Source organism: Fischerella sp. JS2 (genome assembly GCF_032393985.1).
Taxonomy (GTDB): Bacteria; Cyanobacteriota; Cyanobacteriia; order Cyanobacteriales; family Nostocaceae; genus Fischerella.
In genome coordinates this window covers 4,267,698-4,383,040 of record NZ_CP135918.1, presented here as the reverse complement: position 1 = coordinate 4,383,040, position 115,343 = coordinate 4,267,698, and the positions used below count along the sequence as shown (strand labels likewise).

The 115,343-nt window shown below is 41.3% G+C and carries 77 protein-coding genes, 3 tRNA genes, 3 rRNA genes and 4 pseudogenes (2 of these 87 cut by a window edge); 40 read left to right on the top strand and 47 right to left on the bottom strand.

Translation table 11 applies throughout. The features are described from left to right. From RS893_RS18550 to RS893_RS18530, 5 genes are all read right to left on the bottom strand, one after another. Window positions 1–904 carry the 5' portion of an ABC transporter ATP-binding protein gene (locus RS893_RS18550; RefSeq protein WP_315786672.1) on the bottom strand. 377 nt of this gene lie to the left of the window's left edge, so 904 of the gene's 1,281 nt are visible here — the first part of the coding sequence; it begins with the start codon at window positions 902–904; its stop codon lies off the left edge, out of view. A gap of 28 nt (window positions 905–932) precedes the next feature. Beyond that, entirely contained in the window at window positions 933–1,760 is an 828-nt protein-coding gene (locus RS893_RS18545; RefSeq protein WP_315786669.1) for an ABC transporter permease, read from the bottom strand. A gap of 367 nt (window positions 1,761–2,127) precedes the next feature. Next, on the bottom strand, window positions 2,128–2,943 hold the full coding sequence (locus RS893_RS18540; protein ID WP_315786666.1) for a WecB/TagA/CpsF family glycosyltransferase: 816 nt from the start codon (window positions 2,941–2,943) through the stop codon (window positions 2,128–2,130). Window positions 2,944–3,460: 517 nt separating this feature from the next. After that, window positions 3,461–3,670, bottom strand: coding sequence for a hypothetical protein (locus RS893_RS18535; RefSeq protein ID WP_315786663.1), 210 nt, complete (start codon window positions 3,668–3,670; stop codon window positions 3,461–3,463). Between the two features lie 636 nt (window positions 3,671–4,306). Then, window positions 4,307–4,390: transfer RNA gene (locus RS893_RS18530), tRNA-Leu, on the bottom strand. Window positions 4,391–5,031: 641 nt separating this feature from the next. On the opposite strand from RS893_RS18530, the gene RS893_RS18525 reads away from it, so the two are divergent. Both RS893_RS18525 and RS893_RS18520 read left to right on the top strand, forming a co-directional pair. Continuing rightward, on the top strand, window positions 5,032–6,348 hold the full coding sequence (locus RS893_RS18525; RefSeq protein ID WP_315792021.1) for a serine hydrolase: 1,317 nt from the start codon (window positions 5,032–5,034) through the stop codon (window positions 6,346–6,348). Window positions 6,349–6,628: 280 nt separating this feature from the next. Then, the gene (locus RS893_RS18520) at window positions 6,629–6,976 is read left to right on the top strand and encodes an antibiotic biosynthesis monooxygenase (RefSeq protein WP_315786660.1); all 348 of its coding nucleotides are present in this window, start codon (window positions 6,629–6,631) and stop codon (window positions 6,974–6,976) included. 264 nt (window positions 6,977–7,240) lie between these two features. Here RS893_RS18520 and RS893_RS18515 read toward each other — a convergent pair whose 3' ends face one another. Next, on the bottom strand, window positions 7,241–7,447 hold the full coding sequence (locus RS893_RS18515; protein WP_315786657.1) for a hypothetical protein: 207 nt from the start codon (window positions 7,445–7,447) through the stop codon (window positions 7,241–7,243). A gap of 345 nt (window positions 7,448–7,792) precedes the next feature. Between RS893_RS18515 and RS893_RS18510 the strand changes: the two genes are divergently transcribed. The 4 genes from RS893_RS18510 to RS893_RS18495 all read left to right on the top strand — a co-directional run bounded on the left by RS893_RS18510 (window position 7,793) and on the right by RS893_RS18495 (window position 12,686). Continuing rightward, window positions 7,793–8,386, top strand: a complete 594-nt coding sequence (locus RS893_RS18510; protein WP_315786654.1) for a hypothetical protein — start codon at window positions 7,793–7,795, stop codon at window positions 8,384–8,386. A gap of 220 nt (window positions 8,387–8,606) precedes the next feature. Next, on the top strand, window positions 8,607–10,433 hold the full coding sequence (locus RS893_RS18505; protein ID WP_315786651.1) for a penicillin-binding protein 2: 1,827 nt from the start codon (window positions 8,607–8,609) through the stop codon (window positions 10,431–10,433). A 341-nt stretch (window positions 10,434–10,774) separates the two neighbouring features. Continuing rightward, complete coding sequence (locus RS893_RS18500) at window positions 10,775–11,884, top strand: iron-containing redox enzyme family protein (RefSeq protein ID WP_315786648.1); 1,110 nt, start codon at window positions 10,775–10,777, stop codon at window positions 11,882–11,884. Between the two features lie 106 nt (window positions 11,885–11,990). After that, window positions 11,991–12,686 carry a class I SAM-dependent methyltransferase gene (locus RS893_RS18495; protein ID WP_315786645.1) on the top strand — a complete coding sequence of 232 codons (696 nt, stop codon included), beginning with the start codon at window positions 11,991–11,993 and terminating at the stop codon, window positions 12,684–12,686. 131 nt (window positions 12,687–12,817) lie between these two features. On the opposite strand, the gene RS893_RS18490 is transcribed toward RS893_RS18495, so the two are convergent. Continuing rightward, window positions 12,818–13,060, bottom strand: a complete 243-nt coding sequence (locus RS893_RS18490) for a hypothetical protein (protein WP_315786642.1) — start codon at window positions 13,058–13,060, stop codon at window positions 12,818–12,820. Window positions 13,061–13,637: 577 nt separating this feature from the next. On the opposite strand from RS893_RS18490, the gene RS893_RS18485 reads away from it, so the two are divergent. Beyond that, entirely contained in the window at window positions 13,638–14,543 is a 906-nt protein-coding gene (locus RS893_RS18485) for a hypothetical protein (RefSeq protein WP_315786639.1), read from the top strand. A gap of 103 nt (window positions 14,544–14,646) precedes the next feature. On the opposite strand, the gene RS893_RS18480 is transcribed toward RS893_RS18485, so the two are convergent. Then, window positions 14,647–15,303, bottom strand: a complete 657-nt coding sequence (locus tag RS893_RS18480; RefSeq protein WP_315786636.1) for a DUF3386 domain-containing protein — start codon at window positions 15,301–15,303, stop codon at window positions 14,647–14,649. Window positions 15,304–15,410: 107 nt separating this feature from the next. Here RS893_RS18480 and RS893_RS18475 point away from each other — a divergent pair, with 107 nt between their 5' ends. After that, window positions 15,411–16,082 carry a LuxR C-terminal-related transcriptional regulator gene (locus RS893_RS18475; RefSeq protein ID WP_315786633.1) on the top strand — a complete coding sequence of 224 codons (672 nt, stop codon included), beginning with the start codon at window positions 15,411–15,413 and terminating at the stop codon, window positions 16,080–16,082. A 110-nt stretch (window positions 16,083–16,192) separates the two neighbouring features. On the opposite strand, the gene RS893_RS18470 is transcribed toward RS893_RS18475, so the two are convergent. Beyond that, entirely contained in the window at window positions 16,193–17,704 is a 1,512-nt protein-coding gene (locus RS893_RS18470; RefSeq protein ID WP_315786630.1) for an AAA-like domain-containing protein, read from the bottom strand. A gap of 857 nt (window positions 17,705–18,561) precedes the next feature. Here RS893_RS18470 and RS893_RS18465 point away from each other — a divergent pair. From RS893_RS18465 to RS893_RS18445, 5 genes are all read left to right on the top strand, one after another. Then, complete coding sequence (locus RS893_RS18465; RefSeq protein ID WP_315786627.1) at window positions 18,562–20,952, top strand: response regulator; 2,391 nt, start codon at window positions 18,562–18,564, stop codon at window positions 20,950–20,952. 95 nt (window positions 20,953–21,047) lie between these two features. Further along, window positions 21,048–27,272 carry a PAS domain S-box protein gene (locus RS893_RS18460; RefSeq protein WP_315786622.1) on the top strand — a complete coding sequence of 2,075 codons (6,225 nt, stop codon included), beginning with the start codon at window positions 21,048–21,050 and terminating at the stop codon, window positions 27,270–27,272. After that, on the top strand, window positions 27,269–27,643 hold the full coding sequence (locus RS893_RS18455; RefSeq protein WP_315786620.1) for a response regulator: 375 nt from the start codon (window positions 27,269–27,271) through the stop codon (window positions 27,641–27,643). Before RS893_RS18460 ends, RS893_RS18455 begins: the two co-directional genes overlap by 4 nt. A gap of 630 nt (window positions 27,644–28,273) precedes the next feature. Further along, entirely contained in the window at window positions 28,274–28,672 is a 399-nt protein-coding gene (locus RS893_RS18450; RefSeq protein ID WP_315792020.1) for a response regulator, read from the top strand. A 2,582-nt stretch (window positions 28,673–31,254) separates the two neighbouring features. Beyond that, a complete protein-coding gene (locus RS893_RS18445) occupies window positions 31,255–31,743 on the top strand; it encodes a DUF1269 domain-containing protein (RefSeq protein ID WP_315786617.1) in 489 nt (162 codons plus the stop codon). 91 nt (window positions 31,744–31,834) lie between these two features. Here the strand turns inward: RS893_RS18445 and RS893_RS18440 are convergent, their stop codons facing one another. Together RS893_RS18440 and aqpZ are read right to left on the bottom strand one after the other, a co-directional pair. Then, window positions 31,835–32,041, bottom strand: coding sequence for a hypothetical protein (locus RS893_RS18440; RefSeq protein ID WP_315786614.1), 207 nt, complete (start codon window positions 32,039–32,041; stop codon window positions 31,835–31,837). A 181-nt stretch (window positions 32,042–32,222) separates the two neighbouring features. Continuing rightward, the gene (gene aqpZ, locus RS893_RS18435) at window positions 32,223–33,014 is read right to left on the bottom strand and encodes an aquaporin Z (RefSeq protein WP_315792019.1); all 792 of its coding nucleotides are present in this window, start codon (window positions 33,012–33,014) and stop codon (window positions 32,223–32,225) included. Between the two features lie 321 nt (window positions 33,015–33,335). On the opposite strand from aqpZ, the gene RS893_RS18430 reads away from it, so the two are divergent. Next, window positions 33,336–34,027 (top strand): IS1 family transposase gene (locus tag RS893_RS18430; RefSeq protein WP_315784082.1). Its coding sequence is split into 2 segments (ribosomal slippage): window positions 33,336–33,660 and window positions 33,660–34,027, totalling 693 coding nucleotides; the frame shifts between segments, so codons are not numbered across the junction. Window positions 34,028–34,446: 419 nt separating this feature from the next. Here RS893_RS18430 and ruvC read toward each other — a convergent pair. Then, on the bottom strand, window positions 34,447–34,938 hold the full coding sequence (gene ruvC, locus RS893_RS18425) for a crossover junction endodeoxyribonuclease RuvC (RefSeq protein WP_315786612.1): 492 nt from the start codon (window positions 34,936–34,938) through the stop codon (window positions 34,447–34,449). A 261-nt stretch (window positions 34,939–35,199) separates the two neighbouring features. Between ruvC and RS893_RS18420 the strand changes: the two genes are divergently transcribed. The 6 genes from RS893_RS18420 (at window position 35,200) to RS893_RS18395 (ending at window position 41,701) form a co-directional block, all read left to right on the top strand. Beyond that, window positions 35,200–36,570: a YvcK family protein gene (locus RS893_RS18420; RefSeq protein WP_315786610.1), complete on the top strand. Its 1,371-nt coding sequence runs from the start codon at window positions 35,200–35,202 to the stop codon at window positions 36,568–36,570. Between the two features lie 86 nt (window positions 36,571–36,656). Continuing rightward, on the top strand, window positions 36,657–37,133 hold the full coding sequence (gene tsaE, locus RS893_RS18415) for a tRNA (adenosine(37)-N6)-threonylcarbamoyltransferase complex ATPase subunit type 1 TsaE (RefSeq protein WP_315786608.1): 477 nt from the start codon (window positions 36,657–36,659) through the stop codon (window positions 37,131–37,133). Between the two features lie 936 nt (window positions 37,134–38,069). Then, on the top strand, window positions 38,070–38,462 hold the full coding sequence (locus RS893_RS18410) for a response regulator (protein ID WP_315786605.1): 393 nt from the start codon (window positions 38,070–38,072) through the stop codon (window positions 38,460–38,462). 145 nt (window positions 38,463–38,607) lie between these two features. After that, a complete protein-coding gene (locus RS893_RS18405) occupies window positions 38,608–39,006 on the top strand; it encodes a response regulator (RefSeq protein WP_315786601.1) in 399 nt (132 codons plus the stop codon). A gap of 160 nt (window positions 39,007–39,166) precedes the next feature. Next, entirely contained in the window at window positions 39,167–41,422 is a 2,256-nt protein-coding gene (locus RS893_RS18400; protein ID WP_315786598.1) for an FdhF/YdeP family oxidoreductase, read from the top strand. Between the two features lie 57 nt (window positions 41,423–41,479). Next, complete coding sequence (locus RS893_RS18395) at window positions 41,480–41,701, top strand: DNA adenine methylase (protein ID WP_315786595.1); 222 nt, start codon at window positions 41,480–41,482, stop codon at window positions 41,699–41,701. Window positions 41,702–42,060: 359 nt separating this feature from the next. On the opposite strand, the gene RS893_RS18390 is transcribed toward RS893_RS18395, so the two are convergent. The 6 genes from RS893_RS18390 to RS893_RS18365 form a co-directional block, all read right to left on the bottom strand. After that, a protein-coding gene (locus RS893_RS18390; RefSeq protein WP_315784082.1) for an IS1 family transposase occupies window positions 42,061–42,752 on the bottom strand; the annotation gives its coding sequence in 2 pieces (ribosomal slippage) (window positions 42,061–42,428 and window positions 42,428–42,752; 693 coding nt in all). 12 nt (window positions 42,753–42,764) lie between these two features. Beyond that, window positions 42,765–43,187: a hypothetical protein gene (locus RS893_RS18385; RefSeq protein WP_315786592.1), complete on the bottom strand. Its 423-nt coding sequence runs from the start codon at window positions 43,185–43,187 to the stop codon at window positions 42,765–42,767. Window positions 43,188–43,195: 8 nt separating this feature from the next. Then, window positions 43,196–43,378 carry a helix-turn-helix transcriptional regulator gene (locus RS893_RS18380; protein ID WP_315792018.1) on the bottom strand — a complete coding sequence of 61 codons (183 nt, stop codon included), beginning with the start codon at window positions 43,376–43,378 and terminating at the stop codon, window positions 43,196–43,198. 253 nt (window positions 43,379–43,631) lie between these two features. Beyond that, entirely contained in the window at window positions 43,632–45,917 is a 2,286-nt protein-coding gene (locus RS893_RS18375) for a PAS domain S-box protein (protein WP_315786589.1), read from the bottom strand. 135 nt (window positions 45,918–46,052) lie between these two features. Next, complete coding sequence (locus RS893_RS18370; RefSeq protein ID WP_315786586.1) at window positions 46,053–46,850, bottom strand: dienelactone hydrolase family protein; 798 nt, start codon at window positions 46,848–46,850, stop codon at window positions 46,053–46,055. Window positions 46,851–46,935: 85 nt separating this feature from the next. Then, window positions 46,936–47,877, bottom strand: a complete 942-nt coding sequence (locus RS893_RS18365; RefSeq protein WP_315786584.1) for an AraC family transcriptional regulator — start codon at window positions 47,875–47,877, stop codon at window positions 46,936–46,938. 143 nt (window positions 47,878–48,020) lie between these two features. Here RS893_RS18365 and RS893_RS18360 point away from each other — a divergent pair. Together RS893_RS18360 and RS893_RS18355 are read left to right on the top strand one after the other, a co-directional pair. Further along, a pseudogene (locus RS893_RS18360) lies at window positions 48,021–48,248 on the top strand (HigA family addiction module antitoxin); the annotation flags it as partial. A gap of 1,185 nt (window positions 48,249–49,433) precedes the next feature. Beyond that, complete coding sequence (locus tag RS893_RS18355) at window positions 49,434–51,587, top strand: PAS domain S-box protein (protein WP_315786580.1); 2,154 nt, start codon at window positions 49,434–49,436, stop codon at window positions 51,585–51,587. 130 nt (window positions 51,588–51,717) lie between these two features. Here RS893_RS18355 and RS893_RS18350 read toward each other — a convergent pair whose 3' ends face one another. The 4 genes from RS893_RS18350 to RS893_RS18335 form a co-directional block, all read right to left on the bottom strand. Further along, window positions 51,718–53,007: a DUF389 domain-containing protein gene (locus RS893_RS18350; RefSeq protein ID WP_315786577.1), complete on the bottom strand. Its 1,290-nt coding sequence runs from the start codon at window positions 53,005–53,007 to the stop codon at window positions 51,718–51,720. A 129-nt stretch (window positions 53,008–53,136) separates the two neighbouring features. Then, complete coding sequence (locus RS893_RS18345; protein ID WP_315792017.1) at window positions 53,137–54,528, bottom strand: glycosyltransferase; 1,392 nt, start codon at window positions 54,526–54,528, stop codon at window positions 53,137–53,139. 133 nt (window positions 54,529–54,661) lie between these two features. Next, a complete protein-coding gene (locus RS893_RS18340) occupies window positions 54,662–54,883 on the bottom strand; it encodes a hypothetical protein (protein WP_315786574.1) in 222 nt (73 codons plus the stop codon). A 616-nt stretch (window positions 54,884–55,499) separates the two neighbouring features. After that, on the bottom strand, window positions 55,500–56,177 hold the full coding sequence (locus RS893_RS18335) for a response regulator transcription factor (protein WP_315786572.1): 678 nt from the start codon (window positions 56,175–56,177) through the stop codon (window positions 55,500–55,502). A 121-nt stretch (window positions 56,178–56,298) separates the two neighbouring features. Here RS893_RS18335 and RS893_RS18330 point away from each other — a divergent pair, with 121 nt between their 5' ends. Next, on the top strand, window positions 56,299–57,699 hold the full coding sequence (locus tag RS893_RS18330; protein ID WP_315786569.1) for an ATP-binding protein: 1,401 nt from the start codon (window positions 56,299–56,301) through the stop codon (window positions 57,697–57,699). 162 nt (window positions 57,700–57,861) lie between these two features. On the opposite strand, the gene RS893_RS18325 is transcribed toward RS893_RS18330, so the two are convergent. The 5 genes and pseudogenes from RS893_RS18325 to RS893_RS18305 form a co-directional block, all read right to left on the bottom strand. Then, entirely contained in the window at window positions 57,862–59,151 is a 1,290-nt protein-coding gene (locus tag RS893_RS18325) for a S41 family peptidase (protein ID WP_315792016.1), read from the bottom strand. A gap of 336 nt (window positions 59,152–59,487) precedes the next feature. Next, a complete protein-coding gene (dapF, locus tag RS893_RS18320; protein WP_315786566.1) occupies window positions 59,488–60,339 on the bottom strand; it encodes a diaminopimelate epimerase in 852 nt (283 codons plus the stop codon). 21 nt (window positions 60,340–60,360) lie between these two features. Beyond that, window positions 60,361–61,129 (bottom strand): annotated as a pseudogene (locus RS893_RS18315) (class I SAM-dependent methyltransferase). 596 nt (window positions 61,130–61,725) lie between these two features. Next, on the bottom strand, window positions 61,726–63,078 hold the full coding sequence (locus tag RS893_RS18310; protein WP_315786563.1) for a cysteine desulfurase-like protein: 1,353 nt from the start codon (window positions 63,076–63,078) through the stop codon (window positions 61,726–61,728). 196 nt (window positions 63,079–63,274) lie between these two features. Continuing rightward, on the bottom strand, window positions 63,275–63,529 hold the full coding sequence (locus RS893_RS18305) for a Calvin cycle protein CP12 (protein WP_016865922.1): 255 nt from the start codon (window positions 63,527–63,529) through the stop codon (window positions 63,275–63,277). A gap of 352 nt (window positions 63,530–63,881) precedes the next feature. On the opposite strand from RS893_RS18305, the gene RS893_RS18300 reads away from it, so the two are divergent. The 3 genes from RS893_RS18300 to RS893_RS18290 all read left to right on the top strand — a co-directional run bounded on the left by RS893_RS18300 (window position 63,882) and on the right by RS893_RS18290 (window position 73,140). Further along, on the top strand, window positions 63,882–64,466 hold the full coding sequence (locus tag RS893_RS18300) for a DUF99 family protein (RefSeq protein WP_315786557.1): 585 nt from the start codon (window positions 63,882–63,884) through the stop codon (window positions 64,464–64,466). Window positions 64,467–64,900: 434 nt separating this feature from the next. Beyond that, entirely contained in the window at window positions 64,901–71,110 is a 6,210-nt protein-coding gene (locus RS893_RS18295) for a hybrid sensor histidine kinase/response regulator (RefSeq protein ID WP_315786554.1), read from the top strand. 11 nt (window positions 71,111–71,121) lie between these two features. Beyond that, window positions 71,122–73,140 (top strand): ATP-binding response regulator, encoded by a 2,019-nt coding sequence (locus RS893_RS18290; protein ID WP_315786551.1) that lies wholly within the window; start codon window positions 71,122–71,124, stop codon window positions 73,138–73,140. Between the two features lie 215 nt (window positions 73,141–73,355). Here RS893_RS18290 and RS893_RS18285 read toward each other — a convergent pair whose 3' ends face one another. From RS893_RS18285 to RS893_RS18275, 3 genes are all read right to left on the bottom strand, one after another. Further along, window positions 73,356–75,875: a tetratricopeptide repeat protein gene (locus RS893_RS18285; RefSeq protein ID WP_315786549.1), complete on the bottom strand. Its 2,520-nt coding sequence runs from the start codon at window positions 75,873–75,875 to the stop codon at window positions 73,356–73,358. Window positions 75,876–76,475: 600 nt separating this feature from the next. After that, on the bottom strand, window positions 76,476–76,937 hold the full coding sequence (locus RS893_RS18280) for a hypothetical protein (RefSeq protein WP_315786546.1): 462 nt from the start codon (window positions 76,935–76,937) through the stop codon (window positions 76,476–76,478). Between the two features lie 67 nt (window positions 76,938–77,004). Continuing rightward, window positions 77,005–78,024, bottom strand: a complete 1,020-nt coding sequence (locus RS893_RS18275) for a tetratricopeptide repeat protein (protein WP_315786543.1) — start codon at window positions 78,022–78,024, stop codon at window positions 77,005–77,007. Between the two features lie 487 nt (window positions 78,025–78,511). Here RS893_RS18275 and RS893_RS18270 point away from each other — a divergent pair, with 487 nt between their 5' ends. Then, entirely contained in the window at window positions 78,512–78,751 is a 240-nt protein-coding gene (locus RS893_RS18270) for a DUF3134 family protein (protein ID WP_315786540.1), read from the top strand. 249 nt (window positions 78,752–79,000) lie between these two features. Here RS893_RS18270 and RS893_RS18265 read toward each other — a convergent pair whose 3' ends face one another. After that, window positions 79,001–79,996, bottom strand: coding sequence for a DUF1517 domain-containing protein (locus RS893_RS18265; protein WP_315786537.1), 996 nt, complete (start codon window positions 79,994–79,996; stop codon window positions 79,001–79,003). Window positions 79,997–80,747: 751 nt separating this feature from the next. On the opposite strand from RS893_RS18265, the gene RS893_RS18260 reads away from it, so the two are divergent. Next, window positions 80,748–81,980 (top strand): glycosyltransferase family 4 protein, encoded by a 1,233-nt coding sequence (locus RS893_RS18260; protein ID WP_315786531.1) that lies wholly within the window; start codon window positions 80,748–80,750, stop codon window positions 81,978–81,980. Window positions 81,981–82,073: 93 nt separating this feature from the next. Here RS893_RS18260 and thiS read toward each other — a convergent pair whose 3' ends face one another. Together thiS and RS893_RS18250 are read right to left on the bottom strand one after the other, a co-directional pair. Further along, complete coding sequence (gene thiS, locus RS893_RS18255; RefSeq protein ID WP_009456336.1) at window positions 82,074–82,286, bottom strand: sulfur carrier protein ThiS; 213 nt, start codon at window positions 82,284–82,286, stop codon at window positions 82,074–82,076. Then, window positions 82,252–83,397: a thiamine phosphate synthase gene (locus RS893_RS18250; RefSeq protein ID WP_315786491.1), complete on the bottom strand. Its 1,146-nt coding sequence runs from the start codon at window positions 83,395–83,397 to the stop codon at window positions 82,252–82,254. The genes thiS and RS893_RS18250 overlap by 35 nt, the downstream gene beginning before the upstream one ends. Before the next feature lie 346 nt (window positions 83,398–83,743). Between RS893_RS18250 and RS893_RS18245 the strand changes: the two genes are divergently transcribed. Beyond that, a complete protein-coding gene (locus RS893_RS18245) occupies window positions 83,744–85,648 on the top strand; it encodes a DUF1565 domain-containing protein (protein WP_425475844.1) in 1,905 nt (634 codons plus the stop codon). A gap of 474 nt (window positions 85,649–86,122) precedes the next feature. Further along, window positions 86,123–87,289, top strand: coding sequence for a YARHG domain-containing protein (locus tag RS893_RS18240; RefSeq protein ID WP_315786486.1), 1,167 nt, complete (start codon window positions 86,123–86,125; stop codon window positions 87,287–87,289). Window positions 87,290–87,496: 207 nt separating this feature from the next. On the opposite strand, the gene RS893_RS18235 is transcribed toward RS893_RS18240, so the two are convergent. Continuing rightward, complete coding sequence (locus RS893_RS18235) at window positions 87,497–88,117, bottom strand: hypothetical protein (RefSeq protein ID WP_315786483.1); 621 nt, start codon at window positions 88,115–88,117, stop codon at window positions 87,497–87,499. Between the two features lie 274 nt (window positions 88,118–88,391). Then, window positions 88,392–90,491, bottom strand: coding sequence for an S-layer homology domain-containing protein (locus RS893_RS18230; protein WP_315786480.1), 2,100 nt, complete (start codon window positions 90,489–90,491; stop codon window positions 88,392–88,394). Window positions 90,492–90,864: 373 nt separating this feature from the next. Between RS893_RS18230 and RS893_RS18225 the strand changes: the two genes are divergently transcribed. From RS893_RS18225 to RS893_RS18215, 3 genes are all read left to right on the top strand, one after another. Continuing rightward, a complete protein-coding gene (locus RS893_RS18225) occupies window positions 90,865–91,131 on the top strand; it encodes a helix-turn-helix transcriptional regulator (RefSeq protein WP_315786477.1) in 267 nt (88 codons plus the stop codon). Window positions 91,132–91,638: 507 nt separating this feature from the next. After that, window positions 91,639–92,292 carry a DUF6391 domain-containing protein gene (locus RS893_RS18220; RefSeq protein WP_315786476.1) on the top strand — a complete coding sequence of 218 codons (654 nt, stop codon included), beginning with the start codon at window positions 91,639–91,641 and terminating at the stop codon, window positions 92,290–92,292. A gap of 172 nt (window positions 92,293–92,464) precedes the next feature. Beyond that, window positions 92,465–93,463 carry a glycosyltransferase gene (locus tag RS893_RS18215; protein WP_315786472.1) on the top strand — a complete coding sequence of 333 codons (999 nt, stop codon included), beginning with the start codon at window positions 92,465–92,467 and terminating at the stop codon, window positions 93,461–93,463. Window positions 93,464–93,708: 245 nt separating this feature from the next. On the opposite strand, the gene ptsP is transcribed toward RS893_RS18215, so the two are convergent. Next, window positions 93,709–96,264, bottom strand: coding sequence for a phosphoenolpyruvate--protein phosphotransferase (gene ptsP, locus RS893_RS18210; RefSeq protein WP_315786468.1), 2,556 nt, complete (start codon window positions 96,262–96,264; stop codon window positions 93,709–93,711). Between the two features lie 520 nt (window positions 96,265–96,784). Here ptsP and RS893_RS18205 point away from each other — a divergent pair. From RS893_RS18205 to RS893_RS18195, 3 genes and pseudogenes are all read left to right on the top strand, one after another. Beyond that, a pseudogene (locus RS893_RS18205) lies at window positions 96,785–98,184 on the top strand (AAA-like domain-containing protein); the annotation flags it as partial. A gap of 380 nt (window positions 98,185–98,564) precedes the next feature. Further along, window positions 98,565–99,254 (top strand): IS1 family transposase, encoded by a 690-nt coding sequence (locus tag RS893_RS18200; RefSeq protein WP_315786134.1) that lies wholly within the window; start codon window positions 98,565–98,567, stop codon window positions 99,252–99,254. Continuing rightward, the gene (locus RS893_RS18195) at window positions 99,199–101,298 is read left to right on the top strand and encodes a WD40 repeat domain-containing protein (RefSeq protein WP_315792015.1); all 2,100 of its coding nucleotides are present in this window, start codon (window positions 99,199–99,201) and stop codon (window positions 101,296–101,298) included. The genes RS893_RS18200 and RS893_RS18195 overlap by 56 nt, the downstream gene beginning before the upstream one ends. 445 nt (window positions 101,299–101,743) lie before the next feature. Here RS893_RS18195 and RS893_RS18190 read toward each other — a convergent pair whose 3' ends face one another. Next, window positions 101,744–102,976: a methionine gamma-lyase family protein gene (locus RS893_RS18190; RefSeq protein WP_315786461.1), complete on the bottom strand. Its 1,233-nt coding sequence runs from the start codon at window positions 102,974–102,976 to the stop codon at window positions 101,744–101,746. An 85-nt stretch (window positions 102,977–103,061) separates the two neighbouring features. On the opposite strand from RS893_RS18190, the gene RS893_RS18185 reads away from it, so the two are divergent. Continuing rightward, window positions 103,062–103,877 carry an acyl-CoA desaturase gene (locus RS893_RS18185; protein ID WP_102152514.1) on the top strand — a complete coding sequence of 272 codons (816 nt, stop codon included), beginning with the start codon at window positions 103,062–103,064 and terminating at the stop codon, window positions 103,875–103,877. A 75-nt stretch (window positions 103,878–103,952) separates the two neighbouring features. Here the strand turns inward: RS893_RS18185 and RS893_RS18180 are convergent, their stop codons facing one another. Both RS893_RS18180 and RS893_RS18175 read right to left on the bottom strand, forming a co-directional pair. Beyond that, entirely contained in the window at window positions 103,953–105,218 is a 1,266-nt protein-coding gene (locus RS893_RS18180) for a glutamate-5-semialdehyde dehydrogenase (RefSeq protein ID WP_315786450.1), read from the bottom strand. A 4-nt stretch (window positions 105,219–105,222) separates the two neighbouring features. Then, the gene (locus tag RS893_RS18175) at window positions 105,223–105,630 is read right to left on the bottom strand and encodes a hypothetical protein (RefSeq protein ID WP_009458157.1); all 408 of its coding nucleotides are present in this window, start codon (window positions 105,628–105,630) and stop codon (window positions 105,223–105,225) included. A gap of 496 nt (window positions 105,631–106,126) precedes the next feature. Between RS893_RS18175 and RS893_RS18170 the strand changes: the two genes are divergently transcribed. The 3 genes and pseudogenes from RS893_RS18170 to RS893_RS30525 form a co-directional block, all read left to right on the top strand. Next, complete coding sequence (locus RS893_RS18170) at window positions 106,127–106,792, top strand: transposase (protein WP_315786416.1); 666 nt, start codon at window positions 106,127–106,129, stop codon at window positions 106,790–106,792. Continuing rightward, window positions 106,722–107,240, top strand: coding sequence for an RNA-guided endonuclease TnpB family protein (locus RS893_RS18165; protein ID WP_396336372.1), 519 nt, complete (start codon window positions 106,722–106,724; stop codon window positions 107,238–107,240). Before RS893_RS18170 ends, RS893_RS18165 begins: the two co-directional genes overlap by 71 nt. 182 nt (window positions 107,241–107,422) lie before the next feature. Continuing rightward, window positions 107,423–107,707: pseudogene (locus tag RS893_RS30525) on the top strand (transposase); the annotation flags it as partial. 259 nt (window positions 107,708–107,966) lie between these two features. Here the strand turns inward: RS893_RS30525 and rrf are convergent. From rrf to RS893_RS18120, 8 genes are all read right to left on the bottom strand, one after another. After that, window positions 107,967–108,084, bottom strand: a 5S ribosomal RNA gene (rrf, locus tag RS893_RS18155). A gap of 121 nt (window positions 108,085–108,205) precedes the next feature. Next, window positions 108,206–111,029 (bottom strand): 23S ribosomal RNA (locus RS893_RS18150). A 219-nt stretch (window positions 111,030–111,248) separates the two neighbouring features. After that, a tRNA-Ala gene (locus RS893_RS18145) sits at window positions 111,249–111,321 on the bottom strand. 83 nt (window positions 111,322–111,404) lie between these two features. Next, a tRNA-Ile gene (locus RS893_RS18140) sits at window positions 111,405–111,478 on the bottom strand. A gap of 165 nt (window positions 111,479–111,643) precedes the next feature. Continuing rightward, window positions 111,644–113,134, bottom strand: a 16S ribosomal RNA gene (locus RS893_RS18135). Together the 16S, 23S and 5S rRNA genes with 2 tRNA genes alongside form the textbook arrangement of a ribosomal RNA operon. Window positions 113,135–114,127: 993 nt before the next feature. Then, on the bottom strand, window positions 114,128–114,559 hold the full coding sequence (locus RS893_RS18130) for a hypothetical protein (protein WP_315786410.1): 432 nt from the start codon (window positions 114,557–114,559) through the stop codon (window positions 114,128–114,130). Window positions 114,560–114,819: 260 nt separating this feature from the next. Beyond that, complete coding sequence (locus RS893_RS18125; protein WP_315786407.1) at window positions 114,820–115,329, bottom strand: plasmid segregation centromere-binding protein ParR; 510 nt, start codon at window positions 115,327–115,329, stop codon at window positions 114,820–114,822. A gap of 5 nt (window positions 115,330–115,334) precedes the next feature. After that, window positions 115,335–115,343: the final stretch of a ParM/StbA family protein gene (locus RS893_RS18120; protein ID WP_315786405.1), read on the bottom strand. 1,140 nt of this gene lie beyond the right edge of the window; only the last 9 of its 1,149 coding nucleotides appear in the window; its start codon lies beyond the right edge, outside the window; its stop codon occupies window positions 115,335–115,337.

Below are 115,343 nucleotides of genomic sequence, written 5' to 3'. Positions count from 1 at the left end.
GCCCATAACTAAAACTATAATCTCGATCAACTTGAAGACGAAGTAAACGAGCTTTCTCTCCAAATTGACTATTTCTACGTATAGAATCTAGGTCAACATCAAAGGTTGACATAGATGATTGAGCAGAATAGCGTTGGATTGCATCTTCAACACTTTTGACGTTCTTGGTGACTCCTCGCTCAAGGTAAATTGCCTGAGAACACAAACGCCTGATGGCTTGCATATTGTGACTGACAAATAAAACCGTTCTTCCTTCCTTACCCACATCCTCCATTTTGCCCAAACACTTCTTTTGAAACGTTGCATCTCCTACTGCTAATACTTCATCTACAATCAAAATCTCGGGTTCCAAATGTGCTGCCACTGCAAATGCCAACCGCACATACATCCCCGAAGAGTAGCGCTTCACCGGCGTATCCAAGAACTTTTCAATTTCTGCAAAGGCAACAATTTCATCGAACTTGCGTTTAATCTCCGCCTTGCTCATCCCCAGAATTGCACCGTTAAGAAAAATATTCTCTCTACCAGTAAGTTCTGGATGAAAACCCGTTCCCACTTCTAATAAACTGGCAACTCTCCCTTTGATCCGGATAGATCCACTGCTTGGTTCCGTAATTCTGCTGAGTACTTTTAGTAGCGTTGACTTACCTGCCCCGTTACGTCCAATAAAACCAACGCGATCGCCCTGCTTAATCTCAAACGACACATCCTTTAAAGCCCAAAACTCTTCACGACTGGGACTATATGCTTCCTTGCCAGAAGGCTTGAGCAAATTTTTACCTAATGATTTTGCCCCATTACTAAGAACTTCCCGCAAAGATTTGTATCTGCTTTGCCCTTCTTGCTGGTGACTCAGGACGTACTTCTTACTTAAGTTTTCTACCCGGATTACAGTATCTGACATTTGCCTAACTCCTACTTTAACCACATATCTAAATCACATCAGCAAAAGTACGTTCCATCTTGCGGAAGTACCAAATACCGCTCCCCAAAAGTAGAACTACAATCACCAGAGACAGTGCAAAGCCAGGTAAATATATCTGCGATTCACCACCTAATATTGCCCAACGGAAACCATCAATGACTGCGACCATTGGATTGAGGGAATAAAGCAAGCGCCATTGTTCTGGAACAATCTTGCTACTAAAACCTACTGGAGAAATGTACAAACCGAACTGGACGATAAAAGGTACTACATAGCGGAAGTCCCGATACTCGACGGTTAAAGCCGCTAGCCATAATCCCGCACCCATCGATGCTGCAAAGGCAATCAAAATAAATAGTGGTAGTATGAGAATGCGCCAATCAGGCACAAAGTTATACCAAGCCATTAACCCCAGCAAGATCATGCCAGAAATCATGAAGTCTACAAAACTAACGATCACCGCAGAAGTTGGCACAATCAAACGCGGAAAGTAGACTTTAGAAAGTAGATTAGCATTGTTGATTAAGCTATTGCTGCATTCGCTAAGTGCGCCAGAGAAAAACTGCCAAGGTAACATTGCCGCATAAACTAAAATTGGGTAAGGTGTATCACCTTCACTGGGTAACTTTGCTAAATTTCCAAACACAACAGTGAACACTACCATTGTTAAAAATGGGCGAATCAAAGCCCAAGCCATGCCAATGACAGTTTGCTTATAACGCACCAAAATATCACGCCACGCGAGAAAGTAGAAAAGTTCCCTGTATTTCCACAGATCTTGCCAGTACTGTCTTTCAGTGCGACCCGCCTCAATTATTAGTTCGTTTGTCTTCATCTACTTATCCGTGTGTTACATCAACTTGGACAAAGGTTTCTAGTTTGCAGCTAAGGCGACTTAACATCTCAGAGAAAATACTGTATTAACTTGCTCCTTCAGTTACTTCTCTCAGTAATTCTCATATCAGGAAATATTTTATAATCTGTATCTAGAGTATTTCCGAAAAAAATCTACTGAAGCAGATTTTAACCAATTAATTCAGTACAACAACACGAAATAAATAGTGACAAAAGTGACAGATTTTTCGGGGACATCCTAGTGGAGGTTGAACAGTAAATCCAGGGTAAAACTTTGATCTGGTCATACAACCTCCCTTGGAATAGGAATTTTTCTGACAAGAATAGAAAATATTAGTTACTCACAACTACTCAACTCTCCATCCCAAGTAACGTTCGCGAATATGAAATGGAGTACTAAATGAACTGGACATCAATATTTGCTTAAAAGCTAACAATAAAAAGGGTGGAATTGTAGTAACATAGCGATTCCAAAGACGACGGGGTTCTTGAACCCATCTATATAACCATTCAAAACCTAGATCTCGCACCATACGAGGCGCTCTTTTGTGAATCCCTGCGTATACGGGAAATACCCCACCTAACCCTATCATTACTGCCTGGATTTTACCTTGATGTTGCTGCATCCACTTTTCTTGTTTGGGACATCCTAAGGAGACAAAGACAATACCAGCACCACTGGCGTTGATCTTTTCTATGAGGGCTTCGTCTTCTTTACTGGTTAAGGGACGAAACGGTAAGGGTTCCATTGCAGCAACCTTCAAGTCCGGGAATTCAGTCGCTAGCCTTGTTCTCATACGAGACAAAATTTCTGTTTGAGAACCCACAAAAAAAACACTTACGCCAAGTGTTTGAGCTAGCTGACATGATGCTAATAAAATATCCATTCCCGCTACACGGTTTTGGTATCGCGCTCCTTGAAGCCTCATCATCCAAACCAAAGGCATTCCATCAGGAGTGACTAAATCTGCATTCTGCAATATGCTAGCAAACTCTGGATTCCAATGAGCTTCCATGAGCATATGCACATTGGCTACACATACAGTCTTGCTCTCGCGCGCGATCGCCCACCTCAGTATCGTCTGTATTTGTTCATCAAAACGTAAGGCAGTAATTGGAAACTCTAGCACTTTCTGAGTAGGTAGAAAAGTTCTTCCTACCATAAGTCACTCCTTGTGTCACAGATAAAATCAAAGAACCGCAAAACTATTGCCAATACGTCAAAACTCAAGCTTAGACTAAACTTTGACTTATTAAGCACTTAGGAAACGGTAGGCAGTTAACACATGGAGATGCAATTTGTCTTTTACAGTAAATTACTGCTTCCCTGGTAATAATTTAATCAAGCCACCTGTATCCTACCTTACTCCACATTCGTACCATGTCAGTAGCTTTTTAGTAAACTTCATATTTTCTTTATATTGACTTTAATGTTTTTTTATGAATATTAAATGAATTCCATAAGTCAAAAAATATATTCTTTATGTAAAAACTATTACTTATGCAATGACAACAATATTTTGGGTGGATACACTAGCTGTCTTATGGATTTTGTCATAGGTAATTTATCTTAACCGGTAATTTTTCTTGTCGAGCAAAATTTCAACTACTTGATTATCGGTACTGTGCTAGTGAAATAACTGTCACTTGGTAGCGTAAAACTAACAGCTTTATTTTTTATCATCCTAGAAAAAGCCCAAAAAAAAGGGGGAAGCTAAAATTTTCTTCCCCCGTTCCCTGATTGTTCTTTTTATTAGTTTCTTTGTCTGTCTTCAGCCTGTGCCTTAGCATTTGCTGCTGTTTCTTCAGTTGTCGTTTTCTTGCTGAGCCGCCTTTACCTTTATGATTTCTGCCCTGACGTCGAGGAGACTCCCATCTTTTTAGTCTCATAGTGATTGTCCTTTGAGTTAGCTATAAATCCAATATTTGGATTACAAAACCAAGATGTTAGTTGTGATGTTTCTATAACTTAGGTTAACAGTTTGTATTACTATATATATTGTAATTCATTTTTATCTAATGTGTTAAATTAATAATCAAAGTTTTTAGACTAAAAATATACTGTTTTGCTGAAATATATAAAGCGAGAAATATCAGTAGTCAACAAGCTAAAAGCAGTTATATATATCTTGGATTGGGTTATTACATGAAGTTTACTTATGCCGACTCTTTAATTCGGAGAGAATTACACAGTCAATTTTAAATACCCAAATCAAAGTGTAAAATGTTACACATGCTCTAAAATTATAGTAAAGAATACATATTTGTTATCTGCCATAAGCAGTATTCATAATTTTGCAGGCATAACCCGGAAAAAAGCTATAAATTTAGGCTAGGATTATGGGTTGATCTGAATAATTAACTAATCTCAGATAAGATTTATGAATAGTATGTCAATTAATTGACACTCTATGGTGGTGCAAAAACACCTTTCTATAGGGTAAAATTTTCAATAAACTATACTTTCACAAATAGCTACTACAACATCTATCCGTAGCGATGATTTATTGACTGTAACTACAATAGTGGGCAGGAGGAGAATCGAACTCCTATGAGCGCAAGCTCGCCACATTTTGAGTGTGGTGCGTCTACCAGTTTCGCCACCCGCCCTTAATTTGCAACTTTATCATTATACTATATTTTTTGATTTTGCAACAAGTTTTGCAAATTTTTTGTGTTGAGATGTTGTACAGCACAAATACTGACCTGAGCAGCTTTAGTAGGGATTATTGAAATAGTTTCATCAAACCTACATCCTCTATTTTTGAAAAAGTCGAGGATTTTGTCTTTCACGACTGCTAGTGATTGGCTTGGAATTAAAAGTTTGGTAGTATAAAAAATTTGCCAAAAAAGTTTTGGGGAAATCCAAATTTAAAGTTTTCTTAAAATTTTAAAAATACTGATATGATGTCTACATGCTAATAAAATGAATAAGCAGTTTCACGTAAATTTCATATCGTTGGTTTTTATGCAAAATTAAACGTGCGATCGCAATCAACGTTGCAAAGTAGAGCCTATTGACCAAGCTTAGGATTTCCCAAGATAGTAAATTTTGCTATTTGACAACTTTCGTTGCAGGTGTTAAAAGTCTTTCTTAAAAAAATAGGAACTATTTAATTATTTAACCGTCTTAATTTGGCTCATAAAAAGGCTACTAACTCTTTTAGATTTTTCGGATAATACTGAGATTTATTCCGGATCTACTGAGATAAATCTGAAAATCTGTGCAAGTAAATTATATGAATAACAAGATGAGATTACGCTTTTTATTACTTAGCGTTGTCAGTATTGTGCTGCTATCTTCTCCAATCAAAGCAGCTCGATTGCAATCTTGGAGCTTTGATCAGGCGCGCAATCAACTACATTTAACTACTGATTCTGGAGTTCAACCAAGAGCTTTTTTAATTAAAAATCCCACAAGACTTGTACTAGATTTACCTGGAACTAATCTCAATCGTGATACAGTTCGCCAAAGATTTGGGTCAGCCATCAAAGAAATTCGGATTGGACAGGTTGACTCGAAAACTACCAGAATGGTAATTGAATTAGCACCAGGTTATACAGTTTCTCCAGATAAATTACTGATCAAAGGAGATTCTTCCTCTCACTGGATAGTAAACTTTTCATCAATTGAACGTGTAACTGCTAACAATTCATTTGAGCAAGGTGCAAGCAACAAGTCTAACGAAGAACAATTTCCCATCCAGATTGGTGATGCTTCTTCTTTTGTAGGAGGAATTCGTTTAGGTAAAGATATATCTCAGTTAAATACTCAAGTTAAAGCATTAATGGCTCGCTACAGCTATCTTCAACCTGGGATGTTCTTTCTAGATCTAGATACAGGTAACTATCTAGATTTGAATGGAGAAAAGATATTTCCTGCTGCTAGTACCATTAAATTTCCTATTTTGGTGGCTTTGTTTGAGGAAGTAGACGCAGGTAGAATCAAACTGAATGAAACTTTGGTCATGCGACGTGACTTGATGACTGGAGGGTCGGGAACATTACAGTACAAACGCCCAGGAACTAAACTGAGTCTTTTAGAAACCGCTACTAAGATGATTACCATCAGTGACAATACTGCAACCAATATGATTATTGATCGTTTGGGTGGTAAAGCGAAATTAAATCAGCGGTTTCAGAGTTGGGGACTGCAAAATACAGTTATTCGTAATTTATTGGGTGACTTTAAGGGAACTAACACAACTAGTGCAAAAGACTTAGTGAGACTAGGTGCTTTGCTAACTAATAATCAATTGTTAAGTGACACAAGTCGTTCCAAGGCTTTAGATATTATGCGTCGTGTAGAGAACAGAAGTTTATTACCAGCAGGTCTTGGTAAAGGTGCGGTAATAGCTCACAAAACAGGTACACTTGGGATTATTCTTGGAGATGCAGGTATTATTCAAACATCAACAGGTAAGCGCTACCTAGCTGGTATCATGGTTCGCAGACCCTTTGGTGATAAAAGAGCAAAGTCTTTTATTAATCAAGTTTCCCGACTAGTCTATAGCTACATAGAACAAAACAGCATTAACGCATCTAGTATTCCACCACAGCAACTTTAACAGTTATCAGTTATCAGTTATCACTTAATTGTTTACTATATGCCTGATAACTCTTTTAAAGACGCACAAATAATGTGCGTCCTTATCTTTTGTAGGTTAGTTTGGTAATCTTCAATTCAAAATAAAAAATAAAAAAAGGAAAGTCGAGGTACACCAAACCTATAAACTGCAACAAGCAGAAAAAACCCTTAGAGGAGTCCAAAGTCGATAGTCAAGTGTCAAGTGTCTAAAATTTTCACTATTGACTATTGACCAATTACTATGTTGCGAAGGAGAAAAAATGTCAGACTTTCAAGATTTTCTCAGACATCAATACGTCTATGTAGCGACGGGAGAGTTTAAACCAGGTAAGTTTGAAGAAGCCAAGCAACTTTATGAACAAGCTGTCTCAATGTATACTAAAGGCTTTCAAAAAGCATATCTCTTGCAGCAACCAGGAACTGACAAAGGTATCGCAATCATTTTTTGGGAAAATATCGGTGATATGGAAGCTAATCACAGCGAAGCTTACCAAAATATCTTAAAAAAGATGAGCCACTTGTTTGCTCATGCTCCTGCCACCTCTTATTATGAACTTGTTTGCGAAATTCAACCAGCTTTAGATCAACAGATTCAAGTTCAATCATAAAGGGGTTTAGTGCTAGCAACTTTTGTAAACAGCGATCGCTTTCATCTTTGGGCTATATTTTTGGCTATGGTGGGCGATCGTTTGTTCATTTTAACTTTTAGATATGCAAACTAAAAACAAAAAATTTTGAGTAACGCAAGCTAAAGCTTAGCCTTACTCAACTAAATCGTTCATTCTCTTGGCAGCAGAGAATGAATTATCAGTGTAGTGATGTAGTGAGGAGCGAAGTCAAACGCCCTTAATGAACTAACGTGATACTACCAGCTAGGGAGTAGTAGCAGGAGTAGCAGGAGTAGTGGTAGTGGTAGCGGGTGTAGTAGCGCCAGGTGCAGGTGCAGTGGTTGCGCCAGTATCAGCGGGTTCACCTGGAGTAGTAGTGGTAGTGTTGGGAGTCTCATTACCACCTTCGCAAGCTCCAAGAGCAGCAGCTAGACCAAGTAAGAGAGCAAAACCAAAGATTTTTATTTTCATAACTCCTCTGTCACCAAATGCGGCAAAAACTATTTTAGGCCTGTTGAATAAGATACCGCATTTGTTGCTTAATTTTAATAATTTTTAGATTATATCTTTATAAAGATGATTTTCTTAGTTTTTAGTCTACTTTAAATACTAGCACTAGAGCATATAGATTTTACTGTTAAACAGACAACTTAGCTGTAATTTCTAACTGCACTACAACGATTATATTTTTTTGATAAAGTATGGCACTATACCAGATAAAGAGATTTTTGACAATCTCTTGCTCTTGCTATTTTGCATTGCCATACTTAGATGCGATATTAGCTACTGGATATTAATATATTTCCAAAAAAATTTATGGCTGTTGCTCGCAAATCAGATGTTTTTACAAAGCGTAGTTGGTTCCAGCGAAATTCTCTGAGAACAAAAAATTCTTCCACACTCAAGCACTCTAGTTCAGTAGGAATGATCGCAGACAAAACCTTATCTCCTCCAGTTTCTTCTAGAAGATACAGGCGCTCGTCTGCCACAATACCAGTATCCACTTCGACACCTGTCCCAGATTTAAACCAACAAGGAACAACTCCGGTTTGGTTGTTACGCTTGTATGCCATACATCGCCATTCAGGAATTATGGCGTTTGTGTTAGTAGCAACAACACTGGTCATTTATGGTTGGACGGTATATTCTCAACAACTTTGGAGTCAGTCGTATCGCAAACTGCAAACCTTACAGCGCGATGAACGACAGTTAACGACAACTATCGAAGTATTAAAAAACAAAATGGCTCAGGAAGCACAAACACCAGCAGCAGGACTCGTATCACCATCTCCCGCATCGGCAATTTTTTTGCCTCCAGCACCAGAGGATTCTAACTCGTTACCGTCTACCACATCTTCTGAATCCAACTTTCAACTACAACAGCAGAACTCTGCACCCATTGGGTATTAAAGTCAATAGTTTTTGGTTGGTGGTTAGTGGGTGAGGAGTGTGGGGAGTGTGAGGAGTGTGGGGAGTGTGAGGAGTGTGTAGACGCGTAGCGGCTTCCCGTAGGGTGGAGTGTGTAGACACGCAAGTGGCTTCCCGTAGGGTGGAGTAAGTATTAAACAACTACTAACTACTAATGTACAGACGCGAGGAACATCGCGTCTCTACCCACTAACAAAAAAATATGCAAAAATTACCAAGCAGAAGAAGATTGAGAAAGTCTCAGAAGGCAGAATCACTCAAGCGAGAGGGTCAAAGAAAAAGACAAAGGTTTCTACCCTCGTTTAACTTTAATAGCCAACCGCAAACACCCAACATTAAAACTCGGCTTTTGATAGTTTGGGGTGTATTAGTTATTGCCGGATTAGGGCTAGGTATGAATTTGTATAATCTACAAATTGTACAAGGGCCAAAGCTAAAGGAAAAAGCACGAAACCAACAAATGGTAAATTTGCGGCCTTTTGTACCTCGTCGTCAAGTAATAGACCGCAATCGAGCCGTACTGGCTATCGACCGACCCGTGTATACTGTTTACGCCCATCCCAAATTATTTAGCAAATCTAATCAAGAAATTGCAAAATTACTAGCTCCAATTGTAGACAAGGATGTTACTGAATTAAAGAATAAATTTGACAATAAAAAAAGTGGTATTTTACTGGCATCGGCAATGCCTGAAGAAATAGCCAATCGTATTTTTGCATTGCGCCTCAATGGTTTAGAGTTGATTCAAAAATACTCTCGATTTTATCCACAACAAGATTTAGTAGCGGAAGTAGTGGGGTATGTTAATCTTGACCGTCGGGGTCAGGCAGGTGTGGAATATAGTCAGGAAAAGTTACTTGAACGTTCCATCCAAGCAGTACGGTTGAGTCGAACTGGTAACGGTTCTTTGATGCCAGATTATGCTCCGGATGGTTTTCCCTATTCTGATGATCTACAACTACAATTGACTATTGATAGCCGCTTGCAACGAATTGCTCGCACTGCACTCAAACAACAGATGGACAAGTACAGTGCCAAGCGGGGGGCGGTAATTGTTATGGATGCTTGGGATGGTTCCTTATTGGCATTAGCTTCTTTGCCTACCTATAATCCCAATGAGTATTCCAAAGCTGATATTTCGCTGTTTAAAAACTGGACTGTAGCAGATCTCTATGAACCCGGTTCTACGTTTAAACCTCTCAATGTAGCGATCGCTCTGGAAAATGGTGTTATTACAGCCAATGATACTTTTAATGACCCTGGTTATATTCAAGTAGGCGATCGCACGATCAAAAATGCTGAAAACAAAAGTTACGGACGTATTAATATTGCCCAGATTCTCCAACATTCCAGTAACATCGGCATGGTGCAGATTATCCAACGTTTGCAGCCTTCTATCTACTACGGTTGGTTAGAAAAACTAGGACTAGGACAAGCTGTGTCTACAGACTTACCCTTTGTTGTAGCCAGTCAACTCAAAAGTCAAGAAAAATTTATTAACTTACCGATTGAACCAGCAACAACTTCCTTTGGTCAAGGCTTTTCCTTAACACCGTTGCAACTGGTACAAATGCACGGAGCTTTAGCTAATGGTGGTAAATTAGTCACACCCCATGTAATTAAGGGTCTGGTTGATAGCAAAAATCAGATGCACTATACACCAACCAGGCCCGCACCACGGCAAATTTTTTCACCTGTCACTGCCCAACAAGTAGTAGAAATGATGGAAACTGTTGTTGCTGACGGCAGTGGCAAAGCATCACAAATTCCAGGTTATCGCATTGCTGGTAAAACTGGTACAGCCCAAAAAGCTAGTAGTTCTGGTGGTTATATTAGTGGTGCGAGAATCACTAGCTTTGTAGGCATATTGCCAGTAGATGCACCCAGGTATGTAGTACTAGCCTTAGTAGATGAACCAAAAGGTGCAAATGCATATGGTAGTACTGTCGCCGCACCAATTGTCAAATCAGTCATGGAAGCATTAATTACCATAGAACAACTCCCACCAAGCCAGACAATTAAACAGTGAACAGTTAACAGTTAACAGTGATATTATGTTCGCTTGAATACTTATGCTGTCGCGTAGGCTAGTAATAGGTAATGGGTAATGGGAAAAACCAATTACCAATGACACCCAAACAAGCATAATATCGTAAGCAATTAGCCGAACTTGATATGAGTTATAAAATTTGAAAACTGATAACTGATAAGTGATAACTGAACCACTCCCCCTTGAGTAGAATATTTGAACTACTACTTTATATTTTCTTTATGACCGCAGAGAGAGGTACACAAAGCTACAAAATGAGAACCTAAGTATGTATATGAAGTGTGAATTATCCGCACTGATGGCAAAGCTATAAATCATCTATGCAGAGCAAGTTAGTTAAATTTCCTCTCGCTTTTGTAGTGGGAGAATTTGATCATGTAGGGGTAATAAAAGGTACTAATTATCAAGCTGCTGAACAGCAATTAACACAACTGTTAGCAATAGATAATTTAGACAAAAAACTGGAGAAAGAACCCTCACTCAGGAGTGAGTTTGAAGATGCACTTTCTATAGCAATTAGTGCAGCTTACCAAAATGCTTCTGGTGATGATGCAGCTCATCGCTTTCTCCAACGTATACTATACAGAATAAATCGCTTAAATTTATTTTGGTATGATGATTTACGGCATTATACGAATGAGCGATCGCTCTATTTATATCAAGTACGCAATCAAATAGAAGCAGCTTGGCAAGAGTGGGAAATTGCTCAAATCGACGTAGTAGGATTGCAACAACTGGATGTGAAGCAAGCACTCATTGACCGTGCAGCTGAAGATTTAGATCCCCCACTGTCTCCAGAAAGCCGTTATCTTCGTGAACAAATGAGTAAGGCTGGCTATCAGCATTTGTTGGCGATTGGTTCATTTGACGGCCTAGTTGAAGGTAGTCGCCTTTCCCGCATCCTTGGTGGTGCTGCCAATGAAGTGCAATGTACACTTGTGCGGGTACTTCTAGAAGAGTATGGCAATGGTCGCTTCTCTCGCAAGCATTCGACGTTTTTCGCTCAAATGCTTAATGAGTTTGGCATGAACACCGAACCAGAAGCATATTTTGACTTAGTACCTTGGCAAGTACTAGCTTGTGCCAACCACAACTTTTTGATGACAGAATGCAAGCGTCATTATCTGCGTTACGCTGGTGGACTAACTTATTTTGAAGTGGCTGGCCCTGCGGCTTACAGAAATTATCTGACAGCAGCCCAACGACTGGGATTATCTGACGCAGCAATGGGTTATTGGGAACTGCATATCCGTGAGGATGAACGTCATGGTCGCTGGATGTTAGATGATGTGGCATTACCTTTAGCAGATATGTACCCTAATCATGCGTGGGAAATAGTCTTAGGGTACGACCAAGAAAAAATCATGAGCGATCGCGCTGCTAAAGCTGTTGTACAAGCCATCCGTCAAGCAGAGGAAACAGCTTCTTAAACTTCACCTTTGCGAAAACTCATAATACTTTCAATCAAATTTTTGCAAGTAGGTAAAGCATACGCCTTACCTACAACTACTCTATTGCACATACTCTTCTACTCCAATGAAAGACATATTTTTTTGCCCAGAAGAATCTAACTTCTACTCAAATTGCTTAGAAAATTTTGCTCTTAGAAATTGCCAAAAATCCGAATGTATTGTTGAGTTTGGCTCAGGAGATGGTAGTCCGGTCATCAATTCTTTATTAAGAAATAAATTCGATGGTCTCATACAGGGATTTGAATTAAATACCTCTGCTTGGAAAGCAGCCAATTTAACCATTGACGAATATAATCTTGGTCACAAATACGTCATTCACAACTCATGTTTATTTGAGTCTTCTCAACCACAAGCCGAGTATCTTGTTGCCAATCCGCCCTATATTCCTGCACCAGATAATGATATTTACATGCCCTTATTATTTGGTGGTGTAGATGGAGCTAGTATTACTAATAATCTTTTATCACTCGGCTATGAAAATGTTGTACTGTTAATCTCAAGCTTTTCCAATCCCAAAAGTACAATTGACCATGCCAAAGATAACGGTTATTGTGTGAGTAGTTTTCTGATTTTACCCTTACAATTTGGCTACTATAGCTCTGAACCCAAAGTCAAAAAACACATCGAAGAATTACGCAAACACAAAATGGCCTTTTACTCTGGCAATTATTACTTCTTAGCTGGGGTTTTATTTAAAAAATGTCAAGAAGTTAAAGTTGATTTATCTGATGAGTTAGTACAAGCAATGACAAGCTTATAAACAAGGCAGATGGCACAAGGAAAGGAAAAGGTATTTTCATGCGTGCTGGCGTAGGTAGTTCATGGGAGTGTTGGCGAGTAGAGATGAATGATTTAGTGTAGACGAATGCAGCATGGCTTGACGATTTCTAACTACTGATCTGCTGCTCTAGTTTCAATTGGCGCACGTTTAATCTCTCCTTCACAATAACCTAGTTCGTACATGCTGGCAGCTTGAGAATTTTCTTGTGGTGGCACTTTAGGTTGTCCAACCCAAGCATCAGATTTTCCTAAATTAAACCAATCTTCATCAGTCATCCCAGAGCCAGATTTATTCTCACTTGTTGTTTTTGTTTGGGTATTTCTATTTCTATAAGGCATGTCAGTTTCTTTCATAACTATCCCAAAGCGCTACAAACAGCGTTTGTATATTACGCTATTACCATAATGACAATAGTCCTGGTCATACATTACCTCTTCCGCAAGTATGAAAGCCTCTGTAGTTTTTTATTTTCTCTTATAAATTCCTTATATGATTCTTATGTATTTACTGTAAATTTACTATGGGATTTTTAACATTATATATCTTCTAATTCAATAATTAGTTGGTATAAATGTTTATGATTCCTAAATGTTAGGCTGTGTAGCAAGCATGTCATTCACAATTTTGACATGCTGTGTAAATCATTTGCGGTTATCAAGTATTTTCTTTGAGATTTATATTCGCCAACGATTTTTATCTTGTGTAAAGGCATTAATATAGGATGCTTTTTCAAAAACTATATTAGAGATGATTCATAAAGTAAACCTTAAATTACAGGGTGCGTTAAAGCAGTTCGTAACCTATCGCCACGCCAGTGGTGGGTTACGGCTAATTCTGACACAGCCGTAACCCACGCTACTTAATATTTACTTTATAAATGACCTCTTAGGATTGCTTAAAATTAAAACTACCTAAAATACAAGAGGCAATATGACAACAAAAAGTCTTTATCAAAAACTGTTGTTAAAATTGCAGCGTAGGTTTTTCTATTATTTAAACTTGGCAATAAAAAAGCCTGATTATATTTTCATGTTTTGCTTTACCCGTATTCATCTTATACGTTATTTTGTGCAATTTCTTTTCAAAGAAAAAACGATAATAAAATATGAAGGTAATTCTGTTTTTGCAGATATTGAAGTAAATCATATTGTTGATACCCTCAAACAAGAGGGTATATATTTGGGTCTTAACTTACCCGAATATCTTTTAAAGGAAATAATAGACTGCTCTAAAAATATAACTTACTTCGGTAATGCTAATTTACAATTCAGTTTTTCTCTTACTGACAAACAAAAAGCAGAAAAGAAACACGGAAAAGACTTTATAACTGGTTATAATTTTGATATATCTTCACTTTGTCCGGCTGTCAAAAAACTGGAAAATGACCCAAAATTATGGTCAATTGCCACTAAATACTTTGAAAAAAAACCTACAAATGTTATAAGCAAAATTTGGTGGACGTTTCCTCAAAAAAAAGAAGTGGAGGAGCGTGTCAAAGGTTTTTTTTGCTTCCATTATGACTTGGAAGACTATTGGTGTCTAAAATTTATGTTTTATTTAACAAATGTTGATCTACATAGTGGTCCTCATGTCTGTGTTAAAAGTAGCCATAAGAGAAAAAAGCTTAGCCATCAGTTTTCCTTACTCAGAGAAACAGATGACAACGATATTATTAGCTATTATGGCTCGGAAAATGTTATCACTATTTGCGAACAAGCAGGAGTTGGATTTGTAGAAGATCCATTTTGTTTTCATAAGGGAACTATTCCTATTCAAAGAAATAGATTAATCTTAGAAGTAAAATTTACCCTGCATAATTATGAAACAATACCATAACTAGATAAACAACTAAACTCAATGAGTGGGGAATTCAGACCCCCACTCATTGCCTTCTGCCTTCTTCAATTATCTTAAATACAGATACAGTTGATGAAATGACTTAAGCAGCAGCAGGTTCCAACAATTGGATGTTGGAAAAGATGAATTCCTGAACAGAGGGTTGGTCTTTGGTATCGGTGCTGATGAACCGACGATTCAAAATAAAGTAATTACCAACCTTTTCGTATTGATCTTCAAATTCACTCCTACCACCTTTTTGTTCGCCTGTTTGCGGGTCATGGTATACGGAGTCATAAGTGTGAGAGAGGTAGCCTTCTCCAGTGTCATGCACACTAAAGGTATTAATTGTGACAACAACGCCGTGGATATGACGGTGAACGAGGCTGACTATATTATTGCGGACTTTGTATTTATCACCTGCGGACTTACCACCAACGATAATTTCAACAGCGCCTGTCTCATCGGTATCGCCATAGCTAAAAGTATTGGCACCGTGAGTTTCTTCAAAGCTGCGACGGATACGATGAACAGCTATTTCCCAAGCTTGATGATTAATCGCCTGCTTGGCTTGGTCATCTTCTACTTCAAACACTTCTGCTTTGAGATTGGCGGTGACACGAATTTTACCTGTAAATACCTGCCCATCTTGTTTGTAGGTAATATCTGCGGTGTATCCAGGGAAATTATGATCCCAAGTGTAACGGTTCTGGTAGGCAGCGCGGAAGAGTTCTTGAGCAGATACTTGTGTTGCAGTCACTGGTTTCTCCTATATTTGTTAGTTTATGTTAGTTTTTTAGCTTTGCTACTATTAGCTAGCATAGAAGTAATTCTCAAGCCCGCCTAGTCCCCAAGTGGGTACACTCTATGGTTAGTTCTCTCCACAGTTTACTTGATGCGATCGCCAAAGCTAATAATGAACAAGAACTACGCCTCGCTGTGATGAACACAGTCGGCAAACATTTTGGTGTCGAACGTTGGGGTTTATATCTCTGTGATGATCTGTCTACAGCAGAAAACGTTGAGGTACACAAGATTCCGGAGGTGTGTTTAGAGGGAAATCCAGTCGGACGCTATGTGGTTGAACGCCATGCACCCACCCATGAACAACTGATTTTAGCCCCCGGAGACTGGCAAGATATTTGCCCACGCCAAGATCACGCCCACGTTATGAGTGGGCCGATTGTTTGTGATGGTCGTCTGGTAGGAACCCTCAACCTCGCCCGCGCTGACGGTCATCCTCCTTTTGACGCCAACGATTTAGCTGACTTGAGTGCTTTGTGTTTACATTTGTCAGCCAAACTTGCGACTTTGAGGGCGAAACCAAAAGCCTTCAATTCCCCCTTGGTTGGTCGCCTGACACCCCGAGAGTTAGAAATTGCTGAGTTGGTAGCCCAGGGGTTAACCAATGGGGAAATTGGGGAAAAGCTTTTTATTACCCAAAATTCGGTGAAGCAAGCGTTGAAAAGAATGTTTCGCAAGCTGGGGGTTTCAGCACGGGCAGAGATGGTGGCGAAGTTACAGGATGTGATTTTATAGTAATTATCCCGGCGATAAGAAATCGCATCCTCACACCAAAATGCGATTGGTGCAATTCTTAATCCCCACTCGGGGATGTTTGCAGTAGTAAGGCGGTGCGAGACAAACAACTAAATTAAACTTGAGGTAAAAGTTTTGTGTCTGGAATTGCTGGAGTGGATAACCCGAAGCCTGCCGTTAGACAAGTGCTTACTAAAGTAAATGCGATACAATTCACGACTGATGCTTATTCCACCATCCGTCTGAAACTTCACCAACCCCATACTCTCTAATTGATGAGCAATCATTGATTCTAGATAAATACTGCGTTCTGAACTGACTAAAGCTGCAAAAGCTTCAGCTAAGTAAGGATTTTCTTGCAGCATAACCAGTAGCCGCCGTAAGTGAGTGCGATAAATACCTACTTCTGTAGCTGCTTGTTGCAACAGTTGCGATAATGAAATTTCTTGACGGCAAAGGTAGTAAAAAGCAATCCGCACTAAGGCTGGATGTCCACCAACCATTGCCATCAATTGTTCAGTTTCCTTGCTCTGCTGCCAACTGAGTCCATGACGTTTTGCCAATTCCTCGATTTGTGAGTGAGTAAATTCAGGTAACTGTAATGGTAGCCCCACGTTGCATGGAGATTGGCACAGATTTAGGGGTATGTAAAACTCTGTAGAGTAAGTCATGACGAGCCTTAGTTTTTGCCATATCTCTTCTTGTTGGGCTTCTTCATGCCAGGAACGTAACAGAGGTATAAATTCTTGAGCTAATTCAGAGTATTCAAAAACTTGGTTTAGTTCATTTAATGCTAAAACCACAGGAGTATCAACAGACTTCAGTAGATAGTTTTTGAAGTATAAGCTACAGCTTACCTTGCTACCAGTTTCTTGATCCCAATATTCATCTAGCTTGGGTTCCAATTTCAGTTGCACAGAGACACTTTTACATAACCATCGTAAGAATCTATCAAGGTTGCTGAGAATGGCGACATCAACTTGATTGAAATTTAAACTGACAATCCGATAACCCAAAGCTTTGGAGCGTGCCAAAATCCTGAACATGAGGGAAGTTTTGCCCATTTCTTTGGGAGCTTTGATGCGAATCACGCATCCTGGTTGAGTGATTTCTCGATAAGCCAGTTCTTCAATTGGAGGACGAGGAATGTAATATATTGAATCTAAAGGTACAGGACCACTAGGATATTTCAGAACAGTAGCCAGAGATTGGTAAATACTACAATCTTTTGTTGAATTTTGTATTTGTCGCCGTTCTGTTTCAACCACATGATGCTGACTAGAATAAATATTTACGTCTTCTTTATCCAAAAGATGAATATAGTCAAGTGATCTATAAAATTCACCACTTTTATCTGAACAAGTGTAATCTTCTTTTCTTAAATCAAGATTAAAGGCACTGAAGCAAAATTTCAAAGTGCGCTGATCTAGTCCAGTAGTCAGAGACCACAAGCGGCTGATAGTTTTTGTAGATACTTTCATCCGCTCACTAAGTTTTTCTTGAGTAAAACGTTCTCCATTGTTTTCTTGTATTTCTGCTAACTCAATCGCAGCTTGTAAACGCTTCAGCCCTACGGCAGTTAAGATGACACCACGAATACGTTTGGTTTTTTGGTTTTCCATATATCTGTAGATAGATGCGTATCTACTTAAATTGATATATCTGTCTAGATTAATTCATTTTTACTTCCACGCTCATTCTAACTTCAACTGCTCTGTTTAGAGAAACTTAAAGTTAAACAATTAATAATCTTAGTTATGATTCAAATTATCAAATTCCCATTCTACAAACTTCCTTATCAAATTCATTTATATCTGATTCATTTAAGATACTCAGATATATCATTAGGGAAAAATAACAATTTCATTGTCAGACAATAAATCAATAATATTTTTCTCTCCTCAAACAATAATCTGTAACTCCAGAACAGCAAATATATTAAACAAATAGATATATTTAGTGTTAAAAACATTATGATTTTTATCCAGCTTTGCTCATTAAATTATCTTTGATTTTTTGCTCTGATATAATATGGCAAATTCATTGGTATTTTTATATCTTCATCATAAGAAAGCTTTATGGTTTATGAAAGAAAGGTAGAGGGCAGTCCAAATGAAACAACTTTCACCACTAAGCATAAAAAAACTCACTCCTAACCCCTCTTCTTAGCAAACAGAGGGGTGTCCTCTCTTGAGAGAGTAATATGATGTTCGGCTAATTACTTATAATTTCTGCATTACCTCACCCGCCTTCGGCACCCTCTGTGCGAGTTCGGAGAGGATTGCGGTGAGGTTCTTCGTTTTTTTACAAGTGTTCATCCGGACATGATATGAGGTTAGTTTCAATTCAGCTTTTTTGCTCGAAATGTATTTATAAATACCAATAAAAATAACTCTGTAGATAGATTCACGTTCGTAGGATTTTTTAGATAAATTGCTAAGGAGTTTTTATATTCCTTATAAGTGAAGGTTAGTCCTTCATGAAAATTTTGTTAGTCGAAGACGATCTATCTATAGGTGAATTTCTCTTAAGCACACTGACTGCCTATCGATATACCGTCGATCTTGCTACGGACGGTGAACTTGGATTGGAATTAGCTATCCAAGGAGAGTACGCCGTCATCGTGCTGGATGTTATGCTTCCCAAACTCGATGGGTTGAGCATATGTCGTAAGTTACGTGAGCAGGGATGCCAAACCCCAATCCTCATGCTAACAGCAAAAGACTCAGACGAGGATGTTGTTGTCGGTTTAGATATGGGAGCAGACGATTATGTCACAAAGCCTTGCGAACCATCTCAGCTGATAGCGCGAATTCGTGCTTTGTTGCGTCGTCAAGCAACTGCAATATCTTCTTCAGTCCTAACATGGGGAAAATTGTGTCTCGATCCAAACTTGATTCAAGTAACTTATCAGCAACAACTTATTACTCTTAGCCCCAAGGAATATAGCTTACTAGAGCTTTTTTTACGGTATCCTCAACGCATTTTCAGCCGTAGCGCCATTATTGATCACCTGTGGTCAATTGATGAATCACCTACAGATGCTGCGGTGACGAACTTGATTAAAGACCTGCGGCGTAAACTAAAAGCAGCAGGCATGATGGAGGAGCTAATTGAGACAGTGTATCGGTTGGGATACCGATTAAAGGTTGCGCCAAACACAGATATACAAGACAAACAAGAGAAAACAGAACCGGAACAAGAGGAGATTAATCTAGAGGCAGAAGGCTTAAAGCTGATTGAGGAGGTAGCACAGGATTTTCAGGCTTCGTTACCAGAAAGAATCGAAGTTTTGGAAAAAGCCGTGCGATCGCTCCAGTTTGACAATTTCGACTCTGGACAACGAGAACGTGTCATTGAAGAAGCACATAGGTTGGCAGGTGGTTTAGGGACGTTTGGCTATACTAGAGGCTCAGAGTTAGCACGGGCCATTGAACACCTATTGAGAGAGAAATCCGAACTTGGTAAGCAAGAATTGAACCAAATTCTGCAACAGATAGCACAGTTACAGCAAGAAATCGAGCAGCCACCAGTCTCTGCTACAATCTCCCAGCCACAAGCGGGAATCATGCCTTTAGTATTGGTGATTGACGATGACCATCTGTTGTGTGAATCACTACGACAAGCCGCACCCATGCGAGGACTGCAAGTCGAGGTTGCTGACAAGTCAACTCCATTGCATCAAATCGCCAACAATCCTCCGAGTGTGATTTTAGTTAGTTTTGATCGTACTTCCATACCAGCGAGGTTAACTTTACTGGAAAAGTTGAAAGTACATTTTCCGGCAATTCCAGTACTTACCCTAGCTGAGGAAGATCGTTTAGACACTCGAATTACCGTTGCTCGTTGGGGAAATGGTCGTTATCTTCTCAAACCCACCACTACAGATGAAATATTTGAGGCGATCGCTAAAATTCTGCCATCACCTACCATCTCCAATGCCAAAGTGATGATTGTTGATGATGACCCAGTAGAACTGAAAACTTTAACAGCTTTGTTGCAACCTTGGGGAGTTCAGGTGACATGTGTTCGCAATCCGCAGCAGTTTTGGCAAGTGCTAATCTCTACCGAACCAGATGTGCTGCTGTTAGATTTGGAAATGCCTACATTTAATGGATTTGAACTGTGTCGGGTTGTGCGACAAGACTCAAGATACGCAGATTTACCCATAATAGTTGTTACTGCTCATACTGATGCTAGCTCTATTGGGCTAGTGTTTGCAGCCGGAGCCGATGAATTTATTGCTAAGCCTGTTGTTGGCCCAGAACTAGTGACTCGTGTGCTAAGTCGGGTTGAACGAACTCGAATGCAACAACAACTGCTACGCTGCCAGCAACAGCAATTGCAAGTATCTCCAAAAGAAACAAAAATTGATTCATTAACTCAAGTGGCAAATCGCCACTATTTTGATCAATTCCTGGAGCGGGAATGGCAACGTCTCATCCACAAACAAAGTTGGCTTTGTTTAATTATTTGTGATATCGATCATTTCCAGGCTTATAATGATCACTACAACTATCAAACTGGAAATACTTGTTTGCAACAAGTAGCCCAAGCGATTTGCCAATGCATTGACCCTAGCCGCGATTTAGTCGCCCGATCTGGTGCAGATGAATTTATGATTGGTTTGCCAGATAAGTCTTTGGATGGTGCATTGCAGGTCGTAGAGCGAATTCAGCAGGCGATCGCTACTGTGCAAATTTCCCATCCCTCCTTGACCACAAATAGCAACATCACCTTAAGTTTCGGTATCACAGGTTCTATACCAACCCCAGAAAAATCTTATAAAAATTTGATTGTGACTGCTAATCAAGCACTTTATACTGCAAAGGCAAGAGGGTGTAATACCTACTGTTTGTATCCTTTGTAAATAAATTCACCGTATAGTTTCCCTATTTGACATGGCTATTCCAACTCAAATCTCCGCAAGTCCGATTTTTCTTGTGTATCCAAGTGTAGGAGAACATGACCAAATCCCCATCACACTTACTGGCTGAGGCAGAGAAAGCGCAAGTTCTGGGTCAAGTCACTGAAGCAGAAGAATATTATGAGCAAGCGATTGACACAGCAAAAGTAAATGGATCTCTGCAAGCAGAAGCTTTAGCGTATGAATTAGCTGCTAAGTTTTATCTGGAGCGCGGTAGGTTGAGGTTTGCTCACAATTACATAACAGAGGCATACTATGCTTACAGACGCTTAGATGCAACAGCAAAAATAAAACAGTTAGAAACACAATATCCCCAGCTACTATCTGAACTATCACTAGCTAACAGCCGCACTTCAACGGATTTAGAAGCTGTTATCAGAGCAAATCAGGCAATTGCGAGTGAAATTGAACTCGAGCGATCGCTCAGTGTCTTAATGAAAATTTTGATTGAGAATGCTGAAGCACAAACGGGTTATTTAATTTTGCCTTGCCAAACAGCATCAACAAGCACAGAAAAATGGGCGATCGCAGCTTCTGGCACAAGAGATATTGCCACAAACGAGCAAATCATTGTGTTGCAATCTTTGCCGATCATTGATCGCCTACCTGTATCGGTAATTAATTATGTGATCCAGACTTTAGAAAGTGTAGTTGTGGATGATGCTACCCGTGAGGGCAATTTTATTAATGATACTTATATTGATCAACATCAAACTAAATCAATTTTGTGTCTGCCACTGCTTCATCAAGAAAAATTGCTCGGGATAGTATACCTAGAAAATAATGTTACTAATGGAGTATTTACAAAAGAACGATTTCAAGCATTAAAACTACTATCTGCACAGGCAGCAATTTCGCTTCACAATGCCAAATTGTACACCCAGTTGCGCGAAAGTGAACAACAATTACGCGCCAGAGAGCGTCAGTTAACTCAGATTCTCGAGGCAATACCGATTGGAGTGACAGCACACAATACCAATGGTGAATTCATTTATAGCAATCAGAAGGCACGGCAGTTACTGGGTATCAACGCTCAATTAGAACTTAAATCCGAGCAGATATCACAATTTTTTCAAGCTTATCAAGCCCAAACCAACCAGCTTTACCCCATCGACCAACTGCCCATCGTGCGCGCTTTAGCGGGTGAATCGGTTCAGGTCGATGATATGGAGTTACGTCAAGCCGATAAAACTGTACCTTTGGAAGTTTTGACAACTCCCATCTTTGATGAGACAGGCACAGTTATTTATGCGATCGCAGCTTTTAGTGACATTACCGAACGCAAACAAGCACAGAAACTCTTAGCCAACTATCACCAGACTCTAGAAGCTCAAATTGCCGAACGCACAGAAACACTACAACAGCAACACGAAATTTTGCAAACCCTGTTTGACCACATGCCTGTGATGTTGAAAATTCGTGATCAAGCAGGTCAAACTGTATTCATTAACCGGGAATATGAGTGTGTTCTGGGTTGGTCTTTAAGCGAACTTCGAGAGAGTGACTGGTTAGCAAAATGCTATCCCGATTTGGAACAACGTCAAAAGGTTGAGGAACATATTCAAGCTGCAACCGGAAAATGGCAGGACTTTAAAACCAGGTGTCGAGACGACCGCTACGTAGATACAACCTGGGCAAATATTCGACTTAGTAATGGTTGGACAGTCGGAATTGGCAAAGATATTAGTGATCGCAAGCGACTGGAAGAGGCGTTGAAAGCATCACAAGCGAAACTCAATGACATTCTCAACTCCGCAGAAGCCTCAATTGCCAGTTTCCGCCTTTACCCTGATCATACTTGGGAAGATGACTATCGTTCCATAGGTTGTGAAAAAGTTTTTGGTTATACTCCCCAAGAATTAACTGGGACAGTTTGGTCATCACGGGTTCCTGCCGAAGATGTGGCAGCTATTAATGAACAAGCGTTGGCAGCGATCCCCCAAGGACAAACGATTACAGTAGAGTATCGCTTTCATCACAAAAATGGCTCTCTCCGATGGATTGCAGAAACCTTAACCTCTCGTTGGGAGCAAACAAGGGGTTGCTGGGTTGTGACTATGGTTGGAGTTGATATCACTGCTCGTAAGCAGGCAGAGGAAGCATTACAGAAAGCTTACAAGCAATTAGAAGAATACAGCACAAATCAAGAAGCAGTAAATCAAGAGTTGCAACACACTCTTGAGGATTTACAAGTGCTTGAGGAAGAACGGCAAGAGCAGAATTGCCGTTTGCTGATCGAGCAACAGCGCTATGAAGATTTGTTTAACTTTGCTCCGGATGGATACCTAGTTACAGATGCTAAAGGGGAAATTTTAGAAGCAAACCATGCGATCGCAACGCTACTTTCTGTAGAATTGGGATTTTTAGCTGGCAAACTCTTAGTTAGTTTTATTCCAGAATCTGCTCGTCAGGTATTTCGTACGCAATTAAGTAATTTATCATCGCTGCCAGACAAACAAACCTGGGAACTAAGCCTGCAACCCAAAAATGGTGAGCCTTTTCCGGTTGAAATTACAGTTGCTCCTGTGCGTGATGCCCGAAAACTCATTGCCCTACGTTGGCTGATTCGAGATATTACTGAGCGTAAACAAGCTGAAACAGCCCTGCGAGAAAGTGAAGAGCGATTTCGTGAGATTGCAGAAAATATCAACCAACTTTTATTTGTCTGGTCTGCTGATTCTCAACAGTTTCTCTATATTAGTCCTGGGTACGAAAAGATTTACGGACTAAGTTGTGAGAGCCTTTATCAAAATCCCAGATCCTGGCTAGAAGTGGTACATCCAGATGATCGTGGATTTGTATTGCAATCTCTCGAGCAACAGTATCAAGGCAAACATGCCCAGCGAGAATATCGGATTATAACATCGGATGGCACAATTCGCTGGATGTTTGCCGAAGTGTTTCCAATTTTTGATCAAGCAGGAAACCTCTTACGCTACATCGGATTAACAGAAGATATCACTGAGCGTAAACGTGCGGAAGAAGCTCTGCGCCTACGGGAGCATGAATTTCGGGCATTAGTGGAAAATGCCCCGGATGTGATTTCTCGAGTTGATCGAGAATATCGCTTCCGCTATATCAATCCTCGTGTCGAGAGCGAAACAGGCATTCCGCCAACCCAGTGGATTGGTAAGACCGAGTTAGAAATGGGTTTTCCTGAAACTGTTGTCAACCCTTGGCACGCGGCCTTAGAGCATGTCTTTGAAACCGGACAGGAGCAGGTCTATGAAGCTGAGTTTCCCTGCCTTGAAGGAATAAATTATTGGCTTTGTCGTCTGGTTCCGGAGTTGGCTGAGGATGGTTCCGTTGCAACAGTTCTAAGCATTGGGCGAAATATTACTAATCGTAAACGTGCAGAGGAAGCATTACGAGAAAGTGAGCAGTTTTTACGCAGTATCTATGAAGGCATTGCAGCTGCGATTTTTATCGTTGATGTGCTAGAAGATGGCAGCTTTCGCTATGTTGGCATTAACCCTGCCCACGAGCGCATATCTGGACTTCTATCAGCAGAAGTTGCTGGCAAAACCCCAGCACAAGTGTTGTCACCAGAAGATGCAGAGGCTGTGACTGCTCGTTATCGTGCCTGCGTCATAGCAAGAAAACGAATCACTAATGAAGAGCGTCTAGTAATTAAAGGCAAAGAAAGCTGGTGGATTACTAACCTGAGTCCACTGCAAAGCGAGGATGGGCGAATTTATCGTTTGATTGGCAGTTGCTTCAACATTACAAGACGGAAAAAACTGGAGCAGTCCTTGCAATTACAAGCAGAACAGGAACGCTTGATTCGTACCATTACTCAGCACATCCGTCAATCACTCGATCTGGAACAAATTTTGAAAACTACAGTAGTCGAGGTACAGCAAACTCTTCAAGCCGACCGCGTATTGATCTCCCGCTTAAATCAAGATGGTTCGGGACAGATAATCGAGGAAGCCGTGGTTCCAGAGTATCCCATGACATATAAAATGCGTTGGGTCGATGAATGTTTCCCTGATGAGTGTTATGAGTACTATCGCCAAGGGAATCCTCGCATTTTACCAGATGTGGCCAAGGATGAGTGGGCGGCGTGTCTGATTGAGTTCATGCAGCAAATTGGGGTGAAATCAAAAGTGGTTGCACCCATTGTTCAAAACTTGGAAGATTCTTCGACCAAGGTTTGGGGATTACTCATAGTTCACGCCTGCTCCCACTACCTCCATTGGAAAGCATCTGAGGCAGAGTTTTTGCAGCAAATCAGTGACCAGCTAGCGATCGCCATTCATCAAGCAGATCTATATCAGCAGTTACAAATTGAACTAGCTGAACGCAAACAGATGCAATTAGTGTTGCAGGAACGCCAAGCAATACTACGGGCGATCGGGGACAATTTGCCTAAAGGGTTCATTTTCCAACTTGTTCATGTTCCAGACCAAGGAGTTTACTTCTCCTACATTAGTGCTGGAATTGAAGACCTGATCGGGCTGAAGCCAGAAGCAATTATCCAGGATGCGAATGTTCTCAGAAGCTTAATTTATGAAGAAGACAAAGTTGTCCGACAAAAGTTAGCCCAGAAATCTCTAAAAACGCTGTGCATTTTTGAGATGCAGATGCGGTTTCGCACCTTACGAGGAAACATTATCTGGTTAGACGTGCGCTCAACACCCCGGCGTTTGCGGGATAGTCGGACAGTTTGGGATGGCGTCGGCACAGACATCACCGATATCAAACAGACTGAAGATGCATTGCGCCGAAGTGAAGCACATTTGGCAATGGCTCAAAAAGTTGCTCAAATCGGTAGTTGGGAATTTGATCTCCAAAGCCAGAAGATTAATTGGTCACAAACAACGTTCCATCACTGGGGAATAGAACCAACTCAAGGTGAACCAAGCTTTGCTGAACTGCTTGAAAGGGTTCATCCTGAGGATCGACAGGTGCTACAACAACATGTTGAACGGGCAATTACCCAGGGAATTCCCTACGCCTTTGATCTACGAATTGTGCTGCCGGATGGTTCAATTCGTTACCTGGATTCTCGTGCAGAACCACTAGTGAATGCCCAAGGACAGGTAATAAAACTGATCGGTACATCGTTGGATATCACTGATCGCAAGCAAACCGAAGAAGCCCTGCGCGAGAGCGAAGAGCGATTCCGTAAGGCGTTTGATGCTGCGCCTATCGGTATGGCATTAGTTTCACCGCAGGGACAATTTCTCAAGGTTAATCGTTCCCTATGTGACATTGCCGGATACAGCGAAGCAGAAATGCTCGCTCTCACTTTTATGGATGTCACCCATGCTGATGATCTTGAGGCTAGTTTAGAAGCCATGCAACGCATGTTGGCAAATGAGATTCGTGTCTATCAGGCGGAGAAACGATATTTGCATAAGCGAGGAGATGTGATCTATATTCTCTTAAATGTGTCGCTTGTCAAAGATCAACATAGACAACCGCTTTATTTTATTGCTCAAATTGAAGATATTAGCGATCGCTATAAAGTTGATCGCATGAAAAATGAATTTATTTCGATTGTGAGTCACGAACTCCGCACGCCATTAACTGCCATTCGCGGTTCTCTGGGAATTTTAGAAACGGGTGTCTTCGATTATGAACCCGAACAAGCGAAAGAAATGCTGCAAATAGCTTTTAATAACAGCGATCGCCTTGTGCGTTTAGTGAACGACATTCTCGATCTCGAACGACTAGAGTCTGGCAAAACCCAACTTGTGATAGAAACATGCGAAATAGCTGATCTGGTACAGCAAGCAATTGAAACAGTGCAGGCGATCGCTAAGGAAGCCGGGGTGCAAATTTCCCTCATGATTACAAACATGCAAATTTGGGCAGCCCCACATGCGATCGTGCAAACATTGATCAATTTGTTAAGTAACGCTATCAAGTTCTCACCTGTGGGTGGTACAGTTTGGTTAAGTACCGAAGTATTAAATCAGGAGATAAGGAAATGGGGGGATAGGGAGATGGGGAGAAAGGTTTCACCCCACCACACAGACCCCACCACCCCATCTCCCCACTTGCCTAATTCCTATATCCTCTTTGCTATTAAAGATCAAGGACGTGGTATTCCTCCAGAAAAGCTCGAAAGCATTTTTGGACGCTTTCAGCAAGTTGATGCTTCTGATTCTCGTCAAAAAGGGGGAACCGGGTTAGGATTGTCCATCTGCAAGAGCATTGTTGAACAACATGGTGGACATATCTGGGTGGAGAGTGTGCTGGGAGAAGGAAGTACGTTTTATTTCACATTGCCACTCAGGAGGGGAGAGGCATGATCAAACGTATATTAGTTGTAGACGACGAAAAAGACATTCGTAGAGTAGTTCAAGTCTCCCTGGAAAAATTTGCAGGCTGGCAAGCTTTTCTAGCTGAGTCAGGTGAGGAAGGATTACTCAAAGCAAAAACTGAAAAACCCCTAGACGCTATTCTCTTAGATGTGTCGATGCCAGATATGGATGGATTTCAGGTATATGATCGCCTTCGTTCGGATGTAGCGACACGATCCATTCCAGTTATACTGCTTACAGCTAAAGTATTGCCGAGCGATCGCCAACGCTTTGCCAAGATGGGAGTTGCTGGTGTGATTACCAAACCGTTTGACCCCATGACAGTTTGGAATCAGGTGAATACAATTTTGGGCTGGTAGGTTGAGAAAGGAAAAACAGATAATTATCTGCCCTTCAGGCAAAGCAGAAGGCGGAGGGCAGTCGCGATGAAAAAATTTCACCATTAAGCATGAAAAACCTCACCCCGTCAAGAGAGAACATCCCTCTTTGCGGGTTCACCAGAGGGGATTGGGGGTGAGGTTACTTTCAACTCATATCAAGTTCGCATGATTACTTACAATTCCCTTTTACCTCACCCCGCCTTCGGCACCCCTGTTCTTGCTAAGGAGAGGGGATGGGGGGGTCCCCTCTGGGGAACTCGGGGGCCCCACTCCCCTAAGGGAGTGGGGATTAGGGGTGAAGGGGCTGTTCTTGTGAGGTTTTTTATTCTAAGTGATTAACCGAACTTGATCTCAGCCATTCATGAACGTTGGTACACTAATCTTGCCATGAAAATTCTTATCCCTTCTGCCACGCCAGGTGCTTTATGCCTTCTTCAAGGAATAATGATTATCAACTCGTTTTAGAAATTGCTTACAAATATCTTAGTTTTTGGCTTTATTCTTCTGTGTAGAGTGATTCAATTCTAGAAAAACCCAGTGACAGAGTTTAGTCCATCTTCAAAATCCCTCTTTGGGGGCGCTGTTGAACGACCCAAAGTAAATTTAGTCATGTCTGGTAAGCTGATTTTGCTCATCGATCACGAAGCTTCTGTCCGAACGATTTTGCAAGTTTGTTTAAGTCGTCTTGGTGGCTGGAATGTGCTGTCAGTTTCCTCTCTCAGTCAAGGGCTGGAAGTTTTAATGCTTAAAGAAGCATTATTGCTCAAAAGACCTGATGTGATTCTTCTGGATATGCCGATGCTAGCAACAGATGGTCTTGGGGTTATGCAAGAATTTAGAAATCATCCACTCATCCAACCTATTCCAATTGTTTTGATCACCGCAAAAGCCAGCTGGTTTTCAGATCAACAGCTTAAACATATGAGAATTGTTGGAGCGATCGCCAAGCCTTTCAACCCAATTAAACTGCCCAAACAAATTACTGACATACTTAATTGGGAATCATAACTAAGCTAATAACAATTTTGGATTTTAGATTTTGAATTGGAAGTTTTTGCTAAAAGGCTATATTAGAAATCTCAAACAATAATAACTCTCCCAATTTAGTCTAATATCAAGTTCTGTTAATCACTTGTTATAAAACCTCACAAGAACAGCCCCTCTGGTGAACTCGCAGAGAGGGGTGCCGGAGGCGGGCTGAGGTTAAACGAGAATTATAAGTAATTATGCGAACTTGATATAAAAGATTTCAAGAATTATTTTTAGCTTTGTTTTATAAATTTATTATTTTCTACTTACTTTTTAAAGCTAAATTTTTCTCATATATAATATCAAGTCTGGCTAACTGCTTAAGATATAAAGCTTAGTCATTGAGTTTATGTGATTGGTTTTCTCATTACCAATTAGCAATTTAGGCGGATGATATAAGTGTTCCAATGAACATAATATTATATCAAGTTTGGTTAATCACTTAGAATAAAAAACCTCACAAGAACAGCCCCTCTCCTTGCTAAGAACAGGGGTGCCGAAGGCGGGGTGAGGTAAAAGGGAATTGTAAGTAATCATGCGAACTTGATATTATACCAATTTCACAAAATTCTTAATACAAATTCTCTCACTTCTCCTCATCCACGCTAGGCGATACAACATCTGCAAAGCATCGGCTAAAACATCAAGTATCATACATAATATTTGCTGTATGATTTTGCGATCATATTTGCTATAAATATTCTCATATTCTGCCACAAATATTTTAAAGGCTAAGGGAGTTACCACTCAGCAATATGCGTGCTTAAATGAGGCTAAAACTCACCCTACGGGTAGACACAAAGTGGCTTCTGAAAGTAGAAGCTCGTAAGAGCAGCTACACTACAAACCTATCAAAATTAGTGTGGTGGAATACTGATAATAAAAAACTTAAGTCAAATCTTAAAATGAAGATATTCACTAGTAAATATTTTAATAACAAGCAATAATTTATCTAGAAGCAAAATGCTATTGCTTAGCAAACTCTGAACCTGAAATTACTGTGAAGTAGAATTTATTAGACAAGATGACAGATTGACGTTATGACAAATTGACGCTAGGATTGATGCTTTCATAAGGAAAACCCCAGTGGAACTGGGGCTGGGTTGAACGTTTCCTATGTCACTATAGTCACATGATGGCGATTCCGAAACAGTGAATCTCACCCATGAAATTGGGTAAAAGTTAACCCCGGTACGACCGGGGTTAATTCTGGGTTAGCGCTGCAAATAGTTATGAGTAAAGGATATAGCAGCATCTAGTAGCAAAATCATGAGGTGTATCAGATGTTTTTTTTGTCATTTTCACACGAATTTTCAACACGAAAAAATGACAATTTCTGGCATATGGTTCATCCTCACTACTTCCCTAAGGCTATGCCGTCTTGTATAAGTCGGCTTCGGTTGCCCACTGAGTGGCAAGGTGTTCGGAATTACTTGTCAACTCAGAGCATGAAGCATAAGATTTTCTCTATAAATTAACTTTCAGCATAACCATATATCTATAGAAATCTCATTTGATTTCTCCACAAGGCAAAGATAAGGAGGAAGTTTTTCTCAGAAAGTCAGTGGAATTTCTACTCCTATCAATTAATAATACCAGATTCAAAAATGATTGCCATAGATGTGTGAAATTAAAGTTTTATCCAGTAGAGCTTTCGTAATCAAACATTCAAACTTCACTATATTATAGTACAGAAAATGTACCAGAAATAGATATTAAATTTATAAATTTCTGATTTACAATTGAATTTTATATAATTTTATATTCTTGATTTTTTGATTTAATTTTATTATTTATTTCTTATAAAGTTCTTATTAAGTACTTATCTTTATGAGTTAAAATGACACAGACAATAAACTGAAATTCATCAAAATATATATTAATAAAGGAGTTCTATGAAATGAAAATTTTTAAATTTCCAACAAACACCACTTTTCAAAGATGTATTTACATCTAACCAGAGATAATTTCAACATATTTTGGATTTGAGATTTATAATTTTAGATTTACCTTAATCCAAAATAGTATATCTTATAAGTGTCCTGATTCAGTAGTGAATTTCTTTGACAATTTGGCTTTTCTAGCTAATTAGTTCCTCCAATTATCATATTTAAATCTGTATAGAAATTATAATTTTAAACTTGTTAGCTAGGATTTTTAATGTTGCTAGTCTTATTTATTAACAATTTGTTTGACTAAATAACTATAACCAAGCTTCAATTTTACGCTTTTGGTGTCATCAAAAATCTTGAAGTACCATGCCTTATCAACAAACAGTTGCTAGACCCCTGTTAAAGGTTTTATCTATAAAAGCAAAGTATGATAAATCGCACATGCAATTTATCCATGCAAGCAAAGTAATTGTGGTGACAATCATTTTTGTTCCCGCTAGATTACATCATCAAACAAGCAGGCAACAATCACCTAGACAGTTGCATTACCACCTTCGACAACGACAGCACCCTTGGGGTATGGAAAGTATCGGTATGAATATCTCTTTAAAGCAATTGCACTAGCCAATGAACACTTTGAAAACAGAGTCATACAGTAGGACAGATTCCATGGAAAATCCTATTAACCTAATCATTGCTTGTTTTAGAGACCAAAAAGAGGCTGCCGAAGTACTTGAGGAGCTAAAGCTACTCAAAAAAGAAAAGATTTTCGGTCTTTGGAATGCAGCAGTCATTACTAAGAATCAAAACGGTAAGCTGTCTCTGAAACAAACAGCCCAAACAGTAGGAATCAAAAGCGGTGCGGGTATTTGTGGCATTTTAGGGGCCATTATCGGCATTGTTGCAGGTGGCCCAATTGCAGGCATAGTGTTAGATACCGCACCTGGTGCTTTTAGCGGAACAGTGATCAATTTAGGGTTTGATGATCGAGAACTTAGAGAATTTGGGAACTCTATGGCTCCTGGTAGTTCTGCCATCGTTGCCATTATTGAACCTCAATGGGTTGGAGAACTGGTTTATACCCTGACGAAACCAGGAGCCGAAATCATGCGTCAGCAGCCTAAGGACGCAGTGCTAGAGCGATCGCTATCTAGGTAAATCATCCGTGAGAGACAAGATCCCCGACTTTTTGGAGAAGCCGGGGATTTGGGCTTTGCGATTCTCACAAATCAGATTCTGAATACTATATTCAAACTTCGCACTTTAATCCAGTAACATCTTCGAGATTTGATATTAAATCCCTCATGTCGTTCCATTGAAAATATCTTAAATATCCAGCTTCTAGTAAAAGAGAAATTTGTTCTTGCATATTCTGTTCATTCCACCGACCATTGTGTAAAAGATCAAATACTTGGTCAAGGTATTCCAGATATTTCTCATCAACAGATTTATTCATAGCAAATGCACCCTCATACCTTTATACGTTTAATGCCATTTACGCTGTCTTGAAAATACTTGGTGGCTTTGTGTCTTATTGGTAAAAATTTTTGAACCACAAAGACACCAAGACACAAAGAGTTTTCATATATTCTGGTGTACGCAATTTACTGTTTATCCTTCTGACTCCACTTCACGAACTATCGCCGCGAATAACCCCCCTTACTTATATCTCGTGAAGAGCCAGATTCTGCCTCACCTACAACTTGCACTCCTGATTCACCTAAAGCGCTTGAATAAAACAAGCCTGCCAAGATTGCGCCTAAAATAGGAGCTACCCAAAACATCCATACTTGCCTAAACATTTCTACACCAGCAAAAAGTGCAGGACCAGTACTACGAGCAGGATTCACCGATGTATTAGTTATGGGAATGCTAATCAAATGAATTAGTGTCAGTGCCATACCAATGGCAATCGGTGCAAAACCTTTAGGAGCGCGACCATCAGTTGCACCTAAGATGACAATTAAAAAAACAAAGGTAAGTACAATCTCTGTTATGAAACAGGCAATCAATGAATAACCCCCAGGAGAATGCACTCCAAAACCATTGGTTGCTAGTGGATTGGAACCAGAAAGTGTAAATCCTGGTTTACCAGTAGCAATAAAATAAATTAAGCCTGCGGCTACTGTTGCTCCCAATACTTGAGCAATGATATATGGAAGTAACTCAGAGGCAGGAAAACGCTTTCCTGACCAAAGTCCAAATGATACAGCTGGGTTAAGGTGGCAACCTGAGATGTGACCAACGGCATAGGCCATAATCAGCACTGTTAGACCAAATGCTAAAGCAACACCTACAAAGCCAATTCCTAATTCATTTGTTGTGATATTAGGAAATGCTGCTGCAAAAACTGCACTGCCACACCCACCAAGAACTAGCACAAAAGTGCCGATAAATTCTGCAAGACACCGCGTAAAAAGTGACACCATCATTAGCTCCCTGCTTAATCAACAAACTGCAAATAAGTTAAGCACTGAGAAATTTTTTACGATTTTTAGCTTGTATCTTGAGTCTTAACTATCGTTAAATTTGTCAATTTATACAGTTGGTTTCAATGACAGTTAAGCCAGTTAAGTAGATTATTCCAAAAAATTAAACCGTGCAAAGAATTTAGAAAAATCTGACGTATACTAACTGCTTATTTGAGATATAGTCTGGCTTGAGATTTAATTTTTCCACTATTGAATACTTGCAATATATTTAAATATTTGGCGTTGCATAATAGCGGTATGAATTGAGGTCAATTAATCATGGAATGTCCACGCTGTGGATCTTGTCATAACCGTAAGAATGGAAAGAAAAGAGGTAAACAGAATCACATTTGCTGTGATTGTGGTCGTCAATTCATTGATGTCTATAAACCACCCAGGGGCTACTCGGATGAAATCAAACAAGAATGCCTAAAAATGTACGTCAATGGTATGGGATTTCGTGGAATTGAAAGGGTGAAAAACGTTCATCATACTACCATTATTCATTGGGTTAAACGAGTGGGTACACAATTGGCGGATACACCAAATTCAAAGGAAATTCCGCAGGTGGGAGAACTAGATGAATTAGAAACATTTATTGGTTCAAAAAAAATAAAATCTGGTTGTGGACGGCGGTAAATCACTTTACTCAAGGTATTCTTGCTTGGGTTTTAGGTGATCGTAGTTCGACTACTTTCCAACAGTTATGGAACATTGTCCAGTGTTGGCAGAGTTATTTTTACGTCACAGATGGATACCCTGTTTACCCTTGTTTTGTTCCTGATGGTGACCAAATTGTGAGTAAGACCTACATGACACGAGTCGAAAATGAAAACACAAGGCTTAGACATTATTTGGCTCGTCTTCATCGTAAAACTTTATGTTATTCCAAAACCGAGGAAATGCTGAGATACTCTGTTCGATTGTTATTGCACTACCTCAAATATCGTTCTGTTCCCTTACCTGCCTAAAACATACCTTTATTCAGCAACGCCAAATATTTTGCTACAAATGAACTTTAGACCCGTTAATTGTCTTCCTTGGGCTATTCTTAATAAGAGAAATTACAGATCAAATACTCACTATTCTCTCAGTGCGAGAATTAGGACTTACGTAGTAGTAACGGAAAAACGAACCACATAGACACGCTCATAGGCTACTTACCCTTTGGGAACCCTTTCAGGGAACAGAAGCCACTTCTGTCTACCCGTAGAGTAGGACACAAAGAACACGAAGAAAGAGGTTTTCAGAGAGATTTTGCGTAAGTCCTAAGAATAAAATATTATTTGTTGATTTTTAGCAGCAATTCTCTAAAAATTATCTTTTATCCAAAAAGCGATATTTACATTTTTAGTTAACAGCGATCGCTTTTGAGAGCAATCCACTATCATCAATACTGAAACAAGGCTGTCAAAGCTACTGCTAAAGCATCTGCGGCATCATCTGGACGAGGAACATAATCTAAATTTAACTCTCGCGCTACGGCTTGTTGAACTTCGTATTTTTCTGCATTGCCGTACCCTGTTAATGCTTGTTTAATTTGAGCAGGGGTAAACTCTAAATACGGAAGATTGTGTTGTGCCAAAACTAGCATGATGACACCCCGGGCTTGAGCAACTAAGATAGTATTTCCCATACGATAGAAAAATAGTTTTTCAATTGCTACCAAGTCTGGTTGTAAATCTTCGATCAAAGTGTGTAAATCTTCGTACAATGTACGTAGCCTCTGGCCCATTTCCGCGTCGGCTGCTGTGGTAATCACACCAAAATCTAGCATATCTACTGTGGTATCTCGCTGCTGAGCTTGGCTTGAATTGCAGATAATTGTTCCAAATCCTAAAGTTGCTAAACCTGGATCTAATCCTAAAATTCGCTTTTCCATTAATTTCAAATTAACTCAACCAAAATATTGTTTTATCGGGTAAATCGGCAACTTTGACAGGGTGCTTTTAATCTATTAGGGGTATAGAAGTGTAGGGTAAGGGGGAAAAGGAAAATACTAAGTCCTTTAAACTTTACCCTTCTTTCAATCCTTACACCCTTTCGTGTAATCACAAATGTAATAATCCGACATTTGAGGTATAAACCAGGTAGTGTAAATTTTCTGTTAATCATTAGTTTTTATCAACGCTTCTTTTTAGGTATGTCAATTGGTTTTTTCAGACAAGCCCTTAACGCTTTGCAAAAGCAGTCGCGCCGCCGCACTCCCCACCGAGTTAATCAGTGGTTCAAATGGTTATCACCAGGACTATCGGTGAAACGTTGGTTGTTGATTAGCATTGGGGGTGTGTTACTAGCATCTCTGGGGTTGGCAATTTGGATTAAGCTAACGCCGATTTTCTGGGCGCTGGAATTAGTGAGGGGTTTTCTGGGAGCAATTACTGAGATCATACCCAACTATATTAGTGGGCCTCTTGTTTTGCTAGGTGGGTTGTTGTTGCTACTTTGGGGACAAACCCGCACAGTTGGTTCAATTACTGAAGTCCTACGACCTGATAGTGACGAAGAATTAGTGGATGTGCTGTTAGCCTATCGCCGACTGTACCGAGGGCCGAAAATAGTTGTGATTGGAGGCGGTACGGGACTTTCTACTTTACTAAGAGGACTCAAACATTACAGCGCTAATATTACTGCTATTGTTACTGTCGCTGATGATGGCGGATCTTCTGGGCGCTTGCGTCGAGAATTTGGTGTTTTACCACCTGGGGACATTCGCAATTGTTTGGCAGCCCTAGCGGACGAAGAAAAATTACTCACAGAACTGTTTCAATATCGTTTTCAAGTCGGCGATGGTTTAACTGGTCACAGCTTTGGTAATTTGTTCTTAACCGCGATGAGCGAAATTACTGGCGATTTGGAACGGGCAGTTGCTGCTAGTTCTAAAGTACTCGCCATCCGAGGACAAGTTTTACCAGCAACTCTTAGTGATGTGCGCTTGTGGGCGGAATTGGCTGATGGTCGTCGCATAGAAGGGGAGTCTAAAATTACCGAAGCAGGAGGTAATATTGTTAAGATTGGCTGTCTGCCTGTGAATCCGCCTGCTTTGCCTGCGGCAATTAAGGCGATTAAGGAAGCTAACTATATAATTATGGGGCCTGGTAGTCTGTATACTAGCGTTATTCCTAATCTCTTAGTACCAGAAATTGCTGATGCGATCGCCGCGTCAGTTGCACCTTGTATTTATGTCTGCAATATCATGACTCAACCAGGAGAAACCCAAGGATTTAGTGTTGCTGACCATATTCGGGCAATTGATGCTGCTTGCGGTGATAGACGTTTATTTAATGCTGTGCTGGTACACAAAAAATCTCCTTCAGAACGCGCCCTGATACGTTACGCACAACAACACTCCCATCCTGTCTTTTTAGATCGCGAAGATGTCACCAAATTAGGACGAAGAATTGTTTTAGCTAATGTCATGTACGAAGATGACACAGGTTGTGTGCGCCATGATCCCCAAAGATTAGCAAAGGTGTTATTGCGGTGGTACAGTGGAGCCCATCACGCGAGATGAGGGAGTGTGGGGAGTAGTGAACAAGCAACTACTAACTACTAACTACTAACTACTAACTACTAACCAATAATTGTTGACTAATCATTATGAAAATTTTTCTTGCTGATGCAGAGGTAACGCGATCGCTTGGTATGACTCTGGGCCAATACCTAAGTCCTAATACTGTGATTTTGTTAGAAGGCGATTTAGGTGCTGGTAAAACTACTCTAGTACAAGGTATTGGCGAAGGCTTGGGCATCACGGAACCTATTGTCAGTCCTACTTTTACTCTCATTAATGAATATACAACAGGGCGGCTTCCTCTCTATCATCTAGACCTGTATCGGCTAGAACCGCAAGAAGTAGCAGCTTTAACTTTAGAAACCTACTGGGAAGGTGTTGAGGTTATGCCAGGAATAGTGGCGATTGAATGGGCGGACAGAATGCCCTATCAGCCATATAGTTATCTCAGTCTGCATTTGAGTCATGAAGATCAAGGATATCGTTACGTTAAGATTACTTCATGTAATTTCACCATTAACCCAGAAATTTTAGCTGTTTTTAAAGAATTTGTTGGTAGCTGAGGCATTAATATTTTTATCTACCACTACCACGTTCACTAGAAGGATCAAATAGCATTGTTATCTCTCTTATCTAAATTTATTTACAATTTTTTCAAAAATAGTTAATCCAGCATTAACAAATACATTTTTTGACATTCATGTTAAATTTGACTACTTGTCGCCAATGAAAATTTAGTAAATACATCACAACGTAATATTTTTACTAATGTGTTTATTTAAACAGTGATTTTGTATCATGTTGGTTGCTTTATATTTGGTTTAATTTATATAAAAATCACTTTTCATAATGTTTTTAGGAGTTGTTAGCAGCTTGATAATGACTCTGAAGTGTTGGTAATTCTCTGTATTTTCTACTTATGTGGGTAGCTTTTATCTAATAATTTTAGTAATTCCAATTAAAGAAATTGAAAAAATCAAACTATATTTTAATGTGAACAATACGGTGTTTAAAATTAACATAATTCAACTCATACTATTTTTCATAAACTAATAACCTAATGTTTGTGGTTCTTACCATCTCGATTTATACGTATTCATTCTCTACCAAACTCAGACAATAAATCCGGATAGCGAAACACCGAAATTTAGCTGATAAAAGTTAAACAACTATGTCATGTTGCATAAGTCATTTAGCTTATGCACAGGCTTATATTTCCCAACTAAAGTTCACAATTTATACATAGATACAATAAAACTATCTCTGATAAGATAAACTCATCATAAAACGTAGAAATAAAGCTTTTTTAAATCAAAGATTAGTAGCAAGTATGGCGGTGAAAATAAAGCTCACTTGTTGAGTTCATATAAAAACCCTGCTAGATTCTCAGTCTAGAAGAATTAAATATGTTGAGCGATCGCTCTAACCTTCAAAGGCTATTGCAATTGGCTGTTCAATTTATGCGACCATTTTAGAGTGGTACAAACTGTTCAGAATAAATGAAGACCCTACAAGTCCTAGATGGTTTGCGGGTACTGCTGGTAGATGACGATGCCGATTCTCTTGAGTTAGTAAGGTTCATTCTTGAGCAATATCATGCTCAAGTGAGTTCGACAGCATCAACCTGTGAAGCCCTTCAGGTGATCCGGCTATGGAAACCAGATATTTTAATTAGCGATATTGCTATGCCTGATGAGGATGGTTATTCATTCATTCGCAACGTCAGAAATCTTGAAGGGGAGATGGGACAGATTCCAGCCATTGCTTTAACAGCACTTGTGAAGCAGGAAGCAGTTGCTGTTGCTTTGCAGGCGGGGTTCTCTACTTGTATAGTGAAACCGTTTGATCCTGATCAGTTGGTGAAAGTGATCTCCAACCTGTTGCTGCAATAAATATCCTGTCGTCAGGTTTACAAACAAACTTAATATTATGTTAATTCCGCAAGTGGAAGACAGCAAGTAAATCCTTAGTAGGAAGAAAAGAAAGTAGTTGGCTATGTACACATGACAAGAGAATAGTTATGGTGTTAATTGCCTTATGGTTGATAGAGGAGCATTGCAAAACAGTGCTAATAAGCACATTCTTGTCTGTGATGATGTTGAGGACAACTGCTATTTCCTGCAAATGATTTTGGAACTAGAGGGTTATACCGTTGACACAGTAAATTCTGGAGAGGCGGTGCTTGCCAAACTTAAAGTAGAAACTTTTGATTTGCTTCTATTGGATGTGATGATGCCAGGGATGAATGGATACGAAGTCGCTTTTCGTGTTCAACAAAACCCTGATAGCCAATCTCTGCCTATTATACTGATTACAGCACACGAACAAGGGCTTGTCGAAGAAGAATGTAAAGTAAAGGTGGATGGAATTATTCGTAAACCTGTTGACCCTGAGACTCTGTTAGCTCAAGTTCAAGCGAGTTTACAGCAAACCTAGACCAAGTATCCTAGCAAGGAGGCAAATAGAGAAGACACAGCTTGAGCTATTGATCAGTAGGCATAAATTATTATTTAACTTTTAGCAGACTGATAGCGATTTTTGAAATCAGATGGCAGATTAAATTTATATCAAATGAATTATTACTGCATCCAGGGTTATGTTGCGGAAACCGAAAAAGCGTTGGACACCGTCGAACTGGGCAAGTTGGAAGCCATTTGGCATTGGGGAGCAGTATCCAAATAATTACTGGGAGGTATTTCGAGCTATCTGGTTGTCGCGCGATCGCTTACCCTACGCTTGGAATATTCTTAATCAGGGAGTTTGTGACGGTTGTGCTTTAGGTACAACCGGAATGAAAGATTGGACGTTAGAAGGAATACATATATGTAATGTCCGTCTGCGGTTATTACGTATGAACACAATGCCAGCTTTTGACCCCAAGTTATTGGCAGATGTCGGACAGTTACAGATGTACAAAAGTGCTGAACTAAGGGAATTAGGACGTCTCCCTTATCCCATGCTCCGCCGATGTGGCGAAAAAGGGTTTCGTCGGATTAGCTGGGATGAAGCTTTAGATATAATTGCTATCCGTATCCGTGCTACTACACCAGACCACCTTAGTTTCTACATTACTAGTCGCGGCACTGTTAACGAAACTTACTACGCTACCCAAAAAGCTGTACGGGCGATGGGAACAAATAATATTGATAATGCTGCCCGTATTTGCCATTCTCCCAGTACCGCCGGGCTGAAATCAGCATTGGGTGTGGGTGCGACTACCTGTTCTTACAAAGACTGGGTGGGTACTGATTTATTAGTCTTCATTGGCTCAAATGTAGCTAATAACCAGCCTGTAACCGTCAAGTATTTGCATTATGCCAAGAAAGCAGGTACAAAGATTGTTGTGATTAACACCTACCGCGAACCAGGAATGGAACGCTACTGGGTTCCCTCTATTCCTGAAAGTGCTTTATTTGGTACTAAATTCGCCGAAGATTTCTTTTTGGTAAACATGGGTGGTGACACGGCATTTTTAAATGGCACCATCAAGCATATGATTGCCAACGGTTGGGTAGACGAGTCGTTTATTAACTACTACACCACTGGTTTTGCAGAACTGGAAGCAATTCTTGCAAATCAATCTTGGGAAGAGTTAGAGAGACTTTCAGGTAGTACTCGCGAGCAAATGTACGCCTTTGCCAAAATGGTGGGGAAAGCCCAAAAAGCTGTGTTTGTTTGGAGTATGGGCATCACCCAGCATGAATACGGTGAAGATAATGTTAGAGCTATTATTAATCTGGCACTTACTAAGGGCTTTGTTGGTCGAGAAGGATGTGGTTTGATGCCAATTCGCGGCCACTCTGGGGTGCAGGGTGGTGCGGAAATGGGATGTTACGCAACTGTGTTTCCAGGTGGTAAACTCATTACTCCCGAAAATGCTGCCCAGTTAAGCCAGCTTTGGGGGTTTGAAGTGCCTACAAGTCAGGGTTTAATAGCCCCAGAGATGATTGACGCTGCATACAATAGGCAATTAGATGTTTTGTTCTCTGTAGGTGGGAATTTCTTGGAAGTGTTACCAGAACCTGACTATGTAGAAGAAGCCCTCCAGCGTGTACCGTTGCGAGTTCATATGGATATTGTTCTGTCTAGTCAAATGTTAGTGGAACCAAGTGATACTGTGGTGCTTTTACCTGCTACAACTCGCTACGAGATTCCTGGAGGCGTAACAGAGACTAGCACTGAACGCCGAGTCATTTTTAGCCCAGAAATCCCCGGCCCTAGAATTGGTGAAGCACGTCCGGAGTGGGAAGTGTTTATGGAATTAGCAAGGCGCGTTGTAGAGACGCGACATGTCGCGTCTTTACATTTTGAGAATACGGCTGTGATGCGGCAAGAAATTGCCCAAGTTATCCCTCAGTATGCTGGTATACAACACTTGCAGCAAGCAGGCGACCAATTTCAGTATGGGGGTTCGCATCTGTGCTTTGGCTGGAATTTCCCTACAGCAGATGGCAAAGCACATTTTGCACCATTGTCTCCAAATGTAGGATTACATGGCAATGCACCTTTACCAGCAGATTGTTTTTTAGTCGCAACCCGCCGGGGTAAACAATTCAACAGTATGGTACAAGAACGCAAAGATGCTATTACTGGTGCATTCCGGGAAGCGGTGTTAATGAATGCTGCGGATGCAAATAGATTGGGGTTGAAAGCAGGTGATGCGGTGATTCTCAAAAATGAGTTGGGAGAGTTTCAGGGTAGAGTATATGTTGCGCCGATTCAGCCTGGTAATTTACAGATTCATTGGCCAGAGGGAAATGTGTTGCTAGATAAAAGCAAGCGATCGCGCGAAGGTGTACCAGATTATAATGCTGTGGTGCGATTGGAAAAGGAGCAAAAGCCGGAACATTGACATTATTTCGTCTGTATACTATAGTTAGCAACCTGATGATACTATTTTTGAGGATGAATGACCGTAAATCAGTCTATTAACTCGCCATTCCGGTATGCTGGTGGTAAGTTTTATGCTCGTAATCTCATCCTCAAACACATTCCTCCCCACTTATATTATGCAGAACCTTTTGCTGGAGGAGGCTCTATATTCTTTGCAAAACAAAAGGTAAAAAACAACTGGTTAAATGATATTGATCAAGCATTAATAAATACATATTTGATTATTAGAGAGATTTAGGCAATTTTGTTTACCACAAAAAACACCGCTTTTCCTCGATACAGCTAAATCTTGCGAACTTGCAAGATAAACTTTGTTATAAACAAACTCCTGTAAAGCTTTTTCTGTGTTGGAAGAGGGGTTTAACTTAATTAAAAATTTCTTTCCTGCTTCAGTAGGCTGAAATTTATACATTAGATTACCACTTCATCTTCCCAAGTTTGATAAAAAGCATTACCAATAGATGTGGCAACTACATTGAAATGTGATGCGCGATATTGATCACTGTGGACAAGAAATACTTCTGGACTAATACCAATAAGTCTTGCAGCTGATTCAACCTTTGCAGGTGTTTTGGCGTTGCTGAATAAAGGTATGTTTTAGGCAGGTAAGGGAACAGAACGATATTTGAGGTAGTGCAATAACAATCGAACAGAGTATCTCAGCATTTCCTCGGTTTTGGAATAACATAAAGTTTTACGATGAAGACGAGCCAAATAATGTCTAAGCCTTGTGTTTTCATTTTCGACTCGTGTCATGTAGGTCTTACTCACAATTTGGTCACCATCAGGAACAAAACAAGGGTAAACAGGGTATCCATCTGTGACGTAAAAATAACTCTGCCAACACTGGACAATGTTCCATAACTGTTGGAAAGTAGTCGAACTACGATCACCTAAAACCCAAGCAAGAATACCTTGAGTAAAGTGATTTACCGCCGTCCACAACCAGATTTTATTTTTTTTGAACCAATAAATGTTTCTAATTCATCTAGTTCTCCCACCTGCGGAATTTCCTTTGAATTTGGTGTATCCGCCAATTGTGTACCCACTCGTTTAACCCAATGAATAATGGTAGTATGATGAACGTTTTTCACCCTTTCAATTCCACGAAATCCCATACCATTGACGTACATTTTTAGGCATTCTTGTTTGATTTCATCCGAGTAGCCCCTGGGTGGTTTATAGACATCAATGAATTGACGACCACAATCACAGCAAATGTGATTCTGTTTACCTCTTTTCTTTCCATTCTTACGGTTATGACAAGATCCACAGCGTGGACATTCCATGATTAATTGACCTCAATTCATACCGCTATTATGCAACGCCGGTGTTTTAGTAGTACGCGATCGCATACATTTAACTGCAATCAGATAATCGCCTTTTGTAGTAACTCCAGATAGATTTCTTTTAGCAACCTTAAAACTTCCCTTGCTTGCTAATTTACATTCAATCGATATAATTTTACCTGTCTGATGATGCTTTACCATAATATCGATATCATGAATTCCGCTCTGTGCATTCATTATAGGTTTAGTAACAGTCCAATCTTGAGATGGCAAGATTTGCTTCAACCTAGAGTAAATAGAATACTCAAAGGCTTTGCCACGAATCATGGGAGCCACTTTTAAATCGGTTAGTATTTTGTATAAGTCAGTGGTTGATATATTTAATGATCGACAAAATTCACGAATGTCATTAATCCATTGCTCTGGTTGAGTCATACTCATGATCAACTAATTCCTCTTAATAATTCCTCAACACTCATTTCCAGAGCTTTCGCAACTTTTTCAATATTGATGAGAGTGATGTTCTTCTCAGCTCTTTCAATCATTCCTATATATGTCCGATGCAGTCCTGCTTTCTCAGCTAATTCCTCCTGAGAAAGACCTCGCTTTAATCTTTCATCTCTTATATCAAGTTCGCATGATTACTTACAATTCCCTTTTACCTCACCCCGCCTTCGGTACCCCTGTTCTTGCTAAGGAGAGGGGATGGGTGTGAGGTTTTTTATTCTAAGTGATTAACCGAACTTGATATTACTCTTTGACCAAATTTTTTGACTATCTCCGTCCTCATAAAATTTTTTGTTTAGCAATAGGACTAAGATAGTAGTAAATGTATGTATACTAAAGTTCTACATACTATAGTTAGCATTAGCAAAAGTATCAAATATCCTCAACAGGTAAGGTAAACCAAAAGGTTGCACCTTGATTTAGTGTGCTATCTACACCAATTTTGCCGCCGTGAGCATTGATAATGCGCTTAGAAAGATATAATCCTAATCCCAAGCTCACAGAATTGCGACTATTACTACCCCGGAAGTATAAATCAAATAATCTTTCGGACTGTTTTTGACTCAAACCCACACCATTATCGGCAACTGTGCAATAAATTTGCTCGCCTTGGGCGATCGCATTGATGGTAATATCCAACCCTGGCGGATTATGTTTGACTGCATTCACAATTAAGTTAGAAAATACTCGCCATAGTTGTGTTGGATCACCATTTACTAAAGGTAGGTCATCTTTAACTAAATTGGTCAAATTGATTTGATTTTCTGTCAGCATTGGTTGGAGATCAGCGATCGCATCTTCGACAAGTTTGTGCAATTTTACTGGTTGACGTTGCAAAACAATACCTTGCACTTCGCTCATATGAGCTTCCATCAGTGAGTTAATTAAATTTAGTTGTCGCTCACTGCTTTTTTGCATCCGTTCTAAAATTGAGCGAGAAACGGGGATGGAGGTGGGGAGGTGGGGAACTCGGGGGCCCCACTCCCCCAAGGGAGTGGGGATTAGGGGCAGTGGGGAGGTGGGGGGAGTGTGAGGAGTGGGGGGAGATGACGAAGAAAGATTACTTCCTTGTCCTCCAAGTCGTCCCCCTTGTCTCCCCTGTCCTCCTTGTGAAAGCAAATTCTTTAACACCATCAGCGTACCCAGCACAGGATTGCGTAAGTCGTGAGAGACTGCATGGACAAATACTCTGAGTGCTTCTTCTGTACGTTTGCGATCGCTAATATCTAAAATTACTCCCACTAAACCGCCAAGAGATGCGTCTGCTTTAGAAAAAGTTGCTTTGTAAAAAATTACATCGTGTTTTTTACCATCTTTGTAGATCACCGAATCTTCGTAACTCTGAATACCCTGTTGTTCAAATAGAGTTGCATCTGCTTGCTGAAATTTATCAGCTAATTCTTTCGGTGATATATCATACTCTAATTTACCGATAATTTGCTCTTTTTTAAATCCTAAAGCTTCTTCAAAAGCTTTGTTACAGCCCAGATAAAAACCTTCAGCATTTTTATAAAAAATTGGTGTAGGAATAGTATCAATTAAAACCTGTAAAAAATCAAGTTGTTCTTGTAAAGCCGCCTCAGCTTGCTTACGCTTGGTGATATCTTCAATTAATCCTTCGTAGTAGAGTAGCTTACCGCTTTTGTCACGAACTGCATATGCTTTTTCCGAAATCCAAACGATACTACCATCTTGGCGGTAAATTTGTGACTCAAACTCAGACACTTTTCCGTATTCTTCAATTAAGCGCACAAATTCTGCACGTCTTTGGGGGTCAACATAAAGTTGATTTTCTATATCAGTGAAAGTCGTTGTTACCTCTGTCGGCGAAGAGTATCCATATATACGTGCTAATGCAGGGTTAGCAGTAATATAACGTCCATCGGGGGTACTTTGGAAGATGCCTTCAACAGCGTTTTCAAATATACTGCGATATTTAGCTTCTGTGACTCTTAGTTTATCATAGGCGAATTCAAGTTCCTTACGGGCAAAGAATTCAGAGCGTTGCAGGCAATCATACAGATAAACACCAAGGTTACAAATAGCACAAAACCAGAACAAATATAAAATAAAAGTGACATTATATAATTCCGGGTGTTCTGGCAGTGGTAGTTTTAGTCCCAGTAATGTATTCAGACCAAAATAGTAAATAAATAACCCTAGTTGAGATATCAAATGCAGTTTCCAGCATACTGGAATAAATGTTGCTTGACTGAGGAACAAAAGCGACCAAGCCAAGGTGTCAGGTAGTGCAAAACCTTTGAGAGTTGCAAAAATTTGGGGTATAAGATTTATTGACCAAGATGACCCCAAAAATAGTATTCCTGGATGCTGACGACCAAATTTTGTTTGACGCAAAGCCATGCCCAAAACCAGATTCAGCAGCATAGCAATATCCATGACTAGCGCTTGAGTTCTCAGTACCTCTGGTAAGTTTTGAAATTCTTTGAGAGGAAAGAAAAAGTTATAAACGTCTCGCAATGTAAACGTTAAAATGCAAATTAATGCCAGCCATAACAATAAACCTAATCTCTGCCATAAAAAGTTATTACGCCAATTTTGGTAGTCATTGGCAATGTAATCTGCTATTAATGTTTTATTTTGTTCAGAAAAAGCTTTTTTTTGCCATTTCCGCAATATTTTTCCTACGGTCTTCATTAGTTGTGACCAAATCTTTTCATACTCAAAGAAAGTGTTTACTTTATTTTTGACTGCTCATACATCCTCCAGTGTAATTTTGGACTTCGGATGATATTGCTCCTCCTAAAGGAGGAGAATTTTGATTTTTTAGTTTCACAAGTTGTTTTGAAAGAGTTCTAGAACATGTTGCCAAGCATCAGGAGCAGCTTCTGGATTATAACTTGGGTGTTGCTTTAGAAATGGGTACTTATCTACAAATAATCCAGCAAAGAATCCGTGTCCTGCGTCGTATCGAAATATACGATGATTGATTTGATGTTTCTTTAATTCTGCCTCTATTTGCTCGTTTTCCTTGTGCGAAACGAAGGTATCTCTTGTACCAAAAAACATATAAATTGTACCTTTAATTTCAGAGGTGCGATTAACAGTTGGAGTCTTTTCACCATAACTAGAAGTTGTCATCCCACCACCGTAGAACGAAGCTGTGGCTTTAATATCCGGTAATGTTGCAGCCATGTAAGCAACATGACCACCAAAACAGAAACCAATGACACCAATTGCATCATTTTTGACATTAGGTAAAGTTTTGAGGTAAGCGATCGCTGCTTGGATGTCGCTGAAAATTTCTTGATATTTTACTTGTTGATAATATTGCAAGCCCAGTCGATAAGCTTCTGGACTAAATCCAATATCTTCTGGGCTAAAATCAGCTGCAAAACCAGGAGCAATACGTTGATATAATGCAGGTGCGATCGCTACATAGCCTTGTTTAGCGATGAGTTCAGTTATATCTCGAATATTACTGTTAACTCCAAAAATTTCATGAAAAACTATAATAGCCCCAAAGATTCCCTGATGGGCTGGTTCGACTAGGTAAGCATCGATTTCTAAGTCTTTGTTGGGTATTTTGACTTTTTTTGTGTTAATTTCAATGTTTGTTTTTTGTATCATCTTTGTTTCGGCTGATCACAGTGCCATCCCACTGTAGAAAATTTCTACATAGAACTCTAGAAAAAAGTTGCGGGATTTGAGTAAATTATTGCGATCGCGTAGCGCTGCTGCCAGCAGTTCGCGTTTGCAAAAGTTGTTTGGGTGTAACACCAACAATGCGCTTGAAATATCGAGTCAAGTGACTTTGATCGCAAAAACCTACCCTAACAGCAATGTCTGCAATGCTGAGTTTGCTGTGTTGTAACAAATATTTGGCTTGATCGATCCGATATTGCAAAATATATTGGTGGGGCGTTATACCCATACTTTGCTTGAACAGACGCAAAAAGTGATATTGACTCATCTGGGCGATCGCAGCAATGTCACTTAGCCTGACATCCTGATGCAGATGTTCATGAATATACTCTCTCACCTGTTGTAGCTTGAGAGCGGATAATCCATCTCCATAGCTAGAAAGCTTAGGTTGGGTGGTGCAATAGTTCCGTAATAGGTGAATGGCTAATGTTGTTTTTAGACTATCAATCAGTAAATAACCCCCGATTTTGCCAGACTCTAATTCTTCTCGTAAGGCACAGAAAATACCTTGGATTAATGCATCTTGCCGAGTCATAAAATGAGGGATAAGTTCAATGCGATCGCCATCAACCAAATCTTGACTAACTTGTTTGAGGAGTACAGGCTCAATTGCCAAAATCATAAACTGGACTGAGGTATTCCAATTACAGCGATGGGAAATACCCGCAGGGATGATCGCAATATCTCCATGATTGCGCATCTCTGTAGTCATCTTTCCATCCAACCATCGTTCTCCTGAGGAGACGGAAAGCGAGGAATCGCTAAACCCTTGAACAACAACGTGCATTGTATGTTGATGTTCAGCTACGTCAAACTTTGGCTGTTGATGGAGTTCAAAATGAATATTGTCCCAGCCGGAACTGGAGAGAACTGCGGGTTTAGGCACAAACGTATCGGCTGCATTCTCTTGGCGGTAATCAATAATATTGATCGTTTGCCCTTGTGTTCTCATATCAGTGCTTACCCAGCTTGGGGATTGATCTATTCTGACTGTTTTTGAATACGGATGAGTGGTCTTAAAGTTCTCCTCCGATAACAGCAAACAAGCTTTCTAAAGCTGGTTGGCGATAGAATTGGACAGTACAGTATTCGTATTATCGATTAAGCAAAGATATAGGTGTGGCTCAAACACGGATTAGCGAAATTTTATCTGGGAAGCGTAGTATTACAGCAGATACAGCTTGGCGTCTATCCCACTATTTTGGTAACAGCGCTCAGTTTTGGTTGAATTTACAAACGCAATATGATTGACGTCAAGCTCTTGAAGAGAATGTAGAAGTTTATAATCAAATTCCTAGACTTTCATTTAATGATGTATCCTGAAATTATTTTTATCTGCCAAAACTACTTTTTCCGTGAATACTTTCTCAGGTATTGAACAACAGTATTTGGGAGAGATCCATTACCTTTGCACTCTTCCACTACCCCGCTCTTGCAAATCACCATTTTCACACACTAGACTTCTTGCATAAGTTGGGGTGAAGGAAAATAAAAACCCTTCAAGCTTTAACTTTCCCCCTTTACCCAACTCTGGCAAAAACAGCTTTTGCAAGAGGCTTACTGTCTCGATCAAGTCTTTTAGTCTGAAGTTAGGCGCTAAAGCGCTTACTACAAACTTCTGTCTATTGTCCAGCGATCGCAACAGCCGATAAAAACTAATTTTGTTGAATTTGGACAACAATATACGCACGCTTTCAGCGACATCAATATGATCTTGTTGTCTTACAAGCAAATATATAAGTATTTTCACGGTAGATCCCCATCTTATACTAAAGCCATTTTCATAGCGGTTCTTAACCGCCTACTATATATATTTTCATCCAATAAAGGAAAAAAATATTACATTATCTTTCTAAAAACACTATATTAACGCTATCCAGACAGCAATAATAAAGACTTTATTAAACAATTAAATCCTTTAAAAGCAAGATTTTTAAGCCAAATTACTAATTTTTTAGCATTATATTTCATTATATGACTTATGTATTATAAAGGTTCAGTAAAATCACTGGGTTAAAATACGTTTTACTCTCAAAAAAATTAAATCAGACAGCATTAAACATATTTATATGAGTAGCATTAATTACTTACTCCCCACCTCCCCCCACTCCTCACACAACTGATTCACCCTTTTGGGTGAATCCGATCGCACTCAGAAAATCTACGCTGAAATGTAGAAGAGTAGACAAATAACAGGCTGGTTTTATATCATTTTGGGTTTTACGAAAAGTTTGTAGAGGCTTTGCGTCTATACGTAGACAAGCAAAGCCTAGATTCAAGGTAAACTAATGTCCTGGAGGAAACTTCAAAACTTTTCAAGACGGATCGGGAATTGCTTTGTGTATCTGGACTGATGTTAATCCATCTTTCGTAATCATTTTTTAAATTGGTATTAGTTTCTAGTTCAAGATTGAGAAACTAGATTTACTTGTAGAGATAACCAAAATCATAGAATTTCCCAATTTTTAATTTTTTATTTTTTAATTGTTTACCTGGGATGGGTTACTAATGAAGATTACAAGCCGCAAGTTAAGGGAGGAAAAGTTACTTCAGGCTGAGGCGCGCTATCAGGCGATTGTAAATGCTATCCCCGATACAATTTTTTGTATCAGCCGCGATGGAGAGTATCTAGATTTCAAAGGCGAGTATACAACAAAAGAGATTGTCGGTAAAAAATTGTGGGAAATATTGCCTGCCAATGTAGCTTTGCTCAAGCAAGAAGCGATCACTAAAACTTTGGCTACTAACACTTTACAGGTTTGTGAATACCAACTGTCAACGCCTGGGGGAGTGCGAGATTATCAGGCGCGGTTAGTCAAAAGTGGTGAAAACGAAGTCTTAGCAATTGTTCGCGATCTTACAGAACCTAAACAAGCAGAAATTGCCTTACAAAGTTTGGCACAAAAATTTTCTAAAGCCTTTCGTTGCAGTCCTGATCCAATCACAATCAGTACACTTAAAGAAGGTCGCTACATAGAAGTTAACGATAGTTTTGTTCAACTTAGTGGTTATCAACCTTCAGAAGTCCTTGGGCGTACTGCTTTTGAGTTGAACATTTGGGTAAACCCAAGCGATCGCACAAAATTATTACAACAGTTAGAAACTCAAGGATCTCTTCGTAACCAAGAAATTAAATTTCGTAAAAAGTCTGGCGAGATAATTTTAGTACAAGTTGCGGCAGAAGTGATTGAGTTAGATGGTATCCCCTGCCTACTTGCAATTAGCCGCGATATCACTGAGCGTAAACAAACAGAGGAATTATTACACCTATCAGCTCAACGCGATCGCTTGTTGACAAAAACATTAATGCGAATTCGTCAATCCCTTAACTTAAACGAAATTTTGCAAACAACTGTCAACGAAGTTCGGGAATTTTTGCAGGCAGATAGGGTATTTATTGCCCTTAATGATAGCTGTGATTTATTCAAAATGATTGCCGAGTCGGTAAATCCGCAATATCCATCTGTCCTGAATTGGAAGAAAAAAGATAAAACTATTTTGCAAGAATTAAGAACAAAACTTTTGACAGATAAGGTACGTGTGGTTGAAGATATCACCCAAACCACAGTATCTTCCCACCTAGCAGCACTTTATCAGCAATTTCAAACTAAAGCTAGCTTGGCTGTACCAATTATGCTAGGTAAAGAATTGTTTGGGGCGTTAATTGCTAACTCTTGTGCTAAACCACGCTGTTGGCAACAAATCGAAATTGATCTACTCCAGCAGATTGCAGAACAACTAGCTATTGCTATCCAGCAAGTACAACTCTACCAACAACTAGAACAACTCAACAATAATCTAGAACGACAGGTGGAAGAACGTACTGCTCAACTACAGCAGAAAATGCAAGAATTGCAAGAAATTAACCAAGTCAAAAACGTCTTCTTACATGCAGTTTCTCATGATTTGCGGACTACGGTGATGGGTAATTTGATGGTGCTGAAGAATTTACTTCAAAATGGGGGACTGGGGACTGGGGACTGGGGACAAGGGGGACGACTTGGAGGACAAGGAAATAATCTTTCTTCTTTGTCTCCCCATCTCCCTACCTCTTCAACTCCCCCCATCCCCATTCCCCGTTCAATTATCGAGCGTATGATTCAAGGTAATGATCGACAACTGCGAATGATTGATTCATTACTGGAAATACATTCAACTGAAGTAGAGGGAATTATTCTTAACCAAGAAATTATCCAGTTTCGTACTTTTATTGGAGAAGTAATCAAAAGTGTAGAGCCAATGCTAAGGCAGAATCAGTCACAATTAAAAACATTGGTTGCTGAAGATTTACCGTTAGTGACTGCTGATTCTGTAAAATTACATAAATTTTTTGTTGATTTATTTACTTATATTCTCCAAACCAATCCACCGGGATTAGATCTACTACTTACTGCCAAAGTAGAAGCTGACATGATTCGTTGTACCGTTCAATTTAACGGTACTCACATGAGTAAACTGGAATGCGATCGCTTATTCGAGTTATATGTCCACGAGCCACAAGCACGTTTTTCTACAGGTATTGGCTTAAAGATGTATCTGTCTCGACAAATTATTAAGGCACATGGAGGGGAAATTGGTGTTAATAGTAACCGTCAGTGTGGAGTAAGTTTTTGGTTTACGTTACCCCTAGCAAGTAAATATTACGTTACCCCTAGCAAGTAAATATGAATTAGGGTAAATTCGACTTTTGCAAGCGGTCTAGTTTGTGCTGTAGCTGTTGTTTAGGCAGAATCACACTCAGGGCTGCTACCAATACCAAAATCAATGAGTTTATCTTTATACCTTTCATCGCTCATCTTTCACTTTTTTGTGGAGCCTCAAGCACGCTAACATCAACCAGAGGCGTCACATTAAAGCCTTGTTGCAGTAGATGAGTTTGGATCGCTTGAGTCAGACTAGAGCGAATTTCCTCAGAGGATGCACTCACACCTGCTCGACGTTGAACATAAATTACACTCAGCAATGTATTCTGACCTTTAGTATTGGCACGGGTAAAGCGAACATTCGCCTCTACCAGTTCAACCAAACGATTTTCATTAACTAGCTTTTGAATTTCAGCATTAGCTCTCTGAGCTAGGGAGGAGCGTTGCAAATTTGGAGGATTGACAAACTGCCAAGTTAGTAAGCCAGCTAATACTACCACAGTGAATCCCAACGCCACAGGAAACACCCAAGGTTTACCCCGTGGATAACGTACTCCTTGTGCAGACAAACCAAACATCCTAAACAACAACGCCGCCGTTAAATTAATGCCTGCTAGTTGCAGAAACAGGAGAAATAAGGCATCAATCACCAAATCCCATCTGCCAATAGCACCTGCTATACCAACAATTCCGGCTGGCGGAGCCAAGGAAGCAGCGACTAGCATTCCAGTTGCCGCTCCAGATACCAAACTACTGCGCTCGGATTGTACCAGGTTTAATGCTCCGGCCGCCCCAGCTGCCAAGGGTAACAACACTGTCACCGAGGAAACTTGGCTGCCTTCAATCATCAGGCTGGTGGCAATATCCTGCCGCAAAATTAAACTCAAGGCTGCTGCAACTGCAATTGTCATTGCCAATGCTGCAAAATAACGCAGTACGCTACGCCAGAGTAGTTGGCGATCGCCTCTTGCGGTTGCAATTGCGACATTCATTGCTGGGCCTGCAAATGGTGCAATCAGCATTGCTGCTACCAGCAGATAAGTTGTGTTTGTATACAAGCCAATCCAGACAACAAAACCAGCTACTGCTGCATACCCCAGAAAACCCCGCCAAGAGCCAACACTCTGCAAGCCAGAGAGAAATATCTCTATGGGACTGCGTTCTTCTATATTTAGTGCTTGTTGAGGTGCTTCCTCTGCTGGGGGGTGCAGAGTTATAACTCCCCTTGGTAGCAGCGTGATGTTTACATCAGGTAAGTCTTCAAGTTTTGCGAACAGATCCTCTACCTGCCGATTGGAAATATGAATCAGCACTAAGTCAATGAGTTGCTCACTACCTTTTGCCTCAAGCTGAGCAAGGCTCACCCCCTGAAGAGACTTCGCAATCTCAAGAACTTCTTTTCCCTGTCCACGTGGTACTTGGACAATTAGTTGCCGCATAATATCCTCCTGTGGCTAAGATCTTGCATTACAGAAAGTTTTGCCTCTAGCTGGAGGAAGAACTCGAGTTATTTTTTACTACAATTGAAGAATTTTTGTGACAAGCGATCGCCTAGCACCTCTAGATGCTTATGAATTTGAACTCAGCCACTGCACAGTGCCATTAGAAAAGGAATCAATTAATTTTTCTAAAGCTTTAATTTCATTAGATTTCAAAGCATTTGATTTCAACAAAGTCTGGACTTGTCTTTCTAAATTCGGAGTTAACTTTTGAGTTTGGATTATTTGTTGGACAAACGTCGCAAGTGTTAAAGATTGGTAAAGTTCGTAAATTTGGGCAGTGACAGCCTGAGTGCTGAAACGAGATCGAACCCAATGACGTGCAGCATTGCCATAGCGCTGCCGAAGTGTAGGATCTTCCAACAGATGCCGAATTGCGATCGCTAAGGCATTGGAGTTGCACGAAGGAACCAGCAGTCCGGTTTCACCATGCACCACTGTATGTTGCAATCCCCCCACCTCACTAGCAATTACGGGCGTTCCTGCTGCCATTGCTTCAATCGCTACTAAACCAAAAGGTTCGTAATAACTAGGCACAACGCAAATATCCCCTGCGGCATAGTAAGTAGGTAACATCTGTTGGGATATCCGTCCTGTAAAAACCGTAATTGCTTCTAATCCCAGTTTTTCTACCAGGGCTTGAATGCGTAGTTGTTCCTGAAAGTCTGCTGCATGCTCACGACTACCACCAACTAAATAGAGCTTAAATGGATTAGGCAAATTGGTGCAGGCTTTGACTAAGGTTTCAACTCCCTTGCGGGGGTCAAAGCGTCCTACATACATGATGATTCGAGAATCTGGGGCAATTCCCAACTGTTGACGAGCAACTTCCTGACTCACAGAACTAAAATGTTCAGCATTAATACCACAAGGAATTACTTTGATGCGCCCGTGTTGCGAAATGAATTGACGCAAATCTTCTGCTTCTTGGGGACTAGTAGCAATTACACAATCTGTTTGCTCTAAAATAGCCTTTTCCACATGCTGGCGAATCAAAGCAATCTGTGGTGGCTTTTGGACATCACGGTATTTCACAGCCCCTATGGAATGATAGGTATGAATTTGGGAAAACCCCAGTTTTGCTTTCAGTTTCAGTCCTACCCAACCAGAAAGCCAGTAATTAGTGTGAATTAGTGCATATTTCACATGAGTTCGTTGTTGAAAATTCAGCCAAGCTTCCACAAATTCTGGCAGATGCTCAAATAATTCGTTTCTAGAAATGAATTTTGCTGGTCCTGCACTTAAACGAATTGTGCGACATCCTGGTGCTAGTTGCACAATTTCTTCTTGGTTAGGGTGTTCACGTCGAGTAAAAATATCAACCTGACATCCTCGTTTTGCCAATGCCAATCCTAGTTCGCGCACATATATATTTTGTCCACCCGCTCCTTCTTTGCCAATTTCAGCCGTCGGGTCGCCGTGAACTGAAATTAAGGCGTAAGTAGGTAGAGAAGTTTGCATTTCTGGAGACTTAACTAAACTCAAAGAGTTAAGAGTATTCATCGTTAAATTTCGATTTGCAAATAAAAACAAGATGTAACCAGGTAGCCAAAATTTTAAGATTTTTTCTGTGTAATTTCCGCTAAAATTCAAATTATTGAATATCAAAAAAAGTTTGCAAAAACCTTCGGGAAAAAATAAATGGATGCTTGTTATCTAAATTTTTAGTAGTTTTGGAGCTTTCTGGAAGAAAATCTATGAGTAAGCGAATTGCTTCATGCACCGAGATTTTCTGTTCCTCTGCATAAACTTTCAGCTTGCGATATTGCTCAGTAGTAAGAACGATGTTAGAAATATTTACTGAAAAATGAGACATAGAAGTTGACCCCAGACTGAACTAAGATTCCAAAATAATCTCTCTAGGAATGGTACTTTTTAGAAGTTGAAAAATCGGGTAAAAAGCGGGTAGAAATCGGGTAGGTTAAATATTAACTTCAGGTGAACACTCATTAGGAAAGCAAGCGATTTTGCTTACATTTTAAAGGTGATGTATTTCATGTGATGCCCGACTAATTTCTGACGATATAAAGCTTGGATATTGAGCATTGGGCATTAGGCATGGAACAATCATCAGTATCTTAATCATCAATTATCAATTACCAATTACCCATTAACCATTAGACCTCTTGCATGAATCCTCAAAACCCCACCCCAACCCTCCCCTTACTAAGGGGAGGGAGTTAATATATAGTTTCCCACTTTGACAAGGGGGACTAAGGAGGATATTTTAGATATTCGTGCAAGAGGTCTATTACCTACCCCAACGGATAACATAAGTCTTCAAGCAGACATGATATCAAAATTAAAATTCTCCAAACTCAATTATTGAATCAGTTTGGAGAAAGCACGGTGTCAAGGAGTTATTTAAGTGGCAGTCTAACAATTGGTTGTGGAAATAAAGGGCAAATATCGGGGAGAAATCGGGTAGCTTCCTAAAGTTGCTTGAGGCGATAGCCTAGTCCATGAACTGTCTCAATCAAACCATCAGGAGCGCCAGCCTCTCTGAGTTTGTTTCGTAAAGTTTTGATGTGAGATTTCACAGTTTCTTCACTCGGTGGGTCATCCAGTGACCAGATACGCTCAATAATTCCGGCTCGACTTAACACCCGGCGACCGCTAGAAACCATTAATTCTAGGAGGGCAAATTCTTTTGCCGTCAGGTGCAGAGATTGTTCAGCATAAGTAACTTCGTAAGTGCTGGGATTTAAATGCAGATTACCCCAACTGAGGTTTGGGAAAGATGCTGCGGCGCTATTGCGGCGCAACAGTGCGCGAATACGAGCCATTAACTCTGGCATTTCAAAAGGTTTGACCATATAGTCATCTGCCCCAGCATCCAACCCGGTAATTTTGTCAGTAAGGGTGTCGCGTGCTGTTAACATGAGGACAGGTAATGTATTATTGCGCGATCGCAAACGTTGGCAAAAACTCACGCCGTCTAGCTTGGGTAAAGTAATATCTAGCACCACTAGGTCATATTCCAACCCATTGACAAAATTCCATGCTTGCTCTCCATCTTGAGCTACATCCACCACATATTGACGATCACTAAGAGCTTCCATCAGCATCTCTGCTAGCTGGACATCATCTTCAACTACCAAAATCCGCATTGTTAGAACATTTGTGAATTAAAAAAACAGCAGCGATCATAGACTCTTTGGAAACATCTTAACCTTGATACAAGGTTTTGTATAATAAACCAACTCCAAACCATTAACTAAATTACTTTCTATGAAATGGTCGCTGGAAGGGAAATGGATAGCCTCTGGCTTTGGTTTGTCTTTGTTATTAATGGGTGTTGTCAGCTTTATCTCTTACCAAAATGCTACTCAATTAATTTACAGTGGTAATAAAGTGAAGCACACCCATGAGGCGATGAAAAGCCTGATTGATATTTTTGCGACACTGACTGATGCAGAATCAGGACGCAGAGGCTATATTCTGTATGGAGAGCGCTCAGAACTCAAGCGTTACAATCAGGCAATGCAAAGCCTAGATGCTAAAGTCAAAAAGTTACAGCAACAATTAGCTGATGACCCTGCTCAACAGCAACAACTAAAAAGGCTAAAATTCCTGATATCTCAAAGAGTTGAACTATCTAAGCAGTCAATTGAGCTTCAGCAACAGGGTAAATCAACCTTTGCTCTTCAAGCATCCGTAGTTACTCGTAGCAACCAAAACCGTAGTCAAATCCGGGAAACGCTGACCCAAATGCAAACTAGGGAAGAACAGTTGTTGCAAATCTCAGTTAGACATTCCCAAAGCAATATCCACAATCGGATGTTGATTGAATTCCTTGGCACTTTGTTAAGTTTTAGTATTTTGTTAGGTGTTTATGCTTTGCTTTATCAACAATTAGTTAAGCGTCAGCAAGCGGAAGCCACTCAACGGACATTAGCTCAAGAAAAAGAACTCAGTGAACTAAAACTACGCTTTTTCTCAATGGTTTCTCACGAGTTTCGTACGCCTTTGAGTATTATCTTAGGATCAGCTCAATTATTAGCTCAAAGCGAACAGCAATGGACAAAAGAAAAGAAGCTCAAAAATCTGCATCGTATTCAATCTTCAGCTAGATCAATGAATCAATTGCTGACGGATATTCTCACTCTTACTAGAGCAGAAGCAGGCAAACTGGAATTTAATCCAGAACTCATTGATTTAGAAGCATTTTGTATCAATTTGATAGAAGATCTCCAGTTTTGCAATCAACCACAGCATACTATCAAATTTATTAGTCAAGGTAGCTGTACTCACGCCAAATTGGACGAAAATTTGCTGTACTCAATTCTCAGCAATTTGCTCTCAAATGCAATGAAGTATTCGCCTCAAGAAGGAACCGTCTTTTTGGTTCTTAGTTGTGAACGAGATGCAATCATTTTCCAAGTTCAAGATTTTGGTATCGGAATTCCTTCAGAGTTTCAGCAACATTTATTTGAACCTTTTCATCGTGCTAATAACGTGAGTAAGATTGTTGGCAGTGGATTAGGACTGGCTGTAGTGAAAAAGTGCTTAGAACTACATCAAGGAGAAATCTCTGTAGAAAGTGAAGTAGGGGTTGGAACAACTTTTACGGTAAGAATTCCCCAAACTGTCACAGCAATGGTAAAAAGTAAAATGAATTGTTCAGAATAGATATGCGATCGCACCAAAAAGCAGAAAATTTTTCAGCGCGATCATCCACATCACACATAATACCATTTCACAAAATTCTTGATACAAATTCTTCTCCTTGTCCTCCTTGTCTGCCTAGTCGCCAAATGTATCAGACTTAGAGCGAATGGTATAAGCCTGTACTTAGCTAGTTTGTTTGATGGCTGCTAATACAGTTTCTATCGCTCGTTCTTTTTGCGGGTCTGCACCTTGAGCGTATTCTAATGGCAAGGAAATGTTGATATCTGGTGCAACACCTTTACCTTCTAACCTTTGATTGCCGTTTACGAATACATCTGCAACTGCTACGTAAAGTAAGCTACCATCCTCCATAAAAAAAGGACGACCAGCAACCACTGCTCCCGCAGTCTTAGTGCCAATTACAGGGCCGATTTTGTGTTGCTGAAAGCCATAAGCATAAATTTCTTTGCTGCTTCTGCTTCCTTCGTTGATTACCATCGCCACTGGTTTTTTCCATTGGGATATATAAGTATATTTTTTGCCATTGCGGGAAACACTGGTAACAGTTGGCCCTGCTTCAGCAGTGAAGAGGTTAAGAGAATTAACATCTCCCCCACCCCAACCGTCTCTAAAATCTAAAACTAATCCATCTGCATCTTTGAGGCGACCATAAATTATTTCTGATTGCAGCTGCTGTTGGTCTTCGTTAGCTGCGTGTGACCAAATATGAATATAACCGACTTTTTTACCTTCCCGTTGTATAGTCTGGATGCTGGCTTGCTGAGCATCGATAAACATGGTCTTGGCATCGAAGTTTTTGGGTGCGATCGCAATTTCTGTTTGACTGCTAGATGCAGCTGAACGCTGAATTAATAATTTGACTTTTTCTCCTGTTTTCCCTGCAAAGGATTGTATGGGTTGATAAGGATAACCATCGACACTGAGGATTTGATCGCCAATTTTTAACCCGGCTGCGGCAGCAGGACTTTTATCAAGAATGTTGCTGACAAAGGTTTTGCCGTTAATATCTTTAGTAAATACACCAATGCCAGTGTATTCTATTTTGTCTTTAGGCAGGAATTTGGGTAGCTGTTTTTGTAATTCACCACTTCTGGGTACAAAAATGCCTAAAATCTGATAGTAAGCAGGCTCTTCTTTTGTGTAGTAGCGGGTGTGAGAAGTTTGCAATTCACCAAGCATTTGATTAATGGTAGCTGCAAATTCTTGGGTAGACTTAGCTTGTGCAGCTTGGGATTTATACTTTTCCCGCATCGCTTTCCAGTCGACACCGTTAAACTTTGGATCGTAAAAGTTATCGTTGAGTGTTTGCCAAACTTGTTCAAATATTTTAGTTTCTGGTTTAGCGAGTATCTTCGGTAAGGGCGAGGCGATCCAAAACAGGAGTAATACTGAAAAACTCATCAGCATTACTGCAACGAATTTAAGTAACCTAGACAGTTTAGGTCTTTTCATCATGCGGTTTTCCTTTTGCGTCTGTGATGGGGTGGATGTCCACCAAACGCAGGCTTGTTAATTAAATTCAGAATTAAGCAGAAGGCAGACGGCAGTTATATTGAAAATAAATTTTTGCCCTCTGTCACAGGGTTTAAAGGCACCATTATTTATTGATGAAAAGGGTAAAAGGATTTTTTTAGAGACTCCCAGAGTGAAGAAAAAAGACGTCCTTGTTTCAAACCCCTCAATTTATTAATAGGGTTCCCTTCTGCCATCTGCCTCCTGCCATCTGCCTTCTCATGTCAATTCTCAATCTTTCCGTTACAAGAGATCGCTGATGAAATTCTTTTGCTTTTAGTTCCCCTGATAATACATAAATAATTCTTCTGATAATTTTCCTTCACATATTTTGGTGACGGAACCTGTCATTAAAATTGTGAAGTCGTTTTTTATTTGGATATCAATCAAACCACCAGGCATTTTTACTGTAATCTCAGCATCACACAAACCCAGTCTATGGGCAACTGCGGCGGCGGCGCTGCTGCTACTACCAGAAGCTAGGGTGTAGCCAGCACCACGTTCCCAAATTTCGATTTGTATTTGATTGCGATTCAGAACTTTCATGAACTGAACATTGGTTCGATTGGGAAATGATGGATGGATTTCTAGCTTCGATCCATATTTCTGGACAAGGGTAGGCGTGATTTCTGGTAAAGGAATGACACAGTGTGGATTGCCAATCGTAGCAGCACAGAAGGCAAAAGTTTTGTCATCAACACAAATTGATTCTTCTATGACTTCTCTGCGATCGCCAGCAACTGGTATTTCATCACTCCAAAAGCTAACTTTCCCCATTTCAACCTGAACGATTTTACCCGCATCTTTAACTATAGACCGCACTATTCCACCAACGGTTTGAATTGTAAAAGATTCTTCGCTGACTAATCTTAAATCCCATAAATACCGGGAAAAAATACGCAAGCCGTTACCACTTTTCTCGGCTTCGCTACCATCAGGATTGAAAATGCGAAGTGCAAATTCTCCTGTTTTTGCAGGTAATGGCCCTAACAAAATACCATCGGCACCAATACCAAAATGACGATCGCAAATTACTTTGATTTCAACAGGTGTGAGGGGAAAGGGTAAATCTTGGGGATGAATTACTAAATAATCGTTACCGAGAGCATGATATTTATAAAACTTCACTATCTCAAAAATCCAGCTTAGCTATGCCTTAATAGCGACTACACGAATTCTACGGTAATCTGCCCACCACTTACCGTCTCGATACAGTGTAGGCTGCAAGCGTTCCTCAACAGCTTGGATGACTTTTGCTTGTTGTGTAGTAGAAAGTTCGCTCAAAAAGTGACTGGTGAAGAACATTTGTAGCCAATTGCCCATACCTGCACTGCCTGCTTCTAAAGGAGTTGGTCGGTGAAACAGTGTAGCATAGGTTACTTCTAGACCTTGATTTTCTAGTAGCGTTGCATACTCATTAATACTGGGAAAATACCAAGGATTAATTGTAGCTGAACAATTGTAACCTAATTCCAGCAAAGCATTTTGCAACGCCTGCATAATTGCTTTGATGTTTCCTTTCCTACCAAATTCAACTACCAGTCTGCCACCTGGTTTTAGGGCTTTGGAAATACAATTAATCACTGCATCTGCTTCTTTGATCCAATGCAACACAGCGTTAGAAAAAATAGCGTCTAGTGGCTGTTCAACTTGAAAGTCCCTAGCATCAGCAATATCAAATTGCAAGTGTGGATAGTTTTGTCTTGCTTTCTCAATCATGGCAGGAGAATGATCAATTCCCCGCACTTCAGCCCCAAATCTTGCTATCTTGTCAGTTAACTGCCCTGTACCGCAGCCAAGATCCAAGTAGGCGATCGCCTACTTGAGGAGAGAGTAGGTTAAGCAAATCTTCGCCGTACTGCCAAATAAATGCGTGTTGACCCTCGTAAAGGGTCGTATTCCAATGATTATTTAACATGAAAAATTCTCTGTTATGAATTAAGAGCAGACAGTATTTTTACTGATTGTGTGCTGTCAAACGGCTTAATTATTAAAGTAAAAAATTTTTTTTATTAATGTCCAATATATTTTTAATTAATGATTAATATTAATTAAGTATCAATCACCTTAGCAGTTGTTGGAAGAGACTTCCTGTGAAACAACTCCCCGACTTTTTTGAAAAATTGGGGAGTTGTTTGTATAAATTATTTCAACGCTTAAAGAAACTTTAACTATTTTTTAACTCTCCTGAGAAGCACATTTAGCGATCCCCGAGTAAAGATATAGAAGGACAAAAATACTACTCCAAACACACTACCATTCCGGGAAAATTCTCTCCCTAGAGTTGAGCTTTTCCTGGATTAGACAATTTCTGCAAAATCCACAAAAGGGGGTGAAGTAGTATGCTTTGTGACAGCTGTAGGCGTCAGCAATCCTGCTTGCCGATGCTATTTTCCAAAAATGATCCGCAGTTACAAAAAATGCTCAAAAATCTGAAAAGATGTGAGTTGCGTATAGCCAAGTAAAACTTTACTTACAGCGCGATCAGTGATCTTCAGGTTGTCACACTATAAATTATTTCGATAGCACCGCTATCTCACATAACTCTTCCAGCAACCGTCGAATTTCTGCCACCGTGTTGTAGTGTAATAGTCCAACTCGCACCAAACCACCACTAGCTTCTACTCCTAGCTTTTCAGTCAAGTTACTTGCGTAGAAATTGCCGTGCCAGGCAAAAATACCGCGATCGCCTAAGTTTTTTGCCACCATCTGGGGAGATTGCCCCTCTAGTCGGAATGCTACCGTTGGTGTCCGCCAAGCAAAGCGTGCTGGATCAGTAATACCGTAGATAGTTAGACCAGGAATCTCCAAAAGTCCAGAAATTAGGTGTTTACTAAGTTCTGCTTCATAATGCTGGATAGCTTTCATGGCAGTTACTAAAGCAGCACGCCGATTTGGAAAGGATGACGATGTTGAACGGCTGGGGGGACAGCGAAACGTTTCCCATTTGCCAGCATCAGCTTTGAGGAGATCATAAAGCAAGTGATTTTCTTTTGAAGGCGCGACTTGACAACCTATTTTTGCCAAATAATTAACTGCTGCCACCATCCCCGCTAATCCTTCGTGGTTAAGCGTACCAGTTTCCCAACGAGATGGGACTTCATCAGAAGCGGGGCGGACTTTGTAAGGTTGAAAACGGGCCAGATGTTCGTGTTTGCCGTAGAGAATCCCGACATGAGGCCCAAAAAATTTATAGGCAGAACAGACAAGAAAATCACAATCAAGTGATCGCACATCAATGGGCGCGTGGGGTGCGTAGTGGACTGCATCGACAAAAACTAACGCTCCGACTGCATGAGCCAGCTGTGCGATCGCTGCGATATCATTAATTGTACCGACAGCATTAGAAGCGTACCCAACTGCTACTAAACATGTGCGATCATTAATTTGTTGTTCGAGTTCGCTCCAGTTGAGAGTACAGTCTTCAACATTGATATCCACAAAACGCACAGTTGCACCACGTTCTGCTAATGCACACCAAGAAGAAACATTAGCATCGTGGTCAAGGCGTGTCACAATTATTTCATCACCAGGTTGAATTTCCCGACCAATAGCCCGACTTAAAGCAAACGTGAGCGTAGTCATGTTTGCACCAAAGACGATTTCAGTTGCGTCACATCCAAGTAAATCAGCCGCCGCAGTCCGGGCCGAATCAATCAGCGCATCTGTCCGCGCACTTGTAGCAAAAGCCCCGTGGGCATTAGCATTTGACCTCACCAGGTAATCTGCGATCGCATCTATTACTGACCCAGGTACTTGTGTACCTCCCGGCCCATCAAAAAAAATAACGGGTTGGTTATTAATTATTTGGGTCAATGCCGGAAACTGGGCACGAATCCTTTCGATATCAAGACCTGGTGCTTTCATAGCTGAGCGACTCCTGGCTTTGAGGCTAGTACTGCTCTGTTAGAAGTCAAATTTGAGCTTTTGTTAGAGAGTATGTTTAATTACACAGTACCTTACTAGTGCAAGCTGGCTTTTTACTTGATTTTAACTGCATAGTTATCTTTGCCATGTTGCACTAGTAATATTTTAACCTCTGCACCCTTACCATTGCCAGAAATTACACATCGTAAATTCGGCACTCATCCGCTTCTGGATGGTCTTGACAATAATTTTCTAAATAGGTTTGAGTTTTGGTTGAGTGTAAGCGGTGAGATTTTTCCGCTTGTAACTCTTCAACAATATCCCAAGCCACAGCACAAGCACTAGAGTTACTGCCATTTAGATCACAAGCTTCCCGTGCTTGTGCGATCGCTTCGACAATAGCTTGTTCAAGAGTTTTAGCCAAATTTTGTTCAGAAAGAGTATTAACCATGATGTTTCAGCTGAGTGTGCTGAGTATAAACAACAGACACCTTTACTATAGAAAGGCTGATATCAACATACAGTGGGATAAACCGTAAATTCTGTATACAAATTACCAGGTATGTAAGTTTTGTTTATCCTACTTTTTGAACAATCGTAGACGCGCTTTGCGCGGCTCCAAGGTAGAGTACCCGAAGGGCTTCTGTAAGGTACACAGATGCACACCGATACACACCGATAAAAATCATCCGTGTTCATCCGTGTTCATCGGTGTTCGCCCATTACTCACTTGTGCAACCTAGTTACAATCTTGTTGAACAATCGACTACAGATACACACCGATACACACAGATAGACCTACAATGGAACTAGAAGCTTTGTTGCGAAATCACCGCATTATTCGTGCTATAGGTTTTGATGATGCTCCCTTTATTCGTCATTCTCATAATCCAGTAGGAGTAGCAGGGGTTGTCTGTGCCAATACTCGATTTGAAGGTATGGTTTGGGGCGAGATAGAAGCTGATGGTTGGGATGCTACAGATATCCTGTGTGAGTTGCTACTTGAGAGCAAGTTTCTCCCCCAGTTGCATGTGGTGCTACTTGATGGTATTTCCCTGGGGGGATTTAATTTGGTAAATCTGCCCTTGTTAGCACAACGCTTGCAACGTCCTTGTATTGCTGTGATGCGACGCCAACCAGACTTAAATGCTATCAAGCAGGCTATGCAACGGCTACCACAACTGGAACGACGATTAGAAATATTACGCCAAGCTGGCTCTATCTACGAATATCCGCCTTTTTATTTTCAAGTATGTGGTGCTGATCCTCAAGTGAGCGTTCAAGTTCTGAAGCGCTTGACAGACTGTGGTCATGTACCGGAAGCACTACGCCTTGCACACCTAATCGCTGCTGCGGTTGTCAAAGGGGAAAGTGGACGACAAGCTTAGAAATGTAGATTCAGATATAGAAAGTAGCATAGCTCAGATCTTGCAAATTTGACAAATACACCACGGGCGGCTTCCCGCAGGGTACACAGATGGATTATGAGTTGACTGTCAAGTTAATCCTCAATTTTTATTTTCAAGCTAGATGTGAAATAAAGAAACCAATGAATTTTAGTTAGATAAGCACAGACTCAAATCAAAAAATACTAATGACTCTAACTTCTTGAGGAAGAGAAACCCTAGTATTTTTGATTGATTTTAGAATAGTTAAATTTTAATTAAATAATTTTACTTTCAATTAAACAATTCACTATTCAACCAAGATATAGAGCAACAATTGATGATGTTCCCAAAGCTCTATAGGAATATAACTTAAGAATTTATAATGTGAAACATAAGCATGTGTCCATTTATTAATCTTATATTAACTACAAAAAATGAATAACACTATTGCCGATTACAAAATTATTCAAGTTATTTATGAGGGTAATACTACCTGTGTTTATCGTGGTTTAAGAGAGTCAGACCAAACATCAGTAATTATTAAAATTCCCAAAACTCAACATCCTACCATAGAACAATTAACTAGATTCAGACATGAATATAAAATACTCCAGTCTTTAGAGATAGAAGGAATTGTTAAACCCCTAGCTTTAGAAAATTATCAAAATGGTCTAGCACTAATATTATCAGATTTTCAGGGAGAGTCTCTCAAAAGTTTTATTACAAAAGAAGACTTTGGACTCAGCGTTTTTTTGCAAATTGCAATTCAATTATCTACCACCCTCGCTCAGTTACATAAAAATAATATTATTCATAAAGATATCAAACCACAAAATATTCTCATTAATCAAAATATAGGTCAAGTCAAAATTATAGATTTTAGTATTTCATCATGTCTATCAACAGAAAGTTCGGTAGTTAGTTATCCCAATTTGCTTGAAGGCACTCTCGCCTACATGTCACCAGAACAAACTGGGAGGATGAACCGTTCGATTGACTACCGAACTGATTTTTATTCTTTGGGCGTTACTTTTTACGAAATGCTAACAGGACAGTTGCCTTTTCCAGCTACTGATCCTTTGGAATTAGTTCATTGTCACATTGCTAAAAGTCCTGTACCACCAAAAGAACTCAATCCAGAAATTCCCCAAGCAGTTTCTGCTATTGTGATGAAACTATTAGCCAAAACAGCTGAACAAAGATATCAAAGTGCCTTAGGACTAAAAGCTGATTTAGAAGAATGTCTGAGAAAACTGCAAGCGACTGGTGAAATTGAAAACTTTACTGTCGGTCAGGTTGATTTATACAGCCAATTTATTATTCCGCAAAAACTTTATGGTCGTGAAACAGAAGTTGCTACCTTAATTGATGCCTTTGAAAGAGTAGCAAACCCCCCTATGTCCCCCCTTATTAAGGGGGAAAACCCCCCTATGTCCCCCCTTAATAAGGAGGAAAACCCACCTATGTCCCCCCTTAATAAGGAGGAAAACCCACCTATGTCCCCCCTTAGTAAGGGGGGATTAAGGGGGGTAGAAATGATTTTAGTCAGTGGTTACTCAGGTATTGGTAAATCTTCCTTAGTCAATGAAGTTCATAAAACTATTGTCCGTCAGCAGGGTAATTTCATTTCTGGTAAATTTGATCAATTTAAGCGAAATATTCCCTATGCTTCCTTGATTCAAGCCTTTCAGGAATTGATGCAGCAATTGCTAACAGAAAGCCCTGAAAAAATAGCAGATTGGAAAATTAAAATCTTAAAAGCTGTCGGTGCAAACGGTCAAGTAATTATTGACGTTATTCCTGAAGTTGAACGGATTATTGGTTCTCAGCCAGCTGTTCCTCAATTAGGACTAACTGAAACCCAAAACCGATTTAATTGGATATTTCAACAATTCATTCATGTATTTTGTAAAAGAGAGCATCCGCTAGTACTCTTTTTGGATGACCTTCAGTGGGCAGATTCTGCTTCTTTAAAGTTAATTCAACTGCTTATAAATGACCCAGCTAGCCAATATTTCTTACTGATTGGAGCATATCGAGATAACGAAGTTAGTGCAACTCATCCATTAATGTTGACTTTGGAGGAAATTCAAAAATCTGGTGCAGTTGTCAACCATATTGTTCTCCAACCTTTAGATATTAACCATGTGAATCAATTGGTTAGCGATCTTCTCCATAGTGATACTTTGAAGACAAAACCCCTGGCTGATTTAGTATTTAACAAAACTCTGGGTAATCCCTTCTTCTTAACTCAGTTACTCAAATCTCTGTACCAGGAAAATCTGTTGATATTTAATTTTGAGCAAGGTTGCTGGCAATGGGATATTGAACTGCTTCAAGACATTAATATTACTGATAATGTTGTTGAGTTAATGGTCAAACAGATTCAAAAGCTGTCAGCAACAACAATTAATATTTTAAAATTAGCTGCTTGTATTGGAGATAAATTTACCTTAGATGTTCTGAGTATTGTTAATCAAAAATCATTATTAGAAACAGCAACAGATTTGTGGGAAGCTCTCCAAGATGGATTGATTGTGCCATTGAGTCAGTCCTATAAAATTCCTTTAGTTGTAACTGACGAGGAAAACGAAATACTAATAAATAAACAAGAACAACTGATTATTGCCTATAAATTTTTACATGACCGAGTGCAGCAAGCGGCTTATTCTCTGATTGCAGATTCACAGAAAAAAGAAACTCACCTCAAAATAGGTCAATTACTACTACAAAACACTACTATTGAAGAACGACAAGAAAATATTTTTGCTTTGGTTAATCAGCTAAATTATGGCACAGACTTACTCACCTTAGAGTCGGAAAAATACGAACTGGCTGAACTTAATCTCATCGCTGGTCAGAAAGCAAAAGCAGCGACGGCTTATGAGTCTGCTATCCGTTATCTCAAGCTGGGTTTGAAGTTATTGCCTGTAAATAGTTGGCAGAATCAGTATGAATTATCCTTGGCACTCTATGAGTCAGCAGTAGAAACAGCCTACCTGAATGGTGATTTTGAGCAGATGGAGAAATGGGCAACTATTGTCCTGCAACAGGCAAAAACCCCTATTGATAAAATGAAAGTCTATGAGGTAAAAATTCAAGCCTGCATGGCTCAAGTCAAACAGCTGCAAGCGATTAAGATTGGGTTACAGGCGCTAGAACTACTAGGGGTAAGATTAGCTGAGTCTCCAACAGACTTGGATATCCAGGAAATCTTGAACCAAACAGCAATAAATTTGGCAGGGAAAAACATAGAAGACTTGATTAACCTGCCGTTAATGACACAGGTAGATAAGCTAGCAGCTATACGTATGCTGACAAGTATGGGTTCTCCTACCTATCAAGCTGCACCTACATTGTTTCCGTTAGTTATATGCGAACAGGTGAATTTATCTATTAAATATGGAAATTCACCCTTCTCGGCTTATGGCTATGTTTGTTACGGGGTCATTTTAAACGGTATAGTTCAGGACATTGAATCGGCTTATAAATTTGGGAAGTTGGCTTTAAGCCTAGTGGAACGCTTCAACGCCTTAGAAATAAATACCAGTGTATTTTTTGTAGCCGGAGCATGTACGATGCATGGCAAAGTTCATGTTAGAGAAACTTTGCCACTTTTACAGGATGGTTACTCCTATGGACTAGAAAACGGACATTTTGAATATGGTGGCTATGCCGCTATGCAAAAATGTCAATATTCCTATTACATTGGTCAGGAACTGCCAAGACTCGAACAAGAAATGGCAACAACCAGTAATGCCCTGGCTCAACTTAAACAAGAAAACGCTTTAAGCTGGAATCAAATCTTTCAACAGTCAGTTATTAACTTGCTTGAACCTTGTGAAAATTCTTGTTGTTTACTGGGTAAAGTGTACAACGAGGAGAAAGCATTACCACTTCTTAAGAAGGCTAATGATAGAACAGGACTCCACTATTTTTATTTAAACAAACTTATCCTTTGTTATCTATTTGAACAGTACCATCAAGCATTGGAAAATGCAGTTCAAGCTGAGCAATATTTAGATGGAGTGAAAGCATTTCTTGCTGTACCAGTGTTCTATTTCTATGATGCTTTAGTAAAACTTGCAATATATCCATTAGTGTCATCTTCACAACAAGAATATTTCTTAAATGGAGTAATTAGTAATCAGGAAAAAATGCAAAAATGGGCAGACCATGCTCCGATGAATTTTCAGCATAAATATGACTTGGTGGAAGCAGAGAAAGGGCGGGTATTAAGTCAATCTTGGCAAGCAATGGAATATTATGACCGAGCCATTGCTGGTGCTAAGGAGCAGGGATACATCCAAGAAGAAGCATTAGCTAATGAACTGGCAGCAAAATTTTATTTTGAGCTTGGTAGAGAAAAGGTTGGTCAAACCTATCTAATTGATGCTTACTATGGATATATTCGCTGGGGAGCAACAGCGAAAGTTGGAGATTTGGAAGCAAGATATCCTCAAATTTTCTCTCGCATCTCAGACAGAAAAACCCAAGAAATAGAAAAGAATTGGTTAATTGACTCTACGAGTACAAAGATTCCCGTAGGTTTCGATTTAGCCGCAGTTAAAAAAGCTTCGCAAGCTCTTTCTGGCGAAATTGTTTTAGATAAGTTGCTGACTAAATTGATGCATATTGTCATTGAAAATGCTGGTGCAGAAATAGGATTTTTGATTTTAGAAAAAGCAGGAAGTTTGTTTGTAGAAGCTGCGGGAAGATTTGACCAAGATGAGATAAATGTGCAGCAATCGATGCCTGTAGATTCTAGTCAGGAGTTACCAATATCTGTAATTAATTATGTGCATCGAACTCACCAAAATGTTGTTTTAAATGATGCGACTCTTGAGGGAGTTTTTACAACTGATAGCTATATCATTAATCACCAACCAAAATCTATATTGTGTACGCCAATTATTAATCAAGGTAAACTGATTGGCATTCTTTACTTAGAAAATAATTTGATTATTGGAGCATTTACACCAGAAAGATTAAAAGTTTTACAACTGTTATCTTCTCAAGCAGCAATCTCAATTGAAAATGCACGTCTTTATAATGATTTGGAGGAATCCAATCGCACGCTAGAAGCAAAAGTACAACAGCGAACCCTAGAGTTGGAAGCCAAAAATTTACAACTACAACAGGAAATTCGCGATCGCCAACGTGCAGAAGAAACAGCCGAAGCCGCCAACCGTGCTAAAAGTGAATTCCTGGCTAACATGAGCCATGAACTCCGCACCCCGCTTAATGGTATTTTGGGTTATGCTCAAATTTTCCAGAAAAGTAAAAATTTAACTGAACAGCAAATAAATGGTGTAAACATTATTTATCAATGTGGTGAACACTTACTCACATTAATTAACGATATTTTAGACGTCTCAAAAATTGAAGCTCGGAAAATGCAACTTTATCCCAAAGAATTTCATTTTCCAGCTTTTTTGGATAATCTTATGCAAATGTGCTGCATTAATGCCCATAAGAAAGGAATTTCTTTAGTTTACAAAGTATTATCTCCCTTACCAAGAATTGTCCGAGCCGATGAAAAACGCTTGCGCCAAATATTGATTAATTTAATTAGCAATGCCATCAAGTTTACAGAAAAAGGTAGTATAACTTTCACAGTGGATGTGATAGGTGATAGGAAAGGGACAATAGGAAAGGAAGAAAAACCGAACCAATTACCAATTACTAAAATTCGCTTTCAATTAGAAGATACAGGGATTGGTATTGCACCAGATAAATTAGAAGAAATATTTCTGCCATTCCAGCAGGTGGGTGAGGATAGTCGTAAGACAGAAGGAACAGGATTAGGATTGGCAATTAGCCGTCAATTAGTGCAAATGATGGGCGGTGAACTGAAAGTAAAGAGTAGTTTAGGTAAAGGGAGTATTTTTTGGGTCGATTTGAATTTACCAGAGGTTGCTCAACAAACTCATGCTCAGAATGCCGATGAGCGTAATATTATTCGCTTTGTTGGTGCTAAACGCAAAGTTTTAGTTGTAGATGATAAATTGGCAAATCGCTCTGTATTGGTCAATATATTACAGCCTTTGGGATTTGAAGTCATAGAAGCAACAAATGGTTTAGATGGTTTGAACAAAGCACAAAAATTTAAGCCAGATGTGATTTTTATGGACTTAGTGATGACAGTCATGGATGGCTTTGAAGCTACTCGTCGCCTGAGAAATTTACCAGAACTAAAGGAAGTAGTAATAATTGCCGTCTCGGCTAGCGTTTTTGAGTTTGATCAAAAACAGAGTATAGGAGTGGGTTGTGATGATTTTCTCTCCAAACCAGTGCGGGTAGCGGAGGTTTTAGAAAAATTACGGGTTCACTTGGGGTTGGAATGGGTTTATGAAGAGGCAAGAAGTAATGGGCAACAGCAGGAAGATATTGAGCCAAAATCTCAAATTTCCATTCTCGCTCAGGAGTCTCAACAAGAGCTAAAATTTATTGCTCCACCAGCAGAAGAGCTAGCTATTTTGCTAGATTTAGCAATGAGGGGTGATATCAAAAGTATTGCTCAAAAAGCCGCTGAATTAGAGAAATTGGATGCAAAATTGCTTCCTTTTGCCAGGTATTTACGCCAACTTGCCAAAGGTTTTAAAGGTAAGAAAATTTTAGAATTTCTCAAAAAATATTCATAATAAGAGGATTTATGAAAACTGATTTAAATCAAAAGGGTGTCATCCTGATTGTGGATGACACTCCCACCAACCTCGAAATGTTATTTGATTTTTTAGGAGATTCTGGATTTACAGTCTTAGTTGCAGAAGATGGTGAAAGTGCGATCGCCAGAGCAGAATACGCCCCACCCGACCTGATACTCTTAGATATACTCATGCCAGAAATGGACGGTTTTGAAACATGCCGTCGTTTGAAAGGCAATGAATTAACAAAAGATATTCCCATCATTTTCATGACTGCGCTTTCCGACACAGTAGATAAAGTAAAAGGTTTAAACCTTGGTGCAGTCGATTATATTACCAAGCCGCTTCAGCACGAAGAAGTTTTAGCCCGCATCGAACTACATCTGAAACTGCGGAATTTGACGAAGGAACTCCAAGAACAAAATCTGCATCTAGAAGCAGAGATTTCTGAACGTAAGCAAGCAGAACAAAAAATCCGCGAACAAGCTGCTTTGCTGGATATCGCTACAGATGCGATTATCTTGCGCGACTGGGACAATATCATTCATTATTGGAACCAAGGGGCTGAGCATTTATACGGATGGCAGGCGCAAGAAGCGATTGGTAAGAATGCTAATCAGCTTTTATATAAACCAGAAACTGTTTCGCAACTGCAAAACATCCATAAAAATTTAGCCAAGTCTGGTTCGTGGCAAGGTGAATTGCATCAGATTACTAAAGAAGGCAAAGCAATTATCGTTGCTAGTCGCTGGACTTTGATGCGTGATAAAGACGGGCAGCCAAAATCGATTCTGACAGTTAACACCGACATTACAGAGAAAAAACTACTCGAAAGTCAATTTCTGCGCGCCCAAAGATTAGAGAGTGTTGGTACACTTGCTGGTGGTATTGCCCATGACCTGAATAATATACTGACTCCAATTTTGACAGCATCCCAACTACTGCAACTAAAATACTCTAACATCGATGAACGCAGTCAACAATTATTTAAGACTATAGAATCTAACGCCAAACGTGGGGCTGCTTTGGTGAAGCAAGTGTTGCACTTTACCCGTGGTGTGGAAGGCAAGCGTACAATTGTGCAAGTAAATCACTTGTTCTCGGAAATTAAGCAAATTGTCGAAGAGACATTTCCCAAATCCATTGAACTTGCTACGAATATCAAGCCAGACCTTTGGGCTGTGATTGGAGATGCTACCAACTTGCATCAGGTGATCATGAATTTAGTAGTCAACGCCCGTGATGCTATGCCCAATGGTGGAACTTTGAGTATTTCTGCCGAAAATCTCTTTATTGATCAACAATACGCCCGCATGAATCTTGATGCCTGTGTTGGCCCGTACATTGCAATTACTATTGCAGATACGGGAATTGGGATGCCAACAGAAATACTAGATAGAATATTTGAGCCGTTTTTCACTACTAAAGAGATTGGCAAAGGTACAGGTTTGGGTCTTTCCACCGTCAGGGGCATTATTAAAGGTTTCGGTGGTTTTGTGAACGTGTTCAGTCAAGTGGGTAAAGGAACTGAATTTAAAGTATTCTTGCCAGCAGTCGAAGCAGCTGTAATACCGCTATCAGAAGACTTAGAACTGCTAAAAGGAAACGGAGAATTAGTTTTAGTTGTTGATGACGAAGCCAAAATTCTTGAGACTACCAAAATCTCGTTAGAAACTTATAACTATCGAGTGATAACAGCTAAGGATGGAATTGAAGCGATCGCACTTTATGCCCAGTATCAAGATGATATTAGCATTGTGTTGATGGATATGATGATGCCATTAATGGACGGTGTAACTACAACTCGCACCTTACAAAAAATCAATTCCCAAGTCAAAATTATTGCTGTCAGTGGTTTAGCAACCAACGATAAACTGATGGGAAATGCCGCAGTGAAAGGGTTTCTTGCTAAACCGTACACGACTAAAGAATTATTACAAACTTTACACAGTGTTCTGCACCAAGAATCAATGAGTGTAGAGAGTGAAAAGCAGTGGAAACATGGAGTAAGGGGTATAAGGGTGTAAGAGGAAATAAGAGTTTTTCTGAAATTACCTCTGATGTGATTAATCATTGTTTCTTAGAGAAGCGATACAAATAATCTATCTGTGTCCATCTGTGTGTATCGGTGTACCCTACCTTGAAGCCTATGAGCGCGTCTACGATTAATCAAAGATTTAGCGGTTTGCGATGAAGTTCAGTAGAGGAAAAACGAACACCGATTTATCCTGCGAACTCCACATTAACCCAAGCGACGAAAGATCAAAGTCAAACTTTTAACTAATGACCAGGGTAGAGAGAACAAGATTTGCCCACAACCTAGCGAACGCATCCAAACAGAAGCAGAGGTATGCTGGTGTTGCAGGATTGTCAAATTTTCTCGAATTTTCACTGTCCAAGGATGATCAACTCCTAACACTCGTTCACACATCACCAAGGCTTCCTGTAAGAGGGGTTTGGCTTCGGCATATCGCCCTTGAGAACGGTAGAGTGAAGCTAAATTGTTCAAGCTAGTAGCTACGTCAGGATTGTCGCCTTCATAGAGGTGCTTTCTCATTTCTAGGGCTTCTTGAAAAAGAAGTTCGGCTTCGGCATATCGCCCTTGGCTATTGTAGAGTGAAGCTAAATTATTTAAGCTTTGTGCCACGTCGGGGTGGTCGTGTTCATACAGCCGTTTTCTCATTGCAAGGGCTGCAATGTAAAGGGGTTCGGCTTCGCTGTACCGCGCTTGGCTATTGTAGAGTAAAGCTAAGTTGTTCAAGCTTTGTGCTATGTCGGGATTGTCGCCTTCATACAGCCGCTTTCTGATTGCCAAAGCTTCGGTGTAAAGAGGTTCGGCTTCGCTGTACCGCCCTTGAATTTTGTAAATGCTTGCTAAACTGTTCAAGCTTTGTGCCACGTCTGGATGGTCGTCTTCATACAGCCGCTTTCTGATTGCCAAAGCTTCGGTGTAAAGAGGTTCGGCTTCGCTGTACCGCCCTTGAATTTTGTAAATACTTGCTAAACTGTTCAAGCTTTGTGCTAAGTCTAGATGATCGCCTGCATACAGCCGCTTTCTGATTGCCAAAGCTTCAGTGTAAAGAGGTTCGGCTTCGCTGTACTGCCTTTGGCTTTTATAAAGCCTTGCTAATCCGTTCAAGGTTTGTGCTAAGTCGGGATGATCACCTTCATACAGGCGGTTTCTCATGACCAAAGCTTCAGTGTAGAGAGGTTCGGCTTCGGTATAACGCCTTTGGGAACAGTAGAGTTCCGCTAATCCGTTCAAACTAGTAGCTAAGTCGGGATGGTCATTAGTAAACAAAGCTTGACAAATTTTTAGACATTCCTCATACCAAGGTTCTGCTAGTTTATATAATCCCTGTCCTTTGTAAAATTTTCCTATCCCTACAAATACCCAAGTGAATTCATCTACCAAGGTACAAACAGGTGTTTCCCTAAACTCTACAATTAAACGCCTTCCCAGGTCTTCAAGATAGGGAATGATAGCTTTAAAGAATTTTACATCCTTAAGGGTGAGGGAATCAGGGATAGTTTTGGCAATAGCGATCGCATGATTGGTAAAAATTTTTTCTAGGACTAACTTCATTTCCCCAGATGCTGCTAACTGTTCCTGTAAGAACAAGCGCAATAAAGAATGAATTTCATAACATTTTTCTCTGTGTTTTACCTGTTGTAGCAAGTTGCGATCGCAAAGTTGTTTTTTGGCTTTGTTTAATTCATCTTCTGACCAACTTAGCTGTTTGTGTTGTTCTTGCTTTGCTGGTTCTCCATTTCTTGTCGCAATCCAAACCACCAAATCCCAAAGAACCAACTCGGGAGAAAATAAACTCAATAATTTTCCTAGTTGTTGCGCTAAGGGGTCGAGTTCTGACCAAGTTAAAGCAAAAGCGGTTTTGACTCCCCGTTGCGATGAACTAAGATTATGCTGTTGCTGGAAGGCTGCATCTGCTAATTTCTGGTCTTGCAACCGCCGAAACATGTTATCTAGAGATAGTTCCGGGTTTTGAACTAAATAACCCCCCACTAACTCTATCCCTAAAGGGAAATATCTTAGAAATTCGCAGATTGCAGCTGCGGCTTCTGGTTCATTGGCGATGCGTTTGTTTTGTTCTCCTAGCAGCTTTTGAAAAAGTTCTAATGCTTTTCCTGGTTCTTTTTGGGGTGAGAGAACATTTAAGGAAATCTCTTGAATAAAATGGGGGTCTAAATACCGTAGCTTTGTAGTTACCAGGACTCGGAAGCGCTTCTCGGTGGGGACGACTTCGCGGAGATTGGCAAGATCGGTAACGTTATCGAAAATAATTAAGATGGGCAAGGAAGATTCGGGATATTTAGACCAACACCAGGCAACTTGTTCATTGAGACTTAAAAGTCTTCTTCCTGATTCCTGGGGAATCTCCAAACCAAACTGTAAGCGAAACAATTGCAAAATTTCTGCGGTGAGATTGGTTTGGCTGGCGTTAAACCAAGCTATTCCCCCATACACATCTTCATATTGTCTAGCGTATTGGGTGACTAATTCGGTTTTACCTACGCCTTCCATCCCTACTACAGCGACATTATTTCCCTGCTGCAACTCTTGATGGACAATTGCCAGTTCCTGTTCTCGCCCCACAAAATGAACAGAACCGCGATCGGGGATAAGTTTTGTGGGCAATAACCGCTTTTGCCCCATATGAATCTGAGTTCCAATGTTAACTTGATTACCAGGGTGAGCAAAACCGCTAGTTTTGTCAGTGAAGTTCCTAAAGTCTTCAGGCATGTATAAAATTAACTGCCGTTAAAGTAAATTGATTGATATTAAATGGTGGTTGTTGCCCCTGGTATCATAAAGATACCAAGTTTTGGTGCTAATTTTTGCAGATTAAATATAGTAAAGAATTTCAGTAACTTAAAATTCCTAGATCAGAACTTTCCAGTTCTGATTTAAAACAGGAAATTTTTAACTTCAAACGAGAAATGTCACACTTAAAACAGGAATTTTTTTACTTCAAACAAGAAGCTTTTCACTTGAAACAGAAAATTTCTTATTTGAAATGAGAAGCGCCACGTTTGAAACTGGAAACTTTTCATTTGAAATAAGAAATGCCACGTTCGCAGTATAGATGAGATGATTAACGAACACCGATGCACACAGATGAACACAGATGGGTTATCGCCTTGTACTGTGTTCATCTGTGTACCTTACGGAAGCCCTCCGGGTTTGTCAGGTGCTTTATGCCGGGGAACCCGTCCACCGCACTGACTCACCGCTTGCGCGTCTACGATTTCAAAAACAATCATTCACGCCAGGTTTTGGCATAACCAAACATGAAAATTCTTACCCCTTCTGCCATCTGCCCTCTGCCCTCTGCCTTCTGCCTTATGATTGCTGGACTTTGCGATTTTTCCGGGCAAAGCGTTGTCCCATATCATCTAAAGCCACATCTAAACCAGTACCTTTACCACTAGCTTTAGCATAGTTATATACTAATAACCCAGCTGCGTAGGCTTCACTACCAACAGCAACAAAGGTATCATCTAGCAATTCTTGCAGTTGGGTAATCGATAGCAAAATAGGATACAAAGCTTCAAATAGTTCGACATCGCGGCGCATTTCATCCACATCAAATGATCGAGGCAGAAAGTCTGGATTCTGGACAGCGACTTCCAATGCCTTACTGACAAATGCCCGGCTTTTATCGCCTAGCTTTGGTAAAGATTTACGCTCTTCGGTTGTTAAATCAATCAAAAACGGTAACTTGGCTTTGATGGTTGCGATCGCTTGCATTACTGCTTCTCTATCTGTCTGGGAAATATTGGCACTGATGCGATTAGCTGTCATGTATATTACTCCTTGGGAGACTAAATTCAGTGTTCCCAAAATTAGACAAGCGATCGCACCTGTAAAATTATTGTGTTAAAACAGACTGCAACAACTGCCGCAGAGACTGAGCCTGTGTATGATTGGGGAAGATAGTTAAAAAATCATCCAAGTCACGGATTGCTTCCTGGATATGCTGCAAACTTGCACTCTGAGAGAGAGCATACCTATATAACTGCTCTGCTGTGGGGGTATAATCAACAGCCAGATAGTAAAGAGCCAAATTAAAAGTATTTTGCCAATCTTGAAAGTTTTGTTTGTAACGCTCTTTAGCAACTTTCACAGAACTAGCAAAGTCAGACCGTGCTTTGTCTGGTTGCTTCAGAGTTTGGTAGGCTAAAGCTCGAACATACAAACACCAGTCATTATTAGGTTCCAACTCTATAGCCCTGTTAAAATCTGCAAGAGCAGCGTTGTATCGTTTCAGCATCAGGTAAACTTCACCCCGAGTCACTAGCACCCAGGCATAATTAGGGTTAAGTTCAATAGCACAGTCAAAGTCTTTGAGTGCTTGTTTGTAGCGCTGCATCAACCGATAAGTTTCACCCCGCCCAGCTAACGCCCAAGCATTACCAGGATTAAGTTTGATAGCACGGTCAAAGTCTTTAAGGGCTTGTTTGTAACGCTGCATAGATTGATAAGTTTGACCCCGGCTTGCCAACACCCAATCTAAATTAGAATTAATTTTAATCGCACGGTTAAAGTCTTTAAGTGCTTCTTCGTAGCGCTGCATAGATTGGTAAGTCTGACCCCGACTCGCCAGTGCCCAGTCACAGTTAGGATTAAGTGCGATCGCACGGTTAAAATCTAGGAGTGCTTTTTCGTAGTTCTGCATTAAACGGTAAGTTTCACCCCGAATTGCCAGCGCCTCAGTAAAATTGGGGTCAAGTTCAATGACGCGGTCAAAATCTTTTAAGGCATCCCCATAGCGTTGCATGAATTGGTAAATTTGACCCCGACGCACTAACGTAGAAATGTGATTAGGATTAATTTTAAGAGTGCGGTCAAACTCTTTGAGGGCTTTCTTGTAATTATTAATAACAAGCATTCCTGCTTTGCAACTTGAATATATTTTTTCACTACATTATGTTTAATGTATTTGCTGCGTACAGCTAAACTATCTATGTATAACTGTGTGCATTTGTGTGCATCGGTGTACCCTGCCTTAAGTCGCTTGCGCGTCTGCGATTGATAAAATATATTTTTTGCTCATAGTCTTAACCCCCATTCAGTAAAAATAAAATTACGTAGGGTGTGTTAGGCGCATATTTTGATCTAGTTTTTCACGAAAAACATTATATGAGTGCCTAACGCACCATCAGATCTGATGGTGCGTTAGGCTGAAGCCATAACGCAACGGCAATAAAGCGGGAGGAACATCCACGCCGCTTTTTGCCTCCCCTACTTAAGATTTACTAAGAGTAAATCAAACTACTACCAAAGTAATAGAAAAAATACTACACTCGACAGTTCCAAACAGCTTATATCTAAAATTTATGATCTAAAATAACAGAGCCTTATGGGGGAAAGTAAATATGGTGAAACAGTTGAACTCTGCTCTCCATGAAGAACCCCGTAATCAGCGTACTTATGTTATTCCCCTAAAGCAAGAGAATTCCTTTTTAGAATGGTTGCGAGATAGTGGTCGATTAATACCACGAGGTGAAGAGGAATATTATGCTTACGATGAAGAGGAAGAAGAAGAAATAGCTGAGATCGTGGGTCACGACACCTATAGTTTTGAAGAAGAGACAATAGAGGAACTAGAGGATTAAGATCGTGTCCGTTGAAAAACTTATGTTATGCGTTGGGGTCGGTAATGGGTAATGGGTAATCGGTAATTGGTTTAAAACAATCTTCCCTACCAATTCCTAACGACAAAACAAGATTTCATAAGCAATTAACCGGACTTGATATCAAGTTCTCTAATACAAACAAAAAAAGTGCTGGCAATAGAAAATTAGAGAAACCACTCTACTTAATCTATTGCCAGCTAACTTTTGCGATTATACAGACACAACCAATTAAACAAGTTTCAGTTCTGGATATTGTGCCAACACATCTTCACTAGTGAGGACATCGCCTTCTGCTTGCGGAGTCCACAGTACTTCAAAGGCTAACAATTGTTCACCAGGGATGCTGCCGATTTGACGTAAGGCTTGACGCAAATCATCAGCATTGTTAATTTGTGGTATTTCAAATTTACCCAGAGTAGCTGCCAAGAGAGTCACAATAATGTATTCTCCTGGACCTTCGGTGATTAAGCGAGTGGGGTTATCAAGTTGATCCGCAGACGCTAAAGCCTGTTTGCGAGTTGCTTCTTTGAGCTGGTTGTTGACGTTAGACAAAGTTTCTTCGCTGAACTTGCTACGTTCTGCCAATGCTAGACGATTAAATGTTGATTCTGCTGCATTTAAGTGCGCTTGTTCAGTACCACCACCTGCATATACCCAGTATTCTGGATGGCGGAGTAAAGCCAGGCTAGCTTCTTGCAATACTTCAACTCTACCCTCAGGAGAATTAGTATCAGCAGTTTCGGCTATATAGTTAAGTTCTTGTTGCAACTCACGGGCGTTAGCTAATAAACCGACTTGTAACCGGCTAATGGAAACTGTAGGGTTACTGCTGTAGCCTACTTCGTCAACACCACCACCACTAGTAGCACGGCGGAAAGACTGGACTAAAAAGCCAGCAATTGCCAAAAAAATCAACAGGCCAAATAATCCACCACCAAAACCAAACACCGGCACTACAAAAGGAAATCCGAATCCACCACCTGGGTAAACTGGGTAAGGAGCAGGATAGTATCCACCACCGTATCCACCACCAGGAGGTGCATAAGTCCGGGGAGATGAGTAGCCACGACCGCTGCTGGGCATTCGGAAAGAACCACCACCAATTCGGCCTCCACTAGCTGCTAATGCTCCATCAGCATGACTCAATGCCAACGTGAACACCAAAAATAGGACGAACAGCGGTTTTAAAAGCGGTTTGAAGGCTTGTTGTAGTTTTTTATGCATAACACAGTCACTTGAAAAACGATATTGGTTATATTTGTCCACAAACGTGGGATTTTTTATGCTTGGTTGGTGACGCTAGCCTATACCCTACAGAGAGTGTGAAAGTGAAAGTAGCTCTCATCACAAGCTACATATTCAATTTATCGTTTCTTGTCCTGTGTCCGCAGCTATCCTCTAGGCTAATTCGGTCGCAATAACCGTACATCTTTGGAGATGGGGAGATGGGGGGAGTGTGTAGACGCGTAGCGGCTTAAGGTAAGGGTGGAGTGTGAGGAGTGTGTAGACGCGCTTTGCGCGGCTTCCCGTAGGGTGGGGTGTAAGGGGTGTGAGGGGTGTGAGGAGTAGTAACCATTAAAAACTAACTACTAACCACTAACTACTAACAAATGACAATTGACCATTGACTATTCGGCATTTTGGCAGAACATTTTGATGGTATTTAGTTATTCTACTGAATACATCTATACTGAGTACATCATTACACTTTTTCTTTGCGATTATGCAGCTAGGGATATAGCGATCGCAACTATAAACCTAAGCCCTACAAATTCTCAAAAGTATACTTAAGAGTTACATAATAAAGTAAAGATCAAATCAGGGGAGTGTGTTAAAAATGTGTAACGCACAGCTGAATTGAGTGTGTTACAGCACTTGAGATTGTCATAATTATTAAGCAGTAGGTTAGCACAGCAGTATTAACCTATAAACTAACAAAAAATAACAGTTTGAAATTTTATTTATTAAATTTCTGATGGAACATATTTCATCAAGGGTGGCGACGCTTGGAGAACAAACTGTATCTCCAAATATTCTTATCGTATGTCGCACTTTTCTACCCAGGGAAGGCGGAATTGAGGAATACATATATAATCGCTGTCTGCAAGACACAGAAAGAGTTATTGTTCTGACCGCTAGTTGTGCAGGGGATAAAGCTTTTGACAAGTCACAACTGTTTCCTGTTTATCGTTGGCAAACTCCTAAATCTTGGCATCATGGTTGGAGCCAAAATATCCTCAAACCAGTTCTAAATATGGTTTGGTCAGCGATCCTAGCAATAAAACTTTATTTTCGCTATCATTACCGTTATATTGAATGGGGTCATGGTTACGGTTTTATTTCACTGTTATTTTTAAGCTATCTTTTACCTATTCGTTTTTTTATCTACCTCCACGGGGATGATATTTTATGTGCTTTACGTAATTCGCTCATGCGATCGCTGTTTGCATTTACTTTGCAAAGAGCAGAAGGTATTGTTTGTAATAGCTGCTGGACAAGAGATTTACTGACTAGACATTTTCAAATCGATACCCCTACTCACGTTATCCATCCTGTAGTCAGAAGAAAAAAATTTGGCGTCGCAACTCCTACCGCAATTGATGATTTACGTATACGGGTACGTAACAGGCACAATATTCCAGAAAATGCAATAGTCATTCTTTCGGTCGGCAGCCTACAAAAGTATAAAGGTTTTGACTTGGTAATAGATAATTTGCCACTACTGCTAACTTTAGGACTAGATGTTCACTACATTCTTTGTGGACGAGGCCCTTGTGAGTCAAAACTACAATCTCAGGTGCAACGTCTGCGCTTGGATCGGTGGGTACATTTTGCTGGATATGTTGCTGATCGGGAATTGGCTGGTTATTATGCAGCTTGTGATATATTTGCTTTGCTGAGTTTATTTGATCGCAAAACTAGCAGCCACCTGGGTTTTGGTATGGTCTACTTAGAAGCAGCTTACTTTGGTAAGCCTGTAATCGCCTCAAATGTTGGTTGTGCCGCAGATACAGTCCGCCACAGGGAAAACGGCTTAATTGTCAATCCCCATTCTGGTTTGGAAATGTTTCAAGCTTTTCGCCAACTATGCGAAAACCAACAACTACGCGAACAACTTGGGCGTAGAGGAAAAATATTAGCTAACAAAAGAAGCTTGCACCGATGGCTTTATATCCCTGAGTCTCGCTATTCTTGTTTGCTGAGTTAGGGAACTCCAAAAAATAAATTACCCAACTCCTACACTTAATAAAACTTATTCCCCCTTGTCCTCCTTATCTCCGATCTCCCCATCTCCCTTGACCTAACCCCCACCAACAATCGTGACAACTTCCAAGCGATCGCCCTGCTGTATTTTTGTTTCCTGCCAATACTGACGGTGTAAAATTTCACCATTGTACTCTACTGCCACCAACCGAGGATTAAACCCTAATTGTTGAAGTAATTCGGGTAGAAGAGTTTGAGGCAAGCAGCTACGAGGTTCACCATTGATCTGGATAGTAATTTGATTCGACATAGAGATGATCAGGATCTGGTTGAATACGATTCAGCTGCGAGAGAAAATATTGCGTCACTAAAGTAGGTTGTTCGGCTTGCATGATCCCACGCACCACTGCTACACGCTTCGCCCCAGCATCAATCACGTCATTGATGTTATTGGGATCTATACCCCCAATGGCAAACCAAGGGATGGAACAATTTTTAGCGACGTAACTAACATATTCTAAACCAGCAGCAGGCTTACCTTCTTTTGTCGGAGTTTCATAAACAGGCCCTACACCGATATAATCTGCTCCTTCTTTGATTGCCCGTTGCATTTCATCAGCATTTGTGGTAGAGCGACCAATTATGCGGTGAGGCCCCAGCAATTGTCTAGCTACAGTAATGGGCATATCTTGCTGTCCCAGGTGTACCCCATCTGCATCAACTGCCAAAGCTATATCTACGCGGTCATTGATGATAAAAATGGCGTTGTAGGTATGGCATAACTGCCGTAATTTTTGAGCTTGTTGGAGGCGAACAGCATCATCAACATTTTTATCGCGGTACTGTACTAGGGTTAATCCTCCCTTGAGAGCAGCTTCAACTATTTCTAGTAGTTTATCAGTGGGGGAGGTAACAAGATACAAATGCGATCGCAGCAGCAATTGATGCCGTTGATAACCCATCAAATTACTCTCTAGGGTGTAAACCCGGTAACGCATCTGCTTGAAAGCTTTTCCCATATTTGGGTTATAAAGCTTGCCATATTCTTCTAGTACTCGCATAGCTTCTTCTACTCGACAGAAGTTAGCTTGCAGCAAAGATTTGATACTCGTACGTTGTTCTTCCTGGGGATGAGTTAACTCAGTACCAGGATCGCCCAATGTATCCCGTGCTGCCCGTAAATCAGCAGTATGCCAGCTTGCTAACTCTTGTCGCATTCCCTTGCATTCCCCAGTTAACTGGGCATTATTCAAGCCAAAACGACACCATTCCTCAATAATTCGCAAGCCTTCACGCGCACGGTCTAAATTCGCATCTAAAATGCGGTAAATAACCAGATTTCTTTGCTCTCTTTGGCTGTATGGCTCGACCATTACAACAATCCCATTAGTGTTTTGATCGTAACAGTCAGTCCGTTTCATAGTTGCAGTAATTTTTTCATGTCTATTGTTTATTTATTAAAGATTTGAGATTCGAGATAAAGAATTAGAAAATAGGAATTATAAAATATTTTTACTACAACCTCTACCCCCTAAGTAAGGGGGATCGGGGATTGGGAATTAAGCATGATTAATAACCACTAACCATTACCCATTCAATATCTGAGTGATATCATCGACATTCTTGCAATTTTGAGAGTATAAAAATTGCTAGTTGGTTGTAAGGAGTGCAGAAAAGGTGATTTACCCCCCCATTGATTCTAATCCTTGTCAGGATGACATTCTACCAGGAAAGAAGATTAATCAAAAGCAAAAATCACATCCGTACATGGAGGTGACAATACTTTTTATTTATCGTTCCGCGCGTTTATTGTTTAACGCTGCTGGTATAGGAGTAGCAAGTTTGATGTTTTTGAACTGCTACTTTGATACCGCTATTGCTCAGACACCCAGCCAGACAACAATTTCTCAGGTGAATGTATTATTTGTCAACCCCAGTACTGGAGATGACAAACAGGGAGATGGGGGTGAAAGTACTCCTTTTAAAACTATTACCCAGGCTTTGCGAGTTGCTACTCCCAACACTGTGATTAAGCTAGCTAAAGGGACTTACAGCGCTGCAACGGGAGAAAATTTCCCCTTAATACTCAAGTCTGGTGTTTCCCTTCAAGGGAATGGCAGTAGCAAAGGCCGTGGTATTATTATTAGCGGAGGCGGTGATTACCTAAGCCGGAGTTTTGGTAGTAAAAATGTCGCTGTTGTCGGTGCAAAAGGAGCAACACTAACAGGGGTAACAGTGACAAACTCCAATCCGGGGGGTTACGGTCTATGGATTGAATCTACTAATTTTATAGTTAGAGAAAATACATTTACTGGTAATACTCAAGATGGAGTTACCGTCATTGGCAATACTGCACCAATAATTCGCAACAATTTCTTTTATCGTAACAGTGCCAACGGTATTACGGTTACTGATGCCTCTCGTGCAGAAATACGAGAGAACATATTTCAAGAAACAGGCTTTGGTATTAATATTGCTCAAAAAGCCCAACCTGTGGTAGTAGGTAATCAAATTATCAACAATAGAAGCGGGATCATTGTGCAAGCTTCTTCTCGTCCCATTTTACGGAAAAACGTGATTGAGGGTAATAAAGAAGATGGGCTGGTAGTATTAGGGCAAGCACAACCAGATTTAGGTAACACTTCCGAAGTCGGTGGTAATCAGTTTCGTAATAATGCTCGTTATGATATCAATGCCAGTGCTGCAAAGCAGATAATAACTGCCTACGGAAACGTTATTGCTGGCGATCGCATTGCTGGTACTGTCAATACTAGCGGTACAATAGCTGCGGCTGATAACTCATCATCTGTTGCGATCGCCAAAAACAGCACCCAGCAAACACAAGTAACTCAGGAAATTACCTTTTCTGCTCCTAGTGTCTCTAATAATACTATAAGCAGTAGACCTACCTCTACGCGGAAATTACCCTCTCTTCCTGTTTCCCAAGCTTCTCAACCGTCACCGCCTCCCCCAACTGTTGTATCTTCTAGTACCAACAACGCTGCAAAACCATTAAACAGCCAACTATTGCCATTACAACCAGCAAATTCTACTTCTAAGGTTGTGGTAAGTGTTCCCCAGCCACAGCAGTCCACAGGACAAGTCACTTCTGGAGTAGTTACAAATTCTATTAAACCAAAACCACTTCCCTTAAGAAACGCTGCTGGATTTCCGATTCCTAGTAGCTTGACACCTAAACAAACAGTTACAGGTTGGCAACAACAAGCAAGTACACCACAAGTAAATTATGTACAGATGGCAACAAATACAATCGAATTTGTTGCACCCCAACCCCAATCTCCTATCAATTCAGTCACACCCACACCAGTAACAACGGAAACCAATGCAATCCAAGCATTACCAATGCTGCAACCACCACCAATGAGTAGTAATCTTCCTACTGGTAATCCACTACCAGTATCTGAAAATCCTACAACTACAGCTTATGCTGGCGGCGCACTCGGTAGGCGTTACCGGGTGATAGCAGAAGTACAAACTCAAAAAGATCAGGAGTTAGTCAGATTTCTAGCGCCTGGTGCTTTTCCTACTTTCTGGCAAGGTAGAGCAGTTATGCAAGCAGGAGTGTTTAGTAGCCGCTATAACGCTGAGCAGATGTTAACTATTCTTAATAATAATGGTTTGAGAACTATGATCGAGCCAATTGGATACTAATCAATTGTCAATGGTCAATGGTCAATGACCAATGACCATTGCTTCAGTATTGAGTTGTTTAATATTAATTTAATAATTGCTTGTTTTTCCCTTCTTTCGCCTCTTTTCCCATCTTTTCATTGACTCTATTTTTAGTTGAGTGTAGAAAATAGTGTCAAATTTGATGGTCAACTAGTTGCATATTTCCACTGTAGCTTGAGATGATAGATAAAATTCATCGTAAAAAAGCTAACTGTAACATGTTTTTCCTAGTACTTTAGTGAGACACACTAGTGTGTTAATCCTTTTACAACACCTCTTGCAACAAAGATAACCACCTAGACTCTCAACAGCAACATGGATACTTGCAATAGGACGACTTTTAATGAGACCAACCTTTACGAGCCAGATGATGATACACAACAGGAGGAATTGTGCAGCATCCCGAATCTACTCACCCTAACTTTTACAGAGAATGATCCCGGGAAGATTGATATGAATTCTCCAGAAACTCAAATAGCTGTGAACAAATCTAAATCACAGATACAACAAGAAATTTCCCAGCAAACAACCTTAATTCAAAGGGTTGTTGTACCCAGAGCCGATTTTATCCAACAAAATCCTCACAATTCCCCTGATCTACCAGTATTTCCCATCCAACACTACCCTCTTGGCGAATCTATTGAACTAACAACAGAGTCTACCCAAGAATACCCAACCTACAAAGGAGTGAAGCAGGAGAAATTGCTGGATACAATTTCTTATATCTTTCTGGATGATGAAAACCTGGAGGAGATCGAACACTACACTCGAGAATCCCAGACAAATTCATTAAACCCCAGACTACAAACAAAAGTGTCTAGTCACTCATCAACAGTAGGCTTACGTTCTAAGGTTGGAATAGCTTCAATGATGTTTGCTGGAGGCTTTGCTGTTGGAGGGATTTCTTCTTGGGTTGTTTTATCAGATCAATTTGCCTCAGCTAATACTAAGTTGCAGAAAACAGTACAGAAGTATGCCAATCTTAAACCTGCATACAGTACTAACGCCTTAGAGAAAATTAACATTAGTACACCAGAAATAGATCTTCCCGAGACAAGCTTTAGTGCTGTTGAACCATCTGAGGATATCGAATCGCAGGTTACTTCGCAACCAGCAAAGAACCAGGCTAGCTTGAATCAAGTTAAACCGGTACTATCCAAATCGACCAAATCAGATGCGAAAACTACTTTGCAAGCAGCAAAGAACCAGACTAGCTTGAATCAAGTTGAACCGCCACTACCCACATCTATCGACTTGGAGATTACTTCCCAACCAGCGAATAGCCAACCTACTTTGCATCAAACTGAATCCCCACTTCTCAAATCTCAGGTTTTAGCTGCAACATCAAAGCCACTGTTTCAACAACGATTGCTTACCTCGGCAGATCTCAAGGGATTTAGTGCGCAGGAATTAACGCTTATGCGTAATGAAATCTATGCCCGTCATGGTCGTAGATTTAAAGAGCAAAAGCTACAGCGTTACTTTGAAAGTCAAAGTTGGTATCAGCCTCGTTATGCACCAGGAGAGTTTCCTGACTCTGTTCTTTCCCAAATAGAGTTGAAGAATGCCATTATGATACGTGAGTACCAGCGTATTCACGGCATGATGCTAAACCCATAACTACCTTAGTTTGAAGGGCGACTTCAACCAGGGTGTTTTTCTGTCGCCCCTGTGATCCAATTTTGGATTTTAGATTTTAGATTTTGGATTGGTTCCATAGATATCGAATTATTAATACAAGCGAATTATTAAAAGCTAAATTTATTAAATAAATGTTGCATAGGCTGGTAATGGGTAAGAGAGAATAGGCAAGAGTACCTCTGATCTTCACAGTAGCTTGTCATTAGACATCGCTTTCAGTTTTGAGGTAAATGATTGAGAGCGATCGCTTGTTTGGGGGGTAAATTGTTCGATGGGAGAATGATTGACAGCAGCCGAGAGAAGCTGTCGTTGTGGTTTGGGAGTATTATTAGTAGGGAGATGGGGAAAAATTTCTTGGTGTTTCTCGATCTTAGTGTCTTTGTGTCTTTGTGTTTCCACTTCCTCTTTTTTCTCTTCATCGGCACGAGGAGTGTGGTAAGCAGAAAATTGAGGCCACGTTGACACTGAAGTTAAACTTTCAGGGAACTTGCTACAAATTAAGCGCTCAAATTCCATATTGAAATGAAAAACAGCCTGTCCCCGTCGCTGCCACAGTGTTAATATTTGCTGTACTGATATCGCTTTGTAACGCCCCTGATACAGTGCTTCAATCACTGCTATATGTAACCAACTATCAGAGTATTGCTGTTGCCAATAATTAACCAACTCACTGGCTTGATAACCACTGAGATCAAAACTGTAGTGAATCAATAAGGCTATTGCCAAGTTGGCAGATGTTCCCAAACTTGGTGTAAATGTTGGGATTTCGGTTTGAGGCAATAGGGCTAAATTTTGCTCCCGTTGCATATAGCTAGCTTTTTGCTACTGTTTATTAGATAGTTGAAATAAATTTATTTGTTTTGAAGGCTGTTAATGGATAGTGGTTGGAAATCAGTGAATAGTAAACAGTTATCACCTGAGAAATTACCTGATAACTGATAACTGATAACTGGTTAGTGGATAGTGGTTAGTGGTGAACAACTAACAACTAACAACTAACAACTAACTACTAACTACTAACTACTAACAATCCCCATAGCTATTTTTCTTTATATTCAGTAATAAAAGAATGTCTTTTATTCTACTCGTTACCGACTGCAAAAGGGGAAACAATATAGGGTGAATTAATTTTTGGAGATCGCCCAATTGCTACTAATGCTTGATATACCATTGCTGCTACTTCTGCCCGTGTTGCTTCTCGCGTTGGTGCAATTTGTTTAGTATCTGGGTAATCGACGATGATTTTTTGCACAGTTGCTGTGGCAACGGCAGTACGGGCATAGTCGGGAATAGTGTTGTGATCGCTAAAGCTAGATAATACATCAGCATTGGCTGCTGGTAGGCTAAGCCCATTCACCAAGGAAACAATTACCTGGAGTCGTTGCACATTGTGCTGGGGGCGGAAGGTGCGATCATTAAAACCAGCTACAAAACCGCCTTGTGCTGCTTGTTGGATGGGCTTGTATGCCCAAAAATCCTTGGGTACATCAATAAACTCTTGTGCTGGACGTTTAGCAGTGGGATTAAATGCAGCTGCTACTAATGCAGCATACTGGGCGCGAGTCATTGCTTGATCTGGTTTATAGCTACCATCAGCAAAACCACGAGTTAAATTCATGCTAACTAATGCCCGAATAAATCCTTCTGCCCAGTGTCCCCTGAGATCGGTGAATGAGGCAATATCCGCATCAGGATTAACAATGTAAGGAGAAATTATTGGTTTTTGCTTACCGCTAGTCACTAATGCTTGATAAATTAATGCTGCTACCTCGGCGCGCGTGATATCCCGCAAAGGTTCGAGTATTTCGGTTTGCGGATAATTCACCACTAGTAGTTTTTGAGTAGCAATTGCCATAGCATCAATGGCATAACTGGGTATTTGAGCGCGATCGCGATACACGGTTAACACATTTGGATTACCACCACTTAGTTGTAACCCATTTACTATCGATACTATTGCTTGAATTTTTGTTAAATTTTGTCCTGGTCGAAATGTACCATCTGGGAATCCGCTTATAAACCCCATACTAGCAGCCCTTTCGATAGCTGCGGCTGCCCAAAAATCAGATTTTACATCCGTAAATTTACCGTATTTATTTTTTAGAGGTAGCTCAAAAGTTTTAGCAATCATTGCTGCATACTGAGCGCGGGTGATTGGGGCTTCTGGTTTAAACGTACCATCACCAAAGCCGCTAATTAAGCCTTTAGTGAGTAAAGCTTCCACAAAAGCAACTGCCCAATGCCCAGTCATATCAGCAAAACTCGTGTTTACAGATATTGGTTTGGCAGTGTCTTCAACCGTTGCACTCAACTCCACCAACCCCTTGATCCCCACGGGATTTAATAGATTTCCAGCCGAAACTAATTTTACTGATGTGGCATTTTGTACATCAAAACCAGAATTGCTACGAAAAGTATTACCAGCAGGATCTTGAGTGCTGCCCAAATCGGGGATGGCGTTACCGTTTACTAACAAACCGCCTTGGGAATTTTTTTCGATGACATTCTGGCGCAGCACTGGACGTGCATCTCGAGACAGAGCGATCGCAGTCCGATTTTCTGATAATTTATTATTTGCAATCAAAGGAGCAGCAAAGTCACTGATGGCAATGCCAATGGCATTTTTTTGGACTACATTCCGCAGCACTTCTCCTTTACTATTACGTGCCATTACTAGTCCAGAAGCACCATTTCCGGTAAATACGTTATCGAGAATTGCTGGTTTAGCTGTGCCACTGACAAATAAACCTTCTCGACCACAGTTGAGCAAAGTATTATTGGCTAAAGTTGGTGCGCCGTATTCAATCCAAATACCTGTGCCTTTGGTGATCGAGTTAGTCACAGTCACACCCATGAGACTGGCATTATCCAGTAGTAGCAGTGTGATGTTTTGCAGCCCAAAACTTTCGCTTTGATATTCTCCGCTTCCAGAAATAGTAATGCCTTGTCCTTTTGTTGCTTCGTTACCCACTACCATTACCCCAGCTGGGATGATGAGGGGAAAAATCTCACCATTGGCAGTGTTGTAATTACCCGGTGCGAGTTGAATAATCATTCCTGTTTTGGATGCTTTTAAGGCACGGGTAAGGGTTTTATACGGAACTAAGCGTGACCCAGCATTGGCATCATTCCCCGTTATGGGGTTAACATAAAGTGTAGCAACCAGGGTAGAGCTGACCATTGATTGTGATGATTAGGCGAATGTTTAAATTATGACTATCAAAAGTAACTCTACAGCTGCTTGATGACAAGAAGTTGAGTATCTGCGATCGCTTGAAAGTTTTAGCTAATAGTTTGATGTGATCTGTAAGTGTGCAAAAGGTTTTTTAGGTATCAATCACCAGGTAAGGCGAGACGACGACCACCCAGGAAAGGCGTAAAGGGTGAAGTTAACAATGAATTTTACATTCCTAATTGCCAGTTTTAATTCCCCATTTCCTACACCTTTGTGAAAAGAGTATTAATACTAACACTTGAAACCCCCACCAGCTAAAGAATCTTCTAGAATGAGAAAGAGTGATTGAGTACATATACCAAGGAGGATAAAATAAAGCATGGCTGGTGGCGAGTCTCAGACCCCTGTAAGTCTGTCAGACAGAGAACTGCAAATTATCGACTTAGTGGCCGCTGGCTTAACTAATCAGGAAATTGCAGCAAAGCTTGAAATTAGCAAGCGTACAGTTGATAACCATATCAGCAACATTCTCACCAAAACTGGTACAGACAATCGAGTAGCCCTTGTCCGCTGGGCTTTGCACTGGGGCAAAGTCTGCTTGGATGATGTAAACTGCTGTCCTTTGCCCAATCCCAATCATGAATAAACTTACTAGTATGCTGTCAAGCCCATTTTGATAGGTTTTTGCTCATTTTTCTCCTCACGCCTGATGTTAAGTGTCAACCTTTCAAAATTCAGCGCCACATACTACTGGAAGATTGGTTAAGGTTAGGGACAGTTTTTACCCAAGGATGAGAATCATATATGCCAGGTTAAGCATCCCGACTGTACGAGTGAAGGTCTTGGGCATGGGGCATTGGGCTTTGGGAATTATGAATTACTATATACCTTTAGCCTCTAGCCCCTAGCCAATCAATTTTGGATTTTAGATTTGTGATTTGAGATTAACTGCAAACCTCAATCCAAAATCCGTCTTGAAAAGCTTTGCAGTTCCCTCCGGAACGCTACGCGTAGACGCCCGCAGGGTGTCTACAAACTTTTCGCAGAATCTAAAATTTGCACAGTCAACAAAAATTAGCAACAATCTATAGGCTGAAAGGGTACATTTGAAAGAAATATGTATTGCTCCATCAGTTTAGCGAGCAGTGTTCTTATGAATAATTTTGCTTATGCCAAAATAGATGGGTTTCCCTTGGACTTATTTAATTTTGATTTAACAGCACCTCAACCTACGTTAGATGCTGATTTACTTCAACAGTTATCTTTTATCCCAGGGTTGAAAGAAATTCTCATGCTCCGGCAAGTTCATGCTTTAGAACATGCTACAGTGTGGATGCTGAGCGAGTCAAAAACTAACCATCCTATTACATTCACCTCCAGTAATGTTCAGGTAGATAACAAATTCTTGGGTGGATTGTCTACAGAGCAAGGATTCTACCTTTACGGTGAGGTAAATATTAGCGACTTGCGGCGTGCAGCCACACTTGCCTTACATCGATTGATCAATGGGGAATGGCATTTAGCTATACATCCTCGCTGCGGTACAAATGCATCAGTAGCAATGCTGCTGACAGCAGGATTTGCCGTCGGTATGCATATATTGCTACCACCAGGCATAATAGAACAACTCGTAGGTTTAGGGTTGGCAGCAACGACAGCAGCAGAATTAGCCCCTGATGTAGGTGCTTTAGCACAACGATACATCACAACTGCCATTCCCTTTAATTTGAATATTGAAAACATAACCCGTACAAGAGATGTATGTGGACAGGAGGCATATTTTGTCAAAGTATGTTGGCGGGAGTAGGAGATGGGGTGATGGGGGAAGTGTGTAAACGCGCGCAAGCGGCTTCCTGTAGGATGGAGTGTGAGGAGTGTGGGGAGTAAACAACTAACCACTAACCACTAATTACTAATGTACAGACGCGATGTTCCTCGCATCTCTACCTACCAACCACTAACCACTAACAATTTATTTAATGAGAAAGCTTTACTTTTTACTTCCTGGAACAGATAGAAAGTTTGCTTGTGGTGGTCTTTGGGCAGAATTAAAAACATTTAATCTCGCCAAGCAACTTTGCCATGCTGATATTGTCACTTATCGTCAAAGAGAAGAAGGAAAACTCTTTATCGATGATTTACTCCAGGATAAAAATTTAGATGATGTTATTTTTGTGATCAGTTGGGGTTTTGATGTAGCTCGGCTTGCTGCTAAGCTCAAGCAACATAATGTTGTTTACCATGCCCATAGTGCAGGTTATGGTTTTAAATTACCTGCTAGTGTTCCTATTATTACTGTTAGCCGGAATACAATGGGATATTGGGGACAATACTCACCTCATTCACTGATATATTATTTACCCAATCAAATTGGTAACGAATTTCAAAATTCCCACTTGGAAAGAGATATTGATGTGTTAGTGCAGGCTCGGAAATCTTCGCAATATTTGATGCAAGAATTGATTCCATCCTTACGACAAAAATGCCAAGTTTTTGTTGTTGATTCCTATGTCCAGGATTTACCAGGACTTTTTAATCGAGCTAAAATTTATCTCTATGATTCTGCTGAATATTGGGCGCAGCAAGGTGTTAGTGAAGGATTTGGCTTACAACCAATGGAAGCTCTGACTTGTGGGTGTCAGGTTTTCTCTAGTATTAACGGTGGGCTATCTGATTACTTAGACCCCGGCTTTAATTGCTATAAAATAGCTGGATATTCAAAAGAATATGATATGCAACGCATTCTCAAATTACTGACAAATTGGACACCTTCAAGATTAACCGAAAATTTTTTAGCAGAATATCGTACTGAAAATATTACTAAACGTTTACAAGTAATTTTAGATGAATTAAATGAATTTTTTGACCATAAAAAAATTTATCCTGATAATATTAACAATCTAACAAAAATTCGTTTGACAAAAATGCGTCTACAGACAAAATTGAGTAAAGTTAAAAAGAAGTATTTTAAAATTTAATCATCAATTATATCAAGTTCGCATGATTACTTACAATTCCCTTTTACCTCACCCCGCCTTCGGCACCCCTCTCCTTAGCAAGGAGAGGGAATGGGGGTGAGATTTTTTATTCTAAGTGATTAACCGAACTTGATATTATTGATGTAATTTAATAGAGTGATAAAAGTTATGATTTGAAAATCGAACACAGATAAACACAGATAAACACCAATGAATACAGCATAGAATGACAAATGACAAATGATTCAGATGAGATGTAAGTCATAGTTCACAATTTCTCTGACTTTAGCTGCGGAGTCTTGTTGCAATGCTGCTGTAACGATCGCTTGCGCTTGTGGCATTGTTAATTGGGCGATCGCACCTTTAAATGCAGGAATCGCTTGGGGATTAAGACTCACTTCATCTAGTCCCAAGCCTAATAAAATTGGTGCTGCTAAGGGATCTGCTGCGATTTCACCACACAATCCCACCCAGATACCAGCAGCATGTCCAGCCTCGACGGTTTGCTGAATCATGCGTAACACTGCTGGATGCAAGGCATCAGCTAAATTTGCCACCTTGGGATTAGTGCGATCTGCTGCCATGATGTATTGACTGAGATCATTAGTACCAATACTGAAAAAGTCTACTTCTCTAGCTAACTGCTCGGCAATGGTGACTGCTGATGGTACTTCTATCATGATCCCTATTTGCATCGCCTCATCGAAAGGGACACCAGCCTGACGTAGTTCCCCTTGCACTTCAGCCAATATAGCCTTTGCTGCTTGGATTTCGTCGACAGTTGCAATCATGGGAAACATGATTTTGATTTGCTGGCGAAAGCTAGCCCGTAAAATTGCCCTTAATTGGGTTTTCAACACTTCGGGACGATCTAAACAAAAACGAATCCCACGCCAACCCAAAAAAGGATTGGCTTCTAAACCCACGCCCAAATAAGGAATTGATTTATCTCCACCGACATCCAGAGTACGAATAATCAAAGGACGGTGATCCAAAATTTGCGCGATCGCCTGATAAACTTCTAGTTGCTGTTCTTCAGTGGGAGCAGTAGGACGATTGAGATAAAGAAATTCTGTACGAAGTAGTCCGACACCTTCTGCACCTAAATTCACAGCTTGTTGCGTATCATTGATACTACTGACATTAGCGAATACATTGATTTGGTGGCGATCGCGAGTCATACCAGGTTGATGGGCAATAGTTATTGCTTGTTGCTGGGTTGCGTGTTGTGCATCTCGCTTTGTCCTAAGTGCTACCAAGACTTCTGCTTCTGGTTCCACCCAAACTCTACCCGTCTCGCCATCAATCGCTAGCTGTGTGCCATCGGTAAGCTGTAATATTTCTGGTGGTAAACCAACAATTGCCGGAATACCCAAAGAACGAGCCAGAATAGCAGTGTGCGATGTAGCACTACCAGCCGTAATACAAATGCCCAAAACACTTGTTGGATCTAAGCTAGCTGTATCTGAGGGAGTCAGATCAGCCGCAACTAAAATCCCAGGTTGGGATACGTCCACAATCGTCATCGGAGTACCCGACAATACGCGCAATACTCGCTGTCCCACATCAACAACATCAGCGATGCGTTCTTGTAAATAAGGATCATCAAGACGGTGATAATTGCTTGCTACCTCATTAATTACTCCTTGCCAAACAGCTTCAGAATTGAGATGTTGGGTGAAAATGCGTTGCTGTGCCGCCTCCAGCAAAGTTGGATCTGCCAAAAATAACAAATGGGCATCGAAAATAGCAGCTTCCGCATCACCAATTTGAATAGAAGAGTGGGACAGCAAAGTTTGAATTTCTTGTTGAGCAGTGTACAATGCCGATTGTAAACGTTGCCACTCTTGGTGAGTATTATCTACGTGATAATGCGGTAATTGTTCTATAGAAGTAGTTTGACCCCAACTGATGGGTGTTTGGCGATAGCGAAAACAAGGTGCGATCGCGACTCCAGGGGAAGCGGGGATGCCTTGGAGGGAGGTGCTTGGAGTGTGGGGGGAGTGGGGAGTAATGTAGAGACGCGATTCATCGCGTCTGGGAGTGGGGGGAGGAGTGTTGTCTTCGCCGAAGTTGGTGGTGATGAGTGTTTGTAATGCGGCTAGTGCTACGTCTGCGTCCGGGCCAGTAGCAGTAATGACAATTTCGTCTCCTTGACGTACTCCTAACATTGCTACTTGGTTGATACTGTCAGCACGGACAAAATCACTACCTTTAGTAACATTTCTGACTTGAATTTGAGATTGAAATCGAGCGGCACAGCTGACAAATTGAGCTGCGGGGCGGGCGTGCAATCCAAACCTGTTACTAACAGCCAAACTGATTTGGCTTGTGTGTCCCTTGTCATTAATTATTGGTTCTTCGCTCATGACTAATGACAAATGACTGTCATCCAAACCTAACTGAGTTGCTTTTGCGACTAATGCTCCCTGTGCTTCCGTAATTACCCGTTGAATGTCGTTGGTAGATGCAGCTGCAACTACTGCGGTGATCGCACCTTCAACTAGAGGTGCTGCACACAGATGTATGTGCTGTTGATGTTCGCTGGGGAGAAACTCTAGGGCCATTTCTGCACTCATCAAAGCGCTACCGAGATCCATCAGCACCAACACCCCATCATCACTATATACAGATGCGATCGCCTCATAAACCTGCATCGCATCCGTACCCAAAGGATTTACCGGATCATCAATGCCTGCGGCGACGGCGATGGGAACATGGCCTTGAACCATCTGTAGCGCAAGTTCTCGCACACCTTCTGCTAGCCGTCTGCTGTGAGAAACAATAACAATTCCAATCACGGGAACACCGTTTATTAATTGTGGATTGCTTTCTTTGAACTCATTATGGGGGGTAACTCAAATTTTTGGGGAAATTTTCAGCAAAGTGTAATCTATTGTGTTTTTAGTCATTGGTCATTTGTGAGTACAAATAAATAATGACGCTCTTGACGAAAAAGTATAATTCTCTAGGAAATAAGGTTAGAGTCAACGAATTGACTCAGTTCCATTGTTCTGAATTCTTAGTGTCTTGGTGTCTTGGTAGTGAAAAAGTTAGTCTTTGAACCACTAATATCAAGTTCGCATGATTACTTACAATTCCCTTTTACCTCACCCCGCCTTCGGCACCCCTGTTCTTGCTAAGGAGAGGGGATGGGGGGGTCCCCTCTGGGGAACTCGGGGCCCCCACTCCCCTAAGGGAGTGGGGATTAGGGGTGAAGGGGCTGTTCTTGTGAGGTTTTTTATTCTAAGTGATTAACCGAACTTGATATAAGACACCAAGACACCAAGGAAAATACTTTTCATTCACACTCTTACTGCTATGACGCTGTATCAGTATCAAGTTGGAGGCAGTCTTCCTGAAGATGCGCCAACCTATGTTACCCGTAAAGCTGACGCTGAACTCTACGAAGCTTTGCAAGCGGGGAGTTTTGTTATGTACTCAACTCCCGACAAATGGGTAAATCCAGCTTGCGGGTGCAGGTGATGCGGCGATTGCAACAAGAGGGAATTGCATGTGCTGCCATTGATATTACAGCGATCGGTACGGCAGATATTACGCCGGAACAATGGTACGCCGGGGTGATTGATAGTTTAATTGGAACTTTTGGACTTTACAATGATTTTGATTTGGAAAATTGGTGGTTTGAGAATAATTTGCTTTCACCAGTGCAGAAGTTAAGCAAGTTTCTCGAAACGGTTTTACTTCCGAAAATTACTGACAAAATTATTATTTTCATCGATGAAATAGACAGTATTCTCAGCATTCAATTCAATTTAGATGATTTTTTTGCAGTGATTCGCGATTGTTACAACCGTCGTGCCGACCAACCAGAATACAACCGTTTGACGTTTGCATTGATTGGAGTTTGTACGCCTTCCGATTTAATTGGGGATAAGCGACGCACACCATTTAATATTGGTAGGGCAATTGATTTAACGGGATTTCAACTTGAAGAAGCGCAGCCATTGGCAAGAGGACTCGCAACAATAGGTGACACACAAGGATTAATGCAAGCCGTGTTGGAGTGGACTGGTGGACAGCCGTTTTTGACACAGAAGGTTTGTAGGTTGGTAGCGCAGGTGGGGAGTGAGGGAAGTAATGTAGAGACGCGATTCATCGCGTCTGGGAATGCGGGGAGACGCGGGGAGGAGGGGGAAGTTTCTATTTTTGTGGGACGTTTGGTGCGTCTAGGGATTATTGAAAATTGGGAAATGCACGATGAGCCAGAGCATTTGCGGACTATTCGCGATCGCCTATTGTGGAGTAGTGAACAGCGTACTGGGCAATTATTGGCTTTGGCTCAACAGATTTTGCAACAGGGAGAGATTGCAAGTGATAATAGCCCGGAACAAACAGAGTTGCGGTTAACTGGGTTGGCTGTAAAACGTGGTGGCAAACTGTTAATTTATAACCGCATTTATCAAGAAGTATTTAATCAGGAGTGGTGTGAACAACAGTTAGCAAAACTCCGCCCTTATGCGAGTGAAATTAATGCTTGGATGGCTTCTGAGTGTGAAGATGAATCGCGTTTATTGCGGGGACAAGCTTTGCAAGAAGCTCTACAGTGGGCGACTGGCAAAAGTTTGAGTAGTGTGGATTATCAGTATTTGTCTGCGAGTCAGGAATTTGATAAACGAGAAGTCCAACGCGCTTTGGTAGCAGAACAGGAAGCAAATCAACTTTTGGCACAGGCGCGACAACAGGCGGAAAAGGCTTTAGAGACGGAAAGGGAAGCGAATCAGGTATTAGCAAATGCCCAAAAGAAGGCGAGGCGGATTTTATTTGGGACTACAACTGCGGCAGTTATTTCTTTAGCATTGGCTGGATTTGGTTGGCAACAATTTAGGACAGCGCAAACTGTAACAAAGTTGGAACAATCATCTGCGCGTTTGTTGCGATCGTCTGAGTTTATTAGTATTGATAATTTAGTCGAGGCAACACAATCTGTAAAAGAGCTAAAACAAATAGTCAAAGATCATCGCTCATTCACAGAATATCCAACCGTCAGCCCTCTATTAGCTTTGCAAACTACTCTCGAAAATATTCATGAGAAAAATCGGCGTTGCATAATAGCGGTATGAATTGAGGTCAATTAATCATGGAATGTCCACGCTGTGGATCTTGTCATAACCGTAAGAATGGAAAGAAAAGAGGTAAACAGAATCACATTTGCTGTGATTGTGGTCGTCAATTCATTGATGTCTATAAACCACCCAGGGGCTACTCGGATGAAATCAAACAAGAATGCCTAAAAATGTACGTCAATGGTATGGGATTTCGTGGAATTGAAAGGGTGAAAAACGTTCATCATACTACCATTATTCATTGGGTTAAACGAGTGGGTACACAATTGGCGGATACACCAAATTCAAAGGAAATTCCGCAGGTGGGAGAACTAGATGAATTAGAAACATTTATTGGTTCAAAAAATAAAATCTGGTTGTGGACGGCGGTAAATCACTTTACTCAAGGTATTCTTGCTTGGGTTTTAGGTGATCGTAGTTCGACTACTTTCCAACAGTTATGGAACATTGTCCAGTGTTGGCAGAGTTATTTTTACGTCACAGATGGATACCCTGTTTACCCTTGTTTTGTTCCTGATGGTGACCAAATTGTGAGTAAGACCTACATGACACGAGTCGAAAATGAAAACACAAGGCTTAGACATTATTTGGCTCGTCTTCATCGTAAAACTTTATGTTATTCCAAAACTGAGGAAATGCTGAGATACTCTGTTCGATTGTTATTGCACTACCTCAAATATCGTTCTGTTCCCTTACCTGCCTAAAACATACCTTTATTCAGCAACGCCGAAAAATCAGTTAAGGCATAACGGTGTGGTCTCCGACGTGGTGTTTAGCCCCGATGGCAAAACTATTGCGACTGCATCAGCTGACGGCACAGCCAAGTTGTGGAACCTGCAAGGCAAACAAATTACCACCCTCAAGCATAACGATTCGGTCAACAACGTGGTGTTTAGCCCCGATGGCAAAACTATTGCGACTGCATCAGCTGACGGCACAGCCAAGTTGTGGAATCTTCAAGGCAAACAAATTGCTACCTTCAAGCATAATGGTGAGGTCTACAACGTGTTGTTTAATCCCAATGGCAAGACTGTTGCTACTGCATCAAATGACGGCACAGCCAAGCTTTGGAATCTCCAAGGTCAAGAAATTGCCATCCTCAAGCATAATCGTTGGGTTTTCAAAGTGGTGTTTAGCCCCGATGGCAAGACTATTGCGACTGCATCAGCTGACGGCACAGCCAAGCTTTGGAATCTTCAAGGCAAACAAATTGCCACCTTCAAGCATAATAGTTCGGTCTCCGACGTGGTGTTTAGCCCCGATGGCAAGACTGTGACGACTGCATCAGCTGACGGCACAGCCAAGCTTTGGAATCTTCAAGGCAAACAAATTGCCACTCTCAAGCATAATAGTTCGGTCTCCGACGTGGTGTTTAGCCCCGATGGCAAGACTGTGACGACTGCATCAGATGACAACACAGCCAAGTTGTGGAATCTTCAAGGCAAACAAATTGCCACCTTCAAGGATAACGATGCGGTCTCCAACTTAGTGTTTAGCCCGGATGGCAACAGTCTTGCCACTGCATCATTTGACAGAACAGCCAAGTTGTGGAATCTCCAAGGTAAACAAATTGCCACCTTCAAGCATAATGGTGAGGTCTCCAACGTAGTGTTTAGCCCGGATGGCAAAACTATTGCGACTGCATCAATTGATAAGACAGCTAAGTTGTGGAATCTCCAAGGCAAACAAATTGCCACCTTCAAGCATGATAGTTCGGTCTACGATGTGATGTTTAGCCCAGATGGCAAAACTATTGCGACTGCATCAGCAGGCGTCACAGCCAAGTTGTGGAATCTCCAAGGCAAACAAATTGCCACCTTCAAGCATGATAGTTTGGTCTACTACGTAGTGTTTAGCCCGAATGGCAAGACTGTGGCGACTGTATCAGCAGGCGTCACAGCCAAGTTGTGGAATCTCCAAGGCAAACAAATTGCCACCTTCAAGCATGATAGTTCGGTCTACGATGTGATGTTTAGCCCCGATGGCAACACTGTTGCTGCATCAAGTTACAACACAGCTAAATTGTGGAATCTTCAAGGCAAACAAATTGCCACCCTCAATCATAATGATGGTTCGGTCAACAACGTGGTGTTTAGCCCCGATGGCAACGCTGTTGCGACTGCATCAGGTGATGACATAACCAAGTTATCAAGTGATCACACAGCCAAGTTGTGGAATCTCCAAGGCAAACAAATTGCCACCCTCAAGCATAACGGTAAGGTCTACGATGTGATGTTTAGCCCAGATGGCAAAACTATTGCGACTGCATCAAGTGACAACACAGCCAAGTTGTGGAATTTCAAAGGCCAACAAATTGCCACCCTTAAGCATAACGATGAGGTCTACAACGTGGTGTTTAGCCCGGATGGCAAGACTGTTGCTACTGCATCAAGTGATAACACAGCCAAGTTGTGGAATCTTCAAGGCAAACAAATTGCTACCTTCAAGCATAATGGTGAGGTCTACAACGTGTTGTTTAATCCCAATGGCAAGACTGTTGCTACTGCATCAAATGACGGCGTTGTGCGCTTATGGACGCAGGTAGGGAATGATTGGCAGCAGTTGGCTGAATATCAGGGTGGAGACGGAGTGCTTAACCCAGATGGTAAGTTAATAGCGGTTGTTGTAGATAATACTGTGCAGTTGCGTCCGGTTGAAGGTATAGATGAACTGCTGGCGCGGGGGTGCAATTGGCTGAGGGATTATTTTGCTAGCCATCCTGATGTGCCGAATGAGGCGTGCCGATGAGATGGGGAGGTGGGGAGATGGGGAGATGGGGAGATGGGGAGTGTGAGGAGTGTGAGGGGTGTTTGAGCTTGATGAATGAGTGTTGGAATCTCGTCAATGAGTTGTTGAAACCTCGTTAATGAGTGTTTGAGCTTGATAAATGAGTGTTGGAACTTCGTCGCTGAGTGTTTGAGCTTTGTTGTCGAGTATTGGAACTTCGTCGATGAGTATTGGAGCTTGATAAATGAGTGTTGGAACCTCGTCGCTGAGTATTTGAGCTTTGTTGTCAAGTATTGGAACTTCGTCGCTGAGTGTTTGAGACTCGTCGCTGAGTGTTTGAGCTTCGTCGACGAGTATTATAATCTCGTCATCGAGTATTTGAACCTCACCCCGCCTACGGCACCCCTCTCCTTAGTAAGGAGAGGGGATGGGGGTGAGGTTGTGTATTTTGTTTAATTCGCGTTCCTTAGTTTGCTGCTCCTACTGCCTCAATTGCGGCTTCTAAAGCGATCGCCACATGAGTCCAATGGGTGCCGCCTTGACAGTAAACGACATACGGTTCTCGTAATGGCCCGTCAGCTGAGAACTCTAATGTGCTACCCTCAATAAATGTCCCGCCAGCCATGACGACTTTGCTTTCGTAACCTGGCATTTGATCAGGAATGGGGTCTAGATAAGAACCAATGGGTGAATTTTGTTGTATTGCCTTACAAAATGCAATTAACTTCTCGGCAGAACCGAGTCTAATTGCCTGGATCACATCACGTCGAGGAGCAAAGGGTGCGGGATTAACTGGATAACCAAGTTTGTCAAAAACAAAACCTGTTAAGTGCGTACCTTTCATGGCTTCTCCTACCATCTGAGGCGCGAGAAATAAGCCTTGGAAGAGGAGGCGATTTTGGTCAAAGGTCGCACCGCCGTAACTACCGATACCAGGGGCAGTCAGCCGACACGCAGCCGCTTCTACCAAATCAGCACGACCAGCAACGTAACCGCCAGCTGTGACAATAGTTCCACCAGGGTTTTTAATCAAGGAACCCGCCATTAAATCAGCACCGACATGGGTAGGTTCACTGGTTTCTATAAATTCGCCGTAGCAATTATCAACAAAACAAATTGTGTTGGGATTTTGCTGCTTGACTAAATTAATAATTTTTTCAATATCGGCAATTGACAGACTAGAACGCCAAGAATAACCACAAGAGCGCTGAATTATAACTAAAGTAGTGTTATCCTCCACCGCTCGGCTTAAAGCTTGCCAATCCACTGTTCCTTCTGGGGTAAGATCCAATTGGCGATAGCGAATGCCAAACTCTATAAGGGAGCCTTGACCATGACCCCGTAAACCTATCACTTCTTCCAATGTGTCGTAAGGAGGGCCAGCCACCGAGAGTACTTCATCACCAGGACGGAGGACACCAAATAAGGCACAAGCGATCGCGTGAGTTCCAGATACAAACTGTACTCGCACAGCCGCCGCCTCTGCGCCCATAACTTCGGCAAACACTTTGTCTAAAGTTTCTCGCCCTAAATCATCATGACCGTATCCTGTGACACCTGCAAAATGGTGAGCGCCGACTCGATGATGACGAAAAGCACTTAACACTCTGTAAAGGTTTCTCTTGACCTGAGCGTCAATTCCAGAAAAAATCTGTAACAGTGCCTGTTCTGCTTGCCGCAGCTGTTCCAAGCTGTTCATTAGTTCCTCATTCACAAAAAAAACATAATATGCGGATTTAAGGATCGCGCAGACTAGGCTGAACAATTCCTATTCAGGTTACTGCATGACAATTGCTACATCAACAAAATCCCGAAGCCATTTAGTACACATTACATTCTTGACTGTTTTGCACGCTGCTGCGTTGCTGGCTCTGTTTCCCGGTTTCTTTAGCTGGAAAGCAGTTGGTGTGTGCTTGTTTCTCCATTGGGTAACAGGTGGCTTAGGTATTACTCTGGGCTATCACCGCCTCGTCACCCACCGTAGTTTTCAAACCCCTAAGTGGCTAGAATACTTCCTTGTTTTGTGTGGAACCCTTTCCTGCGAAGGAGGCCCAATAGAATGGGTCGGTATGCATCGGATGCATCATTTGTACTCAGATAAGGAGTTAGATCCCCATGATTCCAACAAAGGCTTCTGGTGGAGTCACATGGGTTGGATGTTCTTTCATTCACCACTTCAGCCAGAAGTACCTCGCTTTACGAAAGATATTGGCGATGACCCAGTTTATCAGTTTTTCCAAAATAATTTAATTTGGCTCCAAGTAGCTCTAGGTGTAGTACTGTTTTTGCTGGGTGGCTGGCCTTTTGTAATCTGGGGAGTTTTTGTTCGCCTAGTTTTCGTATGGCACTGCACCTGGTTGGTCAATAGTGCTACCCACAAATTTGGCTATCGTACTTATGAATCAGGCGATCGCTCAACAAATTGTTGGTGGGTTGCTTTATTAACTTACGGTGAAGGTTGGCACAATAACCACCATGCCTTTCAGTATTCCGCACGTCACGGACTGCAATGGTGGGAAATTGACATGACTTGGATGACAGTTAAGTTCCTACAAGCACTTGGTCTAGCCACGAATGTGAAGTTGGCAGACAATAAATAGGATGGTGGGGAGATAGGGAGTTGGGGAGATGGGGAGAAAATACTACACCCCATCACCCCATCACCCCATCATTTTCTAAAACCTTCCGTTCCCCTGCACGATATGTTTGACCGTAGTCAGGCTTTCTAAGCTGATAAAACCACGTCGATGGCCTTTCTGATTGGACATACCCAAAAACACGCCATCTCCCCGTGCAGGGTTACGGGTAAAACGGGGGGAAGCATTGATGTAACTAGAGGCGCTGTTGACTCCTAAGGCAAACTGCCGACTTTCCTGATAGGATTCTGTGACGATGCAGTCGGCGTGACCACTGCTGTACTGATTAATCCAAGCGATCGCAGCCTCTAAGCTATCCACTAGTTTAAAAGCTATTGTTTTAGTTAAATAAGCACTTCCCCATTCCCCATCTTTAGCTAGTTGTAACTGCCCAAAGGCTTCTACTAATTCTGTGTCTCCTCTAATTTCAAAGCCTTTTTCTTGCAAGCTGTTCCACAGGGTAATTAAAGACGATGGCATAGCTTGCCGATGAATCAAAACTTTTTCGATCGCATTCACTGGATCTGGTTGACTACAATGGCTATCTACAATCATCCAACGCACCATTTCTAAGCTGCCATTGAGTGACCAATACAGGTAACAATTACCCATTGCTGATCTCAGTACTGGTGCTGTAGATTGTCTTACTACTTGCTGTACTAAGCTAGCACGTCCGTAGGGAATGACTAAGTTTAAGTAATTGTCTTGACTGACCAAATCACGAATTGAAGCACCATGTTCAGTCTGGATCAATTCTATACAACCAAGGGGCAAACCAGCGTCGGCAATACCAGCTTGTAAGGCATCAGCGATCACTGCGTTAGAGTGGCTAGCTTCTGTACCACCTTTAAGGATCAAACAATTACCCGTTTTGATGCATAAACCCGCGGCGATCGCCCCTAACTCTGGAAATGCTTCATAAATAAATGCGATTACACCCAGAGGCATTAGTTGCGTGTAAGTCTGAGAGTCTTCCAGTTGGTAGTCAGCACTACGCACTCGCCGCAGTGGATCTGACAATTCTCCTAGTCGTTGCAAAATCTCTACAGTCGCTTCCAGACGTTTTGGTGTTAGCTTCAACCAATCCAAAATCAAATCTGGTATGGCCATTTCCCGACTAGCCTCTAGATCCAAAGTATTGGCTTCCAGAATGTCATCAAAAGAACGTTTGATCGCCTCTGCCATCGCCAAAACGGCACGACTGCGATCTGTCCCTTTGGTAATTCCTAACTTTAAAGAAGCAGCATAAGCACGTTTAGTGCTGGAGATTGCTTCGGGACTATCATCAAAAGCATCCACTGTCATTGAATCAACGTCTGTAGGTAAGCCAGACCATCAGTGCGGGTAAAATTGCCAATAGTACTGCCACCATTGCCCAAGCGATTATACTTGAACCACTTGCCAATCGTAGTGCTAATGGCAACCATATAATCACTAACACGAAAATAATGCCAAGCGCTACCGGCAGATAGCTTTCTCCTAAACGCGGATGGACAACTTGCCAGCTAGAACCTGTCCAGCGCCACGCACGTTTGTAAGGATAGGTAGTAGAAAGCTGTTCTAGCACAAAACCATTATCTTCTACTACAAAGATTTGCTGACAGCGATCACATCCAAATGCTTCTGTAAGGGTAATCGGAACTAATCGTCCCCGACGACGACAGGGACAGGGGTACTCGCTATTAAAATCAAGTTTTTCGGGTTTTTGAGATTGCACAAGGAATCTTATAACTTGAGCGTGTTCATGTACAGCAGGAGAAGATTATCCTCTTGTTAAGGTTGTTGAGGCTAATTACTCCACTTTAAACTTTTTTTATAACAATTTAGCCAGTTTGTGTCCTTCTTGCCTACAGAATATATTTTGGTTCAATATAGAGACAAAAAAGGTTTGCACCTGACAATCAAAGGAATTGCACTGGATCTTTCTTAATTAAGTGTAGTGCATCCTACACATTCGTTGGCGTTTAACAATGCCTAAATCTTGATTTTCTGGCGCATCTGTAAATACTAGCAAATCATCTAACACCCCCAGGAGACTCCCGCCACAACGCAGTTTGGCGGTGAGAGGAATGGGGACGAGCGAGAAGCTTCACCCCTGAATCAAATTGCTGCAAAGCAGCAACAGGTGATGGGGTGAGCGACGAGTGAGTAAGTGAACAGGAGTGCATAGCGGGTTGTACGTATTTCACAGATTTAATGGTAAAATGTGAGATATGGAAAAAGCCTACCGTTACAGAGTCTATCCAACTGCCGAGCAAGAACTAATATTGCGCCGGACGATTGGCTGTGTGTGGTTGGTTTTTAACAAGGCTTTGGCGGCGAGAACCGAGGCTTGGTACTCCAGACAGGAGAAGGTTGATTACGTTCAATCTTCTGCTATGCTGACGCAGTGGAAAAAAGTTGAAGACCTCCAGTTTTTGAACGAGGTTAGCTGTGTACCACTGCAACAAGGCTTGAGACATCTGCAAACAGCTTTCACTAACTTCTTTGCGGGTAGGGCAAAATACCCTAACTTCAAAAAGAAACGTAGTGGTGGTAGCGCAGAGTTTACCAAGTCCGCTTTCCGATGGAAGGATGGGCAGGTCTACTTGGCAAAGTGTTCTGAACCATTGCCGATTAAATGGTCTAGGCAACTTCCAAAGGGATGTGAACCTAGTACCATCACAGTTAGGCTTGAACCTTCTGGACGCTGGTTTGTCAGTTTGCGAATCAATGATCCGACTGACCAAACCATGCAGCCACTTGATAGTGCTGTTGGGCTGGATGTCGGGATTAGCTCTCTTGTGACTCTGAGTACAGGCGAAAAGATTGCTAACCCCAAGGCATTTGACAAGTACTATCAAGCATTTGAGGAAAGCACAGAAGTCTTTGAGCCGTAAACAAAAAGCCTCTCGCAACCGAGATAAAGCAAGACTCAAAGTAGCTCGTCTTCAATCTAAAATTTCTGATGCAAGAAAAGACCATTTGCATAAACTGACTACTCGACTGATTCGTGAAAACCAAACGATAGTAGTTGAGGACTTGGCGGTTAAGAACATGGTCAAAAATCCTAAACTTGCCCGTGCTATCAGTGATGCTGCATGGGGAGAACTGGTGAGGCAACTGGAGTACAAGCAAGCGTGGTACGGTCGAACCTTGGTAAAAATTGACCGATGGTTCCCCAGTTCTAAACGCTGTGGGCATTGCGGTCACGTTGTTGATAAACTGCCGTTGAATGTCAGGGAGTGGGCTGTCCCAACTGTGGGACGTACCACGACCGGGATATCAATGCAGCTAGAAATATTTTGGCGGTGGGACACACCGTTGCAGTCTGTGGAGCGAACATAAGACCTGATGGGCATAAGTCTAGAGGGCAGTTGCAAAAAACCCGTAAGGGAAAGAAACAGAAACCCAAGTCGTGAGTCTTGGGAATCTCCCGCTACACCGCATCTTTAGCGGGAGAGGATGTCAACTTAGTAAACTTGTGCGCCTATCTCAAATATTGTTTTGTAACTTGTACGGGTATCAGTTATGTCTCTCAAAAACTGGCTACTCAACTTTGAGAAGACTTCGGTATTCAATTTTTTGCCAAACCCCGTCGCAACATGAAAAACAAGCGATTAGCTTCTCCATGACAAGCTTTTATCCCGTAAACGCTCCATCGTTGAAACCAATAATGACCAACACAAGAACATTTCTCAAATTGAATTGAATATTCAAGACCCCGAAGTCCGGTGAATTTTTGTGTTAATGTTTTCTGTGGATTAATCGCTTATTGCCATCAACCTACGAAACCCTGCCTTCAGATGGAATGACTTTTATCTTAAAATTCTTAACCCGAACTCAGGTTTTTCTAGTAAACCAATTTTCACTACCCAGGTCAGAAAATACTCTTTTAACCTTCTTGCCACCATCGAAACCTTTTATTCTCCACAGTCAGCGTTTTTTTATAATCATTTTCTCATCTGTTAACCTGCTTTAGAGAATTAGTATTAGTTATATTTTTGGTTGGCAATTAAAACAAAAGCCCCCTCTATTTTTATTGAGTAGAGGCGGCTTTTGTATGAAAAAAAGTCCTGGCATCGAGCTATTTTGACAGGAGGCAACCCTCCAACTATCGTCGCCGCAGCAGCGTTTCACAACTGAGTTCGGGAAGGGTTCAGAGTGGTTCCACCGCGCCATAGACACCAGGAAAGGCTAATGGGTAATTGGTAATTGGTAATATTTAGTTGGAGCTATTACCAATGAGCAATTAGCAATCAACAAAACCCTGAAGACTGCATAGAATGTTGAAGCGAAACAATGTTAAAGGTGAGGTCAAGCCCTCGGTCTGTTAGTACTCCTCAGCTTCATACATTACTGCACTTCCACTTAGAGCCTATAAACAGGTGTTCTACCTGTGACCTTACTGGATTGCTCCATGAGAGTACTCATCTTGAGGTGGGCTTCCCACTTAGATGCTTTCAGCGGTTATCCGCTCCGCACATGGCTACCCAGCGTCTACTGTTGGCACAATAACTGGTACACCAGCGGTGCGTCCTTCCCGGTCCTCTCGTACTAAGGAAGGCTCCTCTCAATACTCTTACGCCTGCACCGGATATGGACCGAACTGTCTCACGACGTTCTGAACCCAGCTCACGTACCGCTTTAATGGGCGAACAGCCCAACCCTTGGGACGTACTTCCGCCCCAGGTTGCGATGAGCCGACATCGAGGTGCCAAACCTCCCCGTCGATGTGGACTCTTGGGGGAGATCAGCCTGTTATCCCTAGAGTAACTTTTATCCGTTGAGCGACGGCCATTCCACGCTGCGCCGTCGGATCACTAAGGCCTAGTTTCCTACCTGCTCCACTTGTTGGTGTTGCAGTCAAGCTCCCTTTATGCCTTTACACTCGTCGCACGGTTTCCAAGCGTGCTGAGGGAACCTTTGCGCGCCTCCGTTATCTTTTAGGAGGCGACCGCCCCAGTCAAACTGCCCGCCTGAAACTGTCTCCCGACCGGCTCACGGTCGCGGGTTAGAATCCTAGCTGAACTAGAGTGGTATCTCACCGTTGGCTCCACATCCCCCACAAGGAATGCCTCTACGCCTCCCACCTATCCTGCGCAAGCTCAGCCCGGACACCATTCCAGGTTACAGTAAAGCTTCATAGGGTCTTTCTGTCCAGGTGCAGGTAGTCCGTATCTTCACAGACAATCCTATTTCGCCGAGTCTCTCTCCGAGACACCATCCAGATCGTTACGCCTTTCGTGCGGGTCGGAACTTACCCGACAAGGAATTTCGCTACCTTAGGACCGTTATAGTTACGGCCGCCGTTCACCGGGGCTTCGGTCGTCAGCTTTAGGGTTGCCCCCTGACCAACTTCCTTAACCTTCCGGCACTGGGCAGGCGTCAGCCCCCATACATGCTCTTACGAGTTTGCGGAGACCTGTGTTTTTGGTAAACAGTCGCCTGGATCTCTTCACTGCGACCCGACTTCTCGGGTACCCCTTCTTCCGAAGTTACGGGGCCATTTTGCCGAGTTCCTTAGAGAGAGTTATCTCGCGCCCCTTGGTATTCTCAACCTCCCCACCTGTGTCGGTTTCGGGTACGGGTAAAGTATGCTCAACACATTACTAGCTTTTCTTGACACTCATTTCGACTACTCGGAGTTCGTAAACTCCTCCCAATCCAGTTAGGGTGTAGCCTCCACTCATGCGTCCCTAGCAATGCTCCCATACTTTAGTCAGGGATTGTTGACCCTGTGTCCATCGACTACGCCGTTCGGCCTCGCCTTAGGTCCCGACTAACCCAGAGTGGACGAACCTGGCTCTGGAACCCTTGGGGTTTCGGGGCATTGGATTCTCACCAATGTTTGCGCTACTCAAGCCGACATTCTCACTTCTATACTGTCCACACCTGCTTGCCGCTAGTGCTTCTTCCTGTATAGAACGCTCCCCTACCGATTACAATGTAATCCCACAGCTTCGGTACATCGCTTAGTCCCATTCATTTTCGGCGCAGGAGCGCTTGACCAGTGAGCTATTACGCACTCTTTCAAGGGTGGCTGCTTCTAGGCAAACCTCCTGGTTGTCTATGCACTCCCACCTCCTTTGCCACTTAGCGATGATTTCGGGACCTTAGCTGGTGGTCTGGGCTGTTTCCCTCTTGACGATGAAGCTTATCCCCCACCGTCTCACTGGCTGTGTCTTCTTCGGGTATTCTGAGTTTATCTCGATTTGGTACCGCTCTCGCAGCCCGCACCGAAATAGTGCTTTACCCCCCGAGTTGTTCACAACCGCTGCGCCTCAACACATTTCGGGGAGAACCAGCTAGCTCCTGGTTCGATTGGCATTTCACCCCTAACCACAACTCATCCGCCGATTTTTCAACATCGGTCGGTGCGGACCTCCACTTGGTGTTACCCAAGCTTCATCCTGGTCATGGTTAGATCACCAGGGTTCGGGTCTATAAACACTGATATATCCGCCCTTTTCAGACTCGCTTTCGCTTTGGCTTGGTGTTTTTCACTTAACCTACCAGTGCTTATAACTCGCCGGCTCATTCTTCAACAGGCACGCGGTCAGACGTTCAATCGTCCTCCCACTGCTTGTAGGCTTGCGGTTTCATGTTCTTTTTCACTCCCCTTATCGGGGTTCTTTTCACCTTTCCCTCGCGGTACTGTTTCGCTATCGGTCACACAGGAGTATTTAGCCTTACCGGGTGGTCCCGGCTGATTCACATGGGATTTCACGTGCCCCATGCTACTCGGGATACAGCTACTATCTTCAAGTTTTCGACTACAAGACTTTCACTTTCTCTGGTGCATCTTTTCAATGCTTCGTCTAACTCTACGATTCGCATCACGCTGTCCCACTACCCCAACAAGTTATACTCGTTGGTTTAGGCTCTTCCCCGTTCGCTCACCACTACTTGGAGAATCTCGTTTGATTTCTTTTCCTCGGGCTACTTAGATGTTTCAGTTCGCCCGGTTCGCTCTTACCTATCTATATATTCAATAGGCAGTTTTTAGGGTTCCCCCATTCGGACATCTCCGGCTCTATGCTTGCTTCCAACTCCCCGGAGCTTTTCGTTGGTAACCACGTCCTTCTTCGCCTCTGCGTGCCTAGGTATCCTCCGCAAGCCCTTATTTGCTTGACCACTTACATTGGTGTTTGTTCAGTTTTCAGTTTTCAGTTCCCACCTTACCAGTTTTTCTACTGATTAGTGTTCACTGACATTACTGTTCACTGACTACCTACTTTCGCTTCTCTATGCAGTTTTCAAGGTTCTGGCTGGATTTACACCCAGCAGCCTGAATTTGTTTGTTCAGATGCTAGATTTCTCTCCAAATCTGTGAGTGCAGTTTGTGAGTCCAGGTGGAGGTTAGGAGACTCGAACTCCTGACATCCTGCTTGCAAAGCAGGCGCTCTACCAACTGAGCTAAACCCCCTTGAAAAATGAAAAATTCTGAATTCTGAATTCTGATATTTTTGACTTCATCATTCATTATTCATCATTCAACATTTTCTTAGGTGGGCCATCCTGGACTCGAACCAGGGACCTCACCCTTATCAGGGGTGCGCTCTAACCACCTGAGCTAATAGCCCATCATCCGAACCTTTTCATAGTTTGAAAGCCATATATCTATCAATCCTGCGACCGACCTCGGGATGACTCAATTTTAGATTTTTGAAAACAGCCGATTTCGGATTGATTGTCTTTCAAATCTCAAATCCAAAATCTTAAATCTAAAATCGGTTGGGTCTCCCTTAAAAGGAGGTGATCCAGCCACACCTTCCGGTACGGCTACCTTGTTACGACTTCACCCCAGTCACCAGTCCTACCTTCGGCGTCCCCCTCCGCGAACGGTTAGGGTAACGACTTCGGGCGTGACCAGCTTCCATGGTGTGACGGGCGGTGTGTACAAGGCCCGGGAACGAATTCACCGCAGTATGCTGACCTGCAATTACTAGCGATTCCGACTTCACGCAGGCGAGTTGCAGCCTGCGATCTGAACTGAGCCCGAGTTTATGAGATTTGCTTGTCGTCGCCGACTTGCTGCCCTTTGTCTCGAGCATTGTAGTACGTGTGTAGCCCAGGACGTAAGGGGCATGCTGACTTGACGTCATCCCCACCTTCCTCCGGTTTGTCACCGGCAGTCTCCCTAGAGTGCCCACCCGAAGTGCTGGCAACTAAGTACGAGGGTTGCGCTCGTTGCGGGACTTAACCCAACATCTCACGACACGAGCTGACGACAGCCATGCACCACCTGTGTTCTGGCTCCCGAAGGCACCTTCTGCTCTCACAGAAGTTCCAGACATGTCAAGCCCTGGTAAGGTTCTTCGCGTTGCATCGAATTAAACCACATACTCCACCGCTTGTGCGGGCCCCCGTCAATTCCTTTGAGTTTCACACTTGCGTGCGTACTCCCCAGGCGGGATACTTAACGCGTTAGCTACGGCACTGAGAGGGTCGATACTCTCAACGCCTAGTATCCATCGTTTACGGCTAGGACTACTGGGGTATCTAATCCCATTCGCTCCCCTAGCTTTCGTCCCTCAGTGTCAGTTGCGGCCTAGCAGAGCGCTTTCGCCACCGGTGTTCTTCCTGATCTCTACGCATTTCACCGCTACACCAGGAATTCCCTCTGCCCCGAACGCACTCTAGTCGTGTAGTTTCCACTGCCTTTATCATGTTAAGCATGACCCTTTGACAATAGACACACACAACCACCTGCGGACGCTTTACGCCCAATCATTCCGGATAACGCTTGCATCCTCCGTATTACCGCGGCTGCTGGCACGGAGTTAGCCGATGCTGATTCCTCAAGTACCGTCAGAACTTCTTCCTTGAGAAAAGAGGTTTACAACCCAAGAGCCTTCCTCCCTCACGCGGTATTGCTCCGTCAGGCTTTCGCCCATTGCGGAAAATTCCCCACTGCTGCCTCCCGTAGGAGTCTGGACCGTGTCTCAGTTCCAGTGTGGCTGATCATCCTCTCAGACCAGCTACTGATCGTCGCCTTGGTAGTCCCTTACACTACCAACTAGCTAATCAGACGCGAGCTCATCTTCAGGCAGTAAACCTTTCACCCACAGGCACATCCGGTATTAGCATCGGTTTCCCAATGTTGTCCCGAACCTGAAGCTAGATTCTCACGCGTTACTCACCCGTCCGCCACTAGGCTCCGAAAAGCCCCGTTCGACTTGCATGTGTTAAGCATACCGCCAGCGTTCATCCTGAGCCAGGATCAAACTCTCCGTTTTGAATGAGTTTTTTGGCTCCGGAAGAAAACTTCCGTAATCCTTAATCTTTTTTCTTTCTTATATGTCTGGGTTTGTTAACCCAAAGCAAATATTTTTGACGAGGATTAATATAACTTTGGCTTTCAAACTATTGCTTTTTCAAGGTTCGGGTGTCTTGCTTTAACTTGACACTTTATCTAGCTTAGCAATCCGTTTTGTGTTTGTCAACTATTTCAGAAATCTTTTTTCTGCTTTCTTTGACTCACTTGCTTGAGACTGCCGACTGCTCGACAGTACTTGACTACTATAGCAGTTCTTTTTCTTTTTTTCCTTACCCTTACCCTTTTTTTGGCATTTTGGCATTTACTCTGAAGTTTATATTAAGCGACAAGAAACGATCCAAACGCTGATTTGAAAAGAAACAAGCTTCACAATAATCATGTTGCAGGTCTAGTCGATGGTAAAAGTGAGTATCCTTTTGTGAGTGTGATCTGTGTTGCCTAGGCTGAACTTAACAGTGAGACAGTGATTTTTTGACCTACTGCCTAAAAGGTCGTCATTCAAATATTCTGCTTTTATTCCTTCCCGTAGTAAATGCTAGTAGGGCTTTACCTGTAAAGAATTTTTCAAATAGGTTATGGGGTTACTGATTGTGTCATTCATTAAAAACACTATTGATTTCTTCGCTTACCTGCGGAATCTCGGTTAGATTTTAGATGTGATTTATAGTTTAATTTTTCTATCATTACAATGAATTAGCCCTACCCACAACCCCTTTAAAGGCAAAGGTAAAAATACTTTTGCATAGCAAGTTTGTTGCTGAATTTTCTGTAATAAGTGGTAAATAGTTAATGAAGCTGAGAACTCAAGCCTTTCTCTGTGTTATTTAATAATTATCAATAATCCATAATGAATAGACAGAGGAAAAATCTATACCATGGAATTACCGTACGGTAAGCCATGCTAAAAGGTCTTGCGGCTTTTAATTAAAACCCATTTTATGGATTTTTTTGATTACTTCCGAACTTGAGCGCCAAACCCAGCTGCTTTAAATTGCTTCAGTTTGAGAGGAGTAGGCTGGTTTGCTGCTACGGAAATTCTTAATTTAAAATTACTGATACCTGGAGGTACTTCAGGTATTGAACCAAGTCGGGTACGATTTTGCATTACTGGGTCATTATTCGCATCATAGATGCGTCCAAAAATATCTGCATCGTAAACTGTTTTATAAGTTGAATTTTCAGCTTTTCCTGTAACTAGAAAACAGTTAGCTGCCATTGTAGTGCCACTAGTAACTGCTCCTTTTGCTATTTCTGGTGGACACTCTTTGTAAGTTATATCAAAGAGTCTAATCTGTGTCAGGGCTATGGCAGGGGGACTGTACGTCCAAGATAAAAATCCCAGCAGACAGGAAAAGAATATAAGCGTGAGTGATCGCAAAAGCATAACATACACCTTGAATGGTATCGAATAATAACCAATCTAAAACCCAGCTTATCAAATTTAGTAATAGTTAATTAATAGTTGGTTATTGGCGGTCGATTGTTGATTGTGGATTGTTGGTTGGGAATTAATAAATCATTTGTTCCTCTTGACTCTGTCTTTAATACCCCATGCCTAGCACTACGTAAAATATTAAACCTCCTTAATAGAAGATCCTACTAAGGAGGTCAAAAACGGCACAGTGATATCACACCCTGGGGTTCCTAGAAATCATCCAGATACTGACTAAGACGACTAATTACAGGATCAACATCTTGAGGAGGTACAGCAGTATAAGAAGTAGAAGCAGTATTATTTACTACTTCTGATATAGGTGTTGATGGTATCGGCGATTGTATGGCTGATGTTTGATGAACCATAATTGCCAGCTGTGCCACTTGTTGACTGAGTTGTGTTAAGTGGCGTTCCATCATCTCCAATCGATTAGATTCTTTAACAAAAAAACGTTCCTCAAGGTCAGCTAATTGCCTTTGCAGTTCAGCTAGTTGTGGTTCTACTCCTTGTGTCGGTACTGGTTGTGGAGTAGGCGGTGGGCTTGGTCTTACTGATTCCGGCACACATAAAGCTTGCCACAGGGCCTCTTTACAGAGGTCGCTGAAAGTCTTGTTGGGATCTTTCTCCAATTGGCTTTCGATAAGCGCTAACAAACTCTCGTCAGCCACCCCTGGGTTGAACGTAACCGATTTAACCACCTTTTTTGACCATTGGAACATTATTTTTAAGCCCT

Excerpts from the sequence above, each read along its gene's own strand:
- RS893_RS18545 (WP_315786669.1), bottom strand. The coding sequence starts at position 1,760 with ATGAAGACAAACGAACTAATAATTGAGGCGGGTCGCACTGAAAGACAG.
- RS893_RS18540 (WP_315786666.1), bottom strand. The coding sequence starts at position 2,943 with ATGGTAGGAAGAACTTTTCTACCTACTCAGAAAGTGCTAGAGTTTCCA.
- RS893_RS18535 (WP_315786663.1), bottom strand. The coding sequence starts at position 3,670 with ATGAGACTAAAAAGATGGGAGTCTCCTCGACGTCAGGGCAGAAATCAT.
- RS893_RS18525 (WP_315792021.1), top strand. The coding sequence starts at position 5,032 with ATGAGATTACGCTTTTTATTACTTAGCGTTGTCAGTATTGTGCTGCTA.
- RS893_RS18520 (WP_315786660.1), top strand. The coding sequence starts at position 6,629 with ATGTCAGACTTTCAAGATTTTCTCAGACATCAATACGTCTATGTAGCG.
- RS893_RS18515 (WP_315786657.1), bottom strand. The coding sequence starts at position 7,447 with ATGAAAATAAAAATCTTTGGTTTTGCTCTCTTACTTGGTCTAGCTGCT.
- RS893_RS18510 (WP_315786654.1), top strand. The coding sequence starts at position 7,793 with ATGGCTGTTGCTCGCAAATCAGATGTTTTTACAAAGCGTAGTTGGTTC.
- RS893_RS18505 (WP_315786651.1), top strand. The coding sequence starts at position 8,607 with ATGCAAAAATTACCAAGCAGAAGAAGATTGAGAAAGTCTCAGAAGGCA.
- RS893_RS18500 (WP_315786648.1), top strand. The coding sequence starts at position 10,775 with ATGCAGAGCAAGTTAGTTAAATTTCCTCTCGCTTTTGTAGTGGGAGAA.
- RS893_RS18495 (WP_315786645.1), top strand. The coding sequence starts at position 11,991 with ATGAAAGACATATTTTTTTGCCCAGAAGAATCTAACTTCTACTCAAAT.
- RS893_RS18490 (WP_315786642.1), bottom strand. The coding sequence starts at position 13,060 with ATGAAAGAAACTGACATGCCTTATAGAAATAGAAATACCCAAACAAAA.
- RS893_RS18485 (WP_315786639.1), top strand. The coding sequence starts at position 13,638 with ATGACAACAAAAAGTCTTTATCAAAAACTGTTGTTAAAATTGCAGCGT.
- RS893_RS18475 (WP_315786633.1), top strand. The coding sequence starts at position 15,411 with ATGGTTAGTTCTCTCCACAGTTTACTTGATGCGATCGCCAAAGCTAAT.
- RS893_RS18470 (WP_315786630.1), bottom strand. The coding sequence starts at position 17,704 with ATGGAAAACCAAAAAACCAAACGTATTCGTGGTGTCATCTTAACTGCC.
- RS893_RS18465 (WP_315786627.1), top strand. The coding sequence starts at position 18,562 with ATGAAAATTTTGTTAGTCGAAGACGATCTATCTATAGGTGAATTTCTC.
- RS893_RS18460 (WP_315786622.1), top strand. The coding sequence starts at position 21,048 with ATGACCAAATCCCCATCACACTTACTGGCTGAGGCAGAGAAAGCGCAA.
- RS893_RS18455 (WP_315786620.1), top strand. The coding sequence starts at position 27,269 with ATGATCAAACGTATATTAGTTGTAGACGACGAAAAAGACATTCGTAGA.
- RS893_RS18450 (WP_315792020.1), top strand. The coding sequence starts at position 28,274 with ATGTCTGGTAAGCTGATTTTGCTCATCGATCACGAAGCTTCTGTCCGA.
- RS893_RS18445 (WP_315786617.1), top strand. The coding sequence starts at position 31,255 with ATGGAAAATCCTATTAACCTAATCATTGCTTGTTTTAGAGACCAAAAA.
- RS893_RS18440 (WP_315786614.1), bottom strand. The coding sequence starts at position 32,041 with ATGAATAAATCTGTTGATGAGAAATATCTGGAATACCTTGACCAAGTA.
- aqpZ (WP_315792019.1), bottom strand. The coding sequence starts at position 33,014 with ATGGTGTCACTTTTTACGCGGTGTCTTGCAGAATTTATCGGCACTTTT.
- ruvC (WP_315786612.1), bottom strand. The coding sequence starts at position 34,938 with ATGGAAAAGCGAATTTTAGGATTAGATCCAGGTTTAGCAACTTTAGGA.
- RS893_RS18420 (WP_315786610.1), top strand. The coding sequence starts at position 35,200 with ATGTCAATTGGTTTTTTCAGACAAGCCCTTAACGCTTTGCAAAAGCAG.
- tsaE (WP_315786608.1), top strand. The coding sequence starts at position 36,657 with ATGAAAATTTTTCTTGCTGATGCAGAGGTAACGCGATCGCTTGGTATG.
- RS893_RS18410 (WP_315786605.1), top strand. The coding sequence starts at position 38,070 with ATGAAGACCCTACAAGTCCTAGATGGTTTGCGGGTACTGCTGGTAGAT.
- RS893_RS18405 (WP_315786601.1), top strand. The coding sequence starts at position 38,608 with ATGGTTGATAGAGGAGCATTGCAAAACAGTGCTAATAAGCACATTCTT.
- RS893_RS18400 (WP_315786598.1), top strand. The coding sequence starts at position 39,167 with ATGTTGCGGAAACCGAAAAAGCGTTGGACACCGTCGAACTGGGCAAGT.
- RS893_RS18395 (WP_315786595.1), top strand. The coding sequence starts at position 41,480 with ATGACCGTAAATCAGTCTATTAACTCGCCATTCCGGTATGCTGGTGGT.
- RS893_RS18385 (WP_315786592.1), bottom strand. The coding sequence starts at position 43,187 with ATGACTCAACCAGAGCAATGGATTAATGACATTCGTGAATTTTGTCGA.
- RS893_RS18375 (WP_315786589.1), bottom strand. The coding sequence starts at position 45,917 with ATGAAGACCGTAGGAAAAATATTGCGGAAATGGCAAAAAAAAGCTTTT.
- RS893_RS18370 (WP_315786586.1), bottom strand. The coding sequence starts at position 46,850 with ATGATACAAAAAACAAACATTGAAATTAACACAAAAAAAGTCAAAATA.
- RS893_RS18365 (WP_315786584.1), bottom strand. The coding sequence starts at position 47,877 with ATGAGAACACAAGGGCAAACGATCAATATTATTGATTACCGCCAAGAG.
- RS893_RS18355 (WP_315786580.1), top strand. The coding sequence starts at position 49,434 with ATGAAGATTACAAGCCGCAAGTTAAGGGAGGAAAAGTTACTTCAGGCT.
- RS893_RS18350 (WP_315786577.1), bottom strand. The coding sequence starts at position 53,007 with ATGCGGCAACTAATTGTCCAAGTACCACGTGGACAGGGAAAAGAAGTT.
- RS893_RS18345 (WP_315792017.1), bottom strand. The coding sequence starts at position 54,528 with ATGCAAACTTCTCTACCTACTTACGCCTTAATTTCAGTTCACGGCGAC.
- RS893_RS18340 (WP_315786574.1), bottom strand. The coding sequence starts at position 54,883 with ATGTCTCATTTTTCAGTAAATATTTCTAACATCGTTCTTACTACTGAG.
- RS893_RS18335 (WP_315786572.1), bottom strand. The coding sequence starts at position 56,177 with ATGCGGATTTTGGTAGTTGAAGATGATGTCCAGCTAGCAGAGATGCTG.
- RS893_RS18330 (WP_315786569.1), top strand. The coding sequence starts at position 56,299 with ATGAAATGGTCGCTGGAAGGGAAATGGATAGCCTCTGGCTTTGGTTTG.
- RS893_RS18325 (WP_315792016.1), bottom strand. The coding sequence starts at position 59,151 with ATGAAAAGACCTAAACTGTCTAGGTTACTTAAATTCGTTGCAGTAATG.
- RS893_RS18310 (WP_315786563.1), bottom strand. The coding sequence starts at position 63,078 with ATGAAAGCACCAGGTCTTGATATCGAAAGGATTCGTGCCCAGTTTCCG.
- RS893_RS18305 (WP_016865922.1), bottom strand. The coding sequence starts at position 63,529 with ATGGTTAATACTCTTTCTGAACAAAATTTGGCTAAAACTCTTGAACAA.
- RS893_RS18300 (WP_315786557.1), top strand. The coding sequence starts at position 63,882 with ATGGAACTAGAAGCTTTGTTGCGAAATCACCGCATTATTCGTGCTATA.
- RS893_RS18295 (WP_315786554.1), top strand. The coding sequence starts at position 64,901 with ATGAATAACACTATTGCCGATTACAAAATTATTCAAGTTATTTATGAG.
- RS893_RS18290 (WP_315786551.1), top strand. The coding sequence starts at position 71,122 with ATGAAAACTGATTTAAATCAAAAGGGTGTCATCCTGATTGTGGATGAC.
- RS893_RS18285 (WP_315786549.1), bottom strand. The coding sequence starts at position 75,875 with ATGCCTGAAGACTTTAGGAACTTCACTGACAAAACTAGCGGTTTTGCT.
- RS893_RS18280 (WP_315786546.1), bottom strand. The coding sequence starts at position 76,937 with ATGACAGCTAATCGCATCAGTGCCAATATTTCCCAGACAGATAGAGAA.
- RS893_RS18275 (WP_315786543.1), bottom strand. The coding sequence starts at position 78,024 with ATGCTTGTTATTAATAATTACAAGAAAGCCCTCAAAGAGTTTGACCGC.
- RS893_RS18270 (WP_315786540.1), top strand. The coding sequence starts at position 78,512 with ATGGTGAAACAGTTGAACTCTGCTCTCCATGAAGAACCCCGTAATCAG.
- RS893_RS18265 (WP_315786537.1), bottom strand. The coding sequence starts at position 79,996 with ATGCATAAAAAACTACAACAAGCCTTCAAACCGCTTTTAAAACCGCTG.
- RS893_RS18260 (WP_315786531.1), top strand. The coding sequence starts at position 80,748 with ATGGAACATATTTCATCAAGGGTGGCGACGCTTGGAGAACAAACTGTA.
- thiS (WP_009456336.1), bottom strand. The coding sequence starts at position 82,286 with ATGTCGAATCAAATTACTATCCAGATCAATGGTGAACCTCGTAGCTGC.
- RS893_RS18250 (WP_315786491.1), bottom strand. The coding sequence starts at position 83,397 with ATGAAACGGACTGACTGTTACGATCAAAACACTAATGGGATTGTTGTA.
- RS893_RS18245 (WP_425475844.1), top strand. The coding sequence starts at position 83,744 with ATGGAGGTGACAATACTTTTTATTTATCGTTCCGCGCGTTTATTGTTT.
- RS893_RS18240 (WP_315786486.1), top strand. The coding sequence starts at position 86,123 with ATGAATTCTCCAGAAACTCAAATAGCTGTGAACAAATCTAAATCACAG.
- RS893_RS18235 (WP_315786483.1), bottom strand. The coding sequence starts at position 88,117 with ATGCAACGGGAGCAAAATTTAGCCCTATTGCCTCAAACCGAAATCCCA.
- RS893_RS18230 (WP_315786480.1), bottom strand. The coding sequence starts at position 90,491 with ATGGTCAGCTCTACCCTGGTTGCTACACTTTATGTTAACCCCATAACG.
- RS893_RS18225 (WP_315786477.1), top strand. The coding sequence starts at position 90,865 with ATGGCTGGTGGCGAGTCTCAGACCCCTGTAAGTCTGTCAGACAGAGAA.
- RS893_RS18220 (WP_315786476.1), top strand. The coding sequence starts at position 91,639 with ATGAATAATTTTGCTTATGCCAAAATAGATGGGTTTCCCTTGGACTTA.
- RS893_RS18215 (WP_315786472.1), top strand. The coding sequence starts at position 92,465 with ATGAGAAAGCTTTACTTTTTACTTCCTGGAACAGATAGAAAGTTTGCT.
- RS893_RS18200 (WP_315786134.1), top strand. The coding sequence starts at position 98,565 with ATGGAATGTCCACGCTGTGGATCTTGTCATAACCGTAAGAATGGAAAG.
- RS893_RS18190 (WP_315786461.1), bottom strand. The coding sequence starts at position 102,976 with ATGAACAGCTTGGAACAGCTGCGGCAAGCAGAACAGGCACTGTTACAG.
- RS893_RS18185 (WP_102152514.1), top strand. The coding sequence starts at position 103,062 with ATGACAATTGCTACATCAACAAAATCCCGAAGCCATTTAGTACACATT.
- RS893_RS18180 (WP_315786450.1), bottom strand. The coding sequence starts at position 105,218 with ATGACAGTGGATGCTTTTGATGATAGTCCCGAAGCAATCTCCAGCACT.
- RS893_RS18170 (WP_315786416.1), top strand. The coding sequence starts at position 106,127 with ATGGAAAAAGCCTACCGTTACAGAGTCTATCCAACTGCCGAGCAAGAA.
- RS893_RS18130 (WP_315786410.1), bottom strand. The coding sequence starts at position 114,559 with ATGCTTTTGCGATCACTCACGCTTATATTCTTTTCCTGTCTGCTGGGA.
- RS893_RS18125 (WP_315786407.1), bottom strand. The coding sequence starts at position 115,329 with ATGTTCCAATGGTCAAAAAAGGTGGTTAAATCGGTTACGTTCAACCCA.